General features: G+C 73.4%; 67 protein-coding genes and 11 pseudogenes. 34 read left to right on the top strand and 44 right to left on the bottom strand.

The features are described 5' to 3' along the window. Positions 1-44: 44 nt before the first annotated feature. The 4 genes and pseudogenes from ACFW6P_RS14035 to zapE form a co-directional block, all read right to left on the bottom strand. Entirely contained in the window at positions 45-1,427 is a 1,383-nt protein-coding gene (locus ACFW6P_RS14035; RefSeq protein WP_386347765.1) for a PhoX family protein, read from the bottom strand. Positions 1,428-1,517: 90 nt separating this feature from the next. Further along, positions 1,518-2,471 carry a slipin family protein gene (locus tag ACFW6P_RS14040; protein ID WP_386347768.1) on the bottom strand — a complete coding sequence of 318 codons (954 nt, stop codon included), beginning with the start codon at positions 2,469-2,471 and terminating at the stop codon, positions 1,518-1,520. Positions 2,472-2,670: 199 nt separating this feature from the next. Continuing rightward, a pseudogene (locus tag ACFW6P_RS14045) lies at positions 2,671-3,130 on the bottom strand (SulP family inorganic anion transporter); the annotation flags it as partial. Positions 3,131-3,194: 64 nt separating this feature from the next. Further along, on the bottom strand, positions 3,195-4,292 hold the full coding sequence (gene zapE, locus ACFW6P_RS14050) for a cell division protein ZapE (RefSeq protein WP_386347771.1): 1,098 nt from the start codon (positions 4,290-4,292) through the stop codon (positions 3,195-3,197). Between the two features lie 37 nt (positions 4,293-4,329). Here zapE and ACFW6P_RS14055 point away from each other — a divergent pair, with 37 nt between their 5' ends. The 4 genes from ACFW6P_RS14055 (at position 4,330) to msrB (ending at position 7,765) form a co-directional block, all read left to right on the top strand. Continuing rightward, complete coding sequence (locus ACFW6P_RS14055) at positions 4,330-5,133, top strand: pyrimidine reductase family protein (protein WP_386347774.1); 804 nt, start codon at positions 4,330-4,332, stop codon at positions 5,131-5,133. A 260-nt stretch (positions 5,134-5,393) separates the two neighbouring features. Further along, a complete protein-coding gene (locus ACFW6P_RS14060) occupies positions 5,394-5,867 on the top strand; it encodes an indole-3-glycerol phosphate synthase (RefSeq protein WP_309094948.1) in 474 nt (157 codons plus the stop codon). An 84-nt stretch (positions 5,868-5,951) separates the two neighbouring features. Next, positions 5,952-7,343 (top strand): UDP-N-acetylmuramate--L-alanine ligase, encoded by a 1,392-nt coding sequence (murC, locus tag ACFW6P_RS14065; protein ID WP_386347778.1) that lies wholly within the window; start codon positions 5,952-5,954, stop codon positions 7,341-7,343. A 14-nt stretch (positions 7,344-7,357) separates the two neighbouring features. Beyond that, complete coding sequence (gene msrB, locus ACFW6P_RS14070) at positions 7,358-7,765, top strand: peptide-methionine (R)-S-oxide reductase MsrB (RefSeq protein WP_386347781.1); 408 nt, start codon at positions 7,358-7,360, stop codon at positions 7,763-7,765. Between the two features lie 6 nt (positions 7,766-7,771). On the opposite strand, the gene ACFW6P_RS14075 is transcribed toward msrB, so the two are convergent. Further along, a complete protein-coding gene (locus tag ACFW6P_RS14075) occupies positions 7,772-10,687 on the bottom strand; it encodes an ABC transporter substrate-binding protein (protein ID WP_386423764.1) in 2,916 nt (971 codons plus the stop codon). A gap of 305 nt (positions 10,688-10,992) precedes the next feature. Between ACFW6P_RS14075 and ACFW6P_RS14080 the strand changes: the two genes are divergently transcribed. The 4 genes from ACFW6P_RS14080 (at position 10,993) to ACFW6P_RS14095 (ending at position 14,562) form a co-directional block, all read left to right on the top strand. Further along, positions 10,993-12,138, top strand: a complete 1,146-nt coding sequence (locus ACFW6P_RS14080; RefSeq protein ID WP_386348094.1) for an ABC transporter ATP-binding protein — start codon at positions 10,993-10,995, stop codon at positions 12,136-12,138. Then, positions 12,135-12,845 carry an ABC transporter permease gene (locus ACFW6P_RS14085; RefSeq protein ID WP_386347787.1) on the top strand — a complete coding sequence of 237 codons (711 nt, stop codon included), beginning with the start codon at positions 12,135-12,137 and terminating at the stop codon, positions 12,843-12,845. The genes ACFW6P_RS14080 and ACFW6P_RS14085 overlap by 4 nt, the downstream gene beginning before the upstream one ends. Next, positions 12,842-13,507, top strand: coding sequence for an ABC transporter permease (locus ACFW6P_RS14090; RefSeq protein ID WP_386347791.1), 666 nt, complete (start codon positions 12,842-12,844; stop codon positions 13,505-13,507). Before ACFW6P_RS14085 ends, ACFW6P_RS14090 begins: the two co-directional genes overlap by 4 nt. Before the next feature lie 95 nt (positions 13,508-13,602). Continuing rightward, a complete protein-coding gene (locus tag ACFW6P_RS14095; RefSeq protein ID WP_386347794.1) occupies positions 13,603-14,562 on the top strand; it encodes an ABC transporter substrate-binding protein in 960 nt (319 codons plus the stop codon). A 273-nt stretch (positions 14,563-14,835) separates the two neighbouring features. Here the strand turns inward: ACFW6P_RS14095 and ACFW6P_RS14100 are convergent, their stop codons facing one another. The 7 genes and pseudogenes from ACFW6P_RS14100 to ACFW6P_RS14130 all read right to left on the bottom strand — a co-directional run bounded on the left by ACFW6P_RS14100 (position 14,836) and on the right by ACFW6P_RS14130 (position 21,683). Then, the gene (locus ACFW6P_RS14100; protein WP_386347797.1) at positions 14,836-15,420 is read right to left on the bottom strand and encodes an ATP/GTP-binding protein; all 585 of its coding nucleotides are present in this window, start codon (positions 15,418-15,420) and stop codon (positions 14,836-14,838) included. Continuing rightward, complete coding sequence (locus ACFW6P_RS14105; protein ID WP_386347800.1) at positions 15,407-15,766, bottom strand: DUF742 domain-containing protein; 360 nt, start codon at positions 15,764-15,766, stop codon at positions 15,407-15,409. Before ACFW6P_RS14105 ends, ACFW6P_RS14100 begins: the two co-directional genes overlap by 14 nt. A gap of 1 nt (position 15,767) precedes the next feature. Then, positions 15,768-16,199: a roadblock/LC7 domain-containing protein gene (locus ACFW6P_RS14110; protein ID WP_386347802.1), complete on the bottom strand. Its 432-nt coding sequence runs from the start codon at positions 16,197-16,199 to the stop codon at positions 15,768-15,770. Between the two features lie 14 nt (positions 16,200-16,213). After that, complete coding sequence (locus ACFW6P_RS14115) at positions 16,214-18,679, bottom strand: nitrate- and nitrite sensing domain-containing protein (RefSeq protein ID WP_386347806.1); 2,466 nt, start codon at positions 18,677-18,679, stop codon at positions 16,214-16,216. A 193-nt stretch (positions 18,680-18,872) separates the two neighbouring features. After that, positions 18,873-19,877 carry a substrate-binding domain-containing protein gene (locus ACFW6P_RS14120; protein WP_386347808.1) on the bottom strand — a complete coding sequence of 335 codons (1,005 nt, stop codon included), beginning with the start codon at positions 19,875-19,877 and terminating at the stop codon, positions 18,873-18,875. Positions 19,878-20,240: 363 nt separating this feature from the next. Next, positions 20,241-20,604: pseudogene (locus ACFW6P_RS14125) on the bottom strand (DUF6114 domain-containing protein). Positions 20,605-20,747: 143 nt separating this feature from the next. Then, on the bottom strand, positions 20,748-21,683 hold the full coding sequence (locus ACFW6P_RS14130) for a lytic polysaccharide monooxygenase (RefSeq protein WP_386423766.1): 936 nt from the start codon (positions 21,681-21,683) through the stop codon (positions 20,748-20,750). Between the two features lie 364 nt (positions 21,684-22,047). On the opposite strand from ACFW6P_RS14130, the gene ACFW6P_RS14135 reads away from it, so the two are divergent. The 6 genes and pseudogenes from ACFW6P_RS14135 to ACFW6P_RS14160 all read left to right on the top strand — a co-directional run bounded on the left by ACFW6P_RS14135 (position 22,048) and on the right by ACFW6P_RS14160 (position 28,089). Then, positions 22,048-23,847 carry a S8 family serine peptidase gene (locus ACFW6P_RS14135; protein ID WP_386423767.1) on the top strand — a complete coding sequence of 600 codons (1,800 nt, stop codon included), beginning with the start codon at positions 22,048-22,050 and terminating at the stop codon, positions 23,845-23,847. 290 nt (positions 23,848-24,137) lie between these two features. Next, on the top strand, positions 24,138-24,785 hold the full coding sequence (locus ACFW6P_RS14140) for a ScbR family autoregulator-binding transcription factor (protein ID WP_386347816.1): 648 nt from the start codon (positions 24,138-24,140) through the stop codon (positions 24,783-24,785). Between the two features lie 60 nt (positions 24,786-24,845). After that, positions 24,846-25,335: pseudogene (locus tag ACFW6P_RS14145) on the top strand (hypothetical protein); the annotation flags it as partial. A gap of 112 nt (positions 25,336-25,447) precedes the next feature. Then, complete coding sequence (locus tag ACFW6P_RS14150; protein WP_386347819.1) at positions 25,448-25,624, top strand: hypothetical protein; 177 nt, start codon at positions 25,448-25,450, stop codon at positions 25,622-25,624. Between the two features lie 351 nt (positions 25,625-25,975). Continuing rightward, positions 25,976-27,103, top strand: coding sequence for an aminopeptidase P family protein (locus tag ACFW6P_RS14155; RefSeq protein ID WP_386423768.1), 1,128 nt, complete (start codon positions 25,976-25,978; stop codon positions 27,101-27,103). Between the two features lie 47 nt (positions 27,104-27,150). Then, the gene (locus ACFW6P_RS14160) at positions 27,151-28,089 is read left to right on the top strand and encodes an aminoglycoside phosphotransferase family protein (protein ID WP_386348097.1); all 939 of its coding nucleotides are present in this window, start codon (positions 27,151-27,153) and stop codon (positions 28,087-28,089) included. Between the two features lie 18 nt (positions 28,090-28,107). On the opposite strand, the gene treZ is transcribed toward ACFW6P_RS14160, so the two are convergent. After that, positions 28,108-29,853: a malto-oligosyltrehalose trehalohydrolase gene (gene treZ / locus ACFW6P_RS14165; protein WP_386423770.1), complete on the bottom strand. Its 1,746-nt coding sequence runs from the start codon at positions 29,851-29,853 to the stop codon at positions 28,108-28,110. 173 nt (positions 29,854-30,026) lie between these two features. Between treZ and ACFW6P_RS14170 the strand changes: the two genes are divergently transcribed. After that, positions 30,027-30,578, top strand: a complete 552-nt coding sequence (locus ACFW6P_RS14170; protein ID WP_386423772.1) for an FHA domain-containing protein — start codon at positions 30,027-30,029, stop codon at positions 30,576-30,578. 256 nt (positions 30,579-30,834) lie between these two features. On the opposite strand, the gene ACFW6P_RS14175 is transcribed toward ACFW6P_RS14170, so the two are convergent. The 3 genes from ACFW6P_RS14175 to glgX all read right to left on the bottom strand — a co-directional run bounded on the left by ACFW6P_RS14175 (position 30,835) and on the right by glgX (position 37,476). Continuing rightward, positions 30,835-32,085 carry a M14 family zinc carboxypeptidase gene (locus tag ACFW6P_RS14175; protein WP_386347831.1) on the bottom strand — a complete coding sequence of 417 codons (1,251 nt, stop codon included), beginning with the start codon at positions 32,083-32,085 and terminating at the stop codon, positions 30,835-30,837. Positions 32,086-32,752: 667 nt separating this feature from the next. Then, entirely contained in the window at positions 32,753-35,116 is a 2,364-nt protein-coding gene (treY, locus tag ACFW6P_RS14180; RefSeq protein WP_386423774.1) for a malto-oligosyltrehalose synthase, read from the bottom strand. A gap of 203 nt (positions 35,117-35,319) precedes the next feature. Next, positions 35,320-37,476 (bottom strand): glycogen debranching protein GlgX, encoded by a 2,157-nt coding sequence (gene glgX, locus ACFW6P_RS14185; protein ID WP_386347836.1) that lies wholly within the window; start codon positions 37,474-37,476, stop codon positions 35,320-35,322. Positions 37,477-37,657: 181 nt separating this feature from the next. Here glgX and ACFW6P_RS14190 point away from each other — a divergent pair, with 181 nt between their 5' ends. From ACFW6P_RS14190 to ACFW6P_RS14205, 4 genes are all read left to right on the top strand, one after another. Beyond that, the gene (locus tag ACFW6P_RS14190; protein ID WP_386347839.1) at positions 37,658-38,461 is read left to right on the top strand and encodes a Tat pathway signal sequence domain protein; all 804 of its coding nucleotides are present in this window, start codon (positions 37,658-37,660) and stop codon (positions 38,459-38,461) included. A 56-nt stretch (positions 38,462-38,517) separates the two neighbouring features. Beyond that, a complete protein-coding gene (locus tag ACFW6P_RS14195; RefSeq protein ID WP_386347842.1) occupies positions 38,518-39,840 on the top strand; it encodes a copper amine oxidase in 1,323 nt (440 codons plus the stop codon). A gap of 72 nt (positions 39,841-39,912) precedes the next feature. Next, entirely contained in the window at positions 39,913-41,184 is a 1,272-nt protein-coding gene (locus tag ACFW6P_RS14200; RefSeq protein WP_386348100.1) for an SAV2148 family HEPN domain-containing protein, read from the top strand. Positions 41,185-41,313: 129 nt separating this feature from the next. After that, positions 41,314-42,036 carry a 3'-5' exonuclease gene (locus ACFW6P_RS14205; protein WP_386347845.1) on the top strand — a complete coding sequence of 241 codons (723 nt, stop codon included), beginning with the start codon at positions 41,314-41,316 and terminating at the stop codon, positions 42,034-42,036. A gap of 672 nt (positions 42,037-42,708) precedes the next feature. On the opposite strand, the gene ACFW6P_RS14210 is transcribed toward ACFW6P_RS14205, so the two are convergent. Then, entirely contained in the window at positions 42,709-43,572 is an 864-nt protein-coding gene (locus tag ACFW6P_RS14210; protein ID WP_386347848.1) for a phosphotransferase enzyme family protein, read from the bottom strand. Positions 43,573-43,887: 315 nt separating this feature from the next. Here ACFW6P_RS14210 and mgt point away from each other — a divergent pair, with 315 nt between their 5' ends. Next, positions 43,888-45,096, top strand: coding sequence for a macrolide-inactivating glycosyltransferase (mgt, locus tag ACFW6P_RS14215; protein ID WP_386423776.1), 1,209 nt, complete (start codon positions 43,888-43,890; stop codon positions 45,094-45,096). Positions 45,097-45,198: 102 nt separating this feature from the next. Here mgt and ACFW6P_RS14220 read toward each other — a convergent pair. Beyond that, positions 45,199-45,459, bottom strand: a pseudogene (locus ACFW6P_RS14220) (hypothetical protein); the annotation flags it as partial. A gap of 340 nt (positions 45,460-45,799) precedes the next feature. Between ACFW6P_RS14220 and ACFW6P_RS14225 the strand changes: the two are divergent. The 3 genes and pseudogenes from ACFW6P_RS14225 to ACFW6P_RS14235 all read left to right on the top strand — a co-directional run. Then, a complete protein-coding gene (locus ACFW6P_RS14225; RefSeq protein WP_386347852.1) occupies positions 45,800-46,345 on the top strand; it encodes a DUF1697 domain-containing protein in 546 nt (181 codons plus the stop codon). After that, positions 46,338-46,712: a DUF4440 domain-containing protein gene (locus ACFW6P_RS14230; RefSeq protein ID WP_386347855.1), complete on the top strand. Its 375-nt coding sequence runs from the start codon at positions 46,338-46,340 to the stop codon at positions 46,710-46,712. The genes ACFW6P_RS14225 and ACFW6P_RS14230 overlap by 8 nt, the downstream gene beginning before the upstream one ends. 135 nt (positions 46,713-46,847) lie before the next feature. Next, positions 46,848-47,375, top strand: a pseudogene (locus ACFW6P_RS14235) (GvpL/GvpF family gas vesicle protein); the annotation flags it as partial. Positions 47,376-47,680: 305 nt separating this feature from the next. Here ACFW6P_RS14235 and ACFW6P_RS14240 read toward each other — a convergent pair. From ACFW6P_RS14240 to ACFW6P_RS14310, 15 genes are all read right to left on the bottom strand, one after another. Continuing rightward, positions 47,681-48,433, bottom strand: coding sequence for a sirohydrochlorin chelatase (locus tag ACFW6P_RS14240; protein WP_386347858.1), 753 nt, complete (start codon positions 48,431-48,433; stop codon positions 47,681-47,683). Between the two features lie 5 nt (positions 48,434-48,438). After that, positions 48,439-49,338 carry an ABC transporter permease gene (locus ACFW6P_RS14245; protein WP_386347861.1) on the bottom strand — a complete coding sequence of 300 codons (900 nt, stop codon included), beginning with the start codon at positions 49,336-49,338 and terminating at the stop codon, positions 48,439-48,441. After that, a complete protein-coding gene (locus ACFW6P_RS14250; protein WP_386423778.1) occupies positions 49,325-50,113 on the bottom strand; it encodes an ABC transporter ATP-binding protein in 789 nt (262 codons plus the stop codon). The genes ACFW6P_RS14245 and ACFW6P_RS14250 overlap by 14 nt, the downstream gene beginning before the upstream one ends. A gap of 20 nt (positions 50,114-50,133) precedes the next feature. After that, positions 50,134-51,252 carry an aliphatic sulfonate ABC transporter substrate-binding protein gene (locus ACFW6P_RS14255; protein ID WP_386423779.1) on the bottom strand — a complete coding sequence of 373 codons (1,119 nt, stop codon included), beginning with the start codon at positions 51,250-51,252 and terminating at the stop codon, positions 50,134-50,136. A gap of 250 nt (positions 51,253-51,502) precedes the next feature. Further along, positions 51,503-52,837, bottom strand: coding sequence for a sulfate adenylyltransferase subunit 1 (locus tag ACFW6P_RS14260; RefSeq protein WP_386347869.1), 1,335 nt, complete (start codon positions 52,835-52,837; stop codon positions 51,503-51,505). Between the two features lie 2 nt (positions 52,838-52,839). After that, entirely contained in the window at positions 52,840-53,775 is a 936-nt protein-coding gene (cysD, locus tag ACFW6P_RS14265; RefSeq protein WP_386347872.1) for a sulfate adenylyltransferase subunit CysD, read from the bottom strand. Continuing rightward, the gene (gene cysC, locus ACFW6P_RS14270) at positions 53,772-54,308 is read right to left on the bottom strand and encodes an adenylyl-sulfate kinase (protein WP_386348103.1); all 537 of its coding nucleotides are present in this window, start codon (positions 54,306-54,308) and stop codon (positions 53,772-53,774) included. Before cysC ends, cysD begins: the two co-directional genes overlap by 4 nt. Before the next feature lie 38 nt (positions 54,309-54,346). Beyond that, positions 54,347-55,057 carry a phosphoadenylyl-sulfate reductase gene (locus ACFW6P_RS14275; RefSeq protein WP_386347874.1) on the bottom strand — a complete coding sequence of 237 codons (711 nt, stop codon included), beginning with the start codon at positions 55,055-55,057 and terminating at the stop codon, positions 54,347-54,349. Continuing rightward, positions 55,054-55,233, bottom strand: coding sequence for a hypothetical protein (locus ACFW6P_RS14280; RefSeq protein ID WP_386347877.1), 180 nt, complete (start codon positions 55,231-55,233; stop codon positions 55,054-55,056). The genes ACFW6P_RS14275 and ACFW6P_RS14280 overlap by 4 nt, the downstream gene beginning before the upstream one ends. Continuing rightward, positions 55,230-56,927, bottom strand: coding sequence for a nitrite/sulfite reductase (locus tag ACFW6P_RS14285; RefSeq protein ID WP_386423780.1), 1,698 nt, complete (start codon positions 56,925-56,927; stop codon positions 55,230-55,232). Before ACFW6P_RS14285 ends, ACFW6P_RS14280 begins: the two co-directional genes overlap by 4 nt. A 129-nt stretch (positions 56,928-57,056) precedes the next feature. Next, positions 57,057-57,140 (bottom strand): putative leader peptide, encoded by an 84-nt coding sequence (locus ACFW6P_RS14290; protein ID WP_311241247.1) that lies wholly within the window; start codon positions 57,138-57,140, stop codon positions 57,057-57,059. A gap of 126 nt (positions 57,141-57,266) precedes the next feature. Further along, a complete protein-coding gene (locus ACFW6P_RS14295; RefSeq protein ID WP_386347881.1) occupies positions 57,267-57,839 on the bottom strand; it encodes a GNAT family N-acetyltransferase in 573 nt (190 codons plus the stop codon). 99 nt (positions 57,840-57,938) lie between these two features. Next, positions 57,939-59,249 (bottom strand): hypothetical protein, encoded by a 1,311-nt coding sequence (locus ACFW6P_RS14300; RefSeq protein ID WP_386347884.1) that lies wholly within the window; start codon positions 59,247-59,249, stop codon positions 57,939-57,941. Between the two features lie 174 nt (positions 59,250-59,423). Further along, positions 59,424-60,701: a GAF domain-containing protein gene (locus tag ACFW6P_RS14305; protein WP_386347887.1), complete on the bottom strand. Its 1,278-nt coding sequence runs from the start codon at positions 60,699-60,701 to the stop codon at positions 59,424-59,426. A gap of 286 nt (positions 60,702-60,987) precedes the next feature. Then, positions 60,988-62,622, bottom strand: coding sequence for an acyl-CoA dehydrogenase family protein (locus ACFW6P_RS14310; RefSeq protein ID WP_386347890.1), 1,635 nt, complete (start codon positions 62,620-62,622; stop codon positions 60,988-60,990). A 109-nt stretch (positions 62,623-62,731) separates the two neighbouring features. Here ACFW6P_RS14310 and ACFW6P_RS14315 point away from each other — a divergent pair, with 109 nt between their 5' ends. Further along, complete coding sequence (locus ACFW6P_RS14315; protein WP_386347892.1) at positions 62,732-63,901, top strand: YihY/virulence factor BrkB family protein; 1,170 nt, start codon at positions 62,732-62,734, stop codon at positions 63,899-63,901. A 241-nt stretch (positions 63,902-64,142) separates the two neighbouring features. Here the strand turns inward: ACFW6P_RS14315 and ACFW6P_RS14320 are convergent, their stop codons facing one another. Beyond that, positions 64,143-65,030 (bottom strand): NmrA family NAD(P)-binding protein, encoded by an 888-nt coding sequence (locus tag ACFW6P_RS14320; RefSeq protein ID WP_386347895.1) that lies wholly within the window; start codon positions 65,028-65,030, stop codon positions 64,143-64,145. 80 nt (positions 65,031-65,110) lie between these two features. On the opposite strand from ACFW6P_RS14320, the gene ACFW6P_RS14325 reads away from it, so the two are divergent. Further along, on the top strand, positions 65,111-66,046 hold the full coding sequence (locus tag ACFW6P_RS14325) for an AraC family transcriptional regulator (RefSeq protein WP_386347898.1): 936 nt from the start codon (positions 65,111-65,113) through the stop codon (positions 66,044-66,046). A gap of 153 nt (positions 66,047-66,199) precedes the next feature. Further along, positions 66,200-66,883 (top strand): annotated as a pseudogene (locus ACFW6P_RS14330) (helix-turn-helix domain-containing protein); the annotation flags it as partial. On the opposite strand, the gene ACFW6P_RS14335 reads toward ACFW6P_RS14330, so the two are convergent. Continuing rightward, positions 66,869-67,273, bottom strand: coding sequence for a VOC family protein (locus ACFW6P_RS14335; protein WP_386347901.1), 405 nt, complete (start codon positions 67,271-67,273; stop codon positions 66,869-66,871). The pseudogene ACFW6P_RS14330 and the gene ACFW6P_RS14335 sit on opposite strands and share 15 nt — an antisense overlap. A 562-nt stretch (positions 67,274-67,835) precedes the next feature. On the opposite strand from ACFW6P_RS14335, the gene ACFW6P_RS14340 reads away from it, so the two are divergent. Then, a complete protein-coding gene (locus ACFW6P_RS14340; RefSeq protein ID WP_386423782.1) occupies positions 67,836-69,416 on the top strand; it encodes a carboxylesterase/lipase family protein in 1,581 nt (526 codons plus the stop codon). Positions 69,417-69,418: 2 nt separating this feature from the next. Here ACFW6P_RS14340 and ACFW6P_RS14345 read toward each other — a convergent pair whose 3' ends face one another. Beyond that, positions 69,419-69,613, bottom strand: coding sequence for a DUF397 domain-containing protein (locus tag ACFW6P_RS14345; protein ID WP_386347907.1), 195 nt, complete (start codon positions 69,611-69,613; stop codon positions 69,419-69,421). Positions 69,614-69,646: 33 nt separating this feature from the next. Continuing rightward, positions 69,647-70,558, bottom strand: a complete 912-nt coding sequence (gene mmuM / locus ACFW6P_RS14350) for a homocysteine S-methyltransferase (RefSeq protein ID WP_386347910.1) — start codon at positions 70,556-70,558, stop codon at positions 69,647-69,649. 41 nt (positions 70,559-70,599) lie between these two features. On the opposite strand from mmuM, the pseudogene ACFW6P_RS14355 reads away from it, so the two are divergent. Beyond that, positions 70,600-70,931: pseudogene (locus tag ACFW6P_RS14355) on the top strand (DUF2264 domain-containing protein); the annotation flags it as partial. Between the two features lie 97 nt (positions 70,932-71,028). On the opposite strand, the gene ACFW6P_RS14360 reads toward ACFW6P_RS14355, so the two are convergent. After that, positions 71,029-71,607, bottom strand: a complete 579-nt coding sequence (locus ACFW6P_RS14360; protein WP_386347913.1) for a TetR/AcrR family transcriptional regulator — start codon at positions 71,605-71,607, stop codon at positions 71,029-71,031. Between the two features lie 295 nt (positions 71,608-71,902). Between ACFW6P_RS14360 and ACFW6P_RS14365 the strand changes: the two are divergent. The 3 genes and pseudogenes from ACFW6P_RS14365 to ACFW6P_RS14375 all read left to right on the top strand — a co-directional run. Then, a pseudogene (locus tag ACFW6P_RS14365) lies at positions 71,903-72,675 on the top strand (hypothetical protein); the annotation flags it as partial. A 527-nt stretch (positions 72,676-73,202) separates the two neighbouring features. Further along, positions 73,203-73,400 carry a hypothetical protein gene (locus ACFW6P_RS14370; protein ID WP_386347916.1) on the top strand — a complete coding sequence of 66 codons (198 nt, stop codon included), beginning with the start codon at positions 73,203-73,205 and terminating at the stop codon, positions 73,398-73,400. 156 nt (positions 73,401-73,556) lie between these two features. Continuing rightward, positions 73,557-73,958, top strand: a pseudogene (locus ACFW6P_RS14375) (hypothetical protein); the annotation flags it as partial. A 35-nt stretch (positions 73,959-73,993) separates the two neighbouring features. On the opposite strand, the gene ACFW6P_RS14380 reads toward ACFW6P_RS14375, so the two are convergent. The 5 genes and pseudogenes from ACFW6P_RS14380 to ACFW6P_RS14400 form a co-directional block, all read right to left on the bottom strand. After that, a complete protein-coding gene (locus tag ACFW6P_RS14380) occupies positions 73,994-74,323 on the bottom strand; it encodes an STAS domain-containing protein (protein ID WP_386348107.1) in 330 nt (109 codons plus the stop codon). Positions 74,324-74,437: 114 nt separating this feature from the next. After that, positions 74,438-77,329: a glycoside hydrolase family 2 TIM barrel-domain containing protein gene (locus ACFW6P_RS14385; protein ID WP_386347918.1), complete on the bottom strand. Its 2,892-nt coding sequence runs from the start codon at positions 77,327-77,329 to the stop codon at positions 74,438-74,440. Positions 77,330-77,341: 12 nt separating this feature from the next. Next, positions 77,342-77,731, bottom strand: a pseudogene (locus tag ACFW6P_RS14390) (carbohydrate ABC transporter permease); the annotation flags it as partial. Between the two features lie 682 nt (positions 77,732-78,413). Further along, on the bottom strand, positions 78,414-79,664 hold the full coding sequence (locus ACFW6P_RS14395) for an ROK family transcriptional regulator (protein ID WP_386347921.1): 1,251 nt from the start codon (positions 79,662-79,664) through the stop codon (positions 78,414-78,416). A gap of 181 nt (positions 79,665-79,845) precedes the next feature. Further along, a complete protein-coding gene (locus ACFW6P_RS14400; RefSeq protein WP_386347924.1) occupies positions 79,846-80,331 on the bottom strand; it encodes an STAS domain-containing protein in 486 nt (161 codons plus the stop codon). A 131-nt stretch (positions 80,332-80,462) separates the two neighbouring features. Between ACFW6P_RS14400 and ACFW6P_RS14405 the strand changes: the two genes are divergently transcribed. Beyond that, a complete protein-coding gene (locus ACFW6P_RS14405; RefSeq protein WP_386347927.1) occupies positions 80,463-80,819 on the top strand; it encodes a MarR family transcriptional regulator in 357 nt (118 codons plus the stop codon). Between the two features lie 180 nt (positions 80,820-80,999). Here ACFW6P_RS14405 and ACFW6P_RS14410 read toward each other — a convergent pair whose 3' ends face one another. Then, complete coding sequence (locus tag ACFW6P_RS14410) at positions 81,000-82,256, bottom strand: D-arabinono-1,4-lactone oxidase (protein ID WP_386347930.1); 1,257 nt, start codon at positions 82,254-82,256, stop codon at positions 81,000-81,002. A gap of 180 nt (positions 82,257-82,436) precedes the next feature. Between ACFW6P_RS14410 and ACFW6P_RS14415 the strand changes: the two are divergent. Continuing rightward, positions 82,437-83,449 (top strand): annotated as a pseudogene (locus tag ACFW6P_RS14415) (hydroxyacid dehydrogenase). Between the two features lie 131 nt (positions 83,450-83,580). Further along, positions 83,581-84,900: a radical SAM protein gene (locus tag ACFW6P_RS14420; RefSeq protein ID WP_386347932.1), complete on the top strand. Its 1,320-nt coding sequence runs from the start codon at positions 83,581-83,583 to the stop codon at positions 84,898-84,900. The last annotated feature ends 108 nt before the right edge of the window (positions 84,901-85,008 follow it).

The following is an 85,008-nucleotide window of genomic DNA, read 5'->3' on the forward strand; positions in this document are numbered from 1 at the left end:
CCGGCGGGGTACCGCGCGGTACCCCGCCGGGGACGGGGCCGTCGCTACCGGCGCCAGGGGCCGGTCACCGCGAACGTGGTGCCGGGCGTGTAGCAGTTGACGTACATCGTGTCGCCGTCGGGTGAGAAGGTCACCCCGGCGAACTCACCCCACTCCGGCTCCTCCGGGGTGCCGGTGTTCTGCCGGTTGCGCGCCATCGGGTAGACCTCGCCGCGCCTGGTGACGCCGAACACGTGCTGGGCGCCCCCGCCGTCCTCGCAGACCATGAGGCCGCCGCTGGGCGCCAGGCAGATGTTGTCCGGGGACTCGCCCGGCAGCTGGACGTCGGTGTCCGCGCCGAAGACGATCACCAGGGTCAGCCGGCGCCGTTCCGGGTCGTAGCGCCAGATCTGCCCGTAGTGGTCGCCCGCCGAGCCCTCCGCGGAGTGCGCGAAGGACGACACGAAGTACACCGACCGGCCGCCCCAGTAGCAGCCCTCCAGCTTCTGGGCGTGGGTGACGCCCTTGGGGCCGAAGTCCTGGAAGCGGATCGGGGTCTGCGCGGCCTGCGGGTCGGGTACGTCCACCCACTCGATGCGGTCGAACGTGGTGCCCGTCTCCTGGATCGCGGACAGGTCCCGCACCCCGGGCACGCGCATGGCCTGGAGCCGGCCGCCCGCGCGCAGCGAACCCCGGCCGCCCAGGGGCCGGTGGGGCAGGAAGCGGTAGAACAGGCCGAAGGGCTTCTCGAAGGCGTCCTCGGTCTCGTACACCACGCCCCGCCGCGGGTCGACGGCGACGGCCTCGTGCTGGAAGCGGCCCATCGCGGTCAGCGGCACGGCCCCGGTGCGGTGCGGGTCGACCGGATCGACCTCGAAGATGAAGCCGTGGTCCTTGGTGTACCCGTTGGTGCCTGCCTTGTCCTCGGTCTCCTCGCAGGTCAGCCAGGTGCCCCAAGGGGTTGGCCCGCCCGCGCAGTTGACGGCCGTACCGGCGATGGCGACACGCTCCGACAGGACGCGGTCGCGGGAGTCCAGCGTCAGGGCCGTACAGCCGCCCTTGCCGGCCGGGTCGTACGTGAGGCCCTCGACCGTGGGGACCGGGACCCTGCCGGTCGCCCGGTTCTCGTGGTTGCGGACGAGGTGGACCCGGCCGCCCCTGCCCTCGAAGGCCGACATGCCGTCGTGGTTGGAGGGCACCTGGCCCTCGCCGGAGCGGAGCCGGTCGCCCTCACGGGAGAGGATCCGGTAGCTGAAACCTTTCGGCAGGTCGAGGACGCCCTGCGGGTCGGGGACGAGCGGGCCGTAGCCGCCGTGGCCGAGGCCCTGCGCGGCGGCGCTGCCGGCGAAGAGCTCCGGCAGGGCACCTGAGAACGCGATCCCCAGGCCCAGCGCGCCCGTACCGGCGAGCACGTGGCGTCGTGTGGCGGAGGGAGAGGTTTCGGTCATGGGACAACCTTCCTGCTGGCGGACAGGGACGGTGATCCCGCCGTGTCTACCACCTGGTGCGGGCCGCGGGAACCACGCGCCTGGCGCGCCTCACCGCTCCACCGCGTGCCGCGACTCCTCCATGGCCTTCTTCCTCGCCTCCTCCGCCGCGGTGAGGGTGTGGTCCGCGGACGCCTCCGTCCGGTCCGCGGATGCCTGCGTCTCCTCCAGCGCCGGCGCGTCCTGCGGTTCCCGCGCCTCGTCCGCCGCCTGCGCGTCCTCTTCGCCGGTCGTCCGCGGGCCCGGCTCGCGGCCCCGCTCCAGGAACCGCAGCAGCTCCACCGGGATGGGCAGCACCAACGTGGAGTTCTTCTCCGCCGCCACGGCCATCACGGTCTGCAGCAGCCTCAGCTGGAGCGCCGAGGGCGTGTCCGCCATCTGGTGGGCGGCCTGCGCCAGCTTCTTCGAGGCCTGGTACTCGGCGTCGGCGTTGATCAGCCGCGCGCGCCGCTCACGGTCGGCCTCCGCCTGGCGGGCCATGGAGCGCTTCATGGTGTCCGGCAGGGAGACGTCCTTGATCTCCACGCGGTCGATGGTCACACCCCACTCCACGGCCGGGCTGTCGATCATCAGCTCCAGGCCCTGGTTGAGCTTCTCCCGGTTGGACAGGAGGTCGTCCAGCTCGCTCTTGCCGATGATCGAGCGCAGCGAGGTCTGGGCCATCTGGGAGACGGCGAAGCGGTAGTCCTCGACGTTGACGACCGCCGCCGTCGGGTCCACGACCTTGAAGTACACCACCGCGTCGACCCGCACGGTGACGTTGTCGCGGGTGATGCCCTCCTGGGCGGGGACCGGCATGGTCACGATCTGCATGTTGACCTTGCGCATCCGGTCCACCCCCGGAATGACCGTGGTGAATCCGGGCCGCCGCACGTCCCCGTACAGGCGCCCGAGCCGGAAGACGACCCCGCGCTCGTACTGCTTGACGACCCGTGCCGCCGCGGCCATGTACACGAGACCTACGGCGCAGACCGCCACCGCCGCCCCGATCAGTTCTGCGACCATGCCGACCTCCCCTTGCAGAGGTCCAGATTCGTGCATTCATGTACTTCTGTAACGATATGCCGGGAATCGGGGTCGGGGCCATGCCTCCGGGCCCCGGTCCGGGCACGCGCGGTCCGGGGCGGGCCGGTCGCGTGCCCCGGACCGGGGCTTTCGGACGGGCGGGCCAGGACGCCGAGAGCGTGTCCCCCGCCGGTGACGCCTGGGGCTCGGTGACCTTCACCGGCTCGGTGCCGGTCGCGCTGTGGCGTGCGGCCCAGTGCTCCAGGGCCGCGCGGCAGGCGTGGTCGAGGTGGTGCGGACCCGAGAGGTCCGGCTCCACCGGGCGGTCCCGGGGCAGGTTCTCCAGACCGTCCAGGATCTTCGGCAGCCGCAGGAAGGTCGCGTTGCCCGACAGGTACGCCTGGATCGGGCCGGCGCCCTTGTCGATGATCTCCAGCGTGACGTGCGAGGCCTCCCGGGCGGTCCTGACGACCGACACGGCCAGGCCGATGAGCACGCCCTCGAACATGGTGACCGCGACGATCGACACGGCGGTGACGACGAGGATCGGCGCCTCGCCCCTGTGGTCGCGCCACAGCGCCGTCACTCGGCGGAAGGGGAGCGGCTTCCCAGCCGGCGTGCACCAGGATGCCGGCGAGGGCGGGAATCGGGATCAGGGCGGCGGGTGGTTCGGCCGGAACCGGCCCTTGCCTCACGGGGGTCGGCGCGGTGTCCGGCCGGCGGTCATCGGGAGTGGGCCAGGGCGCCCGCGTCGCGGGCGAGGGCGGTCAGCCGGGAGATCGCCCGGAAGTACTTCTTGCGGTACCCGCCCTTCAGCATCTCCTCGCTGAACAGCCGGTCGAAGGGCAGCCCCGAGGCCATCACGGGCACCTCGCGGTCGTAGAGCCGGTCGGCGAGGACGACCAGCCGGAGCCCCGTCGACTGGTCCGGGACCGGTCGCACGCCGGTCAGGCACACGGCCCTGACCCCGTCGGTCAGCGCGCCGTAGCGGCTGGGGTGGACCCGGGCCAGGTGCTCCAGGAGCGCCGGGAACGCGTCGAGGGAGGCGCCCTCGGTGGCGTGCGCCGTCTTGGTCACCTGCTCGTCGGAGCAGGGCGGCGGCGCCTCGGGCAGGCCGCGGTGGCGGTAGTCCTCGCCGTCGATGCGCAGGGGGCGGAAGTGGGCCGACAGGCCCTGGATCTCCCGCAGGAAGTCGGCCGCCGCGAACCGGCCCTCACCGAGCTTGCCGGGCAGCGTGTTGGAGGTGGCGGCGAGCGCGACGCCCGCGTCCACCAGCTTGCCCAGCAGGGTGGAGACCAGCACCGTGTCGCCGGGGTCGTCGAGCTCGAACTCGTCGATGCACAGCAGGCGGTGGCCGGACAGCGTCTGCACCGTCTTCTGGAACCCGAGCGCGCCGACCAGGTTGGTCAGCTCCACGAACGTGCCGAACGCCTTGAGTCCGGGCCCGGCCGGGGTGGCGTGCCAGAGCGAGGCCAGCAGATGGGTCTTGCCGACGCCGTAGCCGCCGTCGAGGTAGACGCCGCGCGGTCCGGAGGGGACCTCCTTCTTCGCCTTGCCGAAGCCGAACAGCCGCCGCCTGCCCGAGCCGGCGCTCCCGCCGAGGCCCGAGGCGAAGTCCTCCAGGACGCGGACGGCCTCGGACTGGCTCGGCTGGTTCGGGTCCGGGAGGTACGTGCCGAAGCGCACGGAGTCGAACCGCGGCGGCGGCACCATCTCGGCGACCAGCCGGTCCGCGGGGACGTGCGGCTCGCGGTCGCACAGGGAGAGCGGGCCCGGGCCGGCTATGGGGCCGGTTCCCGAGGCGGCGGGGGAAGAAGACACGGTTCACCATGCTACGGGGCGTGGAACACTGCACGGCATGCGACGCCTGTTCCCTGTGACCGACGAAACAGCAGCTCCGGCCCCCGGCGGCACGTCCGCCGGGACGGCCGGGCGGGAGTGGAGCCCGGCCGAGCTGGCCGCCGCGTACGCCTATCCCGTGCCCGGCTCCGAGGGGCCGGTGCCGTTCCTGCGGGCCAACATGGTGTCCACCCTGGACGGCGCCGCGCAGCACGACGGCCGGTCCCAGCCCATCTCCTGCGCGGCCGACATGCGGATCTTCGGCACCCTGCGGGCACTGGCCGACCTCGTGGTCGTCGGGGCGCAGACCGTCCGTCAGGAGGGGTACCGGCCGGCCCGGGCGCGGGCGGAGTTCGCGGCGCTGCGCGAGGCGGCCGGACAGGCGCCCGCGCCCGCGATCGCGGTGGTCACGGCCGGCCTGGACCTCGACTTCTCGCTCCCGCTGTTCACCTCGCCGCTGGTGCCCACCCTGATCCTCACCGGTGCCCAGGCCGCCCCGGACCGGGTCGCCGCCGCCGAGCGGGCCGGCGCGCGGGTGGTCACCGCCGGCGACGGCCTCGCCGTCGACCCCGCCCGGGCCGTGCGGGCCCTCGCCGCCCTCGGTCACACCCGGCTGCTGACCGAGGGCGGCCCCCGGCTGCTCGGGCAGATGGTCGCGGCCGGCGTCCTGGACGAGCTGTGCCTCACGGTCTCGCCGATGCTCACCGCGGGCGACGCCCAGCGCATCGCCGGCGGTCCCGCCGTCAACGTCCCGCGGCGCTTCTCGCTGCTGTCCCTGCTGGAGGAGGACGGTTTCCTGTTCACGCGCTACGGGCGGGCCTGACGGGCCGGCGTGCTGAAGCGGCGGAGTCGGGGTACAAGGTGTCGGCGGCCGGACGGCCGGTCGCCCGGTACGTCCGGATACGGGACCGATGGCCTTTTTCGGCCCGTTCATCGACGGAATATGCCGTTCCGTATGGGGTGCGGGGGGGCACACTGGATCGGGGCTGCACCCGTGCGCGTGCGGGGCAGGACGGATACCGCGGGGCCCCTCGGCCCACGGAGGAGTGGGGCAGTGAGCCCCCGGAGCAGAAGGGGCGCCTGGTGTTCACTAGCGTTTTGATGATCGAGAAGGCCCTGACGTCCGCCGACGTGGAGTTCGTCACGACCTTGCACGGGGAGGAGGAGGTCTCCTTCCAGGTGCTGCTCCAGCCGCGCGGCGAGCAGGCGGACCGCCTGCTGCGGGCCATCGACGACGTCGCGCTCGGGGAGCTCGACGAGGCCGTGCGGGAGGGGGAGACCCCCGAGGGCGAGGAGGCGCTGAGCGTGGGGCAGCGGGCCCTGGAGGTCTCGCTCGCGGCGCTGCGCGCGTCGGGCAGCGCGGCGGAGGGGCGCCTCATCGAGGACCACCCGCTGGACGCGCTGAAATCCCTGGTGGAGGAGGTCGGCGCGGACGAGGTCATCGTCCTGACCGACCCCCACTACGTGGAGGAGTTCTTCCACCGGGACTGGGCCTCCAGAGCCCGGCACAAGGTGGGGGTGCCGGTGCTGAAGCTGTTCTCGCACAGCAAGGCGTAGCCCCGGGCCGCCGTGGCACGGCCCCGCGCGCTCCTGAAATAGGGTGGGGGCGCTACCTCTCGTCACCCGACCTTGGAGACACGCATGGCACCCGGCCTCCCCACCGCCATGGACCGACCGCACTTCATCGGGATCGGCGGGGCCGGGATGTCGGGGATCGCGAAGATCCTCGCGCAGCGCGGGGCCGCCGTGGCGGGCAGCGACGCCAAGGAGTCCGCCACGGCCGAGGCGCTGCGGGCGCTGGGCGTGACCGTGCACATCGGACACGCCGCCGGGCACCTGGCCGACGACGCCAGCTGCGTGATCGTGTCCTCGGCGATCCGGCGGGACAACCCCGAGCTGGCCCGCGCGGCCGAGCTCGGCATCCCGGTCGTGCACCGGTCCGACGCCCTGGCCGCGCTGATGGACGGGCTGCGGCCGATCGCCGTCGCCGGGACGCACGGCAAGACCACCACGACCTCCATGCTGGCCGTGGCGCTCGGCGAGCTGGGCCTGAAGCCGTCCTACGCGATCGGCGGCGACCTGGACGCGCCCGGCTCCAACGCGCAGCACGGCGAGGGCGAGATCTTCGTCGCCGAGGCCGACGAGTCGGACCGCAGCTTCCACACGTACGCCCCCGAGGTCGCGATCGTCCTCAACGTCGAGCTCGACCACCACGCCAACTACGCCTCCATGGAAGAGATCTACGAGTCCTTCGAGACGTTCGTGGACCGCGTCACCGAGGGCGGCACGCTGGTGATCTCCGGCGACCACGAGGGCGCGCGCGAGCTGACCCGCCGGGTCGCCGGGCGCCAGGTGCGCGTGGTGACCTACGGCGAGTCCGAGGACGCCGGCGTGCGCGTCCTGTCGGTCGTGCCGCAGGGGCTGAAGAGCGAGGTCACCGTGGTGCTGGAGGGCCAGGAGCTGACCTTCGCGGTCTCCGTCCCCGGCCGGCACTACGCGCTAAACGCGGTCGCGGCCCTGGCGGCTGGCGTGGCGCTCGGCGTCCCGGCGGCCGGACTGGCCCCGGCGATCGCCGCGTACACGGGCGTCAAGCGGCGGCTGCAGCTGAAGGGCGAGGCCGCGGGCGTGCAGGTCATCGACTCCTACGCGCACCACCCCACCGAGATGACCGCCGACCTGGAGGCCATGCGCGCCGCCGCGGGCGAGGCGCGGATCCTGGTGGTCTTCCAGCCGCACCTGTTCTCGCGCACGCAGGAGCTCGGCAAGGAGATGGGCCGGTCGCTGGCCCTCGCCGACGCCTCGGTCGTGCTGGACATCTACCCGGCCCGCGAGGACCCGATCCCGGGCGTCACCAGCGAGCTGATCATCGAGGCGGCCCGGGCGGCGGGCGCCGACGTGACGCCCGTGCACGACAAGGCGGACGTCCCCGCGGCCGTCGCGGGAATGGCCAAGCCCGGTGATCTCGTTCTCACCATGGGAGCGGGCGACGTCACCGACCTCGGCCCGCTGATCCTGGACCGTCTGTCGAACTGAGGGGCTGGAGTGCCATGCCGTACGACGTCGAGAAGCCGGACGAGCAGTGGCGGGCGGAGCTGACACCGGGCGAGTACGCCGTGCTGCGGCAGGCCGCCACGGAGCCCGCGTTCACCGGTGAGTACACCGACACCAAGACCCGGGGCGTCTACTCCTGCCGTGCCTGCGGAGCGGAGCTGTTCACCTCGGACACGAAGTTCGCCTCGCACTGCGGCTGGCCGTCCTTCTTCGACCCGAAGGACACCGACGCGGTGGAACTGGTCGAGGACCGCTCGCACGGCATGGTGCGCGTCGAGGTGCGGTGCGCGCGCTGCGGTTCGCACCTCGGGCACGTCTTCGAGGGCGAGGGGTATCCGACGCCCACGGACCAGCGGTACTGCATCAACAGCATCGCGCTGCGGCTGACGCCCGACGAGGGCTGAACACGCTCAGCGGACCGGGCACTCCTTCCGCGTGAGGGGCCGGGTGTCGCCCGCGGTGCGGCTGCACACCACACGAGGATCGGAGGTCCCGTCGCCCGTGCGGCGGACCTCCTTGAGGACGATGCCGTGCCCGGTGCGGTCCCCGTACAGCGGGGCGCGGGTGAAGTCGATGGTGCCCGTGGCCAGGCCCTCGATCTTGACGTTGCGCAGGTTCACCCAGGTCGAGGCGCGGCTCTGCGGCCGGTCGTCGCGGCTGGCCGCCCAGAACAGGGCGCGGGTCGCGTCATGGGCCAGGGCGGTCTGGCCGCTGGCCAGCGCGGGGCTGTCGTGGCGCAGCCGGTGGCCCCGCAGTCCGGGCAGGTGCCGGGCGGCGTCCAGGTAGAAGGACGTCCCGGTCGCCGCCGTCCGCAGTTCGGCCAGGGCCGCGTGGTACAGGGTCACCTTCGGCGCGACGGACTGGCCGCCGCCGGCGAAGTCCGCCTTGGACAGGTCGTCGCCGGTGAGGATCGCCAGGGGCTTTCCCGCACAGCCGGGCTCGGTGCCCAGCCGGGTCATCAGGGGGTCGACGTCCTCCACCCGGCCCGCGAAGTAGATCACCGACGGCACCCGGCCGCCCCGGCAGATCTCCTGGGCGTGCGAGCGCAGTTCCGGCTTGCCGCCGCTGAGGGTGTAGCGGCGCTGTCCGAGCAGGGTGAAGCCCTGGCGCCGCAGCATCTCCCCGCCGTAGCGGGCCTGTTCGTCGGTGTACAGGTCGTCCGTCCGCGCCGTGTCACGGGCCAGGACGAGGGCGAACTGCCGTCGGCCCGGTGTGCGCAACTGGGCCGCAATCAAGCCGAGTTGCCTGGTCTGCCACTCGTCGGTGGCGGCCAGGCTGAACCAGTTGGCGAACTCGCGGGGCAGATACGTCGCGGAGTTCGTGCCGGAGACGACCGGCAGGCCCGCCTCCATCAGGGTGCGCGTGGTCGCCCGGCTCGACTTCAGGTCGCGGCCGGTGCCGACCACCCCCACCACGGTCGGGTCGTGGGCGGCGTACGCGGCGATCGCCTCGGCCATCTCCTCCTGGTGGCCCAGGTCCACACCGCCGTTGGCGGTCAGGACCCGCAGCTTCACGCCGGAGCTGTCGTTGATGACGGCCTGCGCCAGGTACACGCCCGCCAGTTCCTCGGCGCCCTTCACCAGCGAGGAGCCGGACGCCGTGTCGGCGCTGAGCGGTCCGGCGTAGACGACCGTGACGTATCTGCCGGAGTGGTGGGCGAGGACGTCCTCGTTTTGCCGGGCGATCCTGTCCTCCAGGTCGGTCACCGTCCAGGGCGGCCCGGCGCCGGCCGTGAGGGCCGCCACCTGCGAACCGGGCCCGGTCCCGGGCGCGGGCAGCCAGTCGGCGAAGCGGAGGCCGTCCGTCGCGATGCCGATGCACTCCGTGCCGCCGCCGGGCGCCTCAGCGCGCCGGGTGTCCCGGTTGGCGGTCAGCAGGGACGCCTGGCAGTACCGCTCGTGCAGGGTGTCGGACCGTATGACGGTGCCGGCGGTCAGCAGGGCGATCACCAGGACCAGGGTGTGCACGGCCCACACCAGCCGGGCGAACGTCGGCCGCGCCGAGGCCCGCCGGTGCGGATGGCCCTCCTCGACGGGGCCGAGCTGATCGTGCGGCAGCGGGACCTTCATCACCCAGGGCAGCACGGACCGCTCCCGGCTGGGCGACTGCTCGGCGCGCAGGTTGTGCGCCCACTCCCGGTACCAGGTGCGCAGCCGGTCGCCGAACTTGGGCGGCTCCACCGCCGCGGCGGGCGCCGCCCGGACCACGCTGCGCTCCAGACGCGGCACGTCGTGCGCGCGCACGGCGGCGATCACCAGCAGCGGGTCGAGCTCGCTGCGCCGGCTGCGGACGTCGCTGATCGCCCGGATCAGCTCGATGCCGCCGTCGCGGGCGTCGGCGTGCGGCAGGAACAGCACCGGCGGGCGGGGCCGCTTGAAGCCCCGCAGGTCCCAGCTCCAGCGGCGGTGGTTGTCCCGCAGGTCCTCCCGCAGCGCCAGCACGCACAGCTGGAGGTGGAAGTCGCCGCCCGCCTTGAGCGCCTCGGCCACGCCGTACGCCCGGGCCGCGATCGCCTTCCAGGACCGCACCGGCCGCAGCAGGGACACCTCGGTGGGCTGGTCCTGGTCCGCGGCTCTCAGGAACGTCGTCGTCATGAACCAGCGGCTCTCCCGGCGCAGCCACAGGAAGATCGGCGCCCGCCCGGGCAGCACGTAGTTCAGGACGGTCAGCAGCAGCAGGAAGACCAGGCCGGCCGACACCGCCACGTACCACTCGCTGCGCGCCAGGAGCGCGGCGAGCACGGTGACGAGGCTCGCCGGGAGGATGTGCGCCATGTCGAACAGCTGCAGGCCCGAGCGCCAGCGCGCGGTGTTCCGGGGCCGCCAGCGCTGCTCGGCCAGCTGGTCCAGCAGCCGCTGCCGCTGGTCCTGTCCGGCCTCGGGGCTGCCCTGCGCGGGGGCCGGCCAGCTGTCGCCGAGGGCGGCGACCGCGTCGTCGACGGCGTGCACCAGCCGCAGCCGCGGGAAGGCGTAGCGCCGGTACACCGCCTTCGGGCCGCCCCACTTCTTCGGGTCGCTCAGCGCCCGCACCATGGCCGCGGCCCGGCGCACCTCGCTGTCGCCCTCGTAGGCGTCCTGCGCCACCGCGCAGCGCGTGCGGTGCGCCTCCTGGCCCCGGTACAGCTGCCGGACCAGACCGGCCACCGCGTCGTCGTCCTCACCCTGCTGCGCGTGCACGACGAACACCGGCATGGGCGGTTCGGTGCTGGTCCGGAAGTCCTGGATGAGGACCTCCAGCTGGTTCTGGAGGTGGACCCCGGCGCCGGTGTCCGGCGCGCCGTCGTGTCCCCCCGGGCAGTTCGGCGGCATGCTATCGGCACTCACCATGGGCAACCCCCGTTCACCTTCGGTGACTTCCGAGGTTAACCGGTGCGGCTGAGGGGGGCGTGGGTGACGCGCGAACGTCGCCGACCTGAGACCCGGGCGGGACCCGTCGGCGACGGACCGCCGGAGATTACGGGCCGAGCGACAACCAGGTTCCGCGGCGGGGGAGTTGCAGCGTTCCGTCCGCTGGGCAGGGTGCCGGGGGCCGTGGGCCCCGCGGACCGGTGACGTGCGCCCTCTAGACTCGACCGGCAACAGCCCGCACGACCATGGCCAAATTCTCCGCCAACCCGAAGGGCTCCGGCGTCTTGATACGGATGCAATCAGTCACCAAGCGGTACCCGGACGGCACGGTGGCGGTCGACCGGCTCTCGCTGGAGATACCCGACCGCTCGATCACGGTCCTCGTCGGGCCCTCGGGCTGCGGCAAGACGACCACCCTCCGGATGATCAACCGCATGGTGGAACCCAGCGAGGGAACGATCCTCCTCGACGGTGAGGACATCCAGGCCCAGCCCGTCACCACCCTGCGCCGCTCCATGGGTTACGTCATCCAGAACGCCGGCCTCTTCCAGCACCGCACGATCGTCGACAACATCGCGACCGTGCCGCGCATGCTCGGCTGGGGCAAGCGCAAGGCCCGGGCCCGTGCCGCGGAACTCATGGAGCGGGTGGGCCTCGACGGCGCGCTCGCCCAGCGCTACCCGTACCAGCTCTCCGGCGGTCAGCAGCAGCGCGTCGGCGTGGCCCGGGCCCTGGCCGCCGACCCGCCGGTCCTCCTCATGGACGAGCCGTTCTCCGCCGTCGACCCGGTGGTCCGCAAGGGCCTCCAGGACGAACTGCTGCGCCTGCAGGACGAGCTGGGCAAGACCATCGTCTTCGTCACGCACGACATCGACGAGGCGATCAAGATCGGCACCATGGTCGCCGTGATGCGCGAGGGTGGCCGGCTCGCCCAGTACGCACCGCCCGCCGAGCTGCTGTCCCGCCCGGCCGACGCGTTCGTCGAGGACTTCCTCGGCGCCGACCGCGGCATCCGCCGCCTGTCCTTCTTCCCGTCCGCCGGGCTCACGTTGACGACCGGGCCGGTGGTGCCCGTCGACGCCGGCGCCGAGCAGCTCGCCGCCCCGGGCGCCCCCTGGCTGCTGGTGACCGACGCGGACGGCAGGCCGCTGGGCTGGGGCGAACCGCACGACCTGACGGCGGGGGACATCAGCCCGTCCCGGCTCCTGCCCCACGGGCGGCCGTTCGTACCCGGCGCCGACTCGCTGCGGACCGCCCTCGACAGCGCCGTGCTCTCCCCGTCCGGCCACGCCGTGGCCGTCGACGCCGACGGACGCGTGCGCGGGGTGGTCTCCCAGCAGACCATCGGCGAGGCCATCCGCAGCGCCCACGCGGCCCGGCGCGACGAGGACCGCGACGACGGTCGCCACGACGAGAAGGTCGCCCGATGAGCGACTACCTCCACGACTTCTTCGACATCCCGAGCGACCTGCAGCACAGCTGGTTCGGGCTGATCGGGCTGCACCTGAGGGAGGCCCTGCTGCCGGTCGCGGCCGGACTGCTCCTCGCCCTGCCGCTCGCCCAGCTCTGCGTGCGCTTCCGCTGGCTGTACCCGCCGGTCCTCGGCCTGACGACCGTGCTCTACGCCATCCCGTCCCTGGCGTTCTTCGTCGTCCTCATCGACTACACCGGGCAGACCGAACTCACCGTGATGATCCCGCTGGCCGTCTACAGCCTGGTGGTGCTCGTCCCGGCGATCGTCGACGGGGTGCGCTCGGTCCCGGAGGAGACCCTGGCCGCCGCCACGGCCATGGGCTTCGGGCCCGTACGGCGCTACTTCCTGGTCCAGTTGCCCATCGCGGTCCCGGCCATCATCGCCGGGCTGCGCGTGGCGACCGTGTCCAGCATCTCCCTCGTCAGCGTCGGCATGCTGATCGGCAACCAGGGCGCGCTCGGCAACCTGCTCCACGACGCGCAGATCTACAACCGGCCCGAACTCACCTGGAACTCCGTCATCACCACCGCGTTCCTGGCGATCCTCCTCGACGCGCTGCTGGTCCTCGTCCGCGTGACCCTGACACCCTGGATGCCGAGCGGCCCGGGCCGCCGCCGGCCGGCCGCCACGGACACGCCCGCCCTGAAGGACGCGGCCCGGTGAACGTACTGAACTTCGTCCACGCCTTCTTCAGCGACAGCGCCCACTGGCACGGCTACGACGGCATACCGGCCCGCCTCGGCGAACACGTGCGGTACACCCTCCAGGCGCTGCTCCTCGCCGCCGCGATCGGCCTGCCCGTCGGCCTGGTCACCGGGCACTACGGGCGGGGCGGCAACGCCCTGTCGCTGGTCGCCACCGCCGGGCGGGCGCTGCCCAGCTTCGGCCTGCTGGTGCTGATGACGACCCTGCTGGGCTTCGGGATGCTTCCCGTGATGATCCCGCTGGTCGTCCTCGCCGTCCCGCCGGTCCTCGTCACCACCTACGAGGCGATGCGCTCCGTCGACCCCTCGCCCGTGGACGCCGCCCGCGGCATGGGCATGCACGAGTCGCGGATCCTCTTCCAGGTCGAACTCCCGGTCGCGCTGCCGCTGATCCTCAGCGGACTGCGCTCGGCGGCCATCCAGATCGTGTCGACGGCCACCATCGCCGCCTACGTCAGTCTGGGCGGTCTCGGACGGTACATCGTCGACGGCCTCTACCAGCGCGACTACGAGAAGGTGGTGGGCGGAGCGACCCTCGTCGCCGTGCTCGCGCTGCTCACGCTCGCGCTGTTCTTCGCGGGGGGACGAGCCGCCGTGTCGCCCGGCGTGCGTCGGCGATGACCCCCGGAACGCCACCTTCCGGCGGCGATCGAGGCCGTTCGGTGACAAAGCCGGACTTGACTGATCGTGAAGGCCCTGGCTTGGATCGGTGGGTGATGACTACCGCGAAGAGCAACAACAGGTCCAGCACGAGGCATCCCGGTGCGGCGGCGGTCGCGCTCGCCGCCGCGGCGGCGCTCCTCGCGGGCTGTTCGTCCGGCGGGGACACCTCCGACGACCCGCTCCAGGGCGGCGGCGCCGAGAAGGGCACCGTCGTCGTCGGCTCCAACAACTTCGCCGAGAGCATCCTGCTCGCCGACATCTACGGCGAGGCCCTCAAGGCCAAGGGCGTCAAGGTCACCTACAAGCCCAACATCGGCAGCCGCGAGACCACGTACGGCCTGATGAAGAACGGCACGATCACCGTGCTGCCCGAGTACAACGGCTCCCTGCTGGCCTACCTCGACGCCGAGGCCAAGCCGAAGACCGTCGAGGAGACCACCACCGCGATCGACGCCAAGCTCGACGAGAAGCTGGAACTGCTGAAGCCGTCGGCCGCGCAGAACAAGGACTCCGTCACCCTCAACGCGGAGACCGCGAAGAAGTACGAGCTCACCTCCGAGTCCTCCATAGCGGATCTGAAGGACGTGGCCGGGGACCTGGTCTTCGGCGGTTCACCGGAGTTCCAGACCCGCCACCAGGGCCTGAAGGGCCTGAAGTCGGTGTACGGGCTGGAGTTCAGGTCCTTCAAGTCCCTCGACGCGGGCGGGCCGCTGACCCAGGCGGCGCTGAAGAGGAACACGGTGCAGGCCGCGGACGTCTTCACCACCGACCCGACCATCGCCCGCGAGAAGTTCGTCGTCCTGAAGGACCCGGAGAACCTCTTCGGCTTCCAGAACGTGCAGCCCCTGGTCCGCAAGGGCGAACTGCCCGCCGAGGGCGCCGAGGCGCTGGACGCGGTCTCCGCCAAGCTCGACACGGCCGCGCTGCTGGAGATGGACGCGCAGGTGCAGCTGGAGAAGAAGGATCCGATGGACGTCGCCAAGGCCTGGCTGAAGTCGGCCGGCCTGAGCTGATCCGGCCCGCCGGCCGGGCAGGGGCCACCACCACTCCGGCCGCCCCTGCCCGGCCGCCTCGCGCGGCCGGGGCCTCGAAGTCCGCCCCTCGGGCCTGTCGTTCGGATCAGCCCGCAGACGCGGGGTCTGGCACGCGCATCCACCGCGTTGTCGTCAGTCGCCGACGCTCCGCGTCGACTCCCTCCTCCGCCTTGCAGCTGCACGCACCAGACCCCGCTCACCGGCGTTGACCAGCACGGTCCGTTTCCTGCGACCTGATCCACACGACAGGCCCTAGGCCTGGACGGCAGAGGCGATCAGCTGGTCGATCAGGGCGATCAGGACGTCACGGCACGACTCCCGGTCCCGCGCGTCGCACAGCAGCACCTGCACGTGCTCCGGCAGCGCGAGCGCGTCCCGGATGTCCTCGGGCGGGTACGGGTGTTCGCCGTGGAAGCCGTTGACCCCGACGACGAACGGGATGCCCCGGCGTTCGAAGAAGTCGATCGCGGCGAAGCTGGAGTCGGGTCTGCGGACGTCGACCAGGACCACGGCACCGAGCGCGCCGAGAGCCAGGTCGTTCCACATGAACCAGAAGCGCTGCTGTCCCGGCGTCCCGAACAGGTACAGCACCAGCTCCCGGCTGATGGTGATCCGGCCGAAGTCCAGGGCCACGGTCGTGGCCTGCTTCTCCTCGATGCCGTCGAGGTCGTCGACCCCCAGACCGGCCATGGTCAGGGGTTCCTCGGTGCGCAGCGGAACGATCTCGCTCACCGACCCGACCATGGTGGTCTTGCCGACGCCGAAGCCTCCGGCGACGAGGATCTTGACCGTGTCGGGTGCCGAAGACGCGTCCGTGGCAAGGTCAGAGCCGGCCAAGGCCGTCCCTCACTTTCTGCAGCAGGTCCAGGTCCGGGGTGGTACGGGAGACGAGGCGCGGGGGACGGACGGTGATCCGGCCGGCCTCCAGCAGGTCGCAGAGCAGGATGACGACGACGCTGACCGGCAGGTCGAGCCGGGCGGCCAGTTCCGCCACGGCCATCGGTTCGGCGCACAGCCGCAGGATCCGGGTGTGCTCGGGCTGCGGGCGGGCCGCGTCGGCGGGTGGCGGATCGACCGCGGTGACCGTCGAGATGAGCGTGAAGTCGGCACGGCTGGGCCGGGTGCGGCCGCCGGTCAGAGCGAACGGCCGGACGAGCCGGCCCGCCGAGTCGCCTCCCCCCACCTCACACGCCTGGATCGACGGCGGGCCCGGTCGCGCCCCGCGGTGCCGCGCTGAGGTGCTCGCCGATCTTCTTCACCAGCATGTTCATCTGGTACGCCACCACCCCGACGTCCGCGCCCGGGCCGGTCAGCACGACCAGGTGGGCGCCGGGGCCGGCGGAGGTCAGGATCAGGTAGCTGTTGGCCATCTCGATGAGCGCCTGGCGCACCGGACCGCCCCGGAAGTCCATGCTGACGCCCTTGCTGAGGCTCATCAGCCCGGACGCGGTCGCCGCCAGCCGTTCGGCGTCGTCCCGCAGGAAGCCGGTGGACTTGCTGACCACCAGGCCGTCCTCGGACAGCACCACGGCCTGGTTCACGTCGGCGACCCGCTCCACGAGTCCGGTGAGCAGCTGGTCGAGCTGGGTGTGCGTGGCGGGGATGGGGCGTGTCATTGCGGTGTCCTTCGTCAGCGGTCGGCGGGCGGAGTCGAGGGGACGGGATCGGCGGCCGTCTGCCGGGGCGTTGCGGCCGCCTCCTGGTCCTGCGGTGGCTCGGCGTCGTCGTCAAGGGCCCGGAGCGTGCCGCGCTGGAAGCCGGCCAGGGAGGCGGCGGCGGCCTCCGCGGTGAAGTCGTGGAGGCCGTGGTCGTCCGCGGGCGGGGGCTCCACGCGCAGTTCCTCCACCAGGCTGGTCTGCGGCACGCGGCGGGGGAGCGGGGCCAGACCGTCCCGGCGGGGGACGACCTCGCGGGCGGGGGCGGTACGGGCCGCGACGGAAGGGCGGGGCTCCCGGGCGGCACCGGCGGGCCGCTCGGCGGCCTGCGTCGTGCCGGAGCGCCCGGCGTCCGTCGCCTCCGGCCCGTCCGCCGCCGTCTGCTCTGCCGTGGATGCCGTGCCGTCGGGCACGTCACCGTCCGGTGAACCGTCCGCCGCGATCGAGCCGTTCGCACCGGCCCCGGCCTTGGAGTCGCGGTTCTCCCGCGCCTCGGGCGTTCCGCTGTCCGGGCTCTCGCGCACCACGATCTCGTGCGGGATCAGCACGATCGCCGTGGTCCCGCCGTACGGCGACGAGCGCAGCGTGACGGCGATGCCGTGCCGGTGGGCGAGCCGGCCGACGACGAACATGCCGAGGCGCAGGTCGTCGGCGAGCGCCACCACGTCGAACTGAGGTGGCACCGCCAGCTGTTCGTTGAAGGACGCGTAGTCCTCCTCCGACAGGCCGAGCCCGCGGTCCTCGACCTCGACGGCCAGGCCCTTGGCCACCATCTGGGCCCGGACGGTGACGGGGCTCGGCGCGGGGGAGTAGGCGGTCGCGTTGTCGATGAGCTCGGCCAGCAGGTGGATGACGTCGGCCACCGCGGGCGGGGCGACGTACACCTCCTCCTCGGTCTGCACGTCCACGCGCTGGTACTCGGCGACCTCCCCGATCGCGCCGCGCAGGATGTCGATCAGCGCGACCGGCCGGCTCCAGCTCCGGCCCGGCCGCTCGCCGCTGACGATGACGAGGTTCTCCTCGTAGCGGCGCAACTGGCTCGCGGTGGAGTCCAGTTCGTACAGGCCCTTGAGGACGTCGGGATCGGTGTGCTGGCGCTCCAGGGTGTCCAGCTTGCTGAGCTGCAGGTTGACCAGGTTCTGGCTCTGCCGGGCGATGCCCAGGATGATCTTCTGGAAACCGCGCCGCGTGTCGGCGAGTTCGACCGCGGTGTGCACGGCGGTGCGCTGGGCGGTGTTGAACGCCTCGGCCACCTGGCCCAGTTCGTCGTGGCCGTAGTCAAGCGGCTGCGTCGCCGACTCGGGGTCGACCGTCTCGCCCCGCTCCAGCCGGGCCACCACGTCGGGCAGCCGCTCCTGAGCGAGGCTCACGGCGGCCCGGCGCAGGCCGCGCAGCCGCCGGGACAGCGAACGGGTGATCCGCCAGGACATGCCCACGCACAGCAGCAGCGCGAGCAGCCCGCCCGCGCTCAGCAGCGCCGCCTTGAGCAGCAGGGCGTCCGCCTTGTCGGCGCTGCGCTCCAGCAGGGCCGACGCCTGCTGCTCGATGAGGCCCATGTACCGCTCGGACAGCTCGTCCATCGCGGCGTCCCAGCGCTGCTGCGCCTTCGGCAGGGCGATCCGGTCGGCGTCGTCGCTCGCGTTGCGGGACGCGAGCACCTGGTCCTCGACCGACTGCAGCGTCCGCCACTCCGGGCTTGCCAGGATCCGCTCGGTCTGCGCCTTGGCCTCGCCCGTCAGCTGGGGCATGACCTGGTCCTTCACCAGCCAGCGCCGGGTGTTCACAAGCTCCGTGAACTGCGTCCAGGCCGCGTCGTCCAGATGTCCGGACGGCCAGGCCAGGGTCAGCTGCGCGTCCTCCTGGGAGACCAGCTCGGCCGCGTGCTCCAGCCCGACCAGCGGGCCGGCCTGCGAGGTGAGGTCGCCGTCGTCCACCTGGGACAGCGCCTGGAAGGCGTGGATCTGGTCGTCGATGATCGAGGAGTACTGGTCCAGCGCCTGCTGCGCGGTGATGTCGGTGAGGCGGTCGACCTGGTCGCGGTAGTACTCCAGGCTGCCCACCGAGCCCAGCACCGAGTACATCCGTTCGGAGATCCGGGAGGGCGACTTGCCGATCGCGTCCGCCTGCCGGAGCAGCTTCGCGACGACCTTGTCCGTCTCCTCGCGCTGTGCGTCGAGGGCGGCCCGGGAACCGCCCGGCGAGGCCAGCCAGGCCGCCGACAGGCTGCGCTCGCGCTGCAGGGCCAGCGTCGCGTCGGTGCCCATGACGCCGGTCGACCGGCTCAGCTCGGTCTGGTCGCGCAGACGCAGCCCCTCGGAGAACATCTGGATCGTCGTCACGCCCCACATGGCCGCCAGGGTGACGCTGGGCACCAGGGCCAGCAGCACCAGGGAGAGGCGTATGGATCCGAGACGGCGCCGGGCACCTGTCCGTCGAGACATCGTCGTCCTAGGGCGATCAGCGGGGGGCGGGTAACGGGGAGGCGGAGCGGTCGGGGAGGGCGGGGGACGGGCGCGGCGGGAGGGATGATGTGCCGGGAACGGCACCGGGGTTGCGCAGGATGTTATCCGTACGCGCGGACGTATGGGCCGGGCCCGGCCTCATCAGGGGCGACACCGTCACGGGAAGCGACCGTCACCGGGTCCCGGCGGCGGCGAGCCCTGCCACGGCGGAGACGTTCGACTTGGTCACGAACGCGGGCCCGGTGAGCACCGGGGCCGTTCCGCCGCCGCTGACGTTGCCGTTGGTGCGGTACAGCCACAGGGCGTCCACCGCGAGGTAGCCCTGCAGGTAGGGCTGCTGGTCCACGGCGAACCGCACGTCCCCGCGCCGGATGGCCTCGACCATGTCCTCGTTGAGGTCGAAGGTGGCGACCTCGGCCTTGCTGCCGGACTGCCGCACGGCCTTGACGGCGCTGAGCGCGACCTGGGCGCTGTTGGCGACGACTTCGTCGACGCTGGAGTCCTGCCGCAGGCGTGAGGCGATCGCGGCCGTCAGCGCTTCCTGGTCGGTGCCGTCCACGTACAGGTTCCCGGTGTCGCCGCCGAAGGCCTTCTTCACACCGGCGCAGCGGGCCTCCAGCGCCACGTTCCCCCGCTCGTGCACCACGCACAGGGCGTGCTTCGCCTCGAGACCGTCCAGCTTGTCGCCGACGGCCCGGCCCGCGACGGAATCGTCCTGCCCGAAGTACCCCAGCAGCCCGGCCGGCCGCCAGGCGTCGATGCCGGAGTTGAGCCCGACGACGGGGATGCCGGCCGCCTTGGCCTGGGCGACCGGGCCCCGCATCGCCGCCGGCTTGGCGAGCGTCACCGCGATGCCGTCCACCTTGTCGCGGACCGCGTCCCGCACCAGGTCCGCCTGTGCGGCCGGGTCGGCGTCGCTGACGAAGGTCAGGTCCACGCCGTCCTTGGCGGCCGCCGCCTCCGCGCCCTTGCGCACCAGGTCCCAGAACGCGTCCCCCTGGTTGCCGTGGGCGACCAGGGCGACCCTCATCCCGCGGCCGGACCCGCCGGCCGCGTCCGCTTCGTCGCCGGCCGCGCCGAGTGCGGAGCAGCCGGTCACCAGCAGACACACGGCGGCGGCCAGGGCCGGGCCCCGGGTGAGTCTCGTGGGGGTGTGCGACGGGGTGGGAGTGTTCATGAGGGGTGGACCTCGCTGTGCGGCCGAGCAAGAGCAGGGTGAGAGTGCGGGCGGGGCCGCAGGACGTGCGCCGACCCGATGACTCTCGCTGGCCCGGAGCCAACCTTGTGTGACCACTGGTCGTCAAGTGAGCGGCCACCTGCCGTAAGGAGATGCTGCCGCATCGTGATGATCTGTCCGACCGGTCGAACGGCCGTGTGTCGCCGCCGAGTCGGCGGTCGGCACCCCGTGCGCTCGCGAGGCGCTGACCTCACCCTTCCGTACCGTCCGCGCGGTTGGGTAGCCACGGGCGGAGCTGCCGGCGCCGGCCTCATCGCAGCGCCGCCCGGCCGGCCCGGCGGCGCCGTACCCCCGAGGGCCGCGTCAGGACTGCTGTGCGGGGTTCGGGCCCGCGCCGCCGCCCCGGGCCCCCTCGCGGCGCTGCCTGCGGCTGACGCGGGGCTCCCGGTCCGGGAGCCAGCCGAAGGTGAGGCAGCTGCCGACGACACCCCAGGAGCATGCCGGCGAAGAAACCGCCCAGGTCCGAGGTCGGCCAGGTGCCCGGGACCAGCACTCCGACGACCGAGTGGAACAGGCGCTGCGCGGGGTTGGAGAGGATCGGCACGCCGCACAGCGGCATCACGACCGGGAGCAGGTCGCCGGCCAGGCCCTGCATGCCGACGTGCAGGACGACGTCCAGCGAGGCCCGCAGGGTGAGCAGCACCTCCGCCCCGCCCGGGGCGAGCAGTGCCCCGCCCCGGAACGGACGGCGGGCCCGCCAGGAGCGGAAGGCTGGCCGGAACGCGCGACGCCTTCGTCACCGCCACGTACTCACCGGTGACGAAGGGCGGCGTCGCGGTCCACGTCAACTGGACCGGCCCGGGCGGTGCTTCAGCGCCGCCGCAGCCGAAGGACCAGGGCGGCGCCGCCGGTGAGCAGCAGCACCGCGGCGGCGCCGCCCGCCAGCAGCGGCGTGGACGGCCCGGAAGCGGGCGCCGAGGTGGAGGCGAGGGGCGTCTGATGGCCCTGCGGACGCGCGCCCGGGGAGCCCTGGGCGGCGGCGGACGGAGTGGAGGTCCTCCGCGCGGGCCTCTCCTGCCCGGCGGGCTCCGCGGGCTCGGCGGGCTCCGCGGGCTCGGCGAGCCTCTCCTTCCCGGCGGGCCCAGAGGTCTCCGCGGGTTTCCCCGGGTCCGGGAACTCCACGTCCGAGCACGAGTAATAGGTGTCCGGCGTACTGCTGTTCCGCCACACCGTGTACAACACGTGCCGCCCGGTCCGGTCGGACGGCAGCGTCATCCTCAGCCCGTACGCCCCGTCCGTCAGCGCCGGGTCCGTCACCTCGGCGAAGGGCTTCTCCGGGAGGTCGGACCAGGACAGCGGCGCGGACGGGTCGTAACCGGGCTTCGTCAGGTACATCCGGAACGTGCCGGTGTGCGGGATCGTCGAGACGTACCGCATGGTCAGCGTGGCGCCGGGCGTCAGCCGGGTCGAGGGCCAGTCGGCGCGGGCGAGGTCCAGGCCCCGGTAGGCGGGCAGGCCTCCGCTGCACAACTCGCCGTCCGGGACGACCTGACGGTCCCGGCCGTTCACGTTCGCCACCCGCAGGTTGTCCCACGCCGTGAAGGGGGCGCCGTTCGCCGTGACGGCCGCCCGGCACGCCGCCGAGCCCGCGCGGTCACCGCCCTCGGGGGAACAGGCCACCACCCGGCTCACCGGGTCCGTCGGAGCCCCGTGGGCCGCGGCCGGCGCCGCCGCCCACGGAGTCAGTAGCAGCGGGGTCAGGAAAGTGGCCGCAAGTGCGGTGCGGCGTGCGGTCGTTCGAGGCATCGGTCTGCGTCTCCTCGGCCCGGGCGGGAGCGTTCGGTCATGCAGTACGGGAAACCGGCCCGGTGCGTTCACCTCGTCACGACCCCTTCGAAAAGGGGCCATTCACGTGGTGGGACGGTGCCATAGAGGGTGAACCCCGAGCGGGATCGAGGGTTTCCCCCGTATCCCGGCGACCTTGTGCTTGCCTATCGTTCGAGCACCGCTGCCCCACCGGTAACCCCGAACGGGTCCGCACCTGTTGTCCCGCGCCCGGCCGGCCGTCGCGTCGCTCTTCGCTTTTCGAACCGCCCCCCTCCGCTTCGACGACGAAGCGACCCCCACCGCCGCTCCGTCGCGTTCGGAGCCGGCACGAAAGGCAACGACCGTGCGTATCTCCCCAGATTTCAGACGGAAGCTGATATCCGTCGCCGCCGTCTCCGCGGCCCTGCTGACCGCCGCTCCCGCGTCGGTCGCCGTCGCACAGGAGTCCGATCCGCGCCCCGCCGTCCCGGCCGCCCAGACCGAGGCCGCCCCCGGCACCCCCGCCGAGCGGCTCATCGTCGGCTACAAGTCCGGTGCCAGCGAGGCCAAGTCGAACAAGGCCGCCGCCGCCGACGCCGCGTCCAAGGCCGCCAGGACCGGCGAGGACGTCGACTTCCAGCGCCGCCTCGGCACCGGTGCCGCCCTCGTCGAACTGGGCTCGGACTCCACCCGGGCGTCCGTCTCCGACGTCGTCGCCGCCTACCAGGCCGACCCGCAGGTCGCCTACGTCGTCCCGGACCGCCTCAACAAGCCGACGGCCGTCACGCCCAACGACACCGAGTACGCCAAGCAGTGGGACCTGTTCGAGTCCACCGCGGGCATGAACGTCCCGGGAGCCTGGGACACCACGACCGGCACCGGCGTCACCGTCGCGGTCATCGACACCGGTTACGTCGCCCACTCCGACCTGGCCGCGAACATCGTCGGCGGCTACGACTTCATCTCCGACACCGCCGTCTCCGTCGACGGCGACGGCCGCGACAGCAACCCGGCCGACCCGGGCGACTGGTACAGCACCGACGAGTGCGACGCGGGCATCCCTGCCTCCGGCTCCTCCTGGCACGGCACCCACGTGGCCGGCACCATCGCCGCCGCCACCAACAACGGCAAGGGCGTCGCCGGCATCGCCCACGGCGCGAAGGTCTCCCCGATCCGCGTGCTCGGCAAGTGCGGCGGCTACGACTCCGACATCATCGACGCCATCACCTGGGCCTCCGGCGGCACCGTCTCCGGCGTCCCCGCCAACGGCAACGTCGCCAAGGTCATCAACATGAGCCTCGGTGGCGGCGGCGTCTGCTCCTCCGCCACCCAGAGCGCCATCAACGGCGCCGTGAACCGCGGCACCACGGTCGTCGTCGCGGCGGGCAACGAGAACCAGAACGCCTCCAACTCGTCCCCGGCGAACTGCGGCAACGTCATCACCGTGGCCGCGACCAACCGCGCGGGCAGCCGGGCCTGGTACTCCAACTACGGCTCGGTCGTGGACATCTCCGCCCCCGGCGGCGAGACCCGCACCTCCACCGCGAACGGCATCCTCTCCACGCTGAACTCCGGCACGAAGACGCCGTCCACCGAGAACTACGCCTTCTACCAGGGCACCAGCATGGCCACCCCGCACGTCGCGGGCCTCGCCGCGCTGATGAAGTCGGCCAACTCCACCCTCACCCCGGCGCAGATCGAGTCGGCCATCAAGGCCAACGCCCGTGCCCTGCCGGGCACCTGCTCCGGCGGCTGCGGCGTGGGCCTCGCGGACGCCGCCAAGACGGTCCAGGCGGTCAAGGGCGGCACGTCCACGGGCTCCACGTACGCCAGCACCACCGCCGTCTCCATCCCGGACAACGGCTCGGCCGTCGAGTCGCCGATCACCGTCAGCGGCCGCAGCGGCTCCGCCCCCTCGGCCCTCCAGGTGGGCGTGGACATCACCCACACCTACCGCGGCGACCTGGTCATCGACCTGGTGGCGCCGGACGGTTCGGTCTACCGCCTGAAGTCCGCCTCCTCCTCGGACTCCGCGGACAACGTCATCACCACGTACACGGTGAACGCCTCCAGCGAGACGGCCAACGGCACCTGGAAGCTGCGCGTCCAGGACACCGCGTCGCTGGACACGGGCCGGATCAACAGCTGGAAGCTGACCTTCTGATCCTCCCGGACTCTCCGACGGAGAACTGAACAGGGCGGGCCACGAGCGGGCGGGCCGGCCGGTGCGGATGGGGCACCGGCCGGTCCGCCTTTTCACGTGTACCCCCACAGCCTCCCCGTCGGATACCGAACGCGCCGTTTTCTTCCACCGGTTGCGCTCGTCCCGTCAGACGTGCACCCGCACTCCGGTGCCCCGGTGGGGTGAACGTCGTCTGACGGTGAGTTATCGTGTACGGGCGGTAAAAACAAACGGCATGACCCGTTCCTTTCCGTACCGGGAGAGTGCAGCCGATGGCGAGGCAGTTGCGAGCCGAGCAGACCCGCTCGACGATCATCACGGCCGCCGCTGACCTGTTCGACCGTCGCGGCTACGAATCGACCAGTCTCAGCGACATCGTGGAGCACGCCCACGTCACCAAGGGCGCCCTCTACTTCCACTTCGCGGCGAAGGAGGACCTCGCCCAGGCGATCCTCGAACGGCAGTCGGACACGGCCCGCCGGCTGGCGGTGGAGACGGGCAACCGAGGCCACACCTCCCTCGAGGCGCTGATGCGCCTCACGTTCGGCATCACCCGCATGTCCGTCCAGGACCCGGTCCTGCGCGCCGGCCTGAGGCTCGCCACCGGCGGGATCCGGCCCCGCCCGCCGCTGAGCCACCCCTTCACGGAGTGGCTGGACATCGTCACGGCCCGGCTCGTCGCCGCCGTCAAGGAGTCCGACGTCCACCCCGACATCGACATCGATGTCGTGGCCCACTCCCTGGTCTGCTTCTTCGTCGGCACCCGGGTCGTGGGCCGCTCCCGCGAGCCCGTCGCCCGCCAGCCCCGCCGGACCGCCGAGATGTGGAACATACTCATCCGCGGCCTGGTCCCGGTGACCCGCCGTGCCCGCTACCTGAGCCTCGCGGCCCGTCTGGAACGGGAGATCGCACCGGTGTGACGAAGGCGCGGGAGGGCGCCGCACCCGGCGCCCCCCGGCGCCCGCGTTACGGTGAGGCCCATGCCCGACACCCCCTCCGCACCCGTCCTCCTCGGCGACCGGCCGGGCTCGTTCCCGCACAGCGTGCTCGCCGAGCGGCACCCGGCGATCATCCGGCAGGTCCGCGAGGCCTTCCCGTACGCACCGGAACAGCAGCGCGCCCTCGACGACCTGCTGGCCAACTGCACCGAGGGCGGGATCGAACCCCTCCCCGCCGACGCGCACGACCGGGACCGCTGGGACGCCTGGGGGCTGCGCGCCTACTCCGGCCGGTCCTGGTTCGAGGTGCCGTGGCTGCGGTCCGAGAGCTGGTTCTACCGCAGGCTCCTCGAAGCCGTCGGCTTCTTCGCCCCCGGCCCCTGGCAGGGCATCGACCCGTTCCGCCCCTTCAAGCCGGCCGAACTCGACTCTTGAGGAGACAGGCGAGGAACTGGCCGCACTCGACGACCTCGCCGGGCGCCCCGCCGGGGACCGGGCCCGGGCCCTGCTGCACGGCGACTGGCGCCGCCGCTTCGCCGTGGCCACCGAGCACCTGCTGAACGAGTCGTGTGGGAGCTGTCCGACGTCAACGAGGGGCGGATCGCCAACCCCCGTCGAGTCCATCGAGATGCGCCGCAAGGTCGGTGGCGCCCCCCGGCCGGCCGGCCTCGTGGATCTTCGGCACGACCCGCATCGACACGGCCACCGATCTGGTGCGCGCCGTCGCCCGCGCCCGCCCCGGCTCAGAGGTCCGCCTGACGGTGCGGCACCGCAGCGGCGGCTACGAGCAGGTGACGGTCGTCCCGGCCGTCGCGGCGTGAGCGGCGCCGTCACCGGCCCTTGGGGCGTGAGGCGGACGAAGCGGGCGAGGTGCCCCGTTGACGCGGAGGCCGGGGAGACCTCGTCACGGGACCACCCGGAAGTGGCTCGTCAGGCGGCCCGCGTCGTCCCGGCCGTGGAAGGCGGGCCGGGCCTCGAAGCGGGCCCGGGCCCGGAAGGCGGGCCCGGGCGGCGCGTCCCGGTCCGTGGCCCGACCCTCATGAGAACGAATGTCCGAGCAGTCGCCATCCGTCAGCGGACCGATGCGAGGAAAGCCCGCAGACGGCTCGCGCCGCCCCCTCCGGCCGGGCAGGATGCTGCCCGTAGCCCTTCGCCCGTCCTGGGAGGCCCGGATGACCGGAAGCACGGCCGCGTCCTTCACCGCCGACGACTACCGGGCCCGTATGGAGCGCGCCGCTCTCGCGGCCGCCGAGGCCGGCCTCGCCGGGCTGCTGGTGGCCCCGGGGCCGGACCTGGTGTGGCTCACCGGCTACACGCCCCCCGCGGTCACCGAGCGGCTCACCCTGCTGGTCCTGACCGCCGGCCAGGACCCCGTCCTCGTCGTCCCCGCACTGGAGGCCCCGGACGCGCGGCGGTCCGCCGGCGCGCCGGCCCTGACCCTGCGGGACTGGACCGACGGAAAGGACCCCTACGCCGCCACCGCCGCCCTCCTCGGCCCCCGGGGCCGCTTCGCCATCAGCGACAACGCCTGGGCCCTGCATCTGCTCGCCCTGAACCGGGCCCTGCCCGGCAGCTCCTACGCCTCCCTCACCGAGGCCCTGCCGATGCTGCGCGCCGTCAAGGACGCGGCCGAGCTGAACCTCATGGCCGCCGCCGGCGCCGCCGCCGACGCCACGTTCGAGGAGATCCGCGAGCTGCCCTTCGCCGGCCGCCGGGAGTCCGAGGTCGCCGCCGACCTCGACCGGTGCCTGCGCCGGCACGGCCACGAGCAGGTCGACTTCACGATCGTCGCCTCCGGCCCGAACGGCGCGGACCCCCACCACGAGGCGGGCGGCCGCCTCATCGAACGCGGCGACATGGTCGTCCTCGACTTCGGCGGGCTGAAGGACGGCTACGGGTCCGACACCTCCCGCACGGTCCACGTCGGCGAGCCCACCGACGAGGAGCGCCGGGTGCACGAGGTCGTACGCGCCGCCCAGGAGGCCGGCTTCCGCGCCGTACGGCCGGGCGCCGCCTGCCAGGACGTCGACCGCGCGGCCCGCGAGGTCGTCGCCGAGGCCGGCTACGGCGAGTACTTCATCCACCGCACGGGACACGGCATCGGCGTCACCACCCACGAACCGCCCTACATGGTCGAGGGCGAGGAGCAGCCCCTCGTGCCCGGCATGTGCTTCTCCGTGGAACCCGGCATCTACCTGCCCGGCCGCTTCGGTGTGCGCATCGAGGACATCGTGACCGTCACCGAGGACGGCGGGCGGCGCCTGAACACCACGCCCCGCGACCTGGTCATAGTGGGGTGACGCCTCCGATGCCCCCACCACGCCTCCCGAACGGCAACGGCGCGACCATGACCCAGGCACCCACCCCCACCGCGGACACCGTCCGCCGACTGGTCCGTTCCCTCCTGAAGGACGGCCGGGAGCCCGGGCGGGGCGCCGGCCCCGACGTCCGCCCCGCCGGCGAGGGCACCGCCACCTGGTGGGTCGGCACCCGCCACGTCCTGCGCCTCGCACCCGACCGCGAGGCCACCGTCCGCCAGCGCCGCGAACTGCGGCTGCGCGACCTGGTCCGCCCGCACGTGCCGGTGGCGGTGCCCGCCAGCGTCGCCGCCGGCGAGTGGGCGGCCGGGCTGGGCTTCACCCTGGACACCAAGGTGCCCGGCGGCTCGGGCGAACGCCACGACGTGTCCGCCGTCGGCGAGGCCGACCTGGCCGCACTGCTCACGGGCCTGCGCGAGGTGCCCGTCCGGCAGGCCGAGACCCTCGGCGTGCCGCGCGTGGCGCCGCGCTCCCTGGAGGCGCTGCGCCGGGCCGCCGTACGGGTCACCGAACTCCTCGCGGAAGCGGACGAGTTCGATGCCGCCCGTATGAACCAGCTCCCCCCGCCCGCCGCGCCGCAGCTCGCCGCCCAGCCGGGGTCGGCGGTCCTCACCCATCACGCCCTCACGCCCGCCCGCCTCGTCGTGAGCGCCGACGGGCGGGTGCGCGGCGTCCTCGGCTGGGGCGGCGCGGCGGTCGGCGACCCGGCCGAGGACATCGCGGGCCTGGCGCTCGCCGTCGGCTCACCCGCCGCCGTCCGCGCCGCCACCCTCGCCGGCTACGGTGCCCGCCCCTGCCTGCGCGGCCTGTGGCTGGCCCGCTGCGACACCGTCGCCCATCTCGCCGACGCCCTCACCAGCGGGGACGCCGAACGGCTCACCCGGCTGCGGACCCTGCTGCGGCACGCCTGGGAGCCGATCCTGCTGGAGCGTGTGACGGACCTGGGCACCGTGGACGAGACCCCGTAGCCGGCGACCCCCGGCACCTCACTCCTGCAACAGCACCACTCCCGACTCCCCGGGCAGCCGGACCACCCCGTCCGCCCCGGGCGTCTCGACCGGCTCCCACTCGGCCAGCACACGCGCGTGCGGCACGCCCAGCGGCAACTCGGCCGCGTCCCCGCCCAGGTTCACCGCCACCAGGACGTCGCCCCGCCGGAAGGCCAGCCAGCGCCGCTCCTCGTCGTAGGCGACCTTCGTGTCGGCGAGGTCGGGGTCGGTCAGGTCGGGCTGCTCGTGGCGCAGGGCGAGCAGCGTGCGGTACCAGGCCAGCACGCGCGCGTGGGGCTCGCGTTCCGGTTCGGACCAGTCGAGGCAGGAGCGGTCCCGGGTCGCCGGGTCCTGCGGGTCGGGAACGTCCTCCTCCCGCCAGCCGTGCGCCGCGAACTCCCGCCGCCTGCCCCGCCGTACGGCGTCGGCCAGCTCCGGGTCGGTGTGGTCGGTGAAGAACTGCCAGGGCGTGCCGGCCGCCCACTCCTCGCCCATGAACAGCATCGGCGTGAACGGCGCCGTCAGGACCAGGGTGGCCGCGCAGGCCAGCAGCCCGGGGGAGAGCAGGGCCGAAAGCCGGTCCCCCTGGGCGCGGTTGCCGACCTGGTCGTGCGTCTGGCTGTAGCCGAGCAGCCGGTGCCCGGCGACGCGCGTACGGTCCAGGGGGCGCCCGTGGTGGCGCTCGCGGAAGCTCGAGTACGTGCCGTCGTGGAACCAGCCGCCCGTCAGCGTCTTGGCGAGGCCGCCGAGGGACGCACGCGCGAAGTCGGCGTAGTAGCCCTGCGACTCGCCCGTCAGCGTGCTGTGCAGGGCGTGGTGGAAGTCGTCGTTCCACTGCGCGTGCAGACCGAGGCCGCCCTCGGTGCGGGCGATGATGAGCCGCGGGTCGTTCAGGTCCGACTCGGCGACCAGGAACAGCGGCCGCTCCACCTCGGCGGCCAGGGCGTCCACGGCCGTCGACAGCTCCTCCAGGAAGTGCAGCGCACGCGTGTCCACCAGGGCGTGCACCGCGTCCAGGCGCAGTCCGTCGAGCCGGTAGTCCCGCAGCCACGCCAGCGCGCTGCCGATCAGGAACGCCCGCACCTCGTCCGAGCCGGGCGCGTCCAGGTTGACCGCGGCGCCCCAGGGCGTGTGGTGGGTGTCCGTGAGGTACGGCCCGAAGACGGGCAGGTAGTTGCCGGACGGGCCGAAGTGGTTGTGCACCACGTCGAGCACCACGCCCAGGCCGAGGGCGTGCGCCCGGTCGACGAAGCGTTTCAGCGCCTCGGGCCCGCCGTACGGCTCGTGCACCGCCCACAGCGAGACGCCCTCGTAGCCCCAGCCGTGCGTGCCCGGGAACGGGCACAACGGCATCAGCTCCACATGCGTCACACCCAGTTCGGCGAGGTGCCCCAGACGCTCGGCCGCCGCGTCCAGGGTGCCCTCCGGGGTGTACGTGCCCACGTGCAGCTCGTACAGCACCGCCCCCGACAGCGGACGCCCCCGCCACGCCGAGCGCCACGCGTAGCGCTCGTGGTCGACGACCGCGCTCAGCCCGTCCGGGCCGTCCGGCTGCCGCCGCGAGCGCGGGTCGGGCAGCACCCGGCCGCCGTCCAGCGCGAAGCCGTACCGGGACCCCTCGTGCGCTTCCGCCTCACCCCACCACCATCCAGGCCGCTCCGGATCGCGCTCCAACCCGTGCGTGACGCCGTCGCACTGGAGCGTCACACGGCCGGCCTGCGGTGCCCACACCTCGAACTGCACGGACGGTTCCCCTTCGTCTGTTCACCGTGATGTAGCCCGTCCATGGTGCGTCAAACGAGATCAATCCGCCGGTGCATCCACCCTTTTGCGGCCGGTGTCGCCGGGCACGCGCGCGTGGCGGCCGTTCTCCCGTTTTCTGGACAGCCCGGCCGCGCTGTCCGACAATCACCGGTGTGACGTCGTCCTTCGAGTTCAACACGTACCCCGCGCGGCTCTCCGACGCGGAGCGCGACAGGGCGCTGAAGGTCCTCCGTGACGGCGTCGCCGCGGGCCGCCTGTCCCACGACACGTTCGTCCACCGCATGGAACTGGCGCTCGCCGCGCGCCGCCCGGACGAGCTCGCCGTGCTGACCGCCGACCTGCCCACCGAGAACCGGCTCTCCCGCGTGGTGTTCGGCACCGTCGAGGCGGTCTCCGGCTTCACCGTGCGGCTGCGCAGGGCCTGGCAGGCCGAGCGGCTGCCCAAGCTGCTCCTGCCCCACCCGTCGCACGGCCACCCGCTGCGCATAGGCCGCGACCCCGCCAGCGGACTGCGCCTCCACCACGAGACGGTCTCCCGCGTGCACGCCGAACTGCGCCACCAGGGCGGCATGTGGGTCCTGCGCGACCTCGGCTCCACCAACGGCACCACGGTCAACGGACGGCGGGTCGTCGGCGCGGCCCTCGTGCGCGAGGGTGACCAGGTGGGGTTCGGGCGGATGCTCTTCCGGCTGTCGGCCGGCTGACCGGAAACCGACCCGCGCCTCGGCCCCGGCCTGCGGCTTACCGGACGACCCCCACCGCGAGATGGCTCAAATGCCTTTGCCGTTCATGGTGTTGACGCAGCCGCGAAGTCGTGACTGACTGTGCGCACGTCATGTACTCCTGGTGAACCGACGGCACCGCACTTCGGGGAGGTGTGCCCTGCCGCCCCTGCAGCGCTACCCGACCGCCGACGAACTGGGCGCCCGGGCCGCCGACCGGGAGGCGCGGGCGCGGGCGCTACTGCGTCTTCGCGCGCGCGTGCAGCGCCGCCGCCACCACCGTGCGCGACTGGTGCTCGACCTGGTCCTCCAGCGGCACCCAGCGCGCGCGGAAACGCTCGGCGAAGGCGTCGCTCCAGGTCGCGACGAGTTCCTGCAGCTGCTTCGCCGCGGGTTCGTCGGTCCCGCGCAGCACCCGCAGCAGCATCGCCGCCGCCCGCAGCGGCACCCGTCGCGCGAACGCGTCCACACTGCCGACGTACGCCATGGTGCGGTCGGCGGGCGGCGTGTGCACCAGGTCGGCGGCCAGCCCCGGCACCAGCTCCAGACCCCACCGGGCCGCCCGCAGCAACGGCCCGTCCCGGTCCGCGAGCCGGGTCGGCACGCGGTCGAGCACGCGCGTCACCTCCAGCGCGTCACGCTGCAGCCGGCGCGCCAGCCGCCCGATCGCCGCCGCCGGAGCCGGATGCGGAGCCGGGTCGTCCACCAGGTCGCTCGCCCACATCGGGACCTCGACCACCGCGGTCAGACCGCCGTACCGGTGGGCGTGGAACCAGGTGCTGTGCCGCGCGTCGTCCGGCAGGCTCGGGTACGCCGGACCGATCCCCGGCGCCGGCATGACGTGCACCCCCGGCCCGGACGCGGGCCAGCCCGCGGCGTCCGAGGCGCCCGTCTCGACCGGGATGTGCAGCTCGGCCGCCGACTTGGCGAACGGCTCGGCGAGCCCGGGCACGTCCCTGGTGAGCTGCACCCAGCTGCCGCCCAGGTCCGTGCCGTGCAGGGTCACCTGGAGGTAGGGCCGCAGCTCGTCGATGACGCCGGTCAGGGCGCGGGTCTCGGGCGGCAGCCGGTCCGGCGGCAGCACGGAGGGGGCCCACTCGGGCTGCTCCGGGCCCGCGGGCCGGAAGAAGCCGAGGTGGTAGTCGTACAGGCTGCGGGGCGCCGGTGTGACGTGCAGGCTCGCCCCGTCCGGGTCCGCGCACAGCAGGAAGTGCCAGGAGATGCCGTCGCGCAGCTCGCGCTGCTCCAGCACCCGCCGGGCCACGGAGAGCAGGGTGCAGGACCCGGTCGGCTCGTTGGCGTGGGCGCCCGCGACCACCAGTACGGCACGGCGGGCCCGGCCCACGGACAGCAGTCGCAGTGGCCTGCCCGCCCGCGAGGCACCCACCTGCCGCAGGGTGCACACCCCGGGGCGCTGGGCGGCCAGTGCCCGGGCAGCGGCGGCCTGTTCGGTCACCGTCGGGTAGCGCAGCGCCGGCAGGACACTCACCCCCGTCACATCCGCCCGAGTTCGCCCTCGCAGTACCCCACGGCCGTGGGGCGGTGTCAAGGGCACCGCGGGGGAGGCTCCCGGGGGCGCCCGGCCCGGAGGCGGCACGACGGGTGCGACCTGCGTTCCGCGCCGGGGCGGCCGGAACACCCCCGCCCGTCCCGCCCGTGCCGGGGTGGCGTGGGGGTGGGCTGGGCGCAGTCGGAGGTGAGGGCGTGCGCCGGCGTCCCGCCCGTCCCGCCCGTCCCGCCCGTCCCGCCCGTCCCGCCCGTCCCGCCCGTCCCGCCCGTGCCGGGGTGGCGTGGGGGTGGGCTGGGCGCAGTCGGAGGTGAGGGCGTGTGCCGACGACGTCCCGCCCGTGCCGGGGTGGCGTGGGGGTGGGCTGGGCGCGGGCGGAGGTGAGGTCGTGTGCCGGCGTCCTGCCCGTCCCGCCCGTTCCGCCCGTGCCGGGGTGGCGTGGGGGTGGGCTGGGCGCGGGCGGAGGTGAGGGCGTGTGCCGGCGTCCTGCCCGTCCCGCCCGTTCCCGGGCGGGATGGGCCGGGTGGCGTGGGGGGACGTGAGGGCGCGTGCCGGCGTCCCAGGGGTGCCGGGCTCCGCCGTCCCCGGACCCGGCCTACCCGGCCGCGCACCCACCCAGGGTCCCGGGACGGCCCTCCGGCCGCCAGGCTCAGTCGCCCACCCGTTCCAGCAGAGCCACCGGCAGCGCCGCGAACAGCTCCGCCGCGTGCGCGTGCCCCGTGAACTCCCGGCCCGGCTCCAGCACGTCCGCCCAGCGCCCCGGCGGCAGGGCCAGGCGTGTGTCCCGCCAGCCCCCCGCCTCGGCGAGCCGCAGCGACAGGCGGGTCACGGCCGTCACCACCTCCGAGGAGCGGGCGAACGCCAGGCAGTGCCCGGCCGCCGGTCCCTGGGCCGGCAGCGGCTGGTACGTCGCGGTGTCGCCGAAGGCCCCCGGCCGGCGCGCCCGCAGCCCGAGCGCCGCCCGGGTCACCGTCGCCTTCGCCGCCGACAGGCCGCCCGACTCCTCCGGCGGGAAGCCCACCGCCCGCCGGTTGTCCGGGTCGACCAGGGCCCGCGCCTCGGCCTCCGTGCCCTGGTACACGTCCGGGACGCCCGGCATCGTCAGCTGCACCAGGGCCGTGCCCAGCACGTTGGCCCGGACGTACGGCTCAAGCGACTCGCGGAACGCGGCGATCCGCTCACCCGGCGCCCCGCACGGCCCGGCCGACACGAACCGCGCCACCGCCTCCTCGTACGCCGGCTCCTGCTCCGTCCAGCTCGTGTACATGCCCGCCTCGCGGACGTGCTTCAGCAGCGCTCCCCGCACCCGCTCCGCGTCCGCCGGGCCCAGCCCGAACACCGTCTGCCAGGCCGCCCACGCCAGCTGCCCGTCCGGCACGTCCTCGCGGGTGCCCGTCACCTCGGCGAGCACGTCCGCCCAGCGGTCCGGGCACTCGGTGAGCACGTGCAGGGCCGCCCGGACGTCGGCGCTGCGCTTGGTGTCGTGCGTCGAGGCGACGGTGCCGGTGCCCGGCCAGTCGCGCTGCACGCGCGCGCAGTACGCGTGGAACTCCTCCGGCGACCGCGCGGGGCCGCCCGGGTTCCCGCCCACCTCGGTCGCCGACAGCAGCGGCACGTAGCGGTAGAACGCGGTGTCCTCCACCGACTTCGCCCGCAGCGCCGAGGACGTCTGCGCGAACCGCGTGCGGAACTCCAGCTGCGCGGGCCCGTCGCCGTACCGCCCCAGCACCAGGTCCCGTACGACGTCCACCGCGCCGGCCTCCTCGGGCACGGCGAAGGCGAGCCGGGCCTCGGTCGCCGCCGCCTCGGTGACCACGGTCGCGGCGTCGGTGGACTCGTAGGGCCGGTAGACCTCCATGCGGACCAGGAGCTCCTCCAGCGCCGTGCGCAGCGCCCAGGGCGCCCGGTCGCGCAGGGCCGGTTCCGGCGAGGTCGCGCACAGCCGCGCCGCCACCCGCGTCAGCCGGTCGGTCTCGGCGGCCAGCTCGTGCGTGAGGACCTTGTACGCGGCGCGCCGGACCGTGGCCTCCCACTGCCCGCCCCGGTCCGTCTGCGGGGCCGCGAACCGCCGGTAGCGGTCCACGAGGTCCCCGAACCCGGCCGGGTCCGTGAAGACCCCGTCCACGTGCCGCAGGGCGTCGTAGCCGGTGGTGCCCGCGACGGGCCAGGAGGCCGGCAGGTGCTCGCCGTCGGCCAGGATCTTCTCCACGACCGTCCAGCGGCCGCCGCTCGCCTCGTGGAGCCGCCGCAGATAGCCGTCGGGGTCGGCGAGGCCGTCGGGGTGGTCGACGCGCAGCCCGTCGATCACGCCCTCGTGCAGCAGCTGGAGGATCTTGTCGTGGGTGGCCTCGAACACCTCGGGGTCCTCCACCCGCACCCCGATCAGCTCGGAGATGCTGAAGAAGCGCCGGTAGTTCAGCTCGGTGCGGGCCAGCCGCCACCACACCGGGCGGTACCACTGCGCGTCCAGCAGATGCGGCAGAGGCAGGTCCTCGGTGCCCTCGCGCAGCGGGAACGCGTGGTCGTAGTACCGCAGGACGTCCCCGTCGACCCGCAGCTCGTCCAGGACGTCGCCCAGCGGACCGCCGAGCACCGGCAGCAGCACCTGGCCGTCCTGGGCCTCCCAGTCGATGTCGAACCAGCGCGCGTACGGCGACTTCGGGCCCTCGCGCAGCGCCTCCCACAGGGCGCGGTTGTGCCGTGGGGACATGGCCATGTGGTTGGGGACGATGTCCACCACCAGACCGAGCCCGTGCTCGCGCGCGGCCCGCGCCAGCGCCCGCAGCCCCTCCTCGCCGCCCAGCTCCTCGCGCACCCGCGCGTGGTCGACCACGTCGTAGCCGTGCGTCGAGCCCGGCACCGCCTCCAGCACGGGGGACAGGTGCAGGTGCGAGACGCCGAGCGAGGCGAGGTACGGCACGGCGGCCGCGGCTGCTCCGAACGGGAAGTCGGGCTGCAGCTGCAGCCGGTACGTGACCGTGGGCACCACCGGGTCAGGTCGCTCAGATGTCATGCAGACGTACGTACCCGCCCCGCCGCCGTTCGTGCCCCGCACGGCCCCCCGGGTACGCCGCACATCGCCCGGACGGGTGCGTTCCGGACGCCGCGGCGCGGGATTCCGGGGGCCGCGCCGCCCGCGGCTCCCGGGGCGGTGCGTACCCCGGGGGGCCGGACTCCGGCCCCCCGGGCCCGCTGCCCCGACGAACCCCCTGGCCGCTACACCGGCCGCTGCAGCACCGTCAGGCTCCGGTCCGTGAGGGTCAGCCGGCTGCCGGCCTCCACCTTCGGGCCGGTGCCCGGTGGCACGCCGTCCTCGCGGGTCGTGTCGACGACGACCTGCCACTGCCGCCCGTGATCGACCGGGACCACGAACTCCAGCGGCTCGGGCGAGGCGTTGAACATCAGCAGGAACGAGTCGTCCGTGATGCGCTCCCCGCGCACGTCCGGCTCGGAGATGGCGTTGCCGTTGAGGAACACCGTCAGCGCCGACGCCTGCGCCGAGTCCCAGTCGCGCTGGGTCATCTCCCGGCCCTCCGGGGTGAACCAGGCGATGTCGGACAGATCGTCGTGCGTGCCCTCCACGGGCCGCCCGTGGAAGAAGCGTCGGCGGCGGAAGACAGGGTGGTCCCGGCGCAGCCACACCATCGCGCGCGTGAAGGCCAGCAGCTCCCGGCCGAGACCTCCCTTGCCCGCCTCGCCGTCGTCCCCGTCCTCGGCGCCGGCCTCGTCCGGCCACTCCACCCAGGCCAGCTCGTTGTCCTGGCAGTAGGCGTTGTTGTTGCCGCCCTGGGTGCGGGCGAACTCGTCGCCGTGGCTGAGCATGGGCACGCCCTGGGACAGCATCAGCGTCGCGATGAAGTTGCGCATCTGCCGGGCCCGGAGCCTGAGCACGCCCGGGTCGTCCGTGTCGCCCTCGGCGCCGCAGTTCCAGGACCGGTTGTGGCTCTCGCCGTCCCGGTTGTCCTCGCCGTTGGCCTCGTTGTGCTTGTCGTTGTAGGACACGAGGTCGTGCATCGTGAAGCCGTCGTGGCAGGTCACGAAGTTGATCGAGGCCAGCGGGCGCCGCCCGTCGCTCTGGTACAGGTCCGACGAGCCGGTGAGCCGTGACGCGAACTCCGCGAGGGTGCGCTGCTCGCCCCGCCACAGGTCCCGCACGGTGTCCCGGTACTTGCCGTTCCACTCCGTCCACAGCGGCGGGAAGTTGCCCACCTGGTAGCCGCCCTCGCCCACGTCCCACGGCTCGGCGATCAGCTTCACCTGGGACACGACCGGATCCTGCTGCACCAGGTCGAAGAACGACGACAGCCGGTCCACCTCGTGGAACTGCCGGGCCAGGGTCGCGGCCAGGTCGAAGCGGAACCCGTCGACGTGCATGTCCGTGACCCAGTACCGCAGCGAGTCCATGATCAGCTGGAGCACGTGCGGGGACCGCATGAGCAGGGAGTTCCCAGTCCCTGTCGTGTCCATGTAGTAGCGGGGGTCGTCCGTCAGCCGGTAGTAACGCTGGTTGTCCAGGCCCTTGAACGACAGGGTCGGGCCCAGGTGGTTGCCCTCGGCGGTGTGGTTGTAGACCACGTCGAGGATCACCTCGATCCCGGCCTCGTGCAGCGCCTTCACGGCCGACTTGAACTCCAGCACCTGCTGGCCCCGGTCGCCCCAGGACGCGTAGGCGTTGTGCGGGGCGAAGAAGCCGATGGTGTTGTAGCCCCAGTAGTTGTTCAGGCCCATGTCGACCAGGCGGTGGTCGTTCACGAACTGGTGCACCGGCATCAGCTCCAGGGCCGTCACCCCCAGCTCCGTGAGGTGCTCGATGATCGCCGGGTGCGCCAGGGCCGCGTAGGTGCCGCGCAGCTCCTCCGGCAGCCCCGGGTGGCGCATGGTGAGGCCCTTGACGTGGGCCTCGTAGAGCACCGTGTGGTGGTACTCGGTGCGCGGGCGCCGGTCGTCGCCCCAGTCGAAGTAGGGGTTGACCACGACGGACGTCATGGTGTGCGGCGCCGAGTCGAGATCGTTGCGCCGGTCGGGATCGTCGAAGTGGTAGCCGTAGACCTCCTCACCCCAGTGGATCGAGCCGCTGATCGCACGCGCGTACGGGTCGAGCAGCAGCTTCGCGGAGTTGCAGCGCACTCCGTGCTCCGGGGCGTACGGGCCGTGCACCCGGAACCCGTACCGCTGTCCCGGCATGATGCCCGGCACGTACGCGTGCCGCACGAACGCGTCGCTCTCCCGGAGCTCGATCGCGGTCTCCGAGCCGTCGTCGTGCAGCAGACACAGCTCTACTCGGTCCGCGGCTTCCGTGAAGACCGCGAAGTTGGTACCGGCGCCGTCGTACGTGGCACCGAGTGGATACGCCTCTCCAGGCCAGACCTGCATGGATACGACTCTTTCAGGTGTGCGGCGCCGGTGGGGACGCCTAGGTCCCGAGTCTCCCCGAAAGTGAGGGAACCTCCTATGACTTATCTCCCTCTCATCGAGTGACCAGTGCATACGCGGTATGCCGAATTTCTTGGGGCGAACACGTACTCCCGGGACAGCGGGGGAGCAGGGGGAACTCGTGCGCGACACAGTGCACCGCCACCTGGGCAAGGTGGTGGCCGGTACGGCCGTGGCGGTGACCGCCACGGCCCTGATGATGGGGATCACCCTCCCCGGTACGGCCGGGGCGGACGACACGGGGGCCCGGGCGGAGCCGTCCGCCCGTCAGCAGGCCGGACCGGGCCGGGCCGTGGCACCCGGGGTGGTGGAGGAGGCGCCGACCGAGGGGGAGAAGGGCACCGGGCGCGATCCGCTCACCGACGACGAGACGGAACGGGTGGCGAGGATCGCCCTCAGCCCGCAGCTCCTGCGGAGCAGCGAGGGCGTCGACGGGGGCCGGGGCCCGCAGCGCCTCGGCGTCGACCTCGCCGAACCGGAGGCCGGCGAGGCCGGGGACCCGGACGCGCCCCGGCGCGCCGACGTGACCTTCTACGACTACCGGGACGACACCCTCGTCACCCGGACGGTCGACCTCACCACGGGCAAGGTGGTGGCCACCGCCACCCGGCACGGCGTCCAGCCGCCGCTCAGCCGCGCCGAGAAGACCGAGGCGGCCCGGCTGCTCCTGGCCGACCCGCTCGGCGCCGGCCTGAAGGCCGACTACCGGGACGCCACCGGCAGGCAGCTCACCTCCCCGGACGGGCTCCGGCTCAGCGGCGCCGTCTACCGGGCCGCGCCGGGCGCCCAGCCCGCCGTCCTCGACGACTGCGGCGCGCACCGCTGCGTGCGGCTCTTCCCGAAGATCGAGAACGGGCCGTGGATCGACGCCCGGTCGCTGGTGATCGATCTCAGCGCCCGCAAGGTCGCCCGGCTCGACCGCTGACCCGCCGTCCTCGCTCATCCGTCCACCTCGCTCCTCCTGCAGGGAGTCATCTCGTCATGCCCGTGAACAGCAGAAGCAAGCCTCGCACCCGCGCCGTGGTGACAGGTCTCACCCTGGGCGCGCTGGCGGCCGTCGCCACGGCGGGCGCGGGCCCGGCCACCGCCCGCCCCGAGGCCGCCCCCGCGGCGGGAGCGGCCTACTGCGGCGCCGCCCACCGCATCGAGCGCAAGCTCCCCTCCGGCACCACCTGGAAGATGTGCTGGCGCTACGACGGCAAGGCCGGCCTCGTCCTGGAGGACGTCTCCTACCGGCCCAAGGGCGAGCCGAAGCCCGTCAAGATCCTCAACAGCGCCCGGCTCGGCCAGATCCACGTCCCCTACGACGACGGCAGCGTCGAGTTCGACGACCTCACCGGCTTCGACTTCGCCCAGGGCCTGATGAACCTCGCCCCCGGCGAGTGCCCCGGCGGCACCATCAAGACCGTCAAGGTCCCCGACTCCTGGAACGACGACCCGAACGTCAAGGGCCTGTGCACCACCACCCGCTCCCGCGGCCACGCCTACCGCATGCAGGGCGACACCGCGAACAAGGTCTACCAGGCCGAGGGCAGGGACCTGCTCGTCTACACGGTCAACCAGGTGGGCTGGTACGAGTACATGACCGAGTGGCGCTTCCAGGACGACGGCGTGATCACCATGAACGTCGGCGCCACCGGCAGCCTGTCCTACGACGACTACGACGCCGGCGACGGCCGCGGCTGGCCCATCGGCAAGGGCGCCGCCGCCAAGGCCACCAGCCACAGCCACAACGCCTTCTGGCGGCTCGACTTCGCCCTGGACGGCTCCACGAAGAACACCGTCGAGCAGTACGACTCCACCGTCAGCCCACCGGCCCGCGGCCGGCCCGCCCCCAGCACCAAGACCACCCGCACCCGGGTCACGAGGGAACTCGCCGGGGACAGCGAGAACTACCGCTGGTGGCGCGTGGTCAGCGCGGCCGGCCGGAACAAGGACGGACACGCGCGCTCCTACGAGATCGTCCCGGGGCCGACCACCAGGTACCCGGGCCGCGGCTTCACCCGGCACGACGTGTACTTCACGCGGTACGACCGGTGCGAGCTGTTCGCCAGCCACAACCCCGGACCCTGCGCGAGCGGCGCCGGCACCTCCGTCGACACGTGGGTGAACGGGCAGACCCTCGATCACCCGGTGGTCTGGATGAACATCGGCTTCCACCACATCGCCCGCGACGAGGACCAGCAGCCCATGCCCGTCCACTGGCAGGGCTTCTCCCTCGCGCCGCGCGACGTCACCGCCATGAATCCCCTCACTCCGGCCGAACTCGGCTGGCAGAACGGGCACTGGCAGCCACGGAGCTGAGAGCGATGCTGTCCATCCGGCTGCATGGCCGACCGCTCCCGGAGTACCCTTCCTTGATCGTTGGCAAGGGGAGTGCTCGGGGGAGCGGAAGGCGGTGCGCGGGTGGGCTCGGGAGGGCTGGAGTTGCCTCCTGGTGACGAGGGTCACGAGGGGAACTCCACAGACGTCCCGGCCGGAGCCGTGTCCCTGGCACGGCCGATGGACGCGTCGGGCTCGATCGGTCCGGAACTGGACTGGGACGCCGACTCCTGGCGCGAGGTGCGCACCCGCGCCCAGCGGGCCGGCCGGGCCTACATCTGGCTGAACCTGGTGGAACAGCGGCTGCGCGCCTGCGTCGCCGCCGTGCTGCGCCCCGTCTACGAACCCGTCCACGGCGACGACTGGGTGGTGGCCGCGGCCGGGCCGGCGGGCCAGGAGTGGGTGCAGCGCGCGGTGGCCGTGCGCGAGGTCAGCCGCCGCAAGGGCTACCTCCTGGACCCGGCCGACGACAACGTCCTGTCCTTCCTCACGCTGCCCCAGCTGCGCGAGCTGATGGTCCAGCACTGGCCCTGCTTCGAGCCGTACCTCGACGACCGGCGCGACGTCGAACTCGCCCTGGACGAGCTGGAGGTGACCCGCAACGTCGTCTCCCGCAACCGGGCCCTGTCCGAGGCCGTGCTGAACCAGGCCGAGCGGGCCTCGGCGCGGCTGCTGGAGATGCTCGGAGCCGGCGGCGACGTGCCGTCCGCCCGCCGGCTGCCCGTGGACGCGGTCGAGGACCTGGTCGGCGACCGGTACGCCGACGTGGTCGCCGTCCACCCGGACCGGGTCCGGCTGATGCGCCAGTTCCCGGCCGAGGACCTCTTCGGCGGGGCCCGCCGCCTCGACGCCATCGGCATCGGCCTCAACCTGCTCGTGCAGAACTTCTCCGGGCGCCGCCTCGTGCGGCTCGCCGAGTCCGGCTGCCGGGTCAGGCTGCTGTTCCTCAACCCCGCCTCCAGCGCGGTCAAACGGCGCGAGCGGGAGCTCGGCATCAAGCGCGGCGAGCTCAGCCGCTCCGTCGAGATGAACATCCTGCACATGCGCCGGGTCCGCGCCCGGCTGCGCGACCCGGACGCCTTCGAGATCCAGGTCTTCGACGAGACGCCCCGCTTCACGGCGTACCTGGTCGACGGCGACGGCGCCGACGGCATCGCGGTCGTGCAGAACTACCTGCGCCGGACCCGGGGCATGGAGGCACCGGTCCTCGTGCTGCGCAACGGGAGCAAGGTGGTCAAGTCGGGCGAGGTCGACGAAAGCGGCCTCTTCCCCACGTACCGCGAGGAGTTCGAGGTGATGTGGGCGGATTCGCGCCCGGTGTCGTGAAGTGCGCACCGTCGAGCGGTGGTTCACCGGCCGCCGCCGGGGACGAACGGAACGCGGACCTCTGGTTGTCAGTGGTGCGTGGGAAGGTGGATACCACTGGGGGACGCACCACAAGGAGGGGGACCGCCCATGGGCTGGCACCGGGAGCTGCTGATCGGCTTCGACCTGGAGACGACGGGCACGGATCCGCGCGAGGCGCGCATCGTCACAGGGGCCGTCGTCGAGGTCAGCGGCGGGGAGTCGATGGGGCGCCGGGAGTGGCTGGCCGACCCCGGGGTGCCGATCCCTGAGGACGCGGTGGCGGTGCACGGCATCAGCAACGAGCGGGCGGCGGCGGAGGGCGGACCGGCCGACCAGGTCGCGGACGCCCTCGCCGACGTGCTCACCACGTACTGGAAGGCGGGTGTGCCGGTCGTCGCCTACAACGCGACCTTCGACCTGACGCTCCTGACCGCCGAACTGCGGCGCCACGGCCTGCCGTCCCTGCGCGACCGCCTGGGCGGCGCCGACCCGGCCCCGGTCATCGACCCCTACACGATCGACCGCCGGGTCGACCGCTACCGCCGCGGCAAGCGCAACCTGGAAGCGGTCTGCGCCGAGTACGGCGTCGTCCTGGGCACCGCCCACGACGCCCTGGCCGACGCCCTCGCGGCGGCCCGCCTGGCCTGCGCGATAGCCGACCGCCACCCCAAGATCGCCGCCCTGGGCCCGGCCGCCCTGCACCGGAGCCAGATCGAGTGGTACGCGCAGTGGGCGGCGGACTTCCAGAGCTTCCTGCGCGGCAAGGGCGACGCGACGGCGCTGGTCGACGGGGCGTGGCCGTTGCGGGAGTGGGCGGACCAGAAGGTCTGACGGACCCGGGGGCCGGCCCCGCGGACCCGGCGCCGAGGGCGGGAGAGGCAGGCGTGCCGCCGGACAGGGACGACGTGACGTCCGCCGAGCGGCCCTCGTCCCCGGCGAGCACGGCACCTGCGCCCTCACGGTCGACCGTGCGGGCAGCCGCCCGCCCCGTATCGCGGTCTGCCGGTACGACCACGACCACGGCGACGACGGCGGCCGGCACGTGCTGCCCGACCGCCCCCACCCGGTCCTGCCGCAGGAGGCCCCTGACCCCGTCGGCGGGACCCCGCCCGTGCTGCTCCTAGGACGGTGATCAGGGCTGCATCCAGACACGGGCCGGGTGTCCCCGCTGCGGCGGGCCGGCGTCGTCGTCAGGCGGGCCGGTGGTCCCGGTCCGGCGGGGCCGGTATTCCCGGTCCGCGTAGCCGGTGGCCCCGGTCCGGCGGGCCGGTGTCGTCGTCTGGCGGGCCGGTGGCCCCGGTCCGGCGGGGCGGTGTCGTCTGGCGGCCCGGTGTCGCATCAGCCGGCTGAAGCGGTTCGTCGACAACGACACCCGCTATGAGCCGTTCCTCCGCCCGCCGCCCCGGCCGGGCCCGTCGGCCGCGGAGTTCCGGAGCAGCTGCCAGGGCACCGGGTGACCCCGGCCGGCATCGCCCGACGTGCGGCGCGGCCCGGCAAGGCCGTTCAGAACGGGTACCACCGCACCGTCTCGTCCCCCTCGCGCAGGGACGCCACGCGACGCCGGAATTCGGCCAGTGCCTGGGGGCGGCCCGGCGCGTGCTGGGCCACCCAGGCGCAACTGGCCGTCTCCCGCGCGCCGCGCAGCACGGAACAGCCCTCCCACTCCCGCACGTCCCAGCCGTAGGCGCGGGTGAACGACGCGTATGCCTCGTCCGGGAGGCCGTACCGGTCGTGGGACAGGGCCATGACCACGAGGTCGTGCTCGCGCAGGTCCGCCGACACCGTCTCCAGGTCGACCAGGACGGGGCCCCCGGGCCCGACATGCACGTTGCGCGGCAGCGCGTCCCCGTGGATGACGCCCGGCGGCAGATGCGGTGTCAGCGCCGCGGCCGCCGCGGCGAAACCGTCCCGGCGCTGCCGCAGGTACGCCGCGTCCGCCGGATCGATCGCCTCCCCCGCGAGCCGCAGCCACCGCTCCACGCCGCCCAGCAGGTCCCGCGCGGGCAGCTCGAACGGCGGCGCGGGTGTGGCGTGCACCAGCCGCAGCAGCGCGGCCAGATCCCGGGGCTCCGCGGGCCGCACGGCATCCGGCAGCCGGTGCCACACCGTCACCGGGTGCCCGTCCACCAGCAGCGCCTTCGGCTCGGCCGCCCGCACCGCCGGCACGCCCGCCTCGGCCAGCCACCCCGCCACGTCCAGTTCGCGACGGGCCCGGTCGAGGAGCTCGGCGTCCCGGCCGACCTTGACGACCAGGTCGCCGGCGGCGAACACCGCGTTCTCGCCCAGCGAGAGCAGCTGTGCCCCACCGGCGGCGCCGGGCAGCACTCCCGCCGCCGCCAGTACCTCCCGCGCCCGTGCCTCGTCCATCGTGCGCCTCCGTCGTCCGCGTTCGGGCCGTCGAGTCCCGGCCGTCCGCCGGCCAGTGTCGCATCGGTACAGGTGGGAGAGTGCGCGGGGTCCTGGCGCGGCACCGGTGGGTGTGTGCCGCCGCCGCGCACGGGGCTCACCCGAGGCGCTGGGGGCCGCCGGTTCCGGGCGGTGCGGCTCGGCTCGGTGGGCCGGGGCCGGGGCTGGGGCGGTGGCCGAGGCCGCGCGAGGCGCTGACCTCGCCGGACGCGGGAGCGCGCGGCAGAACGCAATATGAAGTTGCACGAGACGTATCGTCTCGCCTAGGGTCGCCGCATGACCAGCCGCGCCCACATCGCCATGTTCTCCATCGCCGCCCACGGCCACGTGAACCCCAGCCTGGAGGTGATCCGCGAGCTCGTCGCCCGCGGGCACCGCGTGACCTACGCGATCCCGCCGGTCTTCGGGGGGAAGGCCGCGGCCACCGGCGCCGAGGTGAAGCCCTGGAACTCGATCCTGCCCTCGCCCGACGACGACCCGGAGGCGTGGGGGAGCACGCTGCTGGACAACGTGGAGCCGTTCCTCGACGACGCCGTCCAGGCCCTCCCGCAGCTGATCGAGGCCTACGAGGGCGACGAGCCGGACCTCGTGCTGCACGACATCGCCTCCTACCCGGGCCGGGTGCTCGCCCACCGCTGGGGCGTGCCCGCGATCTCCCTGTCACCGGCCATGGTCGCCTGGGAGGGGTACGAGCAGGAGGTCGCCGAGCCCCTGTGGGAGGAGCCGAGGAAGACCGAGCGGGGCCGTGCCTACTACGCCCGCTTCGGGGCCTGGCTGGAGGAGAACGGGATCACCCTGCACCCCGACGTGTTCGCGGGCCGGCCGGACCGTTCCCTCGTGCTGATCCCCAAGGCGCTCCAGCCGCACGCGGACCGTGTCGACGAGAGCGTGTACTCCTTCGTCGGCACCTGCCAGGGTGACCGCACCGCCGAGGGCGGCTGGCAGCGGCCCGCCGGTGCCGGGAAGGTCGTCCTCGTCTCGCTCGGGTCGGCCTTCACCAAGCGGCCCGGCTTCTACCGGGAGTGTGTCAAGGCGTTCGGCGACCTGCCCGGCTGGCACCTGGTGCTCTCGATCGGCAAGCACGTCGACCCGGCCGAGATCGGCCCGGTCCCCGCCGGCGTCGAGGTCCGCGACTGGGTGCCGCAGCCGGCGGTCCTCCGGCAGGCCGACCTGTTCGTCACACACGCCGGCGCGGGCGGCAGCCAGGAGGGCCTCGTCACGGCCACGCCGATGATCGCCGTACCGCAGGCCGCCGACCAGTTCGCCAACGCGGCCCTGCTGGAAGCCCTCGGTGTCGCCCGGACGTTGAGCACCGAGGAGGCGACCGGCGAGGCCCTGCGCGAGGCGGCTCTCGCCCTCGTCGACGACCCCGAGGTCGCCCGCCGCCTGAAGGAGATCCAGACCCGGACGGCCCAGGAGGGCGGCACGCGCCGGGCGGCCGACCTCATCGAGGCGGAACTGGCCGCCCACCGCGCCCAGGGGTGAACGGCGCGTCGGCACGGGACGACGAGGCGGCCGACGGGCCCCGACGCGCCCGGAGCCGGCAGCGGTCGTCGGACCCTGAGGGGCTCGCCCTCGTCGTCCCGTGCCGTCGCGCCTCGCCTGGATCAGCACGTTCTCACCGGCCGTCTCGTCGATGCCGGCCTCCTCGACGATGCGGGCGGCGGTGTGCGTCTCGCCCTTCAGCCGGCCGCTGTCCTCGACGTCGACCCGGCCGGCCGCCGAGCCGAGCCCCATCGCCAGGACGACGAACAGCACCCAGATCCCGACGGCAGCCCATCGGTGCCGGGCGTTCCAGCCACCGGCCCGGGCGGCGAGACCCCGCACCCGTGGTTCTCCGTGACTCATGACGGGCTCGCCCCCTCGTGATGCCGCGACGACCCCCTGCCGTCCCCTTCCGTCTCGACGGTCAGGGCCCGGACAGGACCATCTCGTCGTGCTGCCCGGAGACGTGACGGGACCGGAACTCATCCGGTCGAAGCGCGCGCCCTCCCCACCGGGAAGGACCGGGACGCACCGTGGTCCCCTACACCTATCGGGTGGGACCCTGAGCTCCACGGTTGTGTGGATCCTGGGCAGAAGGTTGTGCACCACACCGACCGGTGAGTAACTTACGGGGCCGGGCAGCTGCCCGGCCGGCCGTCGTGCCCACCCCCACGGGGCACGACGGCCGTCTTATGGTGTGCGGATGACGACGTATGCGGCACTGCTGCGGGGTATCAACGCGGGCGGCAGCAGGAAGGTCCCCATGGCGGACCTGCGCGAGCTCCTCACCGGCCTCGGCTACGGCGACGTACGCACCTACCTGCAGAGCGGCCAGGCCGTGTTCTCCGGCGGCCGCGGCGACGTGGACGCACTGGCCGCCGAGATCGCCCGGGCCCTGGAGGAGCGCTTCGGTTTCGGCGCCGACGTGATCGTGCGCGACCACGCCTATCTGCGGGCGATCGCGGAGGCCTGCCCCTACCCGGCCGGCGAGCTGGAGCCCAGGCAGCTCCACGTCACCTACTTCTCCGCACCCGTCACCCCCGACCGCTTCGCGGAGATCGACCGGGCCGCCTACGCCCCCGAGGAGTTCAGCCTCGGCGACCGCGCCCTCTACCTGTACACCCCGAACGGCCTGGGCCGCTCCAGGCTGGCCGAACACCTCTCGAAACCCCGCATCACCAAGGGCGTCGTCGCCACGAGCCGCAACTGGAACACCGTCCTGAAGCTGGTGGAGCTGACCGGTGCGTGACCGTACCTCGGAGGTCGAGGCCGTCGTCGAACGCGAACTGGCCCTGCTCACCCCCAGGATCCGCGTCTCGCCCGAGCGGGTGGACGCGCTGCTGCACCCGGAGTTCCAGGAGTTCGGCGCCTCCGGGCGGCACTGGAGCCGGGCCGCCATCATCGCCTCCCTGGCCGCCACCACCGACCCGGAGGGCCGCCCGGTCGCCGTCTCCGCGCTGCGCGGCGTACAGCTCGCCCCCGACCTGGTCCACCTCAGCTACGACACCGAGTACGAGGGCAGCCGGGCACACCGCAGCTCGCTGTGGCGGCGGACCGAGTCCGGATGGCTGCTCTGGTTCCACCAGGCGACGCCGTTCAGCGAGCCGCGGGCCTGACCCGGCCGCGGGCGGGTCCGACGCGCCGGCCGCCGGATGAACGCCGCGGTCACCCCCTCCGTACCTACCCGGGGACGGCACGAGCACGGAGTCCCGCGAGAGGGATGGCACGGCCACCGGCAGGAGCCCGCAGCCATGACCGACACGCAGCTCGTCCAGGCCTGCGTGGTCCTTCGCCGCACCCCCGGGGCCGCGGCGGCCGCGGTCCGGCTGCGCGGTGTCGCCGGAGAGGCCATCCACCTGGTCGCCTCCGCGGCCGGCGGCCCCCCACTCGCCTTCGCCGTCAGCCACCTCCCGCCCGCCGGCCCCGACCTCGACGACCTGGACCGGCTGGAGTCCGCGGTCCGCTCCCACCACGCCGTGGTGGCCGCCGTGGTGGCCTCCGGCGCCGCCGTCCTCCCACTGCGCCTCGCCACCGTCCACCCCGACGAGGACAGCGCCCGGCGGGCCCTCGACACCCGCCGCGCCTCCTTCCTCTCCCTGCTGAACCGCCTCACGGGCCATGTCGAACTCGGCGTCAGGGTCTACGCCGCCCCGGACATCGCCCCACCCGCGGCGGACACCGACGACCCGGCCGCCGGCAGGGGCCGGGCCTGCCAGGTGATCCGCCGCCGCAGGCGGCGCCGGAACGAAGAGGCCTGGCGCACGCTCGCCCAGGCCGCGGCCCGCCTCACCGGGACCGCCGGCACCCTCGCCGTCGACCGCGTCGCCCACACCCTCGAACGCGGCGGCCTCACGGGCCCGGCTTCCGGCACCGGCACTCGGCAACGACGCCTACCTCGTCCGGCCGCGTCGGCGCCTTCCGCGCGGGCGTCCTGGCGGCCGCCGAGGACGTCCCCGGCCTCCGCGTGGAGATCACCGGGCCGTGGTCCCCGTACTCCTTCGCCCTCCAGCCGGATCCCCGCGAGGAACCGGCCGCGTGACCCCGTCCCCGGAGGGCCCGGCCGGATTCGCGGTCACGGCCTTCCTCAGGCGCTCACGGCCCTCGACAACGGCACCCGCGCCGCCTCGAACCGCTCCAGCACCACCCGCGCCACCTCGGGCGCCGGGCCCAGGACGTCCGCGAGGACGTCCGCCTCCGACGCGCCCCGGGCGATGCGGTCCGGGAGGAAGCCGGGGGCCAGGACGTAAGGCGCCACGGCGACCCGGGCGCAGCCGAGGGCGCGCAGTTCGCGCACCACGTCCCGCGTGCCCGGGAACCCCCCGGGACTGCCGGCGGAGGCGAACGCAGGCCGCACGGCGCACCAGCCGGTGTGCCGCCACTCCCGCGCGATATCTGCGATCACCGCGATCGCCTCCGGGTCGGTGGACCCCGCCGAGGCCAGGACGACCCCGGTCGAGGACTTGTCGGAGGGGGCCAGCCCCGCCTCGTGCAGGCGCCGTTCCAGGGCGCCGAGCAGCAGGGGAGAGGGGCCGAGGACGTCCGCCTGGTGGATGCGCAACCGCGGGGGCGCCTCCGCCAGCACCGCCGGGATGTCCGCCTTGGCGTGGAACGCCCGGGTCAGCAGCAGGGGAAGGGCGACCACGTCGCGGACGCCCTGAGCGGCCAGGGACTCCAGGACCCCCCGCACCGACGGCACGTTGAAGTCCAGGAAGCCCGTCTCCACCCGCAGACCGGGCCGCAGCCCACGCACCCGACGTGCCAGGGCCTGCACCGTAGCGGCGTGGCGCGGGTCGCGGCTGCCGTGGGCGATGACGAGGAGCACGGGCGGGGCGCTCATGGCACTCAGCCCTTCACCAGCAGACCGCGGCTGCGCAGCACCCACCGCTCCAGCGGACTGAAGATCAGCAGGTCGATGGCGATGCCGACGACGAGGATCAGCAGGATGGCCTCGAACACCATGGCCATGTCGCTGGCGTTGCGGCCGTTCTCCAGCAACTGGCCGAGGCCGACGCCGAGGTCGGGGAAGGAGGCGATGATCTCCGCGGCCATCAGGGAGCGCCAGGAGAAGGCCCAGCCCTGCTTCAGGCCCGCCACGTAACCGGGCAGGGCGGCGGGCAGCACGATGTGCCAGGTGCCCTTCAGTCCCGTCGCGCCCAGGGTGCGGCCCGCGCGCAGGAACAGCGGCGGCACCTGGTCGACGCCCGACACCAGGCCGTTGGCGATCGACGGCACCGCGCCGAGCAGGATCACCGCGTACATCATCGAGTTGTTCAGACCCAGCCAGATCACCGCCGGCGGCACCCAGGCGACCGAGGGAAGCGACTGCAGGCCGGACAGGATCGGGCCGATCGCCGCCCGCACGACCTTCACCCGGGCCACGATCAGCCCCAGCGGCGTGCCGATCAGCAGCGCGAGGCAGAAGCCGAGCAGGCCGCGCGAGACGCTGGTCCAGATGTAGCCGAGCAGTTCGCCCTGGAGCCACGCCGTGTGCACCACGGCCCAGACGTCCGACGGCGCGGGCAGCTTGGTCGGGTCGTCGACGATCCGGAACGAGACGAGGGCCTGCCACAGGGCCAGCACCAGCGCGACGGCGATCACGGGCGGCAGGATCTTCTCGGTGAAGGTCTGCCGGAACGGCGTACGGCTGGTCTGCACGGTCTCCAGCGCGTCGAGGCCCGCCTCCAGACCGGCGAGATCGCTGCCGTCCTTGGCGACGGTCGTCGTCGGATCAGTGCTGGCCATGACGGCGGATCTCCCCACGAAGCTCTTCGGTGATCTCGACGGACAGCTCCGCCACGGCGGTGTCCTCGATACGGCGCGGATGCGGGATGTCCACCCGCCACTCGCGGGCGATCCGCCCCGGCCGCGACGACAGCAGCACCACGCGCTGCGCGAGCCGCACCGCCTCGCGCACGTTGTGCGTGACGAACAGCACGGACAGCCGCGTCTCGCGCCAGATGCGGGTCAGTTCGTCGTGCAGCACGTCCCGGGTGATGGCGTCGAGCGCCGCGAACGGCTCGTCCATCAGCAGCAGTCTGCTCTCCTGGGCGAGCGCCCGGGCCAGCGCGACCCGCTGGCGCATACCGCCGGACAGCTCGTGCACCCGCTTGCCGTACGCGCCCTTCAGCCGCACCAGTTCGAGCAGTTCCTCGGCCCGGCCGCGCCGCTCGGCCTTCGCCACGCCCCGCAGCTTCAGGGCGAGTTCGACGTTCTTGCCCGCGGTCAGCCACGGGAACAGCGCGTGCTCCTGGAACATCAGTGCCGGACGGCCGTCCGTGGTGATCGCGCCGGTGGTCGGCCGGTCCAGGCCCGCCACCAGGTTGAGCAGCGTGGACTTGCCGCAGCCCGAGGCCCCCAGGAGGGTGACGAACTCGCCGGGCGCGACATCGAGGGTGATGTCGTCCAGGACGAGCTGCCGCCCCGCGGGTCCTGCGAACGACTTCGAGACGTGCTCGATCCGAGCGGCGTGGGTGGCCGTCTCGGTGCCGTCGGCGGCCTTGGCGAGGGTCGTGGCCATGGTCGTCACCTCCTGGGAACTCATCGGGATCGGGCTTGCTTCGCGCCGAGACCGGCGTCGTCGACCGTGGGCTCGCCGGCGGCCTCGAGGACCTTGTTCAGCGGGGCGAGGTCGTAGATGCCGGTCAGGTCCGGCTTCCGCAGCAGCCCCGCGCGGACCGCGTGCTCCGCCTCGGCGGTGAGGGTGGAGGCCAGCGGGTCGTCGGTGAAGCGGATCGACCTCCACGCCGGGTCGAGCACCTCGGCGGGCAGCGCCTTGCCGGAGTCCCGCTCCAGCCGCTCGTTCGCCACCCGCTTCGCCGCGTCCGGATGGGCGTTGATCCACTTGTTCGTCTCGACCGAGCCCTTCAGGACGGCTTCGACGACCTTGGGGTGCTTCTCGAGGAACTCCTGCCGCACGACGATGTTCGTGATCACGAACTTCCCGTCCGGCCACAGCGACGTCTCGTCGAGCAGCTCCTTGCCGCCTTCCGCGACCAGCTTCGACGCGGTCGGCTCCGGCACCCAGGCGCCGTCGACGGACCCGGACCGGAACGCGTCCGGGGTGACCTTGTTGTCGCTGCGGACGACCGTGACGTCACCCCGGCCGCTCTGCGGGTCGACCTTCCAGCCCTGCTCCGCGGCCCAGTTGAGGAACGCCACGTCCTGGGTGTTGCCGAGCTGCGGGGTCGCGATCCGCTTGCCCCGCACGTCCTGGAGCGACCTGATCTTCTCCGGGTTCACCACGAGCTTCACGCCGCCGGAGGCCGAACCGCCGATGATGCGCAGGTTGCTGCCCTGGGACTTGACGTAGCCGTTGATCGCCGGGGACGGGCCGATCCAGCCGATGTCCAGGGAACCGGAGTTGAGCGCCTCGATCGCGGAGGGTCCGGCGTTGAAGACGGCCGGCGCGGCCCGGGTGGCGCCGAGCTCCTTCTGGAAGAAGCCCTTCTCCATGCCCACCAGCGCGGTGCCGTGGGTGAGGTTGCGGAAGTAGCCGATCCTGACGCTGTCGAGACCCTCGATCTTCTGCGCCCCGGCGGCGATCCGGGCGGCCCCGTCGTCCTTGGCCTGGGAACCGTAGCCGCACGCCGCGAGCGTGAGCAGCGGGAGTGCGGCCAGGAGCGCGAGGCCGCGGCGCAGGGCGGATGAAGCAGGCACGGAAGGTGGTCCTCTCACGGGCCCGGCGGTCGCGGTCCGGTCAGGTCGCGGCCGGGTGATCGGCGGGTTTTCGTCTACGGCGGTGGGGGCTGCGGGCGCGCGGGCAGTGCGCGGACGTCAGCGCGCACATCGCGCCACTCCGCCCTGCCCGCTCCCGAGAGCACCTCCCCCGGACTTCGTCCGGGGGGACCCCCAGCCGGCGCGGCCGCCCTTCTTCACGAACATCGGGTAAGAGCCGGTGGGGGTCATGTCAGAAGTCCCACCCGTCGTCCTCGGCCTCGTCCTTGACGGGCTCCGGGGCGGCGAAGGACTCGCCGACCATGCCGGCGGTCAGGGTGGTGCCGTCGTTCGGGTCGATCAGGATGAACGAGCCCGTGCGCCGCGAGTCGGCGTAGGAGTCGACCGGCAGCGGCTCGGCGGTGCGCACCTTCACCCGGCCGATGTCGTTGGCGACGAGCTGCCCCGGGTGCGGGTGCAGAGACAGGTCGTCGAGCGTGAGGCGGGACGGGATGTCCTTGACGATCGCCTTGACCGTGCGCGTGCCGTGCTTGAGCAGCACCCGGTGCCCGACGGTCAGCGGGGCGTCCGCGACATGGCAGACGGTCGCCTCGATGTCCTGCGTGGTGGCCGGGGCGTCCTTGCTCGGCACGATCAGGTCGCCGCGCGAGATGTCGATGTCGTCCTCCAGCAGGAGCGTCACCGACTGCGTCGTCCAGGCGACGTCGACCGGCTCGCCCAGCAGGTCGATGCCGGAGATCCTGGAGGCGCGGCCCGAGGGCAGCACCGTGACGGCCTCGCCGACGCGGAACGAACCGGCCGCGATCTGGCCGGCGTACCCCCGGTAGTCGGGGTGCTCCGCGCTCTGCGGCCGGATCACGTACTGCACGGGCAGCCGGGCGTGGCAGTGGCTCAGGTCGTGGCTGACCGGCACTGTCTCCAGGTGCTCCAGCACCGTCGGGCCGCCGTACCAGTCCATGTTCGCGCTCGGCTCCACCACGTTGTCGCCGACCAGCGCCGAGATCGGGATGGCGGTGACCTCGGGGACGCCCAGCTCGGTGGCGTACGCCGTGAACTCCTCGGCGATGCGGGCGAACACCTTCTCGTCGTAGGCGGCGAGGTCCATCTTGTTCACCGCGAGGACCACGTGCGGCACCCGCAGCAGGGCGGCGATGGCCGCGTGCCGGCGGGTCTGCTCGACGACGCCGTTGCGGGCGTCGACCAGGATGACCGTCAGCTCGGCCGTGGAGGCACCGGTGACCATGTTGCGCGTGTACTGCACGTGGCCGGGGGTGTCGGCGAGGATGAACCGCCGCCGGGACGTGGCGAAGTAGCGGTAGGCCACGTCGATGGTGATGCCCTGCTCCCGCTCGGCGCGCAGGCCGTCCGTCAGCAGCGCGAGGTCCGGCGCCTCCTGGCCCCGGCTCGCGGAGACGCGCTCGACGGCCTCCAGCTGGTCGGTGAGGACCGACTTGGAGTCGTGCAGCAGCCGGCCCACCAGGGTGGACTTGCCGTCGTCGACGGAGCCGGCGGTGGCGAACCGCAGCAGGGTGGTGGCCGAGAGCTCCTCGGTCGTGATCGTGCTCATCTCTAGAAGTACCCCTCGCGCTTGCGGTCTTCCATCGCGGCCTCGGACATCTTGTCGTCGGCGCGGGTGGCGCCGCGCTCGGTGAGCCGGGAGGCGGCGATCTCCACGATCACCTTCTCGATGGTGTCGGCGTCGGAGTCCACCGCGCCGGTGCAGGACATGTCACCCACGGTCCGGTAGCGCACGAGCCGCTTCTCGACGGTCTCGCCGTCCTTCGGCCCGCCCCACTCGCCGGCCGTCAGCCACATGCCGGCCCGCCGGAACACCTCGCGCTCGTGCGCGTAGTAGATCTCCGGCAGGTCGATGCCCTCGCGGGCGATGTACTGCCACACGTCCAGCTCGGTCCAGTTGGACAGCGGGAACACGCGGACGTGCTCGCCGGGCGCGTGGCGGCCGTTGTACAGGTTCCACAGCTCGGGGCGCTGGCGGCGCGGGTCCCACTGGGAGAACTCGTCGCGCAGCGAGAACACCCGCTCCTTGGCCCGGGCCTTCTCCTCGTCCCGGCGCCCGCCGCCGAAGACCGCGTCGAACTTCTCGGCCTGGATCCTCTCGGTGAGCGGCAGCGTCTGCAGCGGGTTGCGGGTGCCGTCCGGGCGCTCCTTGAGCACACCGCGGTCGATGTAGTCCTGCACGGAGGCGACGTGCAGCCGCAACCCGTGCTCGGCGACGGTGCGGTCGCGGTAGTCGAGGACCTCGGGGAAGTTGTGCCCGGTGTCCACGTGCAGCAGCGAGAACGGCACCGCCGCCGGGCGGAACGCCTTCAGCGCCAGGTGCAGCATGACGATGGAGTCCTTGCCGCCGGAGAAGAGGATCACCGGCCGCTCGAACTCGCCCGCCACCTCGCGGAAGATGTGCACCGCCTCGGACTCGAGGGCGTCGAGGTGCGACAGTGCGTACGGGCTGCCGGTCTCCTCGGACACGGTGGCGACGGTCGTCATGCCAGTCCCCTTTCGGTCAGCAGGGCGTACACGGACGCCGCGGACTCCTGCACGGTCTGGTGCTGCGACTCGATGCGCAGGTCGGGCGACGCGGGCGCCTCGTACGGGTCGTCGACGCCGGTGAGCCCGGTGAGCTCGCCCGCGGCCTGCTGGGCGTACAGGCCCTTGACGTCGCGCTCACTGCACACCTCGACCGGGGTCGCCACGTGCACCTCGACGTACGCCGTGCCGTTCGCCTGGTGCCGCTTGCGGACCGCCTCGCGGCTGTCCTGGTAGGGCGCGATCACCGGGACGAGCGCCAGGACGCCGTTGCGGGCGAGCAGTTCGGCGACGAAGCCGATGCGCTGCACGTTGGTGTGCCGGTCCTCGCGGCTGAAGCCGAGGCCCGCCGAGATGAACTCGCGGATCTCGTCGCCGTCGAGCACCTCGACGCGGTGGCCCCGCTCGCGCAGCCGGCCGGCCAGCTCGTGGGCGATGGTGGTCTTGCCGGCACTCGGCAGACCCGTGAGCCAGACGGTGGCTCCGGTCGTCACGTCGGTCTCCTGGGTCGTCTGGGTCGTCTGAGTCGTCGTCATCCGTGCAGCCCGCACTCGGTCTTGGCCCGGCCCGCCCAGCGGCCGGCCCGGGCGTCCTCGCCCTGAAGGACCCGGCGGGTGCAGGGGGCGCAGCCGACGGAGGCGTAGCCGTCCATGAGCAGCGGGTTGGTCAGCACGCCGTGCTCGGTGACGTAGGCGTCCACGTCGTCCTGGGTCCAGCGGGCGATCGGGGAGATCTTGACCTTCCGCCGCTTCTCGTCCCAGCCGACCACCGGGGTGTTCGCCCGGGTCGGGGACTCGTCGCGGCGCAGCCCGGTCGCCCAGGCCTGGTAGCCCTTCAGGCCCTCCTCCAGCGGCCGGACCTTGCGCAGCTTGCAGCACAGGTCGGGGTCGCGGTCGTGCAGCTTCGGCCCGTACTCCGCGTCCTGCCCGGCGACGCTCTGAGGCGGCGTGAGCGTGATGACGTTGACGTCCATCACGGCGTCGACCGCGTCCCGCGTGCCGATGGTCTCCTCGAAGTGGTAGCCGGTGTCGAGGAAGACCACGTCGACGCCGGGCATCGCGCGGGAGGCGAGGTGGGCTACCACCGCGTCCTCCATCGAGGAGGTCACGCAGAACCGCTTGCCGAACGTCCCGGCCGCCCACTGGAGGATCTCCAGCGCGGAGGCGTCCTCCAGATCGCGGCCCGCCTGCTCGGCGAGTGCCTTCAACTCCTCAGCCGTGCGCTTCTGCTGAACGGCTGTCATATCCCCGCCCCTTTCGCGTCCGGTCGCTTCAGCCCCTGGGACAGCAGCCCGAGGAACTTCAGCCGGAAGGCCCGGCTGCACGCCGCGCATTCCCACGCGCCGTGCCCCTCCTCGTTCGGCCGCAGGTCCTCGTCCCCGCAGTAGGGGCAGTAGAACGGGGTCATCCGCTCGCTCACGACAGGGCCTCCTCGCCGGCCCGGGCCGTCCAGGCGGCGAACCGCTCGCCGTCCGCGCGTTCGGCCACGAACCGCTTCAGCACGCGCTCGATGTAGTCCGGCAGCTCGTCGGAGGTGACCTTCAGGCCGCGCACCTTGCGGCCGAAGCCGGCCTCCAGGCCGAGCGCGCCGCCCAGGTGCACCTGGTAGCCCTCGACCTGCTCGCCCTGGTCGTTCAGCACCAGCTGGCCCTTGAGGCCGATGTCCGCGACCTGGATACGGGCGCAGGCGTTCGGGCAGCCGTTGAGGTTGATGGTGATCGGCTCGTCGAACTCCGGCAGGCGGCGCTCCAGTTCGTCGATGAGCTGCGCACCGCGCTGCTTGGTCTCGACGATGGCGAGCTTGCAGAACTCGATGCCGGTGCAGGCCATGGTGCCGCGCCGGAACGTGGAGGGCCGGGCGGTCAGGTCGAGCGCCTCCAGGCCCTCCACCAGCGACTCGACCTGGGCCTCCTCGACGTCGAGGACGATCATCTTCTGCTCGACGGTGGTACGCACCCGGCCCGAGCCGTGCGCCTCGGCCAGGTCGGCGATCTTCGTGAGCGTCGAGCCGTCCACGCGCCCCACGCGCGGGGCGAAGCCGACGTAGAACCGGCCGTCCTTCTGCCGGTGCACACCGATGTGGTCGCGCCACTGCCGGGACGGCTGCTCCGGGGCGGGCCCGTCGGTCAGCCGGCGCTTCAGGTACTCGTCCTCCAGCACCTGGCGGAACTTCTCCGCGCCCCAGTCGGCCACGAGGAACTTCAGCCGGGCGCGGTTGCGCAGCCGGCGGTAGCCGTAGTCGCGGAAGATGGAGATGACGCCCTCGTAGACGTCCGGGACGTCGTCGATCGACACCCAGGTGCCCAGACGCACGCCCAGCTTGGGGTTGGTGGACAGGCCGCCGCCGACCCACACGTCGAAGCCGGGGCCGTGCTCGGGGTGGCGGACGCCGACGAACGCCACGTCGTTGATCTCGTGCACCACGTCCAGCAGCGGCGAGCCCGAGATGGCCGTCTTGAACTTGCGGGGGAGGTTCGAGTACGCCGGGTTGTTCAGCACCCGGCGCTTCATCTCCTCCAGGGCCGGGGTGGCGTCGATGATCTCGTCCTCGGCGATGCCCGCCACGGGGGAGCCGATCATCACGCGCGGGGTGTCGCCGCAGGCGGTGACGGTGGACAGGCCCACGGCCTCCAGCCGGTTCCAGATCTCGGGCACGTCCTCGATGCGGATCCAGTGGTACTGGACGTTCTGCCGGTCGGTGATGTCCGCCGTGCCGCGCGCGAACTCCTGCGAGACCTCGCCGACGACCCGCAGCTGACGCGTGGTCAGCGCCCCGCCGTCGATACGGACGCGCAGCATGAAGAACTCGTCGTCCAGCTCCTCCGGCTCCAGGATCGCCGTCTTGCCGCCGTCGATCCCGGGCTTGCGCTGGGTGTAGAGGCCCCACCAGCGCATCCGGCCGCGCAGGTCGTTCGGGTCGATCGAGTCGAAGCCGCGCTTGGAGTAGATCGTCTCAATGCGTGTCCGCACATTGAGACCGTCGTCGTCCTTCTTGAACTGCTCGTTGCCGTTCAGCGGGGTGAAGTGCCCCGCGGCCCACTGGCCTTCACCGCGGTGACGGCTCACCTTGCGGCGGGGAGTCGCGGCGGCAGGCTTCGGCGGGGTGGCGGCCATGGTGGATACGTCCTTCGGACAGGCGGGAATGCGGCTCTGACCTGCGCGTGTGCGCACGGGAAAACATGTGCGCGTCATCGCGCGGGCAAGGAAGCGAGAAAGAGGATGTCGGGCGGGCGCTGAGTGCTCTCAGTGCGCCGGACAGATGGCGCTGGACATGCGGCCGAGGTCGACGTGGCGTCGACTCACCAGGGCGATTCCAGTTCCAGACATGACGGAAGCGTGGCACGGCGATCTGGACACAGTCCAGCTTAATCCAAAACGTGGACACCCTTGTCTCGCACTGTGAGACAGGGGTGTCCTTGGTCACATCGGGTCGTCCGGAGGTGTCCGGGCAGGTCAGGCAGGGAATGCCCCAGGCCACGGTCCCGGAGTGGCGACGTCCGCTTCCTCTTCGACCTTGGTGTCGAACAGCGTGAAGCCGCGCCGCCGGTAGTTCTCCATCGCGTGCTCGCCGTCCCTGCTGCAGGTGTGCAGCCAGACCCGCTTGGTCGGGCTCAGCCCCGCCCACCGGTCCGCGAGGTCCCAGGCCCGGGCGGCGCCGTACGAGAGCAGGTGCCCGCCGATGCGCCGGCCCCGGAAGGCGGGGAGCAGCCCGAAGTAGACGATCTCCACGACCGCGTCGTCCTGCGCCTCCAGCTCCACGTACCCCGCGGGCGTGCCCCGGTCGTAGGCCACCCACGTCTCCACCGCGGGCCGCTCCAGGTGCTCCTGCCAGCGGGCGTACGGCCAGCTCAGCCGGTCCGTCCAGCGGATGTCGCCGCCCACCGAGGCGTACAGGAACCGGCTGAACTCGGGCGAGGGGACCTCGGAGCGGACGATGCGGACGTCTCCGCCCGGCGCGGCGGCCGGCAGAAGGTCGGTCGGAGCGGTCTGCTCCAGGGACCAGGTGGTCACGGCGATGGTGGTCATGCGGGCCAGAAAACCACCGTGCCCGCGCATCTGTCGATCGGCCCCGGTGCTCGTTGGCCCCTCGCGCGGAGCCGGCCGTCCCGGCGCGCCGCCGTCAGGTCAGTCCAGCGCCCGGTCGATCGACGTCAGCGGCAGCGCGAACAGCATCCGCCCGGACTGGGACCAGACCTCCCCGGTCTCCTCCCAGTAGGACAGCGACCCCGGCCGGGTGCTCCAGCAGTGCCGGTTCCCGTCCGTGCCGCACTCGGTCGCCCGCGCGCCCTCGGCGTCCTGGCGCCACAGCGTCCCCTGCCCGTCCGGATCGTCCGCCGGGCGGTTCAGGTACCAGCCCGAGCCGTGCGCCAGCACGCCCCGCACGTCGGCCGTCTTCGTCTCGTACGCCTCGGCCGGCTCCGCCCGTCCCGCGGAGTCGGTGGCCAGCAGACCGGTCCGGTCCGGGTCGCGGCTCAGCGGGTAGCGCCACAGCCGGGTGCTCCGGTCACGGTCCGCCGGCACCCACTCGCCCGCCACCAGACTGTCCGGCGAGGTGCTGCGGTCCAGGGAGACGGTGGCCGGGCGCGCCTCGTCCGCGCGGCCGGGCAGGGTGTAGGAGCCTACGGCGGGCAGGACGAACCGGGAGCCGTGCGCCGCCCAGCCGCCCCGGACCCGGCCGATCGCGCCGGAGTCGACGGTGGCGCGCTGGATGCGGTCCAGGTCGTACACGTACAGCGCTTCCCGGTCGCCGTCGCTGGTCGTCACCAGCAGCTTGTCCTGGTACCAGATCATCCCGGACAGCGGGGAGGACAGCCCCCGGTAGTCCCGCCCGCCGTCCACCGGGACGGCCAGCAGGGCCCAGGTGTAGCGCAGCCGGGCGGAGTCGTTCGCGTCGACGAAGGCGACCCGGGCGAGTCCCCGCTCCGGGGCCGGGCCGTCGAGGGAGCCGCCCGCGGCGCCGCGGGTCCAGCCGGAGAGGATCACACGGTTGCCGCCCCAGCGTCCGTCGTCGTCCGCGTCACCGGAGGTGGTGACCGCGCCGGGCCGCCAGCCCCGGGTGTCGGAACCGGCGAAGCAGTACGCGCGCGTGGCAGCCGGTTCCACCGGAAGATCGCGCTTCTCGGCGGCGGTGCAGTCGGACGCGCTGCGCACCGGCAGGTCGGCGCCGTCCAGCACCGCCGAGACCCCGACGGGCCGGCCCATCTCCGAGGCGAGCCGGTCCAGCCACGCCTCGGGCACCCGGCGCTCGGCCAACGGCAGCCGCCCGGCCTCGGTGGACACGCCGACCGGCGTCAGCGCGCCGGGGGCGTCGGGGGCGGTGGCCTGCGAGGCGCTGATCATGGTGGCGGCGGCGGTGAGGGCGAGGGCCGTCCCGGCCAGGGTCGCGCGCAGCGCCCTGCCCCGTCTGCGCCGCCGGTGTCTGCCGCGATGCTTCATAACGTCCTCCCCAGGCGGACCAACTGCGCCTTCCGATCCGTACGTTGACGGAGGAGCAGGTGGGGTGGCCCGTACCGCATGCTACGGCAGGTGAGGGGGCCCGCGGACGAAGAACCTGCAACTATGCGAAAGACGCACCCCGGAGGGCGGCTCACGCTGCACGCCGAGTGAGCCTCAGGCCCCCGGTGCGCAGGCGCGCCGTCCGCTCACCGAGGGCGCGGCCGAGTGGGGCAGCAGATCACGCGGGTCCTCCGGCAGCACCACCTCGACCTCGGCGTCCTCGGCGAACCGGTACGGCCGGTGCTCCAGGAACGCCCCCAGGTACCGACGGACCCGCGACATCTCGGCCCGCACCGTCACCGTGCGGGCCGGGTCCCCGAAGACGTCCTCCGCCAGGCCCGAGGCGCTGCGCCCGGCCCGGTGGACGGCGAGGAGGTACAGCAGCTCCGCGTGCCGCGGGCTCAGCTCATGGCTCCAGGAGCCCGCCGCCCCGGTCACCTCCAGCGACCAGCGGCGCGGCTGACCGAGGTCCAGCACGATCCTCGTCCTGCCGCGCGGCGCCGGCTCGTCGCCGGTCACCCGCAGCAGCCAGCCCTCGGCCAGCGGCTCCACCGCGCACAGCCCGAGCGACGGCAGCCGGCGCGGGCCCGCGGACAGCGACTTCGGCAGGAACACGCGCCGCAGGTACGGCATCCCGCTCACCGCGGCGGTCCATCCGTCCACGTCGACGGCCAGCGCACGCCCGCCGAGCCGCGCCAGCACCGGCGCCGCGACCGCGCGCAGCCGCTCCAGCGTCTCCGCGTGCATCTCCCGCAGCCGCGCCTCGGCGAGCTTCGCCACCGACTCGACCCAGGCCAGCGTGGCCGGATGCATCGTCTCCAGTGGCCCGCTGACGTCCACCACGCCGAGCAGCCGGCCGTCGCGCGGGTCCGTCAGGGGAGCGCCGGCGCACGTCCACCCCGACTGGGAGCGCACGAAGTGCTCGGAGGCGAAGACCTGCACGGGACGGCGCACCACCGCCGGGGTGCCGAGGCCGTTGGTGCCGACGACGTTCTCCCGCCAGTCCGCGCCCGGTTCCAAGCCCAGCCCGTCTGCCCTGCGCAGCACCGGCGGGCTGCCCTCGCGCCACAGCACCCGGCCGTCCTCGTCGGCGACGACCATGATGTGGTGGGCGATGTCCGCCGCCGCCAGCAGCCCCTCCCGCAGCTCCGGCAGCACGTGCCGCAGCGCCGACTGCTCGCGCCGCCGCTGCACCTCCTCGCGGGGGAGCGGATCCGCCCGCACGTCGTGGTCCGGGTCGACGCCGCTGCGGAGCATGCGGTCCCAGGACTGCTCGATCACGGGGCGCGGCGGCACGGGCGAGCGCTGCCCGGAGAGCCGGGCGGAGCGGATCTCGCTGAGGACGCGGGCCGCGCGCACGGTGTCCACGGCGGCCAGCTGCGTGACGTCCATGCGCGTGCGCCCCCCGGAGTCGCTTTCTGACTGCGTGTCTCATAACCGTGTGTCTCATAGTGCCGTCTGCCCCCGCCGGGCGCGCACAGTCCGCACACAGTCAGCAGCAAGTTGCAACCCCCTGCAACCCTGGTGGACGGCCCGGCCGTGTTCGAAGCTTGAGCCGCGCCGTCCCGAGCGGCGTTCAGCCGCTCGAACGGGCCGGACGGCGGGGGTGGTGCCGTGTCGGCGCAGCACCACCCCCGCTCCCGCCTTCCCGGAACAGGACCCCGACCAGGGTGCCGGGTCAGGACACCGGCCGGGCGCGCTCCACCACCGACTGCAGATCCAGGGTGTGCGGCAGCGTCCCGAAGGCCGCGCCCCCGTCACCGCCCAGCCGTGCCGCGCAGAACGCGTCGGCGACCTGCGGTGGCGCGAACCGCACCAGCAGCGACCCCTGCAGCACGAGCGCCAGCCGCTCCGCCAGCCGCCGAGCCCGGCCCTCCGCACCCTCCAGGTCGGCCAGTTCGGTCAGCAGGTTCTTGATCGCCCCGTCGAGCCGGTGATCCGCGCCCCGCGCCTGCCCGACCTCCCGCAGATACGCGTCCAGCGCCCCCGGCTCCCGCTGCAGCGCCCGCAGCACGTCGAGCGCCTGGACGTTGCCCGCGCCCTCCCAGACAGAGTTCAGGGGCGACTCCCGCACCAGCCGGGGCATCCCGGACTCCTCGACGTACCCGTTGCCGCCCAGGCACTCCGCCGCCTCCACCGTGACCGCCGGGCACCGCTTGGTCACCCAGTACTTGGCGGCCGGCACCGCGATCCGCAGCAGCGCCCGCTCCTGCTCGCCGCCGTCGTCGCAGGCGGCCGCGAGCCGGAGCCCCAGGGCCGTCGCCGCCTCCGACTCCAGCGCGAGGTCGGCCAGGACGTTGCGCATCAGCGGCTTGTCGGCGAGCTTCCCGCCGAACGCCTCCCGGTGCGTGCAGTGGTGCACCGCCTGCGCCACGGCCTGCCGCATCAGCCCCGCCGAGCCCAGCACGCAGTCCAGCCGGGTCGCGGCCACCATCTCGATGATGGTGCGCACCCCGCGCCCCTCCTCGCCGACCCGGCGGGCCCACGTCCCGTCGAACTCGACCTCGGCGGATGCGTTCGACCGGTTGCCCAGCTTGTCCTTCAGCCGCTGGATCAGGAACACGTTGCGCGTGCCGTCCTCGAGGACGCGCGGCACCAGGAAGCAGGTCAGCCCGCCCGGGGCCTGCGCCAGCACCAGGAAGCCGTCGGACATCGGCGCCGAGCAGAACCACTTGTGCCCGGTCAGCTCGTACGTCCCGTCCTCGGCGAGCGGCCGTGCGGCCGTCGTGTTGGCCCGGACGTCGCTGCCGCCCTGCTTCTCCGTCATGCCCATCCCGAACAGCGCCCCGGCCTTGAGGCGGGCGGGGCGCAGCTCGCGGTCGTAGACCATGGAGGTCAGCCGCGGCTCCCACTCGGCGGCCAGGGCCGGGTCGGTGCGCAGGGCCGGGACCGCCGCGTGCGTCATCGACAGCGGGCAGCCGTTGCCGGCCTCGACCTGCGTCCACACCACGAACGCCGCCGCCCGGCGCAGATGCCCGGCCGGCCGGCCCCAGGCAGCCGTGAGCCCGGCGGAGACGCCCTTGCCGAGCAGCCGGTGCCAGGACGGGTGGAACTCCACCTCGTCGACGCGGTGGCCGTAGCGGTCGTGGGTGCGCGGCCGCGGCGGGTTCTCGTTGGCGTGCACACCCCACTCCTGCACCTGGGCGGAGCCGGAGGCCCGCCCGAGCGCGGACAGCTCCCCGAGCACCTCCTCGCGCAGGCCCGGGTCGACGTGCCGTTCGACCGCTGCGGCCAGGGCCCGGTCGGCGGAGAAGACGTCGTACCCGACCAGCGGGGGGACCTGGTTCGTCACGGAGTGTGTGCTGCCTGCCATGGTGCGAAAGTACCCCGCGGTCCCCCCTCGGTCACCCATGAACCGGGACGGTGCGTCCCGGACCGCCCTGTGGGTGAGTGGGGCCGGGCGCGACGGATACCGTTAGGGGGTGCAGCCAGCAAGCGAAACCCCCGACACGCCCTCCGGGCGCCTCCACCGGGCCCGGGCTCTGTACCGGAACGTCTCCAAGCGCCGGACCGCCTGGCTGTTGCTCAAGGACACCGTCAACTCGTGCATGGAGTACCGCATCCTGGGCCTGGCGGCCGAGGCCGCGTTCTTCACGCTGCTGTCGGTGCCGCCGCTGCTGCTGAGCATGATCGGACTGCTCGGGTACGTCGACGCCTGGACCGGCGCCGACACCATCCTGAGCCTGGAGCACAACATCCTGGAGGCCTCCCGCACGGTCCTCTCCGACCAGGGCGTCCGCGAGATCGCCGAGCCGATCCTGAACGACGTGATGAAGGGCGGCCGCCCCGACGTCATCTCCATCGGCTTCCTGTTCGCCCTGTGGTCCGGCTCCCGCGCGGTGAACGTCTTCATCGACACCATCACCGTCATGTACGGCCTCGACGGGGTGCGGGGCATCGTCAAGACCCGCCTGCTGGCCTTCCTGCTGTTCATCGTGGCCCTGCTGATCGGCTCCGTCGCGCTGCCGCTGATGGTGGCCGGGCCGGACGCGGTGGTGGAGATCGTGCCCTGGTCCGCGACGCTCGTGCAGGTCCTGTACTGGCCGGTGGTGATACTGCTGTCGATCGCGTTCCTGACGACGCTGTACCACGTGTCCGTCCCGGTGCGCTCCCCGTGGATCGAGGACGTGCCCGGTGCTCTCGTCGCCCTCGGCATGTGGGTACTGGGCAGCTTCCTGCTGCGGATCTACCTGACCAGCACGGTCGAGGGCCCCACGATCTACGGTTCCCTCGCCGCGCCCGTCGCCGTGCTGCTGTGGATCGGTGTGTCCGCGTTCGCCGTGCTCGTCGGGGCCGCGGTCAACGCCGCCATCGACCGGGTCTGGCCCGCCGCCGCGACGGCCGCGGCCCGCGAGGCCAACGAGCGGCTGCGCCAGGCACAGGTCGCCGAGTACGTGGCCCGCGCCGCCGCCCGGGGCGAGTCCGACCCGGACATGCCCTCGGAGTTCCCCGAGCGCTGGTCCCGCTTCCTGCCCCCGGAGGACGTCTCGGCCCGGCTGCGCACCCACGTGCGCTCCACCCACGTGAAGAGCGGCCACAGTCACGGCCAGGGCAACGGCCACGGCGAGGCGCACCCGACCCAGGAGAAGTGACGGCGCCCCTGACGGGCGGGGCCCTGGCGGATGGCGCCTTGACGGGTTGCGCCTTGGCGGGTGGTGCCCTGGCGGGCCGGGCCTGACGTGGCCCGCCAGGGCCCACGGGCGAGTCCGACCCGCACACGCCCTCGGAGTTCCCCGAGCGCTCGTCCCGCTTGGCGGGCCATGACGGGCGGGCCTTGGTGGGCGTGTCCTGAGGGTGGGGCCTTGGTGGGCGTGTCCTGACGGGTGGAGTCCTCTAGACCGTCCAGGTCCCGGCCGCGGCCTCCTCGCGTACGAAGTCCGAGAACGCCCGGGGCGCACGGCCCAGGACCTCGCGCACCCCGTCCGACAGATGGGCGTTGCGGCCGTCGAGCAGGGTGTCGAAGATCGCCGTCATGGCCGCGACCTCCTCCGGCGGCATCCCGAACCCGGCCAGGGCCCCGCCGTACTCGTGCGTCCCCACGGCACGGTACGTCAGCGGCCGCCCCGTCGCCCGGGCGATCTCCGCGACCGCCTCCCCGAAGGTCAGCAGCTGCCCGCCGGACACCGTGAGGATCCGCCCCGCGTACCGGTCGCCCGCCGTCAGCGCGGTCACCACCACGTCCGCGACGTCCCGCACGTCGACGAACGGCTCACGCACCTCGGCCGCCGGGAACACCAGCCCACCGCTCTCGCGCAACTCCGCGGCCAGCGGCCCCTCGCTGAAGTTCTGCGCGAACCACGCCGCCCGGACGACCGTCCACACCGCTCCCGAGGCCCGTAGCGCCTCCTCCGCGGGCAGGGCCTGCTCCTCGCCCCGCGCGGACAGCAGCACCAGCCGCCGCACCCCGAGGCCGACCGCCTCCCGGGCGAGCGCGCCCACCGCCCGCGCGGCCCCGGGGGCGCCGACGTCCGAGGGGACGGCGAGGTAGGCCGCGTCGGCGCCGCGCAGGGTGTCCGCCCAGGTCGCCGGGTCCCACCAGTCGAAACCGGTCGCCCGCGACACCGCCCGCACGCTCAGCCCGGCGGCCCGAGCGGCCCGCGCCACCCGGCTGCCGGTACGCCCCGAGGCGCCCGTCACCACCACCGACACGCCCCGCGGGGACCGTGCCCCGCGCTCCGCGTCTCCCGCGTTCCCTGTCAGGTTCTCCGTCGTGTTCGTCATGCTCGGAGTCAACCGCCGCGCACCGCCCGGAACCATCGTCGAGCGGCTCGTTCCCATGCGCCCGCGTCTACGCTGGCCGCATGGACGCTCTCACAGGTCTGCTGCAAGGCCCCCGCGCACGAGGGGCGTTCATGATCAGGGGGTGCTTCGAGCCGCCCTGGTCCGTCCGCGTGGAGGACCGGGCGCCCCTCACCGTGATGCTCGTCGTCCGCGGCGAGGCCTGGGTCCTGCCCGAACGGGGCGAGCCCACGCTGCTGCGCGCCGGTGACCTCGCCATCGCCCGCGGCCCGGACCCCTACACCTGCGCCGACGCCCCCGGCACCGCACCGCAGGCGGTCATCCTGCCGGGCCAGGAGTGCCGCCACTCCGACGGCCGGCCTCTGGGCGGCTCCATGGACCTCGGCGTCCGCGCCTGGGGCGACCGGCTCGACGGGGCCACGGTGATGCTGATCGGCACGTACCCGATGCGCGGCGAGATCGGCGGACGGCTGCTGGACGCCCTGCCCCCGCTGCTCACCCTCACCCCCGACGTGTGGGACTGCCCCCTCACGCCCTACCTCTCCGCGGAGATCACCCGGGACCAGCCGGGCCAGGAGGTCGTCCTGGACCGGCTGCTGGACCTGCTGGTCATCGCGGCGCTGCGGGCCTGGTTCGCCCGGCCCGAGGCGGAGGCGCCCGCCTGGTACCGGGCCCTCGCCGATCCCGTCGTCGGCCCGGTGCTGCGACTGCTCCAGGACGACCCCGCCCACCCGTGGACGGTCGCCGGGCTCGCCGCGAAGGCCGGGGTGTCCCGCGCCGCGCTCGCCCGCCGCTTCACCGACCTGGTCGGCGAGCCCCCGATGACGTACCTCACCGGCTGGCGCCTGGCCCTGGCCGCCGACCGGCTGCGCGACGGGGACGACACCCTCGACGCGGTGGCCCGCAGGGTCGGCTACGGCAGCGCGTTCGCCCTGTCGACGGCGTTCAAGCGGGTGTACGGAGTGAGCCCGGCGGAGTACCGGGGGAGGGGACTGTGAGCTCCGTCGTCACACTCCCGTCGCCGCCCGGTGCCGTCAGGGCGCGTGCCAGGCGCCTCGGGGCGGACGGGAGCGCGACGACAGCCCTGGGCAGGCCCGCACCCGCCTCCACCGCTCGGGGCCCCCGCGCTGCGGCGGCGTAGCCTGGCACACGTGTACGTGGAGCGGGCTTCGCGGCTGGCCGGGGCGGTCGTGTGGACCAACACCCCGGAGCCGTCCGGCGCGGGACGCGTGCTGCCCGACGGATGCATGGACCTGCTGTGGCACGAGGGGCGGCTGCTGGTCGCCGGGCCGGACACCCGGGCGTACCTCCCGGAGGGCGGCACCGGACCCTGGTCCGGGCTGCGGCTCTCCCCGGGCACCGCCCCGGCGCTGCTGGGAGTGCCGGCGCACGAGCTGCGCGACCGCCGGGTCGCGCTCACGGACCTCTGGCCGGCCGCGCGGGTGCGGCGCCTGGCCGACGCCGTCGAAGCGGCCCCCGACCCCGCGAGCGGCCTGGAGGAACTGGCCCTGCGGCAGACGGCCTGGGCCGAACCCCCCGACCCCCTGCTGCGGCGGATCGTCACCGCCCTCGACGACGGGCGCCCCGTCGCCGCCACCGCCGACGAACTGGGCATCGGAGCACGGCAGTTGCACCGCCGCTCACTGGCCGCGTTCGGCTACGGACCCAAGACCCTGGCCCGCATCCTGCGGCTGCGCCGCGCCCTCGCGCTCGCCCGGGACGGCGTGCCGTTCGCGGAGACAGCCGCCCGGGCCGGATACGCCGACCAGGCGCATCTCGCCCGCGAGGTCCGCACGTTCGCGGGGCTGCCCCTGCGCGAGCTACTCGCCGGCGGCGGTCAGCGGCGCGAACAGGTCCACCCCGTTGCCGTCCGGGTCGAGCAGCACGGCGTACCGCTGCCCCCAGAAGGCGTCCCACGGCGCCAGCTCGCCGTGGCACCCGGCGCCGACCAGCTCCCCGTACAGCGCGTCCACCTCCCGCGGGGTGTCGCACCGCAGGGCGAGTGAGGCCCGGCCCGTGCCGCTGGGCGGCCGCCATGCGGGGTGGAAGGACCGGACCGTCTCTTCGGTGTCGAGCAACAGCCGCATCCCGCCGGGGAGTTCGCTCTCGGTGTGCGGCTCTTTCTCGGCGCCCGGCGGGAAGGCGAAGCCGAGGCGGCGGTAGAAGGCGACAGAGGCGGCCATGTCGGAGACGACCAGGCCGATGGCATCGAATCGTGCGGTCATGGAGCCACCGTAGGCAGGGCCGCGACACCCGGTCTTGAAGGAAACGGACGTCGCACGACTCCAAGCCGGCGGGCGTCGAGGCGCCGCCCACGCTCGGCGCCTTCGAGGTCGACGCGACCGAGGACCCGGCGGCCCTCGCACGGCCCCTCGACGCCTACGCGGCCGTCGTCTCCCTCTCCACCAGCGGCGAGGTCCCGACCCCCGGCCGGAGAGGAAGGGCTCGCGGCGTGCCTGGAGTCGGGCGGCGCTCTCGTGGACGTGCACGCGGCGGCCCGCACGGAGTGCGGCCGGCCGTCCTGCGGCGATCTCCTCGGCGCCCGGGCTGCCGGTCTGCCGCCGCGGGGGCGCCGCCGTGCTCGCCCGCTCCACCAGCCGTGTCGACAGCTGCGTGCGCGTGCTCTCCGGCTGATGTCCGTCCATCATCCGCAGCAGCGACCGCAGGGCCGTCGCGGCCGCCGGAATACCGGCGCGCGATGTGGTGCTCTGGAGTGACAGGTGAGGTTTCCGGCGCAGCGCCGGTGCCCGCCACCGGTGCACGAGCGCGGTGAAGGGCTGGTGGCACATGACGGCAGACCAGACGGACCCCGTGGTCAGGACTCCCTACGGTGCCGTACGCGGCCGCCGTGAGCGCGGAGTCGCGGTCTTCCGCGGCATCCCGTACGCCGCCCCGCCCTTCGGCCCCCGCCGCTTCCGCCCGCCCGTGCCCCTGGCCCCCTGGGACGGCGTCCGCGACGCCGGAGCCTTCGGACCCACCCCGCCCAAGCCCCCGTACTCCGGCGCCTTCGCCCGCTACCTCCCCGACCCGGTCATCCCCGGCGACGACTGCCTCAACCTCAACGTCTGGACCCCCGACCCGACCCCCGGGGCCCGCCTCCCCGTCCTGCTCTGGCTGCACGGTGGCGCCCTGACCAGGGGCTCGTCCGCCGTCCCCGTCTACGACGGCAGCACGTTCGCCCGCGACGGCGTGGTCTGCGTCTCGATCAACTACCGGCTGGGCGTCGAGGGCTACGGACTGTTCCCCGACACGCCCCCCAACCCGGGCCTGCGCGACCAGGTCGCCGCCCTGGCCTGGGTGCACGAAGCCGTCGAGGCGTTCGGCGGCGACCCCGGCCGCATCACCCTCTTCGGCCAGTCCGCCGGGGCCATCAGCATCGGCGCGATCCTCGCCGCCCCGCAGACCCAGGGCCTCGTCCGCCGCGCGATCCTGCAGAGCGGGCCGCCCGAGGCGTCCGACCGGGCCAGGGTCCGCCGCATGGTGCGCCGGATGGCCTCCCGGCTGAAGATCCCCGCCACCGCCGAGGCCTTCGCCGCCGTCGACCGCGACCTGCTGCTGCAGACCCAGGCCGAGATCAGCCGGCTCAGCAGTCCGGTGGTCGGCGGCCCGGCCTTCGGCATCGTCACCGACGCCGACGTCGTCCCCCGCGACCCCCTCGAAGCGCTCACCGACGGCGCCGCACCCGGCGTGGAGCTGCTGACCGGCTGGACCCGCGACGAGTACCGGCTGTGGCTGGTACCGGGCGGCCTCCTGGACCGCGTCGACCGCCTCGGAGCCGTCGCCCTGGCCGGTGCCATGGCCCGCTGCCACTGCGGCGCCGAGGTGCCCCGCGGCTACCGCGCCCTGCATCCCGACGCCGGCACGGCGGACATCGTCGGCCAGCTCGTCACCGACCACCTGCTGCGCATCCCCCTGCACCGCCTCGCCGACGCCCGCCGCGAACCCTCGTACGTCTACGAGTTCGCCTGGCCCTCGAACATCCCCGGCCTCGGCGCGTGCCACGCCCTGGAACTCGGCTTCGTCTTCGACACCGGCGAGGTCCCCGAGTCCCGGAATCTCGCCGGCGAGGACGCCCCGCAGGAGCCGGCCGACGCGATGCACGGGGGCTGGGTCCGCTTCGCCACGGACGGCGACCCGGGCTGGGAACGCTGGGACGAGACCCACCCGGTACGCGTCTTCGGCGACCGCGCCCCGGACGCGGAGAACGACGTGGCCTACACGGCGTACGGCCCACGGGACCGCGAACTCGCCCTCTGGTCAACGCCCGAGGCCGTCACGCCCTCGCCCTCCGAACAACCCGCCCGGAGCACGGAACTGAGGTCGGTGGTACGCCGACTCCGCCACACCGGCGCCCTCCGCCGCCAGTGACGTCACGCCGCCCATCGGGACAGGAACGCGGTCCAGGCGGCGGGGGTGACGATGAGGTGGGGTGTGGTGGGGGTCTTGCTGTCGCGGATGTGGACGGCGGTGGGGTGGGTGGCGACTTCGAGACAGTCGCCACGCCGCAGCAGGGCGTCCGGGGAGCCCGGCGAGGGAGGCCGGGGGCTGCTGTAGCTTCGCTGCACACCCCGGACGAGGATCCCGCACCCGCCCCTCCCCTACGCCACCCCCAGCACCCCCGCGATCCCCGAGATCGTCCCCGGCCCCACCCGGCAGCACCCGCCGATCAGCCGTGCTCCCGCCTGCTGCCAGCCCTTGACCTGGTCGGACGTGAAGGAGGAGCTGCCGGCCCAGGTGCGGGTCGCGGCGTTCCAGGTCTCGCCGCTGTTGGGGTAGACGACCACCGGCTTGCCGGTCACCCGGGACGCGACCGACGCCGCGGCGTGCACGTCCTCGGGGGCGCAGCAGTTCACGCCGACGGCGATGATCTCGTCCGCGTCCGCGGTCGGTGCGAAGGCCTCCACCAAGGGCTGTCCGGCCCTCGTGCGGCCCCCGGCCACCGAGTACGTCAGCCAGGCCGGCACCCCGAGGCCGCGCACCGCCCGCAGCAGCGCCGCCGCCTCGTCCGCGTCGGGGACCGTCTCCAGCGCCAGGACGTCGGGGCAGGCCGCGGCCAGGACCTCCAGGCGCGGCCGGTGGAAGCGCTCCAGCTCGTGCACGGTCAGTCCGTAGCGGCCCCGGTACTCCGAACCGTCCGCGAGCATCGCCCCGTACGGACCGGCCGAGGCCGCCACCCACAGCGGCCGGTGAACGCGTGCCCGGCGGGCCGCCTCCCGGGCCAGCTCCACGCTCAGCGCCATGAGTTCGGCCGCCCGGTCGTGGTCGATGCCGCGCTGCGCGAACCCCTCGAACGTCGCCTGGTAGCTGGCGGTGATCGCCACGTCCGCACCTGCCCGGAAGTAGGCCAGGTGCGCCTCGGTGACCGCCTCGGGCCGCTCGGCGAGCAGCCGCGCCGACCACAGTTCGCCGCTCAGGTCGTGACCGGCCGACTCGAGCTGGCTGGACAGGCCGCCGTCGAGGACGACCGTGCCGGCGTCGAGGGCGTCGGCGAGGGTGAGGGTGCCGGTCATGCGGACGACGGTAGCCGACGTCCCGGGGCGGACCCCAGCCCGCTGCCTTGGACCGCGCCCTCTACCACCTGCCCGGCGACCGCACCGGCTGGTCCGGCCGCCTCTCCGACGGCCTGGAGGGCTACGCCCGTCGCTGCTGCCGGGCGCCTTCCGCCGCGACGAGAAGGCCCTGGAGCGCCCCGCCACCGGCCTCGACGCCGGCGTCTCGGACCTGGACTCCGGCCCCAGGGGCTGGCCGCGCATTGAGGACCGCGGCCAGCCCCTGGCGGAAGCGGCGTCGACCGCCCTGGCCCCGCGCCTGACGAAGGACCTGCTGTGGGACCGGCTGGACGACGGCGTCCGCCGGCGGGCCCTCGGCGCGGCCCTGGAGGCGGCCGCGGACATCCGGGCGGGCCGGCCACCGAGGGGCCCGATCCCGTCCTACGAGGACGTGGCCGGCCCGCTCCCGTGACCCGGAGCCGGAGCGGCCGTCACTCCTTCTCCTCGCGGGGCCAGTTCCGCAGCAGGACGTGCAGGGCGTCGATCGCCTTGTCCCAGGACTCCTGCACGTCACGGGACGAGCCGAACGCACCGGTGGACTCCAGGGCGCAGTAGCCGTGGAAGGTGCTGCGCAGCAGGCGTACCGCGTCGGTGAGGTCGGGTTCCTCCAGGCCGTAGGCGCGGAGCATGCCGTATGTGACCTCGGCGGTGCGGCGCAGCGCGGGGGAGTCGGTGACGAGGGCCTGGTCGAGGGCGATCTGGGTGGCCGTGTACCGGCCGGGGTGCTGCAGGGCGTAGGCCCGGTAGGCGCCGGCGAAGGCGGCGAGGGCGTCCCTGCCCGTCCGTCCCTCGACCGCCGTGGCGATCCGGTCGATCATCTCGCCGCCCGCGAGCAGGGCCACACGGGTCCGCAGATCCGCCAGGTTGCGGACGTGCGAGTACAGGCTGGCGTCCTTCACCCCGAAGCGCCGTGCCAGCGCGGACAGGGTGAGGTGCTCATAGCCGGCCTCGTCGGCGAGGTCGGCTGCCGCCGCGACGAGGCGCTCGGGGCTGAGGCCGGCTCTGGGCATGGACTGCGGGACACCTCTCCGACAGGGCTCGGGCGGTGTGATCGTAGCCTGCGGGACTCGGGCGGGGCCCGGTCAGCGGACCGGCGCGTACGCCACTCCCAGCCGACCGCGCCGCCGCTGGTCGCCGTGCGGTGGGGGTGCGTGTCGTGGGCGTGCAGCGCGGGTGGTGGGGGAGTCTCCGGTCGGCGGGTGCGGGCCCGGAGAACATCAACAGTACTCAGTTTCCAGGGGGAACAACCCACACCACAAGGGGAGTTCGGGAAGCAGTGAAGGACTGGTGGAACGCCCGCGGCGTCTGTGCGCCGGGCCGGCGGGACGTCGGGATCTTCCGCGCCGCGCGGGCCGAGACGGCCCCGGGGACGGGTACGCCGGGCTCACCTCGCTGGCGCTGCTGGCGTCCATCGTCTGGCTGCTGGCCGCCATCGACACGACCATCGACGACCCCCAGTTCCTCGGCGCCATGGCCGTGCTCGGCATCGCGATGGGCCTGCTCGCCTCCCAGCTCAGCGGCGTCGTGCAGTCCAGCGCCGGCGAGGAGGGGCGCAGCGAGGTCGGCGGTCTGCAGTACACCGCCCAGAACCTGGGCTCCGCGCTCGGCACGGCCCTCATCGGCTCGCTGCTCGTCGGGGCCCTCGCCCAGGCCTTCATCTCCCGCGTCGAGGACGATCCGCGGGTGTCGCAGCAGGCCCGCCAGGAGACGAGCGTGGCCCAGGAGGCCGGCGTCAGCTTCGTCTCCACCGACCAGGTGCGCGCCGCGGCGGAAGAGGCAGGACTGCCGCCGTTCCCAGCCCCACCATCAGCGGCAGCGCGTGGGGGTCCCCCGGGCTCACGAACTGCGGCAGGAACACGAAGAAGAAGATCGTCAGGGCCGAGGTCGACGCCGTCACCGAGTCCTACGCGGCGGCGTAGCTGGAAGGCCTGAAGGCGGCCGTCCTCATGACGGGCGGCATCACCCTGGCGAGCTTCCTCACCACCCGCCGTCTGCCGTCCGGCGGCCGGACGGCGGACGCGGCCCACGACACGCCCGCCGCGCCGGACGGGCGGCGGCGACCGGAGCGGAGCCGGTGACGGACGGAGCCGAGCAGGCGCCGGAGCCAGCGCGCGCACACCGAGCCCGGCCGGGCCCGGCAGCGGGCGGAGCGGCGGTCGCACGCCGACTGCCCCGGCGGCGTGTAAGGGTCGTTGCCGGCCGCCTCCGTCATGGTCGGGCGGGAGGTCTGGGCGAGTTCCGGTACCTGGGACCGACCCTGCTCGTGCTGCTCACGGCAGTGGTGTTCTGGCGCGCGCACGGGCACGCCCAGCTGTTCGGGGCGCGGCTGGAGCGGCGGGCGCGTGCCGACGCGCTGAGCCCCCGCCCGGCGGCGGGCCGGGTTCACCTGTACGGGGTGAGCCCCCGGGGCGCTCGGGGGCGGACCATCGCAGAGGAGGAGGGAGCCCACGGCCCTTGCACGGAGCCCCGCAGGAGAGAGCGGCCCTTGCACGGAGCCCCGCAGGAGAGAGCGGCCCTTGCACGGAGCCCCGCAGGAGAGAGCGGCCCTTGCACGGAGCCCCGCAGGACAGAGAGACCCCCGCACGCAGCCCCGCAGGAGAGAGCCATGCGCTACGAGATCCGCGTCGACGGGCTGATGCCGAAGACGCTGACCGGGGCCTTCCCCGAGCTGGAACACGTGGTGATGTCCGGCCAGACGGTCCTCTACGGCCCCGTCGTGGACGACGCGCACCTGTACGGGCTGCTGGTCCGCTTCCAGTCGTTCGGACTGCGCGTGGTGGAGCTGCGCCGGCTGCCCGAGTGACACGGGCCCAGGCGACAGCGGCGGCTTGGCCGGCCGTCGCGGCCGGATCACCCGCACGGGGTGAGGACCCGGCCCGCCCGGACGCCCACCCTGAACCCGGGGCGGGCTCCCCCAGCGCGGCACCGCCGGCACCGGACCAGGAGACGAGGAAGAAGGATGGCCGTCACCCACGCACCCCGTGCCCCTACGGCGAAACACGGCATGGCGACGGGCCTGATGGCCTTCGCCGCGGTCATGCTCATGCTTGCCGGGCTCCTCGCCGTGTTCCGGGGCATCATGGCGATCGCCGAGGACGAGGTGTTCGTCAGCACGAGCAACTACCTCTACGAGTTCGACCTCACCGGCTGGGGCTGGACCCATCTCTTCCTGGGTGTGGCCGCCGTGCTGGTCAGCCTGGGACTGTTCCGCGGGGCGGGATGGGCGCGGGTCATCGGCGTGGGCATCGCCGCGCTCATCGTCATCGCCAACTTCCTGTCCCTGCCCGCCTTCCCCCTCTGGTCGGTCGTCATGATCGCGCTGTCCGGGTTCGTCATCTGGGCTCTGTGCGTCGCCCGCAGAGGAGCGAGGGACGGACGTGGGGCCGGACGGGAAGGTCAGACGCCCGGCCGGTACGCCGAGGAGGTGAGGCCCGGCCCGTCGGACGCGTCGGCGGGCGGGCGCACGAGCACCTCGAAGACCCCCGCGAGCCCGGCGTGCCGAAGGGTGCGCCGGACGCACGCGCTCTCGGTGACCAGCCGCAGCCGCCCCTGCCGCGCCAGCACCCGGTTCCGCGCACGGCACAGGACCCCCAGCCCCGCGCAGTCGATGAAGGACACCGGACGCAGGTCCAGCACCAGATCGGGGCGCGGCCCGGCGGTCAGCGAGTCGAGGCGCGACCGGAGAGCCGGGGCCGTCAGCAGGTCGATCTCACCGCGCAGGGTCACGACGGCGGGCCCGCCGTCGGCCGGGCCGGCCGGGCGCTGTGCGGAGGACGGGGCGGACCTGCCGGGGGTGTGCTCGGACATGGTCCGAGCACACCGTGCCACCGTGGGGAGCCGCTAGGGCCGATAGGCCCCATTGCCCGGGCCGGTGGTGGAGAACACGAACGAGAACTCCGCCGGCTCGGCCCTCAGGAAGTACCGCGGCAGCGGACCCGGACCGCAGGACTGCGAGCCGATACCGTGCAGCCCGTGGTCGAGGTTGACCCACACCGTGTCGCCGGGCACCAGGTCGCTGCGGTGCGCCGCCGCGTCCAGCTGCTCGGTCGTCCATCGCCGTGCCGTGAACCAGAACTCCGGATCGCCCTCGACACGCAGCCCGCCGAGCTCCACCCAGCGGACGTCGGCCCGGGCGCCGTTCTCCTGCGGACGCACGTACGGCGTCTGCAGCCGGTCCACCGAGGACCGCCAACGACCCACCCGGGACGCCCTCCTGGTGTCCGGGTACGCCTCCCCGGGACCGCCGCCGAACCACTCCACCGCGTCCGCCTCCGCCAGGCCGAGACGGACGCCGAGCCGGGGCAGCGGCACCGTCCAGTCGCCCTCCGGCGTCACGGACACCGTCAGCCGCAGCCGCTCGCCGTCGGACGTCCAGCGGTACGCCGTGGCCAGGCCGATCTCGCGGCCGGCGGGCGCCACCCGGGTGCGGACCGTCAGCGCGTCCCCGCCCGCCTCGACCGAGACCGGGCGGTGCCGCATCCGGTGCAGGCCGAGCGTGCGCCACAGCAGGCCGTAGCGGGTGTCGGTCTGCCACTCGGCGCCGTCGTCGTTGTCGGTCGTCGCCCGCCACACGTCCAGCCGCGGGGCCGCGCCGATCTCCACCCCGCCGACCGAGAGCAGCGCACCGGTGCGGGCGTCGAAGACGCCCGGGCCGAGCGTGATCCGGCTGCCGTCGCGCACGGGCCGGTCGGACGCGGGAAGCGCCGGCAGCGGGCGGGTGCCGACGGCGAACTGCCCCCAGGCCACCTCGTGGTCCTTCGCCGCCCAGGGCGTGTCGTCCGCGAGCAGCGCCCGCACCGTCCACTGCCGCTCGCCGGCCCGGCCGTCCGCGGGCGGCTCCGGCAGCTTCAGCTCGGCGCTCTCGCCCGGCGCGAGCGCCGGCACCGCGAGCGGGCCCGCCTCGACGGTCTCGCCGTCCACCTGGCACGACCACTCGAAGGCCAGCGCGGACAGGTCCGCGAAGTCCTGCTTGTTGGTGATGCGCACGGTGCCGTCGGTGCCGTCGCCCTCGATGTGCACGGGCTCGATGACCTTCTTGTACTCGACCAGGCCCGGCGACGGCGTCCGGTCCGGGAAGACCAGCCCGTCGCAGACGAAGTTGCCGTCGTGCAGCTCCTCGCCGAAGTCGCCGCCGTAGGCGTATCCCAGCTCGGCGTGCCGCACGCCGTGGTCGATCCACTCCCAGACGAATCCGCCCTGGAGCCGCTCGTACTTCTCGAACAGCTCCTGGTAGTCGGCGAGCCCGCCGGGGCCGTTGCCCATGGCGTGCGCGTACTCGCACTGGACGAAGGGCAGTTCGCGGCGTTTGCGTGTGCCCCCGTCGAGCGTGCGGCCGATCTTCTCGACCTCGTCGTGGAAGGCGTACATCCGCGAGTAGACGTCGGTGTCGCGGCAGTTCCAGTCGCCCTCGTAGTGGACCAGGCGCTCGGGGTCCCGGGCGCGGATCCACTCGGCCATGGCGGTCAGGCCCCGGCCGGTGCCGGCCTCGTTGCCCAGCGACCAGAACACCACCGACGGGTGGTTCTTGTCCCGCTCGACCATCCGCGCGGCACGGTCCAGCAGGGCCGGGGTCCAGCGGTCGTCGTCGACGGGGTTGTCCCGCCAGTCCTGCTCCACGAAGCCGTGGGTCTCCAGGTCGCACTCGTCGATGACCCACAGCCCGTACTCGTCGCACAGGTCGAGGAAGGCCGGGTGCGGCGGGTAGTGCGAGGTGCGCACGGCGTTGAGGTTGTGCCGCTTCATCAGCAGCACGTCCTCGCGCATGGTCTCCAGGTCCAGGGCACGGCCCTTCTCCGGGTGCCACTCGTGCCGGTTGACGCCCTTGAAGAGGACCGCCCGGCCGTTGACCTTGACCAGCCCGTCCTCCAGGACGACCGTCCGGAAACCGATGCGCAGCGGCACGCGCTCGCCCTCGGTGGCCAGCACCCCGTCGTACAGCTTCGGCGTCTCGGCGTTCCAGGGCCGCACGGCGACGGTCACCGGCTCTCCCGTGGCGGCATCGATGCCCAGGGCCGGGACGGTCACCCGCCCCTCGACGTCGGAGTCGACGCGCAGGGTGCCCTCGCCGGTGGTGTGGTCGTAGGAGGCGTGCACGAAGAAGTCGCCGGCCCCGCCCGGAGGGCGGTGCAGCAGCGTCACGTCACGGAAGACGCCCGGCAGCCACCACTGGTCCTGGTCCTCCAGGTACGACCCCGCCGACCACTGGTGCACGCGCACGGCCAGCACGTTGCCGCCCGGCTTCAGCAGGTGCCCGACGGCGAACTCGTGCGGCAGCCGGGAGCCCTTGAACGCTCCGAGTTCCGTGCCGTTCAGCCACACCCGGGCGCAGGACTCGACCCCGTCGAACCGCAGCACCGCCGAGCCGTCGGCCGGCCAGTCGCGGGGCAGGTCGAACAGGCGCAGGTGGTCACCGGTCGGGTTCTCCGTCGGCACGTACGGCGGGTCCACCGGGAAGGGGTAGAGGTGGTTGGTGTAGATCGGCGAGCCGAACGCGCCGTCGCCCTGGAGGACCCAGTGCCCGGGGACGGTGATCTCGGCCCAGTCCGCCGCGTCGTGGTCCTGCCCGGCGAACGAGTCGTCCTCGGCGTCGGCGGTCGGCGACAGCCGGAAGCGCCAGCTGCCGTTCAGCGACAGGGACCGCGTGTCGGAGGACGCGTACCAGGCGCGGGGCGGCAGGGCGCCGCTGCCCGGGGAGACGTCCTCGACGTAGTCGGCGGGGGTGCGGAAAGACATCGGTCTCCTAGCTCAGCCCTTGACGCCCGTCTGGGCGATCCCCTGCACCAGCCAGCGCTGGAGGAAGAGGAAGACGAACACCAGGGGCAGGATGGATATGGCCGTGACCATGAAGATCAGGTGGAACACGACGGTCTGGTTGGTCATGTAGCTGGAGAGCGCGACCCGGACGGTCCAGGCCCCGGGGTCCTGCCCGATGACCAGCGGCCACGGTAAGGCGTTCCAGCCGTTGATGAAGGTGATGGTGGCGATGGCCGCGAAGAAGTTCAGCGAGTCGGGCACCACGATGCGCCGGTAAGCGCCCCGGTAGCCCAGTCCGTCCACGCGTGCCGCCTCTTCCAGCTCCTTGGGGAACCCAAGGAAGTACTGCCGGAACAGGAAGCAGGTGAAACCACTGAACGCGGCGAACCCGGTGAAGGTGCCCAGCGAGCCGACGAAGTCGTCGTTCGTCAGCATGTACACGTAGTTGTCGAACCCGACGAACGTGTCGGGGGTGACGGTGGAGCGGGCCTCGAGGAAGCTGAGCCAGAGGCTCCACAGGATCGGCGCGTAGACGAAGATCCCCAGACCGATCGGGAACGGCCCAACAGCCAGAACGCGAGCGGGGAGCTGCCCCGCGGACCCCGCCGCGGCTTGGCCGGTGCGGCCTTCGCCCGGGCGGGGCGCGCGAGGTCGCGCGCCGGCGTCGACATGTCGTGATCCGTCCCGCGGCCTGTCCGAACAGCTTCTTGAGCTCGCGGTCGACCGCCACGTCCGTCCGGTCGAGGGCCTTCTCCGGGTCCATGCTCTTGCGCACGCGGTGGGCGAAGACGTCCTCGAAGGCGGCGCGCATGGCCTCGGTCCAGCTGATGTCGTCGAAGTGCCCGTGCTGACGTTTTTGTCTCGAGTGGCTGCGGCCCTGCGGCTCACTGCCTGATGACTCACGGCTCGGTGGCTCGCGCCAGGTGGCTCAAGGAGAGGTGCGGTGCGGGATGCTGGAGCTTCCGTCAAGGCTTCGGCAAGGGGTTGGACGAAGTCGGTGCGAAGCGTTGTCTCCGGTTCGCGATGTCGAACGCCCGGGGGCGGGGAGCTGCCGTTCCCGTCGCTACGAGGAGGAGGGGGCGGCGGTACGGCCGCGCGCGGGGGAGGCGTGTGTCCCGTTCTTCTGCCCGACGGCCCGCAGCGCGCCCTCCAGCGCGAACGTGGCCGCCCCGAGGCACACCGGGTCGGTGGGGATCGGGGACAGGACGATCTCGGTGGCGGCCAGCGGCCGGGGCAGCGCGTGCCGGGCCACGGCCTCGCGCACCTCGTGCAGCAGGGGTTCGCCCAGGGCGAGGGCGACCCAGCTGCTCAGCACCACGATCTCGGGGTTGAACAGGTTCACCAGATCGGCGACGCCCGCGCCCAGGGAGCGGGCCGTCTCGTGCACGGTCCGGCGCGCCACCGGGTCCCCGGCGGCGACTCCCCGGGCCAGCGCCTCGATGGTCGCGGTCTCGTCCTCGGGGTGCAGCAGCGGGCTGTCGGGGGCGAGTTCGCGGAGGTTCGTCATGATGCCGCGCGCGCCGACGTACGTCTCCACGCAGCCGTGGTTGCCGCAGCGGCACAGCCGCCCGTCCAGCACCGTGGTGGTGTGGCCCCACTCGCCGGCGCTGTTGCTGACGCCCCGGTGCAGGCCGCCGCCCAGGACCAGTCCGGCGCCCACCCCGGTCCCGAGGTTGACCACCACGGCGCTCCGGGCTCCGCGCGCGGCACCGAACCACAGCTCGGCCACCGTACCGGCGCGCAGCGGGTTGTCCAGGTGCAGCGGATAGGCGATGTGCTCGGTGAGCAGGTCCAGCAGCGGCACCTCGTGCCAGTCCCGGTTGGGCGCGTACTCCGAGACTCCGGTGGCCCGGTCGACCTGCCCCGGCACGCTCACCCCGACCCCGAGCACCCTGGCGCCCTCGACGCCGGCCTGCGCGACCACCGACCCCACGGCGGTGGCCACGTGGGCGACCATCTGCTCGGGCAGGCTCTCCCCGGCCCGGACGTCCTGCTCGGCACGGGCCAGGACGTTCAGCCCGAGGTCGAACAGCTCGACGTGGACGTAGGTCTCGGCGATGTCGACGCCGATCAGCGCGCCGCCCGAGGAGTTGACCGCGACCAGGCCCCGGGGGCGGCCGCCGGCCGAGTCCTCGAACCCGACCTCGGTGATCACGCGAAGGTCGAGCAGTTCGCCGACGAGGGTGGCGACCGTGGCGAGGCTCAGGCCGGTGGCGGCCGCCAGCTCCTGCCGGGAGGTGGGTGACTCCGCGATGATCTGGCGCAGCACCTCGTAGCGGTTGGCGGTGCGGATGTCGCGTGATGTGCGCTTCACCGGTGTCCATCCCTTCCCAGGCCGGCTCGGGCCGGGTCGACGTCGGCACCGGCGCGGCGCAAGGCTATGGGCTGACAGAGGCTTTCGACAAGGGTTTTGGAAAGGGGCTTTGTAAAGACGCCGCCCATGGAGGCCGGGGGTGTCGGGATCAGGCCTTAGGTCCCGCCCGTGCCCGCCTCGCTCAGTGCGCGCCGTCGGTCGCCGCCGCGAACCGCCGACGTGCCTGGCCCGGCAGCGCGCCGCCGCGCACGCTGCTCACCAGGGCGCTCGGACTCGGATCGGCGAACAGCTCCGCCGTGCCCGTCAGCTTCAGGAGGCGCTCCACCGCCCGGCCCGCCGAGCGGACGGTGAGCGTCCTGCCCTGGTCGAGGGCGCGCGTGCGCAGCTCCAGCAGCATGGTGACGCCGGAGCAGTCGCAGAAGCCGACCGTGTCCAGGTGCAGGTCGATGCCGGTGCCGGACGAGGTGAGGATCTCGTGCAGGGCGGGCAGCAGCTGCCGGCTGCCGAGGTCCATCTCGCCCCGGATCGCCACGACCGCACGGTCGCCGTCATGAGTGACGTCCAGCGTCGCCGGGAAGGGCGGGGCCGTCGTCCGCGCGCCGCCGGTCGCTGTGGCCGCGGCGCCCTCCTCGGTGTGAGACCGCGCAGAGTACGCAGGCTCCAGCATGGCCTTCCTCTCCCTGTCCGTTCGCCCTGCCCCCGTTCAACTGTGCGTCTGTACCCCACATGTGTCGACTGATACATGAAACGCAGTACGTGTTCTCGAGTGCGTGAATTCCGCGCCGTTAAAGTGGAGACATGGCTGGACGCAAGGACGGAGTGCCCGAGCCACCCACCGGATGGACCTTCCCCACCAACCACGCGCGCGTGCTGGCGGCCATCGCCGACAACCGCAGCGCCCGCATCCGGGACATCGCGGCCCACCGCCGGCTCACCGAGCGGGCGGTGCAGAAGATCGTCGCCGACCTGGAGCAGGACGGATACCTCTCCCACACGCGCGAGGGACGTTCCGACACCTACCGGATCGACCCCGCCACGGTGCTGCGGCACCCGGCCGAGGCCGGGCTGACCGTGGAGTCGCTCCTCACCCTGCTCCTGCAGGACGAGGCGGCCCGGACCACGGCAGCCCTCGACCGGTCGCCCGTCGCGACCTGACCGGCTGACCGACCGCAGGCCGCGACCTGACCGGCCGCAGGTCGCGCCGGACTGGTGGCACGCCGAGGCCCGACCGGTTGACCGACCGGCCGCCGGTACGACCCTGCCGCCTGCCGGTTTCCGCGGCGGCACGGTCTCCTGAACGGGACGGGACGGGACGGGGGGCGGGGCGAAACGGCTCTACGCCTGCGCCAGCAGGTCCCGCACGAAGGCGTTGGTGAACTTCCCCGCCGGGTCCAGCTCGCGTGCCAGCGCCCGGAAGTCGTCCAGCCGCGGATACAGCTTCCGCAGCGCGGACCCGGGCACGGTGAAGATCTTCCCCCAGTGCGGCCGGGCCTCGAACGGCGCCAGCACCTCCTCCACGCGCCGCACCACCGGGAGGACCGCCGCCGTGTCCGGTATCCAGGTGAAGTGCGCCGCCACCGTGTCCCGGCCGTGGCAGGGGCTCAGCCACTGGTCGTCACCGGCGACCGTGCGCACCTCGCAGGTCTGCAGCACGGGGGCGATCGTCCCCCGGACCGCGTCCAGTGCCCGCAGCATCTCGACGGCGTTCCCGCGCGGCAGGAGGTACTCCGACTGCAGCTCCGCCCCGCTGCTGGGCACGAACTCCGCCCGGAAGTGCGGCAGTCGCTGGTGCCACGGCCCCGGCACCCCGAACTGCTCGGTGCAGTTGACCGCCGGTGTGCCCGGCACCGGATGCATCTTCTCGGTGGCCGGAGCCGCCCAGGGGAAGGCCGGCAGCGGCTGGTCGGTGCGGCGCTTGAGCCACACCTGGTGAAAGCCCGGCTCCCGCCAGTCGGTGAACAGGCTGACGCTGTAAGCCGTCGCCATCACCGTCTCGAACGTCCCGGTGTCCAGGCCTTCGAGCGGCAGTTCGGTGAACACGTGCTGCTCGACCTCGTAGGCCGGCTCCAGGTCGAGGGTGAGCGCGGTGACGACGCCGAGCGCGCCCAGCGAGGTGACGGCCCCGCCGAACCGCTCCTCGCCGCGCCCGACGGTGACCGTCGAGCCGTCCGCCGTGACCAGCTCCACCTCACGGACGGACACCGACAGCGGGCCGTTGAGCACACCGGAGCCATGGGTGCCGGTCGCGACCGACCCGGCCACCGAGATGTGCGGCAGGGACGCCATGGTGGGCAGGGCGAGCCCGTGCCCGTGCACCCGGTGGGCCAGTTCCGCGTAGCGCACGCCGCCCCCCACCCGGACCGTACGGGCCGCCGTGTCGACGTCCACCTCCGCGGGAAGCCCGGCGAGCGACAGCAGGACACCCGACGGGCCCGGCTCGGCGATCTCGTTGAACGAATGACCGCTGCCCAGCACCCGCACCCGGTCGCCGTCGGCGACGAGCGAGCGCAGCGCCGTGAGCGAGCCCGGCCGGTGCAGTTTCCCGGCCGCGTAGGTGACGTTGCCCGCCCAGTTGGTCACGGTGCCGTTCATCGCGTCGTCCTTCCCCGAGGCAGCGGGGACCGTGGAAGCCCCTGCCGGAACCTACCCCGGCCGCGGGACCGTTGCCGCCGCCGCCCGCCCGGCATACCGTAGCCGCGGCAGGAAGCGGTTTCTGCGCCCGGTGGCGGAGCCGCACCCGCCGTGTTCCTGCCGAGCCGGAAGGTCACCTCCTTGAACCAGCGCCCCCAGGCCCTGTTCGCCCTGGCCGCCGAGAACGTGCCGCGGCTCTTCCCGCCCGAGGTGCTCGCGCGGCTGCGGGAGTCGGTGGACATCGATCCCGGCCTGTGGCGCACGACCTCGACCTCACCGGTCCGGACGTCCGCGAGGTGCTCGCCCGGACCGAGATCCTGGTCACCGGCTGGGGCTGTCCCCGGCTCGACGAGGCCGTCCTCGACGCGGCCCCCCGGCTGCGCGCGGTGCTGCACGCGGCCGGTTCCGTGAAGTCCTTCGTCACGCCCGGCCCGCGCGAACGGGGCATCGCCGTCTCCTCGGTCGCGGCCGCCAACGCGGTGCCCGTCGCCGAGTACACCCTCGCCATGATCCTGCTCGCAGGGAAGGGCGTCCTGGCCGCCCGCGAGCGGCTGCGCACGACCCGGCCCCCCGCCGGGTGGGGTCTGGTCACCGGCATCGGCAACCACGGCCGCCGCGTCGGCGTCGTCGGCGCGTCCCGCATCGGCCGCCGCGTCCTGGACCTGCTCCGCCCCTTCGACCTGCGCCCCGTCCTGACCGACCCCTACGTCGACGAGCGTGAGGCGGCCGCGCTCGGCGTCCCGCTGCTGCCGCTGGACGAGCTGCTGCGCACCTGCGGCATCGTCACCGTGCACGCTCCCGAGACCCCCCGGACCCACCGCATGATCGGCCGCCGCGAGCTGGCCCTGATGCCCGACGGGGCGGTACTGATCAACACCGCGCGAGGCTCGCTGGTCGACCACGACGCCCTCGTGGCGGAGCTGCGCACCGGGCGCCTGACCGCGGTCCTCGACGTCACCGACCCCGAGCCCCTCCCCGCGGACTCGCCCCTGTACGACCTGCCCGGCGCCTTCGTCACCCCACACCTCGCCGGCTCCCAGGGCAACGAGCTGGCCCGCCTCGGCCTGGCGGTCGCCCAGGAGGCGGAGCGCCTGGTCACCGGAGGGGAGCTGGCCCACGCGGTCGACCTGACGGACCTGGACCGCGTGGCCTGAGGCCCCGCGCGGGCGGGCCGAAAGGGTCGCCGAAGGGGCGGAAGCTCCCGCTCGGGGGACCCGGTCCCGGCCTCGCGGACCCAGGGGCATACCGTGAGGAGTCGTACGTCCGAACCGGGAGGAGACACGGGATGGGCAGCCGAACCGCGCTGGTCGAGGATCTGATGGAGCGCTTCCCGCACGTTCCGCGGGAAGCGGTCTTCAAGGAGGACCTGCTCCGGGGCGGCGTCGCCTTCGACGCGTCCGCGCTCAGCGACAACGAGGGCGGTGAGGTCAAGCCGAAGTCCTACTTCATCTTCTCCTTCGACCACGGCACCCTCCCCGAGCTCGGCGAGGCCGCGCTGCGCCGCCCGCCCGAGGAGATCATCCTCACCGGCGGCCCGTACGACCTGCGCCGCACGGTCGTCTCGGTCCGGGTGAACCCGTCCTCGCCGTACCGCGTCGCGGCGAACGAGGACGGCGTGCTCGGCCTCTACCTCGACGGCAGGCGGATCTCCGACGTCGGTGTGCCGCCGATGCCCGAGTACTACCGGCACACCCTGTCCAACGGGAAGTCGGTCATGGAGGTCGCCCCCACGATCCAGTGGGGCTACCTGATCTACCTGACGGTCTTCCGGGTCTGCCAGTACTTCGGCGCCAAGGAGGAGTGCCAGTACTGCGACATCAACCACAACTGGCGCCAGCACAAGGCCGCCGGGCGGCCGTACACGGGTGTGAAGGACGTCGAGGAGGTGCTGGAGGCCCTGGAGATCATCGACCGCTACGACACCGCGAAGTCCTCCACCGCCTACACCCTCACCGGCGGCGCCATCACCAAGACCGTCTCGGGCCGCGACGAGGCCGACTTCTACGGCCACTACGCCCAGGCCATCGAGGAGCGCTTCCCGGGCCGCTGGATCGGCAAGGTCGTCGCCCAGGCCCTCCCGCGCGACGACGTCCAGCGCTTCAAGGACCACGGCGTGCAGATCTACCACCCCAACTACGAGGTGTGGGACGAGTACCTGTTCAAGATGTACTGCCCCGGCAAGGAGCGGTACGTCGGCCGCGACGAGTGGCACAAGCGCATCCTGGACTCCGCCGAGGTCTTCGGCGCGCGCAACGTCATCCCCAACTTCGTGGCGGGCGTGGAGATGGCCGAGCCCTTCGGCTTCAAGACGGTCGACGAGGCCATCGACTCCACGACCGAGGGTCTGCGCTTCTTCATGTCGCACGGCATCACGCCCCGCTTCACCACCTGGTGCCCCGAGCCCACGACGCCGCTCGGCAAGGCCAACCCGCAGGGCGCGCCCCTGGAGTACCACATCCGCCTGCTCCAGGCGTACCGGCAGACGATGGAGGACTTCGGCCTCTCCTCGCCCCCCGGCTACGGCCCGCCCGGCGCCGGCAACGCGGTCTTCTCCGTCAGCTCCTTCATGGACAGCCTCCCGGCGGACGAACCCGTCGAGATCTGAGACGAACCGGCCCGCGCCGCGTATCCACTCCCGGAGTCGGGAGCACAGCAGGTACGGCAAAGGAGCGGAACGGCTGTGCGGCCGGACGTCGCCGTCCGGCCGCCCACC

Origin of the sequence: Streptomyces sp. NPDC058741 (assembly GCF_042746715.1) — a bacterium.
GTDB lineage: Bacteria > Actinomycetota > Actinomycetes > Streptomycetales > Streptomycetaceae > Streptomyces.

Excerpts from the sequence above, each read along its gene's own strand:
- ACFW6P_RS14325 (WP_386347898.1), top strand. The coding sequence starts at position 65,111 with ATGGACGCTCTCACAGGTCTGCTGCAAGGCCCCCGCGCACGAGGGGCG.
- ACFW6P_RS14095 (WP_386347794.1), top strand. The coding sequence starts at position 13,603 with ATGACTACCGCGAAGAGCAACAACAGGTCCAGCACGAGGCATCCCGGT.
- mgt (WP_386423776.1), top strand. The coding sequence starts at position 43,888 with ATGACCAGCCGCGCCCACATCGCCATGTTCTCCATCGCCGCCCACGGC.
- ACFW6P_RS14085 (WP_386347787.1), top strand. The coding sequence starts at position 12,135 with ATGAGCGACTACCTCCACGACTTCTTCGACATCCCGAGCGACCTGCAG.
- ACFW6P_RS14260 (WP_386347869.1), bottom strand. The coding sequence starts at position 52,837 with ATGAGCACGATCACGACCGAGGAGCTCTCGGCCACCACCCTGCTGCGG.
- ACFW6P_RS14400 (WP_386347924.1), bottom strand. The coding sequence starts at position 80,331 with ATGCTGGAGCCTGCGTACTCTGCGCGGTCTCACACCGAGGAGGGCGCC.
- ACFW6P_RS14300 (WP_386347884.1), bottom strand. The coding sequence starts at position 59,249 with ATGAAGCATCGCGGCAGACACCGGCGGCGCAGACGGGGCAGGGCGCTG.
- ACFW6P_RS14405 (WP_386347927.1), top strand. The coding sequence starts at position 80,463 with ATGGCTGGACGCAAGGACGGAGTGCCCGAGCCACCCACCGGATGGACC.
- ACFW6P_RS14420 (WP_386347932.1), top strand. The coding sequence starts at position 83,581 with ATGGGCAGCCGAACCGCGCTGGTCGAGGATCTGATGGAGCGCTTCCCG.
- ACFW6P_RS14110 (WP_386347802.1), bottom strand. The coding sequence starts at position 16,199 with ATGACACGCCCCATCCCCGCCACGCACACCCAGCTCGACCAGCTGCTC.
- ACFW6P_RS14360 (WP_386347913.1), bottom strand. The coding sequence starts at position 71,607 with ATGCCCAGAGCCGGCCTCAGCCCCGAGCGCCTCGTCGCGGCGGCAGCC.
- ACFW6P_RS14310 (WP_386347890.1), bottom strand. The coding sequence starts at position 62,622 with ATGGCAGGCAGCACACACTCCGTGACGAACCAGGTCCCCCCGCTGGTC.
- ACFW6P_RS14340 (WP_386423782.1), top strand. The coding sequence starts at position 67,836 with ATGACGGCAGACCAGACGGACCCCGTGGTCAGGACTCCCTACGGTGCC.
- ACFW6P_RS14130 (WP_386423766.1), bottom strand. The coding sequence starts at position 21,683 with ATGCCTCGAACGACCGCACGCCGCACCGCACTTGCGGCCACTTTCCTG.
- ACFW6P_RS14245 (WP_386347861.1), bottom strand. The coding sequence starts at position 49,338 with ATGGCCAGCACTGATCCGACGACGACCGTCGCCAAGGACGGCAGCGAT.
- ACFW6P_RS14370 (WP_386347916.1), top strand. The coding sequence starts at position 73,203 with ATGCGCTACGAGATCCGCGTCGACGGGCTGATGCCGAAGACGCTGACC.
- glgX (WP_386347836.1), bottom strand. The coding sequence starts at position 37,476 with ATGCAGGTCTGGCCTGGAGAGGCGTATCCACTCGGTGCCACGTACGAC.
- ACFW6P_RS14305 (WP_386347887.1), bottom strand. The coding sequence starts at position 60,701 with ATGGACGTCACGCAGCTGGCCGCCGTGGACACCGTGCGCGCGGCCCGC.
- ACFW6P_RS14275 (WP_386347874.1), bottom strand. The coding sequence starts at position 55,057 with ATGACAGCCGTTCAGCAGAAGCGCACGGCTGAGGAGTTGAAGGCACTC.
- ACFW6P_RS14240 (WP_386347858.1), bottom strand. The coding sequence starts at position 48,433 with ATGAGCGCCCCGCCCGTGCTCCTCGTCATCGCCCACGGCAGCCGCGAC.
- ACFW6P_RS14320 (WP_386347895.1), bottom strand. The coding sequence starts at position 65,030 with ATGACGAACACGACGGAGAACCTGACAGGGAACGCGGGAGACGCGGAG.
- ACFW6P_RS14115 (WP_386347806.1), bottom strand. The coding sequence starts at position 18,679 with ATGTCTCGACGGACAGGTGCCCGGCGCCGTCTCGGATCCATACGCCTC.
- mmuM (WP_386347910.1), bottom strand. The coding sequence starts at position 70,558 with ATGACCGGCACCCTCACCCTCGCCGACGCCCTCGACGCCGGCACGGTC.
- ACFW6P_RS14285 (WP_386423780.1), bottom strand. The coding sequence starts at position 56,927 with ATGGCCGCCACCCCGCCGAAGCCTGCCGCCGCGACTCCCCGCCGCAAG.
- ACFW6P_RS14290 (WP_311241247.1), bottom strand. The coding sequence starts at position 57,140 with ATGTCTGGAACTGGAATCGCCCTGGTGAGTCGACGCCACGTCGACCTC.
- cysD (WP_386347872.1), bottom strand. The coding sequence starts at position 53,775 with ATGACGACCGTCGCCACCGTGTCCGAGGAGACCGGCAGCCCGTACGCA.
- ACFW6P_RS14055 (WP_386347774.1), top strand. The coding sequence starts at position 4,330 with ATGCGACGCCTGTTCCCTGTGACCGACGAAACAGCAGCTCCGGCCCCC.
- treY (WP_386423774.1), bottom strand. The coding sequence starts at position 35,116 with ATGACATCTGAGCGACCTGACCCGGTGGTGCCCACGGTCACGTACCGG.
- ACFW6P_RS14075 (WP_386423764.1), bottom strand. The coding sequence starts at position 10,687 with ATGGTGAGTGCCGATAGCATGCCGCCGAACTGCCCGGGGGGACACGAC.
- ACFW6P_RS14335 (WP_386347901.1), bottom strand. The coding sequence starts at position 67,273 with ATGACCGCACGATTCGATGCCATCGGCCTGGTCGTCTCCGACATGGCC.
- ACFW6P_RS14195 (WP_386347842.1), top strand. The coding sequence starts at position 38,518 with ATGCCCGTGAACAGCAGAAGCAAGCCTCGCACCCGCGCCGTGGTGACA.
- ACFW6P_RS14120 (WP_386347808.1), bottom strand. The coding sequence starts at position 19,877 with ATGAACACTCCCACCCCGTCGCACACCCCCACGAGACTCACCCGGGGC.
- murC (WP_386347778.1), top strand. The coding sequence starts at position 5,952 with ATGGCACCCGGCCTCCCCACCGCCATGGACCGACCGCACTTCATCGGG.
- ACFW6P_RS14210 (WP_386347848.1), bottom strand. The coding sequence starts at position 43,572 with ATGGACGAGGCACGGGCGCGGGAGGTACTGGCGGCGGCGGGAGTGCTG.
- ACFW6P_RS14250 (WP_386423778.1), bottom strand. The coding sequence starts at position 50,113 with ATGGCCACGACCCTCGCCAAGGCCGCCGACGGCACCGAGACGGCCACC.
- ACFW6P_RS14035 (WP_386347765.1), bottom strand. The coding sequence starts at position 1,427 with ATGACCGAAACCTCTCCCTCCGCCACACGACGCCACGTGCTCGCCGGT.
- ACFW6P_RS14225 (WP_386347852.1), top strand. The coding sequence starts at position 45,800 with ATGACGACGTATGCGGCACTGCTGCGGGGTATCAACGCGGGCGGCAGC.
- ACFW6P_RS14295 (WP_386347881.1), bottom strand. The coding sequence starts at position 57,839 with ATGACCACCATCGCCGTGACCACCTGGTCCCTGGAGCAGACCGCTCCG.
- ACFW6P_RS14205 (WP_386347845.1), top strand. The coding sequence starts at position 41,314 with ATGGGCTGGCACCGGGAGCTGCTGATCGGCTTCGACCTGGAGACGACG.
- ACFW6P_RS14385 (WP_386347918.1), bottom strand. The coding sequence starts at position 77,329 with ATGTCTTTCCGCACCCCCGCCGACTACGTCGAGGACGTCTCCCCGGGC.
- ACFW6P_RS14140 (WP_386347816.1), top strand. The coding sequence starts at position 24,138 with ATGGCGAGGCAGTTGCGAGCCGAGCAGACCCGCTCGACGATCATCACG.
- ACFW6P_RS14155 (WP_386423768.1), top strand. The coding sequence starts at position 25,976 with ATGACCGGAAGCACGGCCGCGTCCTTCACCGCCGACGACTACCGGGCC.
- ACFW6P_RS14410 (WP_386347930.1), bottom strand. The coding sequence starts at position 82,256 with ATGAACGGCACCGTGACCAACTGGGCGGGCAACGTCACCTACGCGGCC.
- ACFW6P_RS14040 (WP_386347768.1), bottom strand. The coding sequence starts at position 2,471 with ATGGTCGCAGAACTGATCGGGGCGGCGGTGGCGGTCTGCGCCGTAGGT.
- ACFW6P_RS14160 (WP_386348097.1), top strand. The coding sequence starts at position 27,151 with ATGACCCAGGCACCCACCCCCACCGCGGACACCGTCCGCCGACTGGTC.
- msrB (WP_386347781.1), top strand. The coding sequence starts at position 7,358 with ATGCCGTACGACGTCGAGAAGCCGGACGAGCAGTGGCGGGCGGAGCTG.